This window comes from Ramlibacter monticola, assembly GCF_016722785.1.
GTDB lineage: Bacteria > Pseudomonadota > Gammaproteobacteria > Burkholderiales > Burkholderiaceae_C > Ramlibacter > Ramlibacter monticola.
The window spans coordinates 1,007,160-1,115,946 of sequence record NZ_JAEQNE010000001.1 but is presented as its reverse complement, the minus strand read 5'-3'; the positions used below and the strand labels follow the sequence as shown (position 1 = coordinate 1,115,946).

Genomic DNA, 108,787 nt, shown 5'->3' with positions numbered 1-108,787 from the left:
CTCACGGACGACCAGATCAAGTGGCATGCCGCGTGGCGCGGTGGCCGGTGCGTGGTGGTGAGCAGCATCGTGGAGGCGCTGGCCGCGCTGGAGGTGACCGTCGCATGAGGACGATCGCCGAATGGCGCCAGTGGCTCGCAGGGCGCGCCTCGAGGGACGACGGCTGCCTGGTGTGGAAGCTCTGCAAGCGCTCCGGCGTTCCGCAGGCCAACTGGATCAACCCGCAGTCCGGCAAGAAGGAAACGATCAACGTCCGGCGGATGGTCTTCGAGGCGAGGGAGGGGCGGCCTGCGCACAAGAACGCATGCGTCGTGTGCAAGCACGGCAACGGCGGGTGTGTCGAGCCCTCCCACCTGATCGAGGTCACCCGAGGCGAGATGGCCCGAGGGCGGAAGCTGTCGGCCGCCGCCAGGGCACGGATGACGGCCGCCGCGCGCACGCGGAAGAACATCAAGCTGACGCAGGAGCAGGTCCGGGCGATTCGCTACAGCAGCGAGCCGTCGCATGTGGTGGCGGAACGGTTCGGGGTGAGCAAGAGCCACGTCTGCGGGATTCGGTCCAACAAGTGGTGCCGAGAGGCCGGCGATCCGTTCGCCGGGCTTGGCGCGAGGGCCGCCTGATGACGACCGAACTGACCGTAGAGCGTCTGCGATCGTTGTTGCAATACGACCGCGAGACGGGCGAATTCACATGGACGGCCGCCTGTTCTTTGGCCGCGTGGTCCGGAAGGAAGGCAGGGTGCACTACTCCGCTCGGATACGTGGCGATCAGCGTGGACGGCCGCAGCTATCGAGCGCACCGATTGGCGTGGATGCACGTCTATGGCGCATGGCCGAAGGGCGTCATCGACCATATCGACCACAACAGGGCCAATAACGCACTTGCAAACCTGCGCGACGTTTCTGTCGTGGGTAACAACCAAAACGTGATCGAGCCACTGAGGCGGAATAGATCGGGGGTGCTTGGCGTCAGCAAGAAGCGCAGTAAGTGGAGGGCGACCATCGGGATCGATGGCAGGTCGGTGCACATCGGAACTTTCGACAGCCAGGAAGAGGCGCACGCTGCATATCTGGCAGCGAAGCGCGCCCATCACGACGGGAATGTGCTGTGACTGCCGTTTGTTCTCGCTGCGGCCGCTCCCTGCGCCACCCGATCCGCTGGGCCGGGTTGGTGCTGGGCGAGAAGTGCGCCCGGGCCGTCGGCGCCGCGGCGGTGAGCGGCCGCCGGTTCTTCGAGGCGCCCAGCCACCGGCGCGCGGCCGCGGTCGTGGACCCGGGCCGGGAGGTCGATCCGCGGCAGCTGGTGCTGGAACTGGAGGAGGCGTTCCATGCCTGACATCCTGCTCGTTCGCCAGGAAGCCGCCCCGATCGCTCCGGCGGATGCGGAGGCCGCGCGCCGGGTGCTGTTCGGCACTGTCGATGGACTCGGCGAGCAGCACAGCAAGTCCTGGCGCCGGTTCATCAACCGCCTGTTCCGGCTGGAGCCCGGCGAGGTGGTGGAGATCAAGACGCACCAGGCGCGCAGCGGTCCCTTCCACCGCCGGCACTTCGCCCTGGAGCAGGCGCTGTTCGAGGCGCAGGAGCGCTTCGAACACTTCGACCAGTTCCTGTACTGGATCAAGGTCGGCGCGGGATGGGTGACGTGGGCCGCGGGCCCGGCCGGTGGCGTGGTGCCGATCCCGCGCTCGGTCAGCTTCGCGGCCGCCGATCAGGAGGCATTCGAGGACTTCCACCAGCGAGTGGTCGCCTTCCTGCGCGGCCCGCACGCGGCGCGCTACCTGTGGCCGCACCTGAAGGACAGGGCGGACGGAATGATGAATCAGATCCTGGAGGGCTTCAGCGAATGAGCAACAACGTCGTCTACCTGTCCGGGCCGATCAGCGGCCGCCCCGAGGGCAACCGCCCCGCCTTCGACCGCGCCGCGGAGAACCTGCGCGCCGCCGGCTACCAGGTGGTCAACCCGCATGAGGTCTTCACGGAGGAGCCGCCGGCCGACCACGCCGACCTGGCCGAGTACTGGGTGCGGGCGATGCGCGCCGACCTCGTGGCCATGATGCGCTGCACGCACATCTGTCGCCTGCCGGAGTGGGAACACTCCCGCGGCGCCACGATCGAGTCGCGGCTGGCCGCGGACCTCCGCTTCGGCGTGGTGCGGCTGGACGGCAACCTGGAGCCGGTGCGATGAAGCCCGTCCCCCGCGAGCAGCTGCGCGACCGCATCGACCAGATCGAGCGCGACCTGCACACCGAGTGGGAGCGCGAGCCGGCGCCGGCCGTCCCGCAGCTGCGCACCACCGAGCCGGCGCTGCCGGAGTTGAACCCGATCCCGCTGTGGGCGTGGCTGTGGGGAGTGCGGGCATGAGCGCCTTCCGCAAGCCGGCCGACCGTCAAGAGCGCCGCGCCGCCGAGCGCGAGGCGAACCTGCGCGCGCTGTCGACGCCCACGCGTGCCCTGCACCGCGGCGTGTACGCGCCGGCCGCCGCTGTCCCCGTGCCCGCACCGAAGGACGAAGCCTACCGGGATGCCGCGCTGCTGGAGATGGCGCGCGATCGCCCCTGCCTGCTGCTGGTGCCGGCGGTGTGCACCCACCGGACCGACACCACGGTGGCATGCCATTCCAACCTCGGCGAGCACGGCAAAGCCGGCGCCCGCAAGGCGGACGACTGCTACAGCACCTGGGGCTGCGCGGCCTGCCATGCGTGGCTGGACCAGGGCCCCGCCCCGGCCCGCCAGAAGCGCTTCGCCTTCATGTCCGGGCATGCCCGCCAGGTGCTGGCCTGGCGCCAGATCGCCACCGACCCGACCGAGCCCGAACGCTTCCGGCGCGCCGCCGGCCGCGCGCTCGCCCACCTGAACGCAACACCTCTGGAGGCCGCATGACCCCGAAAGAACACCGCCGCATGGAACGAATCCAGTCCCTCGGCTCCCGGCTCCCGGTTCTGTCCATGCTCTGGCTGGCCGTGGAGATGAGCGTCGTGGCGACCGCCGCAGGCGCCGTCGTCGCGCTGTTTGCGTTCCAGTGGATGCAGCGCGGCGGCCCGTGGCAGGACTGGGCGGCGGCGATCATCCTCGCATTCGGCGGCGCCCTCGGCGCGATCCATCTGGTGACCGCGTGGTACTTCCACCGGCTGGACGAACTCCTGGGGCTGGAATGAGCCGCAAGCGCACCCATCGCAAGTACCAGCCCGGCATGCACCCGCTGGACCTGCTCGCCGCATGCCGCCCGATGTCCGCGCGCCAGGTGCAGGGCTGCATGCTGCGCATTCACGACGCCTTCGCGCAACTTCGCGGCGGCGGCGCCGACCAGGATCTGTTCGACCGCATCGCCGTCGTCATCAACGTCGGCCTGATCCGCAGCGAGCAGATCGGGCAGCAGGGCGTCGAGCTGTTCCAGGCCGCCCAGAAGGCGCTGATGGAAGCCGCGCGCATCCGCTGCGACCACGGCCGCTTCGGATTCACCGGGCCCGGCTTGGAGACCCTGAAGGAAGCCATTGCCCTCTACGAGGAGATCCTGGCCGCCAGCTCGCCGCGCCAGATGAACCTCGCGCAGGACGAGGTGCTGCGCCGCATCAGGATGGGCGAGGTGTACTGCCCCGAGGCGCTGGCTGTGGACACGAACACGAACAGGATGGCCGCATGAATCTCGCCTTCGCACACATCCCCGGCGCTTTCGACGGCGCCGTCTACATGCCCGGCGTGGAGGTGACCGAGGTCGCGCAGCCGGCGCCGGCCCCGAAGCCCGCACCGCAGGTTCCGCCGCCGGTCTGGGACGCCCGCCCGATCTCGCCGGACGCCTGCGAGCGCGCCACCCACGCCATGTGCGGCGGCTGAAGAAGTAACACGAAAGGAAAAGGATGCTGGCAGACACGAACACCGCCAACGAGCGGCCGGGTATCGAAGAGCAATACGAGACTGCGAGCAACACCAGCGACCTGTCGGTGGAGTCGCACCGGCGCGGCGCCGTGGACATCCTGATCGCGGCCGCCTGGAGCGAGACCCGGCTGGGCGGCGCGCTGCTGCGCCTGCACAGCGAGTACGAGGGCTCGGAGAAGCCGGCGCGCATGGGCTCGGCGGCGGTCGACCGGCTGGCCGGGACGCTGGAACTGGTCGACGGCCTGACCGCGTGGCGCGAGGCGCCGGACAAGGCGCCGGTGTGGCTGAAGCCGACCGAGGCCGCGAAGCGCACCGCCCACCAGTGGCACCTCCACGAGACGGCGCTGCTGTTGCAGAAGCTGAAGGCCCTGCCCGAGGTGCGCGAGCAGCTCACGATCCGGGCCGCGATGTGGGGCATGGAGGATGCTGCGTCGAAGGCGGCCGGCGTCATTCGGTACTGGCTGGACCAGACGTGCCAGTCGTGCGACGGCCGGAAGTTCCGCCTGATTCAGGGTGCGCCGAAGCTGTCGAACCGCGCCTGCCCGACCTGCCAGGGCAGCGGCGTCGCGCCAGTTCCGCACGGGCAGGAAGGTCGGAAGCTGGCGAACTACCTCGACTCCTGCGTGCACCGCGCGCGACAGGGCATCAGCAATCGCTTGCACAACCGTGACGGCTGATTTACACTTGCCCTCGCCGATGGCACAGGCCGCTGAGCCTGTCGCGCGGCACCTCTCCGCCGGACACCCGAGACAGCGCCCGTAGCGCCCTCGGCTCGACCTGACGGGGAAATTGCCTCCAGAATCTGAAGCCCGCCACGTGCGGGCTTCGTCGTTTCGGGGACGCTGAATAGCAATCCAAGGCAGCAGGCAGTTCGCGCAGCACAAGTCCTGACCGCCACCTCGCACAAGCAGCGCCCCGCCCTTTGCCGCAAACCCCAGCTCACCCACACCTCCCGAGCGCGTCCTTCTAGGCGCTTTCCCGGAGGAACCCGCTGGGCGCTACCTGCGATGCGCGCAATCGCAGGCACCAACCGCCGCCCGGATCACCCGGCCTCTCCACCCGGCCGGGCGGCGCGTTGGACCCCTACAAGGAACGCCCATGCTGCAACGCAAGAAGCCGAATCGCATCGCGCTGTTCTTCGCGCACTACCGCGTCGCGCGCAGGTACGCCGGCCCGGTCGACGCGGCCCGCGTCGCGCTGATGTTCGCCAAGGTGGCCTGACCATGCCCATCCTCTTCCTCGGCTGGACCCTCGCCTACGCGCAGATCGGCTGCATGCTGTGGTGCGGCGGCGCGATGGTTTGCTGGCCCCTCGACTTCACCTGACCATGATCCGAGAAACAGCAGAAGCCGCCAGCCAGGCGGCAAGCAAAGCCATGTACGCCGGCTCAGCGGTCGCCAGTGGCGCATGGGGCGCGTGCGAGTTCAACCTGACCGGGGACGAGATCACGAGCGTCGTCGGCGTCGCCGGCCTCGCCGTCGCCGTCCTGGGCTTCCTGACGCAGTTCTGGTTCAACTGGCGGCGCGACCAGCGCGAACAGGCGATCGCCGCGGCCAAGCTGATGGAGCGGTGATGATCCTCACGCTGCAGACCCTGGCCAGCGCCACCGGCGCCGGCATCGTGCGGGCCCAGAGCTGGCTCGCGTACCTGCAGCAGGCGCTGGACGCCTTCGAGATCACCACGCCCGCGCGCGCCGCCGCGTTCCTGGCCCAGATCGGCCACGAATCCGCCGGCCTGCGGTTCACGACCGAGATCTGGAACCCGGCGCAGGTCCCCGCGCAGGCCCGCTACGAAGGCCGCGCCGACCTGGGCAACACCCAGCCGGGCGACGGCTTCAAGTTCCGCGGCCACGGCCTGATCCAGGTCACCGGCCGCGCCAACCACGCAGCCGCGCGTGATCACCTCCGCGTGAAGTGCGGCACCCGAGTGCCCGACTTCGAGCAGGAGCCGCACCGCCTGGCCGAGCCGGAATGGGCGGCGCTGTCCGCTGCCGACTTCTGGGCCCGGAAGGGGCTGAACGAGCTGGCCGACGCCGGCAACTTCGAGCAGATCACGCGCAGGATCAACGGCGGCACGAACGGCCTGGCCGACCGGCTGGCTCGGTTCGCTGTCGCCAAGAACGTACTGGGAGCCTGAACATGGATCCGATCACCATCGCCATGGGCCTGGCGCAGTTCGCGCCCGCCATCGTGAAGTGGCTCACCGGCAGCGACAAGGCGGAACAGGCCGCGGGCGCCGTCGTGGAGATCGCCAAGCAGGTCACCGGCAAGGGCACGGGCGACGAGGCGCTGGCCGCTGTGACAGCCGACCCGGCGCTGGCCATCCAGTTCCGGACGGCCCTGATGCAGAACGAGGCGGACCTGGACAAGGCATACCTCGCCGACAGGCAGGACGCTCGCATGCGCGACATCGCCTTCCTGCAGGCCGGCAAGGTGAACGCGCGCGCCAACGCGATGGTCGCGATGGACGCCATCGGCCTCATCGCCTGCCTGGTGGTACTCACGCTGTTCCGCAAGGAAATCCCCGGTGAGGTGGTCGGCCTGCTGTCCACCATCGCCGGCATCTTCGGGCTGTGCCTGCGCGATGCGCACCAGTTCGAGTTCGGCAGCAGCCGCGGGAGCAAGGACTCCAGCGAGGCGCTGCGCCAGATCGCCACGCGGCAGGGCTCGTGAAGCTGACCACGCTGAAGCCGCGGCTGGCCACGCTGGTGACCCAGCGCATCCCCACCCAGCAGGCCGGAGACGATCGCCTGCGGGGAAGCGCCGCGGTGAAGCGCCGGGCTCGCTTCTTGGCTGACCGCCCGCTCTGTGAGGAGTGCACCAAGGACGGCCGGGTGAGCGCATCGACCGTCCCCGATCACCGTGTCCCGCTGTGGGCCGGCGGCGCGGACGACCTCGAGGCGAACGGCAACAGCCTTTGTGCATCGCACCACGACGCCAAGTCCAAGTGCGAGGCCCGTATGCGGGCTGCAGGAGGCTGGCTCTCGACGCCCTGCATCTGCGGGCAGCACTGACCAGAAAGACCGAAGCCCGGAGCTGTTGACGCAGCGCCCGGGCTTCTAACCACCACCGAGTAGGAGTCGGCATGGCTGACACGGATTATGCGCGCCTGACCGCAGGCGGCGCAGGCTTTTCGTCGCTGATCACGCAGAAGCGCGGGAGAGGTAGGCCGCTTGGCAGCACCTCTGGAGGCCATTCGTGGTCCACAAGGTACGAGATCAAGTGCCAGCGCTGCGGTTCGCTGGCAACGGTGAAGAAAGCCTCGGCGCGTTGGTGCGGGGATAAGTGCAGAAATGCCGCCAGCAACCGCGCCAAGCAGGAGCAGGCCAGGAACAGCGATCCGAGGCCGTGCCGCTGGTGTGGCACCGTGTACGCGCCAGAGTACGGAAGCCTGCGCACGCACTACTGCACCACGGAGTGCAGGGACGCAGCGACGCGGAAGGTCAGGAGCGGCAGTTCGCATAGGCGGCGAGCCGAGAAGTTCGGCTGCGAGTACCAACCCGTGAGCAAGTGGCGGGTCTTCGACAGGGACGGCTGGAGCTGTTACCTGTGTGGGCGCGACACGCCAAAGGAACTGAGCGGAACCACGGAGCCGAACGCACCGGAGCTCGAGCACGTTGTGCCGTTGGCCAAGGGTGGAGCGCACAGCTACGAGAACGTGCGGTGCGCGTGCAGGAGGTGCAACCGGGCCAAGGGTTCCGGTCTGCTGGAGGGGTAGGGGGCGGGAAGAAGTCTGGCTCGATGCGGGTCTCGAAACCACATGGTTCCGCACGGAGACAAAACTTCCCCCATTTCAAAAGGGGAATCAAATGGCCGGAGTCAAAGGACGAAGCGGCGGCGCCCGTCCGGGGGCTGGCCGGAAGCCGAAAATGCCGTCCCCGAAGTCGCCCGCCGGGGCGGCCGTGGCTGTCGAACTGGAGCCGCAGGGGCATGGCGGCGCGCTGAAGCGCTCCCGGTCAGAGCCAGTGCCGATGGCGGACCGGGACATGCTGCAGTTGCTGCAGGACGTCGCGCTCGGGAAGGTCGAAGCCAGCTCCCTGCAGGTTCGCGCCGCCATTGCGGCGGTGCAGTACACGCACACGAAAAAGGGCGACGGCGGCAAGAAGGAAGAGGCGGCAGGCAGGGCCAAGCAGGCAGCCGGCGGCCGGTTCGCCGCCGCGGCGCCGCCGAAGCTGGTCGCCTCCGGCGGTAAGAAGGTCTGACCGTGAAGTTCTCGACGGCCTGCCCGGACTGGGCGGCCCGGCTGCGCGCCGGCGAGTCGATCATCCCGCCGCCGATCTTCCCGGAGGTGGCGGAGCAGGCGCTGGAGGTGTTCAAGTCCCTGCGCATGGTGGACGCGCCGGGCTCGCCGACGTTCGGCGAGATCTGCGAGCAGTGGGTGTTCGACCTGGTTGCGTCGGTGTTCGGCGCCTACGACCCGGACAGCGGCCGGCGGCTGATCACCGAGTGGTTCATCCTCCTGCCGAAGAAGAACGGTAAGAGCACGATCGCCGCCGGGATCATGATGACGGCGCTGATCCTGAACTGGCGACAGTCGGCGAAGTTCACGATCCTGGCGCCGACCGTCGAGATTGCCTCGAATTCGTTCGACCCGAGCCGGGACATGTGCAGCGAGAACGCTGACGTCGAGCTGTCCGCGCTCATGCACGTGCAGACGCACATCAAGACCATCACCCACCGGGAGAGCAACGCTTCCCTGAAGGTGCTGGCGGCGGACTCCAACACGGTCGGCGGCGCGAAGTCGGTCGGCACGCTGGTCGACGAGCTCTGGCTATTCGGCAGCCAGCCGCACGCGGCGAACATGCTGCGCGAGGCGATCGGCGGACTGGCGTCGCGGCCCGAGGGCTTCGTGATCTACCTGACCACGCAGTCTGACGACCCGCCGGCAGGGGTGTTCAAGCAGAAGCTGGACTACGCGCGCGGCGTGCGGGACGGACGGATCAAGGATACGAAGTTCGTCCCGGTGATCTACGAGTTCCCGGCGGACATGATCGCCGCCGGAGAGCACCGGAACCCGGCGAACTTCCGGCTGGTGAACCCGAACTGGGGCCGGTCGGTGGACGCCGAGTTCATCGAGCGCGAGTACGCGAAGGCGCAGGAGGCGGGCGAAGAGGAGATCCGCGGCTTCCTGGCCAAGCATGGGAACGTCGAGATCGGCCTGGCGCTGATGTCCAACCGGTGGGCCGGCGCAGACTTCTTCGAGGCACAGGCGCGGAAGCTGTCACTGGACGACCTGCTGGAGCGCTCCGAGGTGGTCGACGTTGGGATCGACGGCGGCGGCCTGGACGACCTGCTGGGGCTGGCGGTGCTGGGGCGCGACCGGGAGACGCGCGAGTGGTTGCTCTGGACGCATGCCTGGGCGCATCCGAGTGTGCTCGAGCGCCGGAAGCAAGAGGCGCCGCGGTTCCTGGACTTCCAGAAGGATGGCGACCTCACGCTGGTGCGCCAGATGGGCGACGACGTGCTGGGGGTGGCGGAGATCGTCGCCCGGTGCGAGTCGGCCGGCACGCTGGACAAGGTGGGAGCGGACCCGGCCGGCATAGGCGGCATCCTGGACGCGCTGGTCGCGGCGGATGTGCCGCAGGACAAGATCATCGGCGTCAGCCAGGGCTGGCGCCTTGGCGGCGCGATCAAGACGACGGAGCGCAAGCTCGCCGAGGGCGGGCTGGTGCACGGCGGCCAGCGCCTCATGAACTGGTGCGTCGGAAACGCCAGGGTGGAGCCGAAAGGCAACGCCATCCTGATCACGAAGCAGGCATCCGGGTCGGCCAAGATCGACCCACTGATGGCCACCTTCAACGCGGTGTCCCTCATGTCGCTGAACCCAGCGGGCATGAACCTGGACGAATTCCTCAATAACCCGGTGTTCGGCTGATGGCACTACTTCAGACTTTCCTCGGCTGGTTCCGGGGCGGCGGTGCGCTGGCCGAGACGGTCGGCGAGCAACGGCCCATACCGGCCGGTGCCCTCGTCGAGGACACGCAGCAGATCGGGGCGGACGGCGCGCTGCAGATCGCGACGATCTGGTCCTGCGTGGAGCGCCGCGCCAACGTGGTCGCGTCGCTGCCGTTCTTCGCGTACGAACAGGCGAACGGGCAGAAGACGCTGGCGCGCAGCTCGCGTCTGTACTCGCTCCTGCACGAGAGCCCGAACGCGCGTATGACGCCTTTCGAGTTCTGGCGCGCGATGATGATGAACCACGACCTGCGCGGCAACGCTTACGCGCGGATCGACCGGGACGAGCGGACGGGCGAGGCACTCTCCTTGTGGCCCATGCCGGCCGACCAGGTCACGCAGCACGTGCTCGAGGACGGCAGTTGCGTCTACGTCTACCGGATCAGCAACGACGTGGCCGTGCTGAGCGCGGAGAACGTCCTGCACCTGAAGGGGTTGGGTAACGGCACGACCGGCCTGTCGAAGCTGGAGTTCATGCGGCCGACGACCGACGAGGCGGCGAAGGCACAGACGACCGCCAGCCGCCTATTCGGCGCCCACGGCAAGCCAACTGGCGTGCTGATGGTCGATTCGGTCCTGAACAAGACCCAGCGCGACGCGATTCGCCAGAATTTCGGCGAGATGGCCGCCGGCAACACCGGCCGCCTCTACGTTCTCGAGGCGAAGATGGAATACAAGCAGCTGGCCATGTCCCCCGAGGACCAGCAGCTGCTCGAGTCGCGCCAGTTCGGCGTCGAGGAGTTGTGCCGCTGGATGGACGTCCCGCCGGTGCTGGCCTATCACTCCAACGTCACGACCTGGGGAAGCGGCATCGAGTCGATCCTGGACGGCTGGTACAAGCTGGCCATCCGCCCCATCCTCGTGAGTATCGAGCAGGCGGTGCGCAAACAGGTGATGACGCCGGCCCAGCGCGCCAGACAGTCCGCCGAGTTCAACTTCGACGCTCTGCTGCGGGGCAACGCCAAGGACCGCTTCGAGCTTTACGCCAAGGCGGTGCAGAACGGCCTGAAGTCCCGCAACGAGTGCCGCCAACTCGAAAACGATCCGCCGATAGCCGGCGGCGACGACCTCACCGCCCAGACCAACCTCGTGCCGCTGTCCATGCTGGGCAAGGTGCAACCCAAGGGAGCCGCAAATGCTTCTTCGCAAGACGATCTCGCTCAGTGACGTGTCCCTGAAGATGGAAGGCGACACCGGGAAGTTCTCCGGCTACGCCTCCGTGTTCGGCGGGGTGGACAGCTACGGCGACACCATCGTGAAGGGCGCCTTCGAGTACTCGCTGAAGAAGAACGGCAAGCCGAAGATGTTCTTCAACCACGAGTGGGGCATGCCCATCGGAAAGTGGCCCATGGTGAGGGAAGATGACCACGGCCTGTTCGTGGAGGGCGAGTTGACGCCCGGCCTGATGCTGGCGTCCGACGTGCGCGCGGCGATGAAGCACGGCACGCTGGATGGCCTGTCGATCGGCGGCTTCCTGAAGAAGGGCGACTACGAAGAGACCGAGGGCGGCCGGGTGATCCGCCGCTGGTCCAACCTGATGGAGGTGTCCCCGGTGGTCTTCCCCGCCGACGGCGCCGCCAGGATCGACCTGTCCAGCGTCAAGGGCGAGGAGTTCGCCGCGGCGCTGGAGGAGGAAATCGCGGGGCTCGAAACCCTGCGCGAGTTCGAGAGCTTCTTGCGGGATGCAGGCGGCCTCAGCAAAGGGGCGGCGAAGGCGCTGACCGCCCGCGTGAAGGTGCTGTTCGGCCAGCGGGATGCTGGTGGCGAGCCGCTCGACGCGAAGCAAATCGCCGACCTGACGGCCCATTTCCAGCGGCTGGCAACGATCGGCGCGTAGGCGCGCATTCCGCAACCACACAGGGGCCCTTCGGGGCCCTTTCCCATTCCCGAAAGGAAAAGGCAATGTCTCTCGAAGTCATCATGAAGTCGCTCGAAACCGTCGAGCGCAACCTGGCCGCCATGTCGGAGAAGGCCGACGGCGAACTGAAGACCCTTGGCAAGGTGTCCGCCGACACCAAGGCCGCCCTGGACAACATCGGCACGCAGCAGCGCGAGCTGGCCGACCGCCTGACCGCGCTGGAGCAGAAGGGCGTGCTGCGCCCCGAAGGCGAGGCCAAGGCGGACGGCTGGGGTGACCAGCTGGTGAAGTCGCCCAGCTTCAAGGCGTTCGCCGACGGCGGCGCCCAGAAGGTCCGTGTCGAGGTGAAGAACACCCTGACCGGCTCCGATGCCAACGTGGCCCCGCACCGCACCACCGGCATCGTCCCGGGCGCGCACAACATCCTGACCATCGAATCGCTGTACTCGCACATCCCGTGCAGCAGCAACGCCATCGAGTACACGAAGGAAGCCTCCTTCACGAACAACGCGGCGGAAGCAGCGGAAGGCGCGGCGAAGGCCGAGTCCGCGCTGACCTGGTCGCTGGTGAACATGCCGGTGAGCACGGTGGCCCACTGGATCAAGATCTCGCGCCAGCTCGCCATGGACAACGTCGCCCTGGCCGCCTACGTCGATGCCCGCATGCGCTACGGCGTTCAGCGCAAGGTCGAGACGCAGCTCGTCTCCGGCGACGGCACCGCCCCGAACATCAGCGGCTTCATGGACTCGGGCAACTACACCGCGCACGGCATCGCCGACGCGGCGCTCGGCTCGGCGCTGAAGAAGCTTGTCCTGATCCGCAAGATCATCGGTGACCTGGAAGTGGCCGGCTACGCGCCGAACGCCATCGTGCTGAACCCCGCGGACTGGGCCACGATCGAGACGGACCTGCTGGTGTCGGCGGTCAACGCCGTGCGCGTGGCCTACAACCAGGCGGGCCAGCCGATGCTGTGGGGCGTCCCGGTGGTGAAGTCGGTGGGCATGACGGCCGACACCTTCGCGGTGGGCGACTTCACGCAGCACGGCAACATCTACGACCGCGAGGGCGTGGTGGTGCAGCTGTCCGAGAGCGATTCGGACAACTTCACGAAGAACCTGATCACCCTGCGCGCCGAGCGGCGCCTGGCGCTGACCAGCGAAGTCCCGGCGGCCATCCGCGCCGGCGACCTGACCCCGGCGTAATGAGACAGGGGCGGCTCCCGGGCCGCCCCTTTTCGCTGAAGGAGACGCAATGAAGGCAACCGCCAACTTCTCGCACCACCTTTTGGGCGCTGTCCCGAAGGGGGCGACAGTCACCGGGGCCCAGGGCCTGCTCGACGAGCTCGCGGCGCAGGGCCTGATCAACGAGTCCGGCGTGGCCGACGCGACGCCGCGTCTCGATGTGGACGAACCGAGCGACACCCTCATCGTCGATGGATGCGATTCCACCGGGTCGGGGACGGCGACCTTCACCGCCACCAATGCCCCGGCCGCGATCAGCCCGAAGAAGTGGATCAAGGTCACGATCGGCGGCGTCGTGGGCTATCTGCCGTGGTTCTCGACATGATCCAGATCAAGTTCACCAAGTTCGGCGCTCACTCCGCGTTCGGGGGCTTTGCCCCTGGCGACACGATGCGCGCCCCGGACGCGCTGGCCCGCCATCTCGTGGAGGAGGCGCAGGTCGCCGAGTACGTGCAGCCAAAGGCGCCCGCGCCGGCCCCGCAGCCCGCTGAGGCCCCCGCGCCCGCGCCGACCCCGACCCCCCGCAAGGTCCGGAGCAAGTAATGCCCCTGGTGGACCTGAACACCGCCATCGCGCACCTTCGCGCAGAAGCCGGCGACCCGCGCGTGCAGCCGCTGCTGGATGCTGCGGAGCGGTTCGCCTTCGAGCTCCTGGACCGAAACGTGTACGCGGACGCTGGGGCGCTGTCCACCGCGATTGCCGCCGCGCCCGCGGCGCTGGCTGCAGCGAAGGCCGCCTATGACGCCGCCATGATCGCCGCGGCGACGCTGACGGACTGCGAGCTCCGCGCGAAGGCGGAGGACTACGCCGCGAGCGCCTGGCGCGCCGCGCAGGCCGCCTCCGACCGCGCGCAGTTCGGGATCGTCCTGAACGCGGACATCACCGCCGGCATCCTGCTGCAACTCGAGCACCTGTACGACGGCTCGGACACGGACAAGGCAGCCGCTGCGCTGCTGCAGCCGTACCGGCGCCTGGGGGCGTGATGCGCGCGGGCACGCTGAACCGCCAGGTCACGATCCAGCAGCCTGGGGCCACGCAGGACGAACTCGGCCAGCCCATCCCCGGCGATTGGACGACGCTTGCGACGGTCTGGGCGAACATCCGCCATCTGAACGGCCTCGAAACCGTGAAGGCCGGCGCGGAGACGGCTACGGTGCGCGCCTCCATCCGGATCCGCTACCGCACCGACGTGACCGCGGCGATGCGGGTGGTGCACGGCGCCACGACGTACCAGATCAAGGCGGTGCTGCCGGACGAGGCGGGCCGGCAACATGTGGACCTAGCGTGCGAGGTGGTTGCGTGAAGCCGAGTCGCACGTCAGCGAACCGGAGCGCGGCCTACGCCCGCCAGCACCCTCCGGTGCAGATGCCGGTGGACCTGTCCGCCTTCAACGACATGCTCGCTGGCCTGGAGGAGGACATCTCGCAAGCCCTGCGGCCGGCGGCGCAGGCCGGCGCGGAGGTGATCTACCGGGCGGTGCTGCAGAACGTGGACCGGATCGGCAGCGTCTCCGGCAGCCTGCGCTCCTCCATCTATCAGGCGTTCGTGGAAAAGGACAGCGTCGAGCTTCCCAGCGGCGGGTATTCGAGGGTCCGCTACGACGTGTCATGGAACCCGGTGAAGGCGCCGCACGCGCACTTGATCGAGTACGGCCACATCCAGAAATTCAAGGTGTACCTGGGCGCTGACGGCAAGTGGTACACGAACAAGAAGGCTCCGCTGCCCGCGCCGAAGCAGATCGCGGCGCGGCCCTTCATGCGCCCCGCCGCGTACAAGCAGGGCGAGGCCGCGGCCGCCGTTGAGGCAGCCTTCTGGAAGGCGATGCAGAAATGACCTTCGAAGCCGATCTCGTCACCCTCCTGAAGGCAGCCGCACCGGCTCTCGGGACGCGCGTCTTCCCTGACTTCGCTCCGGTGAGCGCGACGCGGCCCTATGTCACCTTCCAGCAGGTCGGAGGCGATGTGCTGAACCCGATCGCGAACGGCGCGCCCGGGAAGCGCAATTCCGAAATCCAGATCAACGTCTGGAGCAACACGCGCTCCGAGGCGTTGCAGATCTCGCGCGCCATTGAGGACGCCATGCGCGCCGCGACCGCGTTCCAGGCCCGGCCCATCGCCGCGGCGGTCTCCGACTACGACGCCGACATCCCGGTCTATGGGTGTCTGCAGTCCTTCGGCTGCTGGCACACGACCTAGCAGCTCCACCGAATGAGATTGCCCGCCCTCGGCGGGCTTTCCCATGTGCCCGCCAGGGCAACCCACCAGCCGCCCTCGGGCGGTTTTTTCATTCCCGAAAGGAAACCATGAAACTCCTGCTCCTGCTGTCCGTCCTGGCGCTGGCGGTCATCGCCTTCGCGCTGTTCACCCCCTCCGGCCGCGATCTCGCGCGCGACTTCGGCGACCGTGTCTCGCAGGCCATCTTCGGCCACATGACGCGCAACGGCCTGGTGCTGGGCACCTACAACTTCCCCGAGGGCACGCGGTTCTATTTCTGCTCCTCGGCGAACTTCGCGGCCGCCAAGACCATCACGGCCCTGACCAACGCGAACCCCGCGCTGGCGACTTCCACCTCGCACGGGTATGTCGACAACGACGAGATCTTCCTGGACTCGGGCTGGGAAGATGCGAAGAACGCGATCTACCGAGTCGACCAGCAGGACGTCAACGGCTTCCAGGTCCTGGGCCTGAACACCAGCAGCACCAGCTTCTACCCGGCCGGCAGCGGAACGGGCACCGCGAAGAAGGTCGGCTCCTGGGTCCAGATCCCGCAGGTTCTCGGCATCCAGACCTCCGGCGGCGACCCGCGCTTCACGCAGGTCAGCCCGCTGGCGAGCCGCAACTCGCAGAACATCCCCACCGGTTTCAACCCGTCGACGACGACGCTGTCGCTGGGCCACGACCCGGCGGACGTGAACTGGCTGGCCATGGTGGACATCTCCCGCACCCTCACGCCGGTGGCGTTCAAGATGGTGCTGGGCGGCGGCGGCACGACCTACGGCTACGGGTACATGGCCTGCAACGAGCAGCCGCAGCTGAACCAGAACCAGGTCAACGCCGTGAGCGTGGTCCTGTCGTTCCAGGGCCGCCAGATCTCCTACTCGACCTGATCCCACCGGGGCGCGAGCCCCATCCAGAGCACCGACCCGGGCTGTCGTCTCTCCGTCGCGGGAGAGCGGCGGCTCGGGCACGGGCGATTCCCTCCTCCCGCGATTGGAAACACACATGGCCAAGATCAAGCTGGGCGCCCGCCCGAAGTCGTTCAAGCGTACCGTCAAATTCCCGATGCTCGAAGGTGGCGAAGGCGCCATCGAGGTCTCCTTCAAGTACCGCACCCGCTCCGAATTCGGCGCCTTCCTCGACGAGGTGATGGCCGCCGGCAAGGCTCGCGCCCAGGAGCAGCCCTCCGAAGACCTGAGCGTCGAGGAGCTGCACAAGCGCACCGCGGCGGCGAACACCGACTACATCCTGCAGATCGCCGATGGCTGGAACCTCGACGAGGAATTCAGCCACGCGAACGTGCTGCAGTTGTGCGACGAGCTCCCCGGCGCGGCGAACGCCGTCATGGAGATCTACCGCGTCGCGATCAACGAGGGCCGGCTGGGAAACTGAAGGAGGCGGCTGCGGCGCTGTATCAGCGCCTGCCGCAGCCAGCAGCCGGAGACCTGATCGGCCAGGCCATTCTCGCCGCGCAGCAGCGCGTCGAGTTCGAGGTCTGGCCGGAGAACTGGCAGTCCTTCGAGCTGTTCGCCTCGCTCTCTACTCAATGGCGCGTCGGCATGAACGGTCCCACGGGGCTGGACTACTCCGTCCTGCACCGCGAGCTCGACGACCTCGGGCTCTCCGGTGACGAGCGCCAGCAGACCAAAGCCGACATCCGCGTGATGGAGCAGGAAGCCCTGACCGTCATGCGCTCCAACTGACCCGCCCCCGGGCGGCTTCTCAGGAAACACTCCATGTCCGAAAACCGCAAGGTCGTCGTTCCCGTTGTCGTCGACGGCTCCGGGGCGAAGGCCGGCTTCGAAGAGGTCAAGCAGGGTGGGCGGGACATGGCCCAGGCCCTGCAGCAGTCCGCCCAGCAGGCGGGGCAGGCCGTCCAGAAGATCGGCGACGGCAGTGCTCCGGCTGCGGCGAAGTTGGACGGCGCCACGCGCAGCATCATCGGCAGCATCCAGCGCACCACCGCTGTCATGGAGGCGGGCGGTCGCACCACTGCCAAGTATTACGAGGCCCTGGCCGCGCAGCGCGGGGTGAGCGTCGACGCGCTGAAGCCCTACCTGGCGCAGCTCGAGGCGGTGCAGGCGAAGCAGGCGCAGGCCACCTCGGGCCTGCAGTCGCAGGCGGCCGCCATGGCCGGCACCGCGCAGTCCGCCAAGCAGCTGCAGTTCGCGCTGCGCGGCGTGCCGGCGCAGATGACGGACATCGCGACGAGCCTCGCCTCTGGCCAACGGCCCCTGCAGGTTTTGCTGCAGCAAGGCGGCCAGCTCAAAGATATGTTCGGCGGCATCGGGCCGGCGGCGCGCGCGCTGGGCGGCTACATCGTCGGCTTGGTCAACCCGCTGACCATCGGGGCCGCGGCCATCGCCGGCATCGCCTTTGCGGCGCATGCGGGCAGCGAGGAGCTGAGGTCGTTCCAGAACGCTGCCACGCTCTCTGGCAATGCCATCGGCGTGTCGGCCAGCCGTTTCGGCGAGCTGCGCGACTCGCTCGCGAGCGTGGCCGGCACCAAGGGCAAGGCGGCCGAAGTCCTGGCGGAGATCGCGAAGAACGGGCAGCTCGCCGGCCAGAACATCTCCGCCATCGCCGAAGCCGCGGTCCTGATGGAGAAGGCCACGGGGCAGGCCGTGTCCAAGACGCTCGCCGACTTCGTGAAGCTGCAGGACGAGCCGGCTAAGGCGGCTGCGGAGCTGAACAAGCAGTACAACTTCCTGTCCACGGCGATTTACGCGCAGATCAAGGCGCTGGAGGAGCAGGGCGAGAAGCAGAAGGCGGCCGACCTCGCCACGAAGCAACTGGCTGACACCACGAAGGATCGCTCCAAGGCCATCGTGGAGAACGTCGGGTACATCGAGGCCGCATGGAAAGGCGTGCTCGGCGTCCTCAAGGAGGTCGGCGACAAGACTCTGGAGATCGGCCGGCAGCAGTCGACGGCGCAAGAGCTTGCCGGGGTGCAGGCGGAACTCAAGTCCGTGCGGGGTCAAGACCCGAATCGGCGTTTCCGTCTGCCGTGGCAGAAGAGCGAGCAGGAGCTGGCTGCCGACGAGCGCCGCCTGCTGCGCATGCTGGAGATCCAGAACGGCTCGGCGGCGGCGGCAGAGCAGGCGGCGGCGGCCACGCGGGCCGGCATCGCGGCATACGACGCGGCGTCGAAGACCTCGGAGCAGTACGCCGACAAGCAGGCCAAGCTGAACAAGGCGCTCAAGGAGTACCGAGACAGCCTCGCGGAACTGCGCAAGACCCCCGCCGACGAGCGCACTGCAGCCATCCGCGCGCAGCTTGATCCGAAGACGATCGCCCGCACAGAAGCCGGAATCCGCAAGTCGTTTGCGCCGGAGACGACCGGCCAAAGCGAAGTTGCCGGCATCCGTGCGCGCGTTGAGTCAGAGCAGCGCGAACTCAAGCGCCTGCAAGACCAGATCGCCTCGGGAAACTTCTCCGACCGCAAACTCTCCGCGGGCGAAGAACTGGTCATCAAGATTCAGGAGGAGTTGAAGACCAGCATCACTGGCGTGGCGCGCGCGGAGAAGGAGCGTGCGCTGGCCGCGGCGCAAAGCCTGGCCGTCGTGCAGCGCCAGCGCGAGGCGCAGGAAGAGCAGAACAAGGCTTACAAGGACGCGCTCGCAACCATCACCAAGCACGCCGACGCGGTGGGCCAGCAGGCCGACGCGATCCGCCAGCAGGCGATCGGCCAGGAGGCCGCCAACGCGCAGTTCGGCAAGAGCAAGACGGCCGTCGAGGAGTCGACGCTCGCCCTGCTGAAGCTGCAACTCGCCGAGGCGGACTCGTCGGACACGTTCGACCCGCGCTACGTTGCCGGCCTGCGCGCCAAGACCGAGGCGCAGGAGCGTTTCGTCGCTGCGCTGCAGAAGGCGGAATTCCTGCAGAAGTCGCGCAGCCTGGACGAGGCCGGGCGCGTGGCGGCCGAAGAGACGCAGACCCTGCAACTGGAGGTGAGCCTGCTCGGTCGCACGCAGCAGGAGCGGGAGAAGATCATCGCCCAGCGCCGCGTGGAAGTCGCGCTGGCGAAGGAACTCGCCGAGATCGAGCGGCTGAACCTCGGCACGGGCCCGGAGGCGGATGCGAAGCGCCGGGAACTGCAGGACAAGGCGCGCTCGAACGCGCGCGTGCAGGCCGCGAACGCCGAACAGAAGACGATTCTGGACGAGTGGCAGCGCACCACCGACAGCATCAACCAGAGCCTCACGGACGCTCTGCTGCGCGGCTTCGAGAGCGGCAAGGACTTCGCCCAGAACCTGCGCGACACGCTGAAGAACATGTTCGCGACGCTGGTGCTGAAGCCGGTCATCCAGGCGGTGCTGCAGCCGGTGGCGGGACAGCTGGCCAGCTTCGGCCAACAGGGCTTTGGCAGCTTGTTCGGCCAGCCCGGCAACCTCATGGGCCCGCCCAGCCCGTTCGGCGGGTCGATGTCCATCCCCGGCCTGGGCACTATTGCGGGCTCGCAACTCGGGTTCCTTGGCACCATCGCCGCCGGTGGCGCCATGGTGGGCTCCACCATCGGCCAGATGATGGGGCTCAAGGGCGACCAGATGAAGGTGGCCAGCGCTGGAGGGGCGCTGTTCGGCGGCATCCCTGGCGCGATCTTCGGGAAGCTGGTCAGCCCTGGCGGCGGACCCAAGACCGAGTCCGGCTTCGGAGTCGGCATGCCCACGCGCGGCGACCCGACGGCGGCGCGGACCATCGTCGAGGCCACGCAGGCGACCTACAAGGCCATCGCTGGCCAGCTGGCGAAGGACCTGCAACTCGGGGTGTTCAGCGCCGCCGACCCGCAGGGAACGGCGCAGACCCAGCTCGCCTTCGACGCCTTCCTGAACGGCCAGAAGATCAGCAGCCGTGGCGACCGCTTGGGCGGGACCGAGAACGTCGGCAGGTCGGAGGCCGAGCTCACCGCTGCGGTGACCGACGAGGCGAACCGCGTGATCCTGAAGGCTCTGGAGGAAACGGGCCTGCCGGACAAGATCGGGGCGTACCTTCGCCAGTTGGGCGACGTCGACGCCCTCTCAGGCGGCGCGCTGGACGCTGCGGTGCAGAAGCTGAAGAAGGCGATGACCGAGCGTCAGACGCTCGAGGCGCAGCTCTTCGACCTGACGCACACCGATCTGGAACAGGTCGCCGCGGCGCGTGCGAAGGAGCGCGAGGCGATCGACGACACGAACCGCGCCCTGTACGACCACATAGCGGCCCTGTCGGACCTGAAGGCGACCGAAGCCGCGGCGCGCGGCGCCCTGATGGCCGCCTACGAGCGCGAGAGCGACGCCCTTCGCGGGGTGGTCGAGCGGCACACGAACTACGCGCAGCAACTGCGCCAGGTGCGCGACAGCCTGGCCGACGAGGCGCCCGCATCGCGCTCGACGCGCACGGCCCGAGCCAACAGCGTCTTCTCTGGAACGCTCTCCAGCGCGGTCGCCGGCAACGAGCAGGCGCTGCAGGCCCTCGGCGCCTCCGGCAAGGCGCTGATCGACGCGGCGAGGGAGTCCGCGCGCACCCCCGCGGAGGTTGCCGCGGCAGTGGCTCGCGTGCAGGCAGGGCTCACGACTGCCGCATCCTCGGCGGAAGGCCGCGCGACGACCGCGCAGCAGCAGCTCGATGCGATGACGCAGCAGCTCACGGCGCTGGGGTTGTTGAACACCACCGTGATCTCCGTCGGCGATGCGCTGACGGCGTTCCTGAACGCCCAGACGGCCATCCAGCAGGAGACCTTGCGCTATACGGCGCAGATCGCTGCGGAGCAGGCGTCGGCCGACGAGGTGGCCCGCCAAGCGGCAGCGGCTGCTGCGGCTGCTGCGGCAGCCGTAGTTGCTCCGGCCGTGGCTGCCGCGACGACGGCCCAAAACACGTACATCGACTGGTCTGCCGAGTTTCGGGGCTCTGGCGCTGCCACGGGCGGCTGGCGCGGCGCGGGCCCGGTGCTGGTGGGCGAATTGGGCCAAGAGGTCGTCGATTTCGAGACGCCCGGCCGCGTTTACACGAACGAGCAGACCCGCGGGATGTTCGCATCGAACGCTGCCCTGGAGCCTCTGCTGCGCGACATCAAGGCGGAACTCCGGGGCCTGCGCGATGAAACCCGCGTGGGCGACGTGGCTGCGGTCACGAACCTTCAGAAGATCGAAGCCCGGCTTAAGAAATTCGACATCGACGGCATGCCGGCGGTGCGCGCTTAAAGGAAAACCATGGCAAGCGGAGCACTTTTCGTCGAGCCCCTCGTCATTGCGACTGGCGGGGCACTCACGTCGACCAACGTTGACGGCTCACTCGACCCTGCGGCGTACGACGCCGGGCACGCATACGGGCTCGGCGATCAAGCCACGTCCGGGGAGTCGGTCTACCAATCCCTGCAAGCCGCGAACACCGGCCACGCCGTGTCCGATGCCGCATGGTGGGTGCGCGTCGGCGCCATCAACAAGATGCGCATGTTCGACCAGAAGGTCGGGGCGCAGACGGAGCGCGCGGACACGATCGTCGTCGAAGTCACGCCGGCACAGGTAATCGGCGTTGTCTCGCTGCGCAACGTGCAGGCAACGTCGGTAACGGTGGAGCAGCGCACGGTGGCGGACGGCGTCATTTTCACGCGAACCATCAGCCTGGACGACCCGGTGTCAGATTGGTTCGAGTACTTCTTCAACCCCATCACGCGCCAGAGCGAGGTGGTGTTCACGGGGATGCTTCCGTTCGGCGACGCGATCTACAAGATCACCGTCGACAACACGGGAGGAACTGCCAAGTGCGGCGAGGTCTTGATGGGCCCGGCACTGGAGGCGGGCATCACCGAGGGTGGCGTCACGACCGGCATTGATGACTACTCCCGAATCTCGGCGGACGAGTTCGGTGTGCGCGACATCGTTGAAAGAGACTTCGCCGACAACATGGAGTTCACGGTGTACGTGCCGGTTGTGCGCTCGCCGACACTGGTGCGCTTCCTCACCCAGAACCGCGCGCGACCGATCCTCGTCCTCGCCTCCGACGCGCGACCCGACGCTCAGGTGTTCGGCCTGGCGGAGAGCTGGCGGCGCACCCTGAGCTACCCGGGGACGGACGTCTTCAACGTTTCCATGAAAGGGCTGACCTGATGCCTTTGACCGCACCGCCCTCCGCGCCACCGGCGTCCCCGACAGCGCCTGGTGATGCGCCTTCGCGCGTCAACCCGTCATCCTTCCGCTCGCTGGCTGACGCCTTCGTCGTGTGGCTGGTCGGCTTCAGAAACTCGGTCTCCGACCTGCGCGCCTGGCTGGCCACGTACATCACGTGGGCCGGCACGCACGTGACGGAGATGAATGCGCTGCAGACCGACGTCTCCACCAAGTCGGCGCAGGTGGCCACCGATGCGGCTCAGGTGGCGGCTGATGCTGTGACCGTCGCCGGCATCGCCTCCGCCTTCGGGGACGTCGACACCGCTATTTTCGATGCGACCACACAAGCCGGGATAGCGACATCACAAGCGGTCGATGCCGCCGCGCAGGCGACGACGGCCACTGCGGCGAAGGTTGCGGCAGAAGCGGCGCGTGACGCTGCCAACACCTCGGGCCGTGTGTACGCAAGCACTGCCGCCGGCCTCGCCGGAACTACGAACGGCCAGACGTTCAGCGTCTTCTCGGGCGACTACATCATTCAGTACCGCAACGACAGCGGGTCCGCTACCGAAGTCGGGCGCTTCTACGTGAAGTCCTTCTTCGACGCGCTGTTCCCCCAAGGATTCGGCTCGGCGCGTACGGGGTGGCTGCATGCCTGGCAGGACTCCGCGGGCCGGCTGCTGGGCGGCATCAAGCTGGATGGCACGTTCTGGTCCAAGGGGGTGAACATCTCCGGCGGCGTAACGCAGGCGCTTGCGGATGCGGCTGCCGCCTTGACGGCTGGCCAGGGGGCCGCCATCGCAGCGGCAACGGTGCTGGCTGGCCCCGAGCGCAGCCTGTACCTGCACGCCTTCACCGACTCAGCAAGCCGCATCCTGGGAGGCTTCCTCAAGAACGGCGAACTGGAGGTGAAAGGCGTCAACATCTCCCAGGCCGTGGAGGGCGTTCCGACCGCGATCTCGTACACCCAGCCGTCCACCGACAGCGTGATCTTCGGGGATTCGCTGACCGAAGGCGCTGGCGCCTCTGCGGGGCAGAGCGTGGGGGAGCAGCTCCAAGCCCTGTACGTCGCGGCAGCCGATACGCGCACCATCTACAAGTCCGGTTACGGCGGGCAGAGCTCCAGCTCGATCCTTGCGCGACTCGGCCCGGTGCCTTCGCTGGTCACGCTGCCCACTGGCGCCAGCGGTTTCCCAGAGATCCCTGCTAGCGGCTCGGTCAACGTTACCGTGACGAAGGCGCCGCTGGCCTACGCCGACGCTTCGCAAACCAAGTCCATTACCGGTACGCTGGCCGGCATTCCGGGAACGCTGTCCAAGGCTGGCGTCACCGGGCAGTACAGCTTCGCGCGCACCGCTGCCGGCAGCATCGTCGTGTGCGATTCGGCCATTCCATTCGTCCCGGCTACCGAGGCGCACCGTTTTCATACTCTGGTGTGCTGGATCGGCACCAACAACATGCTGTCCAACACGGCGGCGGAAATCCTCGCGTACATCGGGCAGTACCTGTCCTGGCAGGCAACGACGCAGAAGCGGCGCGTGGTCGTCATGCCGGCCATCGACTGCCTGAGTGGCAGCGTGGCGACGATCAAGGCGACCTACGACAGCCTCCTGGCGCTGGTGAAGGAAGCCTACCCCTACGAGTACATCGACCTGCGCGGGCTGCTCCAGCGACACAACGACGGCAGCGGCAACGACCTCGCGGACATCGCTGCGGGCCTGCCTCCGCGCAGCCTCCTGCACACCGACCGCTACCACCTGAATACCGCCGGCTACGGCGTTGTGGCCGCTGAGATCAAGCGCATCTTCGACAGCAAAGGATTCTGACCATGCCCAGCAACACTTCCGTCTTCAAGTCCGGCGGGGCTTGCACCGACACCAGCCTGCCGATCCTTTACCGCGACCCGGCGGCCTCCTCCGGGTCGAAGTGGGTTCTGGATGCCCTCGACTCTTACTCGTGGCCGTCCCAAGCGGCGCCGTCCGTTGGGAATTCATGGGTGAATCTGGTGACCGGTGCGGACGGAAGCTTTTTCGCCGGCACGTCGGGATGGGGCGGAGCGGGGGGGTTCACCTCCGCCGCTGCTACGGGCCCTGAGATCCGCCTGCCCACCACCGGCAAGGTGGCGTCCGGCCAGCTCACAGGGTTCGTGGTGATCGCCTGGGTCAAGCCCTCGGCGGTGTCCAGCAACAAGTTCATCGTCGGCATGACGGATGGCGCGGCTGGGACTTCGCAATACCTGATCTATCAGTCTGCCGCCTCCTTCGCCTTCATTGCCAACACGCTGAGCGCTACGACCTACAACGGCGTGGTGTCCGGCACGGTCTACCAGGTGGCTGTCGGCTACCAAGGCAACGGAGCGGGCACCTTCACCCGTAGCGCCTGGGTCAATGGTGTGCAGAACGGCACTGGAACCGCCGCGGCAGCGGCCAGCATCTACCAACCTTCCAGTTCGTTGCCGCGCGTGGGCAAGCTGCCCGCATTCAGCACGGATGCCTACGACGGAACCATCTATCGAACGCTGTTCGACGACCTGAGCGGCGGCCAGACCGTGGCGCAGATCGTGGCCGCCGACTACGCCGCTGGTGTGGGCCGGTTCTCGTGATCCGGCCGACTAGAGCCCCATGGCCTTCATCCTGATCGAGATCTGCTCGCCCAGGTAACGATGGCCGGCGGCGGTCGGGTGTGTGTTGTCGCTGCCCGTGTACTGCGCTGCATTCTCTGGCGTGATGATTCCCTCCACGTCGATGAACGCCACGTCGTTCGCCGCCGCGCGGGCCTGCAGCGTCTGCTTCATGGCCGTCAGGGCGGCGGTGGTCGTCCCCCGCGGAGTCCACGGCCCCAGCGTCGCGAGCTTCGCCGTCGGCCACGCGGCCTTGAGCTGCGCGATCGTCGCGTCGTAGCTGGCGGCGACTAGGGCGAGGTCGCCGCCAGCGTCGTTGAACCCCATGGCCGTCACGATGATGTCCGGCTTATGCGAGAGCTTGGCGGCCGTGCTCTGCACGCGCTGCGCGGGCGAATTCCCTCCCGTGGTGAGCCAGCCCGTGCTGCCCACGCCATCCGACCAGCCTTCGTAGCCCAGCGCATCGGCCGCCCAGCCGGCATAGGTTTGCCGAGGCGTCGCGGCCCCGGTGCCTTGCGTATAGGAGTCGCCCGGGGCGAAGGCGATCACGGGCAGCGCATCGAGTTCGGTGGGCTGCGTGACGGTGTAGCCGTCGGGGACCCAGACACCGCCGAATGGCATGAGCAGGCCGTAGACATCGATTACGCGCTCGCGCGAGCCTGCGGGGAACTCGAGCTGCACGACGCGGGGCGTGCCAGTTGTGCCAAAGCGGACGGGCATGCCAGGCGCAGTCTTCCCGTCTACTCGGATTTCGAACCGGGTATTGAACTCGGTCATGAACAGGTCGACGCGCGGCGCATTCGTCTTGAAGGTCACCTTCAGGTGCTGCGCCAGGTCGCCTGACGCGACCCAGAAGCGTTTGTCATTCGCCCACGGGCCAGGTGCGGCGCCTAGATAGCGGAAAGCGGCGTCGCTGGGCGCAACCTTTCGGGCGCTCTGGATCGTTGTCGTGGCGGCCGCCACGACCGTCACGGTGGGCGGCAAGTCAGCCTGCACGACAGGCGGCTCAGGTTCCGGGGGCGGGGCGGGGGGCTCTGCGGTTGGGGCCGGAGCTGGCTCGGGCACGGGTTCAGGCGTGGGGGTGGCAGCCGGCGGAGGCGATGCCGGAGGCGGCTCGATGGTGGCCACGGGGGCGGGCGGCTCCAGTGTTGGCGCGCTCGCGGTTGGCGGTGCTTCGCCGCCCCCGCCGCCACACCCAGCCAGGACCGCGAGCAGCGCCATCACGGCGATCGTTCTTTTCATTCTGTTCCCTCCGGGACCGCCATTGTGCGCAGCGGCTGAGCAGCGCACGTCGCCCGAACGGCGTACTACCTCTTACGTGTTGACCGTCGTCAACCTCTGCCCCGGGCCCCGAGCGGGCTCGGGGGCTTTTTCACTTCTGCGGTGGCTTCACGCTGTCCCGGCCGGCGGACTGGTAGTGCGTCTGGGCCCGGCGGATCTCCTCGTCGGACTCGGGCACGTCCCGCACCTCCTCGCTGCCCTGGACGATCTCCGTCGCGCCGCGCTCCGCCGCCTCCTCCGGGCTCATCTTCCAGGTGCTGGGGTAGGGCTTGCGCCGGCCCGGGCCGGGCGGCAGGTAGTACCGGGCGAATGTGATGCGACGCATGAGCGTAGGTTTCGGCGTGGGTTTTGCGCTTTTCGGCTCAGCTTCATAGGAGAAGCCGCCCCGCCATCATGGGGGTGTGGGCGCTGAAGTCGGGACGGGCGGACATGAAGGCGCGATTTTCGGGCATTTCTCCCCCACCCCGGGATGGGAGAAGAACTGCTTACTCCGCCGGCGTCTCCCGCAGTTCGTTCCGCACCAGCGGCAGCGCCTGCGGATGCTCCCGCGCGAGGAAGCCCACCAGCCCCTCGCGGACCTTGCAGCGCAGGTCCCAGTTCCTGCCCGCATTGGCGGACGAGACCAGCACCCGCAGCTGCAGGCACCGCTCCCGGGCGTCCGTGACCTGCAGGTTGAACACGCGCCCGTCCCACTCCGGGGCCGCTTCCACCAGCCGCTTCGCCTCGGCGCGGATCGCCTCGATCGGGGCGGCGTAGTCCACGTGGAGGAACACCGTGCCCATGATGTCGGCGCTGGTGCGGGTCCAGTTCTGGAACGGGTTCTCGATGAACCACTGCAGCGGGATGATCATCCGGCGCTCGTCCCAGATCCGGAACACCACGTAGGTCCCGGTGATCTCCTCCACGTTGCCCCATTCGCCGTTGACGATCAGCACGTCGTCCAGCCGGATCGGCTGCGCCAACGCCAGCTGCAGGCCTGCGATCAGGTTGCTGAAGACCGGCCGGGCGGCAAGGCCGCCGATGATCCCCAGCACGCCGGCGGAGGCCAGCAGGCTGGCGCCGACCTGGCGCGCCGCCGGGAAGGTCATGAGGGCCAGGGCGAGGCCGGCGATCACCACGACCACCTGCGCACTGCGGCTCAGGACGTTGGTCTGCGTCTGGATGCGCCGGGCCGCCAGGTTGTCCCCGGCCCCCACCGGGTGTTTCTCGATCACCCCCTGGGCGAATCCGCCGATCACCGCCACCGTGAACCAGGTGAGCGATCCGATGAAGAGCAGCACCGTCACCTGCCGCACGATCGGCAGGAACGGGAGGTCGGCCGGAGCGACCTGCCACACGAGCAGCAGCGCCAGCGCGGGGAAGGCCGCCGCGCCGGCGCGCTCGGTCGCCTGCAGGGCGCCGTGCACCAGGGGGTGGCCCGTGGAAAGTCGCAGAAGCACGGTCCGCACCAGGCGTCGCACGACGATCGCGGCCACGACGGCCGCGAGCGCGAACAGCGCGGTGCCGGTCCAGGGCGTCGGCGACAGCCCGTTCATTCGCCCGCGGGTTGCGGCGGAATGGCTTCGGGCGGCGGGTCGTCGGCCTGGATGCCCGCCTCCAGCGCGGGTTCGACGACCTGCGGCGTGTTCTGCCGCACCTCGGCCTTCTCGCCGGCGCTGGCGAACTTGCTGTACTTCGACAGCAGCTTCACCAGCTGCCCGTAGATGCGGGGGGTGCCCGCGACGACCTCGCGCTGCTCCAGGAAGTCGGCCTCGCCCGTGAAGTTGCCGATCAGCCCGCCCGCCTCGGTCACGAGCAGGGAGCCCGCGGCCACGTCCCACGGCGACAGGCCGGTCTCGAAGAAGCCTTCGGTGTAGCCGGCCGCCACGTAGGCGAGGTCCAGCGCGGCGGCGCCCGGGCGGCGCAGGCCGGCGGTGCGCTTCATGACGTCGGCCATCATGCGCAGGTACACGTTGAAGTTGTCGCCCGGCCGGAACGGGAAGCCGGTGGAGATGAGCGACTCCTTCAGCTGGGTGCGCTTGCTCACGCGGATGCGGCGGTCGTTGAGGAAGGCGCCGCGGCCGCGCGTGGCGGTGAAGAGGTCGTTGCGGGTGGGGTCGTAGATCACGGCCTGCTCGACGCGTCCCTTCACGAGCAGCGCGATGCTGACGCAGTAGACGGGAAAGCCGTGGATGAAGTTGGTCGTGCCGTCCAGCGGGTCGATCAGCCACACGTGATCGGACGCCGCCCTCCCGTGTTCGCGCCCCGATTCCTCGGCCCAGATGCCGTGGTCGGGGTAGGCGCCGAGCAGCGTGTCGATGATGGCGTGCTCGGCGGCGTGGTCGATCTCGGTGACGAAATCGTTGGTCTGCTTCTGCGAGATCCGCACGGCTTCGACGTCGAGCGCGGCGCGGTTGATGATCGCGCCGGCAGCGCGGGCGGCCTTGACGGCCACGTTGAGCATGGGGTGCTGGTTGGACGACATGAGTTGTTCAAGAGCGGCGCACACGGGGGCGCGGGACGCACACCGGCGATGCGGGGTGCCACGATAACCAGATTTTACTTGGCGCGGCATGTCGGCCGCAGCCGACGTCCGGCAATACCCCTGCTGCGCGTTTCCCTGATCCTTCGGTTTTTGAGCGGGCTCATGCTTCTCGCACGTGCGCCCGCGCCGGCACCGGGCCGCTTGATGCACGTCAAGGGCGACTTTTCGCTTGGTGCAAACAATTTCCACCTGACGAACTAAAGGATCCCCATGTTGCAGATCCGCCTTCATGGCCGCGGCGGCCAAGGCGTGGTGACGGCGGCCGAAATGCTCTCCCTCGCCGCGTTCGAACAGGGCCGCCATGCGCAGGCCTTCCCCTCCTTCGGATCGGAACGCACGGGAGCGCCCGTGGTGGCGTTCTGCCGGATCGCCGACACGCCGATCCGGCTGCGCGAACCGGTGCTGCAGCCCGACGTGCTGATCGTGCAGGACCCGACCCTGCTGCACCAGGTCGACGTGTTCCAGGGCCTCCAGCAGGGCGGCTACGTCCTGATCAACAGCAAGCGCGGCTTCGAGGAACTGGGCGTGGGCGAGGTCTCGCGCACGTTCCAGCCGGAGCGGGTGGCGACTGTGCCCGCGACCGAGATCGCGATGCGCCACCTGGGACGCCCGCTGCCCAACGCGGTGCTGCTGGGCGGACTGGCGGCGCTTTCCGGCATCGTGACGCTCGACGCCGTGCAGCACGCGATCCGCCACACCTTCGCCGGCAAGGTGGCCGCGGCCAACGAGGCCGCCGCCGCCGAAGCCTTCGACTACGTCACCCGTGAACTGCAGGAGCTCAAGGCATGCTGAAACAGATCGAAGGCTCGCGTGCCGTCGCCGAAGCGGTGGCGCTGTGCCGCCCCGAGGTGATCTGCGCCTATCCCATCTCGCCGCAGACCCACATCGTGGAAGGCCTGGGCGAGATCGTGAAGAGCGGTGAGCTCTCGCCCTGCGAGTTCATCAACGTGGAAAGCGAATTCGCCGCCATGAGCGTGGCGATCGGCGCCAGCGCCGCCGGCGCGCGCAGCTACACCGCGACGGCCAGCCAGGGCCTGCTGTTCATGGCCGAGGCCGTCTACAACGCGTCCGGCCTGGGCCTCCCGATCGTGATGACGGTGGCCAACCGGGCGATCGGCGCGCCGATCAACATCTGGAACGACCACAGCGACTCGATGAGCCAGCGCGACTGCGGCTGGCTGCAGCTGTTCGCCGAGACCAACCAGGAAGCGGCGGACCTGCACCTGCAGGCCTTCCGCCTCGGCGAGGAACTGTCGATGCCGGTGATGGTGTGCATGGACGGCTTCATCCTGACGCACGCGGTGGAGCGGGTCGACATCCCGGCGCAGGCCGAGGTCGACGCCTTCCTGCCGCCCTACGAGCCGCGCCAGGTGCTCGATCCCACCGAGCCGGTGTCGATCGGCGCCATGGTCGGACCCGAAGCCTTCATGGAAGTGCGCTACCTCGCGCACGCCAAGCAGACGATGGCGCTGGAGCGCATCCCGGTGATCGCGCAGGAGTTCGAGGAGCGCTTCGGCCGCGCCTCGGGCGGCCTGGTGCGGCCCTACCGCTGCGAGGACGCCGAGACCATCGTGGTGGCGCTCGGCTCGGTGCTCGGCACCATCAAGGACACCGTGGACGACATGCGCGCGGCCGGCATCAAGATCGGCGTGCTGGGCATCCAGTCCTACCGGCCGTTCCCGCTCGCCGCCGTGCGGGCCGCGCTGCAGGAAGCCAAGCGCGTCGTCGTGCTGGAGAAGAGCTTCTCCGTCGGCCTGGGCGGCATCGTCTCCACCGACGTGCGGGTGGCGCTCTCCGGCATCCAGCTGCAGGGCTACACCGTCATCGCCGGCCTGGGCGGCCGCGCGATCACCAAGGCCTCGCTGGCCCGCACGTTCGCCGACGCGATCGCCGGCAAGCTGCAGCCGCTGACCTTCATGGACCTGGACTGGCGCATCGTCAACCGCCAGCTCGAACGCGAACGCCAGACGCGCCGCAGCGGCCCGATCGCCGAGAACCTGCTGCGCGACGTCGGCACTGTGGCAGCAAAGGTGCACTGACATGGCCATGCAACCCATCAAGTTCTACCAGACCGGCACCTTCACGGTGGGCAACCGCCTGCTGGCGCCGGAACAGCGCTCGGTGCAGGCGAGCGTCGACCGCAGCAACTCGCTCAACTCGGGGCACCGCGCCTGCCAGGGCTGCGGCGAAGCCCTGGGCGCCCGCTACGCGGTGGACGCGGCGATGCGTGCCACGGACCGCCGCCTGATCGCGGCCAATGCCACGGGCTGCCTGGAGGTGTTCTCCACGCCCTACCCGGAAACCTCCTGGCAGCTGCCCTGGATCCACTCGCTGTTCGGCAACACCGCGGCGGTGGGCACCGGCATCGCGGCGGCCCTGAAGGTCAAGGGCCGCCAGGACGTGCGGGTGATCGCGCAGGGCGGCGACGGCGGCACCACCGACATCGGCTTCGGCTGCCTCTCGGGCATGTTCGAGCGCAACGACGACGTGCTGTACATCTGCTACGACAACGAGGCGTACATGAACACCGGCGTGCAGCGTTCTTCCGCCACGCCGGCCGCCGCCCGCACCGCGACCACGATGGCCGTGGGCACCGACCCGGGCGCGACATTCGGGCAGGGCAAGAACCTGCCGCTGATCGCGATGGCGCACGAGATCCCCTACGTCGCCACGGCCACGGTGGCCGACCTGCGCGACCTGGAAGCGAAGGTCGAAAAGGCCATGACGCTGCGCGGCGCCCGCTACCTCCACGTGCTGGTGCCTTGCCCGCTGGGCTGGGGCTCGGCCAGCAACGACACGATCCGGCTGGCGCGGCTGGCGCGCGAAACCGGCATCTTCCCGGTGTTCGAAGCGGAGCGCGGCGAAGTCACCGCCGTGACGAAGATCCGCCGCCACCTGCCGGTCGAGGAATACCTCAAGCCGCAGAAGCGCTTCGCCCACTTGTTCGGCAAGCCCGGCCGGCCCGAAGTCATCGCGCGCATCCAGGCCGATGCCGACCGCAACATCCGCCGCTTCGGCCTGCTCGACGAGGTGGAGGCCTGACCATGCAGAAACCCTTTGCCATCACCCTCGACCCCGGTTCCTCGCTGGCGAACCGCACCGGCTCCTGGCGCACCGAGCGCCCGGTCTACATCAACCGCCTGCCGCCCTGCAATGCGCAGTGCCCCGCCGGCGAGGACATCCAGGGCTGGCTGTTCCACGCCGAGAGCGGCGAGTACGAGTCCGCCTGGCGCCACCTGACGCGCGACAACCCGTTCCCCGCGACCATGGGCCGGGTCTGCTACCACACCTGCGAAGGCGCCTGCAACCGCGCCAAGGTCGACGACTCGGTGGGCATCAACTCGGTCGAGCGCTTCCTCGGCGACGAGGCCATCAAGCGCGGCTGGCAGTTCGAGGCCCCCGCGGCCGAGACCGGCAAGCACGTGCTGATCGTCGGCGCCGGGCCCTCCGGCATGTCGGCGGCCTACCAGCTGCGCCGGCTGGGCCATCGCGTGACCGTCAAGGAAGCCGGTCCCGTGCTGGGCGGCATGATGCGCTTCGGCATTCCGAAGTACCGCCTGCCGCGCGACGTGCTGGAAGCCGAGATGCAGCGCATCGTGGCGATGGGCGTCAAGGTGGAGCTGAACACGCGGGTGGACCGCATCGACGAGGCCATGCGCGAGGGCGGCTTCGACGCCGCCTTCCTGGCCGTCGGCGCCCACATCGCCAAGCGCGCCTTCATCCCGGCCAAGGACTCGGCGCGCATCCTCGACGCCGTGCAGGTCCTGCGTTCGATGGAAGAGGGCGACCAGCCCCTGCTGGGCCGCCGCGTGGCGGTCTACGGCGGTGGCAACACCGCCATCGACGTGGCCCGTACGGCCAAGCGCCTGGGCGCCACCGAGGCGGTGATCGTCTACCGCCGCACGCGCGACAAGATGCCGGCCCACGATTTCGAGGTGGAAGAGGCGCTGGAAGAGGGCGTGATGGTCAAGTGGCTGTCCACCATCCGCGAGGCCGATTTCGACGCGCTCACCATCGAGAAGATGCGCCTGGACGAAAAGGGCATGCCGCAGCCGACCGGCGAGTTCGAGACGCTGCATGCCGATTCGCTGATCCTGGCCCTGGGCCAGGACGTGGACCTGTCGCTGCTGGACGGCGTGCCGGGCCTGGAACTCAAGGACGGCGTGGTGCAGGTCGACCCGCAGACCATGATGACCGGGCACCCCGGCCTGTTCGCGGGCGGCGACATGGTGCCGGCCGAACGCAACGTCACGGTGGCGGTGGGCCACGGCAAGAAGGCCGCGCGCCACATCGACGCCTGGCTGCGCGATGCGAAGCTGGAGCCCAAGGCCAAGGCGCCGGTCGCCACCTTCGAGCGCCTGAACCCCTGGTACTACAGCGACGCGCCCAAGACCATGCGCCCGCAGCTGGACGCGGCCCGCCGCACCAGCAGCTTCGACGAGGTGCAGGGCGGCCTGACCGAGGCCAACGCGCTGTACGAGGCGCGCCGCTGCCTGTCGTGCGGCAACTGCTTCGAGTGCGACAACTGCTACGGCGTCTGCCCCGACAACGCGGTGATCAAGCTGGGGCCCGGCAAGCGCTTCCAGTTCAACTACGACTACTGCAAGGGCTGCGGAGTCTGCGTCTCGGAGTGCCCGTGCGGCGCTATCGAGATGCGGCCGGAAGAGGTTTAGGTCTTCTCGAGGAGCAGCAAAACCAGACAGCCGAACGCAGAGGACGCAGAGGACTCACAGAGGGCGCAGAAGAATCCTTTAGAGGATTTTTCTGCGTCCGCTGCGTCTTCTCTGCGCCCTCTGCGTTCGGCTGTTCGGTTTGGAGGCCCGTTCCGGCCACCCCCGCCCGGGGACAATCGGGGCATGTCCACCCGCTTCGTCCTGATCCAGCCCAGCCACGCCGGCAACGTCGGTGCCGCCGCCCGCGCCCTCAAGGTGATGGGTTTCGACGATCTGGTGCTGGTGAAGCCCCGCTGGGACGACGTGCTGGCGCGCGACGAGACGATCGAGCGGGCCAGCGGCGCCGGCGACGTGCTGGGGAAGGCCCGCGCCGTCGACACCCTGGACGAGGCGCTGGAGGGGATGACGCACGTCTGCGCCACCGTGATGACGGCGCGCGACTTCGGCCCGCCCACCGCCACCCCGCGCGAGCACCTGGGCCCGCTGGCCGCCGGCGGCGCCCAGCGCGTGGCCTTCCTGTTCGGGTCCGAGCGCTACGGCATGCGCAACGAGGACGTGTACCGCTGCCATGCGGCGCTGCGCATCCCGGTCTCGCCGGACTACGGCTCCCTCAACCTGGCTGCGGCGATCCAGGTGATCGCCTACGAGTGGCGGATGGCCCTGGGCGGCTTCGACGCGCCGCCGCCCGCCTCGCCGGCGGCCGCCGATGCCGCGGCCGTGGCCGGCATGCTGCGGCACTGGGAGCAGGCCCTGGTGGAAGTCGGCTTCCTGGACCCGGCCGCGCCGAAGAAGCTGATGCCGCGCCTGCAGCAGTTGTTCAACCGGGCGCAGCCCACGCCCGAGGAAATCCACATCCTGCGCGGTGTCGCCAAGGCCATGTCCGAGGCGGCCCGCAAGGCAAAGCCTTAGACTAGAGCTGCAACCCGCGAAGAGCCATGTTCAGCCGCCTGCGTTCCGACATCCAGTGCATCCTCGACCGCGACCCTGCCGCGCGCAGCAAGTGGGAGGTGCTCACGTGTTATCCGGGGCTGCACGCGATCCTGCTGCACCGGCTGTCGCACGGGCTGTGGCAGCGCGAACTGCGCTGGCTGGCCCGCTGGATCTCCCAATTCTCGCGCTGGCTCACCGGCATCGAGATCCACCCGGGCGCGAAGATCGGCGCCAACGTCTTCATCGACCACGGCATGGGCATCGTGATCGGCGAGACGGCCGAAGTGGGCGACGGCTGCACGATCTACCAGGGCGTCACCCTGGGCGGCACCTCCCTGACCAAGGGCGCCAAGCGCCACCCGACCCTGGGCCGCAACGTGATCGTCGGCGCCGGGGCCAAGGTGCTGGGCGGCTTCGTCGTGGGCGACAATGCCGCGATCGGCTCCAACGCGGTGGTCACCAAGCCGGTGCCCGAGGGCGCGACGGCCGTGGGCATCCCGGCCCGGATCATCCAGGCCGAGGACATCGCCCGGCGCGAGGAAGCGGCCGCGAAGATGGGCTTCTCCGCCTACGGCGTGACGAATTCGGACGACCCGCTGTCGCAGGCCATGAAGGGCCTGATCGACAACGCCTCTTCCCACGAGCACCAGATCGCGCTGCTGTGGCAGGCGATCGAACAGCTGTCCAGCCAGCGCCGCGGCGAGGACTGCGTGCCGGCGGATGCGCAGACGAAGGAATCCTTCGAAGCCGAGAAGCTGACGCAGCTGGTGGGGAAGTAGGTGGCGGTCGGGAGCATTCAAACCAGACAGCCGAACGCAGAGGGCGCAGAGATACGCAAAAGACGCAGAAAAAACCCTTAAAGGTATTCTTCTGCGTCTTTTGCGTTCCTTTGCGCCCTCTGCGTTCGGCTGTCTGGTTTTGACCCGAAGCCTAAGGCCGCTGCCGGATCGCCGTCTTCGGCCGGAACGCCTTGCACACCGCGTCGTCCGTCTCGAGGTAGGGCCCACCGATCAAATCCACGCAGTAAGGCACCGCCGCGAAGATCCCCGGCACCACCTGCCTGCCGTCTTCCTTCAGGCCCTCCAGGGTCTCCTGGATGGCCTTCGGCTGCCCTGGCAGGTTGATGATCAGGCTCTTGCCGCGGATGACGGCGACCTGGCGCGACAGGATCGCGGTGGGCACGAAGCGCAGGCTGACCTGGCGCATCTGCTCGCCGAAGCCGGGCATCTCCTTGTCGGCGACGGCGAGCGTCGCTTCGGGCGTGACGTCGCGCGGTGCCGGGCCGGTGCCGCCGGTGGTGAGCACCAGCGCGCAGCCCGCGTCCACCAGCTCGATCAGGGTGGCGCTGATGCGCTCCTTCTCGTCGGGGATCAGCCGCTCCTGGAAGGCGATCGGGTTGCGCAGCGCGCGCCCCAGCCACTCCTTGAGCGCGGGCAGGCCCTTGTCTTCGTAGACGCCGCTCGATGCGCGGTCGCTGATCGAGACGATGCCGATGGTGACGGGATCGTGGTCAGCCATGTTCTTCCTGCTCCAGTTGCTCGCGCACGAGCTGGAAGATCTCGCGGTAGGCGCGCCCGCGCCGCGGCGCCTGCCCCTTCGAGACCTCGTCCTGCGTCGGCGCGCCGTCCTTGCGGGCCTGGCGAATGAGCGCGCGCAGCTGCTGCGCGTCGGTGCCGGGATGCGCCTGCAGCCAGTTCTGCAGTGCTTCGTCGCGTGCGACCAGGTCGTCGCGCCACTTCTCCGCTGCGTGCAGGGCGAGCGTCTGCTGCGCCGAGCCGCCGCGCTGTTCGTCCAGCGCGTCGCGGGCGGCCTGCAGCGTCTCGGGATCGAGCCCGCGCATCAGCTTGCCGACGTACTGGAACTGCCGGCGGCGCCCTTCGAAATTGGTGATGCGCCGGAGCTCGTCGAGCGCGGTGACGAGTCCTTCGGGGAGCTCGAGGCGCGCGAACAGGTCGGCACGCAGCGCGAGCAGATCTTCCCCGAGCTTCTGCAGTTCGGCGCTTTCTTTCTTCAACTCGGTCTTGCTCGGCTCGCCGCCGGTCTGCTCGGCGCGCAGTTCGAGATCGAGTTCGCTGCCTTCGGCCACGAAGTGACCTTTGACGTAGTAGCCTTTTTTCGGTTTGCGGGACATGCGACGGGTAACTGGAAAAAGCGGAAGTCGGTGCCCGACAAGCGCCAAGTATCATAGCCCGCCATGAACAAGACTCCCGCACCGAACGGATCCGGATTCAGCTACAGCCGCGCCGATTTCGAAGAACTGGTCGATTCCGCCCTGGAGCATGCCCGCCGGCTGGGTGCCACCGACGCCGGAGCCGAGGCTTCGGAAGGCTGCGGCCTGAGCGTGTCGGTCCGCAAGGGGGAACTCGAGACCGTCGAGCGCAATCGCGACAAGTCGCTGGGCATCACGGTGTACGTGGGAAGCCAGCGCGGCAATGCGAGCACCTCGGACTTCTCGCGCGAGGCCATCGAGCGCACCGTGCAGGCCGCCTACGACATCGCGCGCTTCACCGCGCAGGACCCGGTGGCCGGCCTGCCCGATCCCGAGGAAATCGCGCCCTTGCAGGAGCAGCCGGACCTGGACCTGTTCCACCCCTGGCAGGTCACCAGCGAGCAGGCGGCCGAGCTGGCGCTGCGCTGCGAGCGCGCCGCGTTCGACACCGATGCGCGCATCATCAACAGCGAGGGCGCCGGCGTCTCGGCCCAGCAGAGCCATTTCTTCAGCGCCCACACGCACGGGTTCCGCGGCGGCTACGCGAGTTCGCGCCATTCCATCTCGGTCGCCCCGATCGCCGGCCGCGCCGAGCAGATGCAGCGCGACGCCTGGTACAGCTCCATGCGTTCGGCCAAGGAACTGGCCTCGCCGGAGGCGGTGGGCCGCTATGCCGCCGAGCGGGCGCTGGCGCGCCTGAATGCGCGCAAGATCCCGACGACCCAGTGCCCGGTGCTGTTCGAATCGCCGCTGGCGGCCGGCCTGATGGGCTCGTACGTGCAGTCCACCAGCGGCGGCGCGCTGTACCGCAAGAGCACCTTCCTGGTCGACTCGCTGGGCAAGCAGGTGTTCGCGGACCACATCGACATCAACGAGGACCCCTTCGTGCGGCGCGGCAAGGGCAGCGCCGCCTTCGACGAAGAGGGCGTGCGCACCAAGGCGCGCAAGGTGATCGCCGGCGGCCGCGTGGAAGGCTACTTCCTCAGCAGCTATTCGGCGCGCAAGCTGGGAATGAAGACCACCGGGAACGCCGGCGGCTCGCACAACCTGACCTTCACCTCGCGCCGCACGGAGCCGGGCGACGACCTGGTGCAGATGCTGAAGAAACTGGGCACGGGCCTGTTCGTGATCGAGCTGATGGGGCAGGGCGTCAACTACGTGACCGGCGACTATTCGCGCGGCGCGAGCGGCTTCTGGGTCGAAAACGGCGAGATCGCCTTTCCGGTGCAGGAGATCACCATCGCGGGCAACCTCAGGGACATGTTCCAGGGGATCGAGGCCGTGGGCGCCGACGTCTACAACTACGGCGCCAAGACGGTGGGCTCGATCCTGATCAACCGCATGAAGGTGGCGGGGTCGTGAGCTGGGGCTCGTAAGGGGCCGCCTGGAAACAGCACGGCCGAACGCAGAGGGCGCAAAAGCTCGCAGAGGACGCAGAAAATACCTTTAAAGGTTTCTTCTGCGTCTTTTGCGTTCCTTTGCGCCCTCTGCGTTCGGCCGTTTGGTTTAGCGGCCCATCAGACCCGCGCGCCTCATCCCGCCAGCGCCGCCTTCACCGCCGCACTGACCTGGCCCATGTCCGCCTTGCCTGCCAGGCGGGACTTGGCGGCGCCCATGACCTTGCCCATGTCGGCGGGGCCCTTGGCGCCGGTTTCGGCCACGATGGCGCGGACTTCGGCGGCGATCTCGTCGGCCGAGAGGCGGGCGGGCAGGTAGGCCTGCAGCACCGCGACTTCGGCCTTTTCCTTGTCGGCCAGGTCCTGGCGATTGGCCTTCTCGAAGGCCTCGATGCTGTCCTTGCGCTGCTTCAGCAGCTTGTCGACGATGCCGACCACGCCCGCGTCATCGAGCTCCACGCGCTCGTCCACTTCCTTCTGCTTGATCGCGGCGGTCAGCATGCGGATGGCCCCGAGGCGCTCGGCGTCCTTGGCGCGCATGGCGGCCTTCATGTCTTCGGTGATGCGTTCCTTGAGCGTGCTCATGTCGTGTTTCCTCGTAACAAAGCAAAAAAGCCCGCCGGGCGTCCCCAACGGGCTTTCTCGAGAGGCGTTCCGCCGGGGCTCAGTAGAGCTTCTTCGGCAGCTGCATGCTGCGAACGCGCTTGAAGTGGCGCTTCACGGCGGCAGCCTTCTTGCGCTTGCGTTCGGCGGTGGGCTTCTCGTAGAACTCGCGGGCGCGCAGCTCGGTCAGCAGGCCCAGCTTCTCGATGGTCCGCTTGAAGCGGCGCAGCGCCACGTCAAACGGCTCGTTTTCCTTGACTCGAATGGTCGTCATGACTTCCTGAATATTCAGTTGGCGGATGAAGATCGAGGACATCCGCCGGGGGTTCCCCACCTGTAGGTTCGATCAGGCCGGTGGGGGTTTGCCAGCAAAGCCCAAGATTATAGCCTTCTCGGCCGGTACTTCAAGATGGGCAGAAACGTACCTCAGCCGTTCGTCGCGGCCAGGGCCTGGGCGCAGGCCCGGGCGCTGGCCCACGCCCACTGGAAGTTGTAGCCGCCCAGCCACCCGGTCACGTCCACCACCTCGCCGATGAAATAGAGGCCCGCCTGCCTCGATTCGAGCGTCTGCGAGGAGAGTTCCCGGGTGTCCACCCCGCCCGCGGTCACTTCCGCCTTGCGGTAGCCCTCGGTGCCGGTGGGCACCAGCTCCCAGCGGGAAAGCCGCTGCGCCAGCTGCTGCAGCGCCTTGTCGCCGGCTTCGTTGACCGGGCGCTGCCATGCCGGATCCTGCTGCACCCACGCCTCGGCCAGCCGCGCCGGCACCCACTGCGCGAGTTCGTTGGCGAGCAGCTTGCGCGAACGCGTCTTGGCACGCGCCAGTTCGCCCGCCACGTCCACGCCGGGAGCGAGGTCGATGCGCAGGGGCTGGCCTTCGCGCCAGTAGCTGGATATCTGCAGCACCGCCGGGCCGCTGAGGCCGCGGTGCGTGAACAGCAGGTCCTCGTCGAAGGCCATGCGGTCCTTCTTTTCGCCGGTCTCGATGCGCACCGGCAGCGAGAGGCCCGCGAGCTGCGCGAACGGCGCCCACGCCTCGCCGTCGAAGGTGAGCGGCACCAGCGCCGGCCTCGGCGGCACCACGCGCAGCCCGAACTGCTGCGCGATTCGGTAGCCGAAGTCGCTGGCGCCGATCTTCGGGATCGACAGCCCGCCGGTGGCGATCACCACGCGCCGCGCCCGCACGGTGCCGCGGCTGGTCTGCAGGACGTACCCCGCGCCGTCGGCGGCAAGCTCCCGCACGCTGCACGGCTGCCAGTGCGCGACGTCGCCGGCGCCGCACTCGTCCTGCAGCATGCGGATGAAGTCCTCCGAGGCGCGGTCGCCGAACAGCTGGCCCTTGTGCTTCTCGTGGAAGGGAATGCCGTGCTTCTGCACCAGCGCGATGAAGTCGGCGGGCGTGAAGCGCGCCAGCGCCGAGCGGCAGAAGTTCGGGTTGTCGCCCAGGAAGTGCTTGTGCGGCGCGCGCGGATCGAGATCGCGGTTGGTGAAGTTGCAGCGGCCGCCGCCGGAGATGCGGATCTTCTCCGCCAGCTTGTCGGCGTGGTCCACCAGCAGCACCTTCACCCCGAGCTGCCCCGCCACGGCGGCGCAGTACAGGCCGGCGGCCCCCGCGCCGATCACCACGGCATCGAAAGCGGAAGGGGCGGGTGCGTCGGACATGGGCGCGCATTATGGCCGTGAAGCCCTTCACGCTCCGCGCCGCCTCGGGCGAGGTGGACCCCCTTCCGGTCCCTGTTCGACCGATTGCTCTCGCGGGTCCGCTCCTACGATTCTTTACATCCAGAAGGTGGAGAAGGAGAGCGAATGAAGAAAGCCTCGATCTTGCTGCTGGCGCTGGCTTGCGCGGCAAGCGGTGCGGCCCGGGCCGGCACCTATGCGATCCAGCAGGAATCCGACTGTCCCGGCATCAGCGCCGACGCACTGCTGCAGGAGATCCGCAAGGTGGGCGCGGCCACCGGCCTCGACCTGCCGAGGGACATGGCCCTGCGCGCCGAACTGCGCTGCGCGCCGGAAGGCAGCGCCGGCAAGGCGCGGCGCTACGTGTACACCTTCCGCGCCGCCATCGAGAAGCAGCTCGCCGACGGCGACCTGCTGCGCTGGGCGCCGCTGGCCCAGCTCACGGGCTTCGGATCGGCCGCCGGCAGCAGCGCGCTGCTGCGCCAGGTGGGCGCCACGCTGCGCGACGTGATCCGCCAGGATCCCTGAAAGGAAAGGGGGAGGGGCGGCGCGCGGGGCGCCGCCTCAGGCGGCCACCGCGGCGCCCTGGGCCGCCAGCACGATGGACAGGTGCGCATGCTGCAGCGCGCGCTCGCGGGCGTCCTGCATCACGGTGCGCGCGATCGGCAGTTCGCCGAGGCGGAAGGCGCACAGCACGAAGTTGCTCGTCGCGAGCTTGACCACTTCCGACAGCGACATGGCGACCAGCACGTCCGCCATCTCGGCACCAAGGCCCAGGCACAGCATCGCCGCGGCGCGGTCCTGCCGCAGCAGCTTCTGCGCGAGCAGCAGGTACGTCAGGTTGAGGTCGGCAATTTCCTTGGTCGCGTCCGCAGCTGGCATTTTGGTGTCTCCGGGGCGCGAGTGTGACAGTCTGTTACTCGGCCCGGAACTCCCGTGCTGGACGGGAGGCAGCCCGCTCCGGACCAGTGGCAGCTCCCGTGAGCCGCACCACAGCCGCTAGGCGGCCGGGGCCGGGCTGGACTTCTTCTTCCCGGCCCGCGACGGCGGCCGGCACAGAACGCAGACGTAATCGCGCCGGTCCTCGTTGGCGTGGACCACGAAGCGGCCGGTGCAGCGGGTGCAGCTGGCCAGGTCCAGCATGCGGCTGTCGAAGAAGCGCACCAGCATGCAAGCGCGGGTGAAGTCCAGCACCTGCTCGTCGCCGTGCGCCTGCACCTGCTGGCGGTACATGCGGAAGGCCTTCATCAGTGCCTCGAGCCGCCCTTCGGCATGGGCCTGCATGTGCAGGTAGACGTTGTAGAACATCGAGGCGTGGATGTTGGCCATCCACGTCATGTACCAGTCGGTGGAGAAGGGCAGCAGGCCCTTGGGCGGCGAGACGCCGCGGATCTCCTTGTACAGGCGCACCAGCCGCTCCCGGCTGAGGTCCACCTCGGCTTCCAGGAACTGCAGGCGCGCGCCCAGCTCGATCAACTGGACGGCGAGCTGCACCTCGCGCGCCTCCTGCAACACACTCTTCTGCGACATCCATCCTCTCCGCGAACTGCCGGAGAGGCCTCGGGGCGCCCGGCTCGCGCCGGGCGCTCAAGGACCTCCAGGACCCGGGATTGTCACTTCCTCGTCAGGCGGCTGCCGGCGCAAGCGCCAGAGGCCCCGCGGCGGAAGCAGCCGGCCGCGCCGGCAGCAGGCCGCCCGCGCCCGGGCCGCGCGGGGCGAGCGTCACCGCCTGCCGGTCCGCCAGCCGGAACACGCTGACCGACTTGAGCAGGTCGCCGGCCTGCTCGCGCATGGCGTGCGCGGCGGCGGAGGCTTCCTCCACCAGGCTGGCGTTCTGCTGGGTGACCCCTTCCATGTCGGCGATGGCCTGGTTGACCTGCTCGATGCCGCGCGTCTGCTCCAGGGTCGCGGCGGAGATCTCGGCCACGATCGTGCTCACGCGCCGGATGCTCTCCACCACGTCCTGCATGGTGTGGCCGGCCTGCCCGACGAGGCTGCTGCCCGCCGCGACGTTGCCGGTGGACTCGTCGATCAGCGCCTTGATCTCCCTGGCGGCCGCCGCGGAGCGCTGGGCCAGGTTGCGCACCTCCGCCGCCACCACGGCGAAGCCGCGGCCCTGGTCGCCCGCCCGCGCGGCTTCCACCGCGGCGTTGAGCGCCAGGATGTTGGTCTGGAAGGCGATGCCGTCGATCACGCTGATGATGTCGGTGATGCGCCGCGCGGAGCCTTCGATGCGCCCCATCGTGTCGACCACGTTGCGCATCACCTCGCCGCCCTGCTGCGCGGTCTGCGAGGCCTGCGCGGCCAGCTGGTGCGCCTCGCGCGCGCTGTCGGCGTTCTGCTTCACCGTGCTGGTCAACTCCTCCATCGACGCGGCCGTCTCCTCCAGGGAACTGGCCTGTTCCTCGGTGCGCTGCGACAGGTCCTGGCTGCCCGAGGAGATCTGCGTCGAGGCCGCGGAGATCGCCTCCGTGCCGGCCCGCACGTGGCCGACGATGGAGACCAGGCCGCGGTTCATGCCGTCCAGGGCCCGCAGCAGGTCGCCGGTTTCGTCGGACGCATCGGTGCGGATTTCGGCCGTCAGGTCGCCTCCGGCGATGCGCCCGGCGTGCGCTATCGCCGTCTTCAGCGGCCGCACGAGGTTGCGGCTCATCGCGACCGCCACCATGGCGGAGATCACCAGCGCGAGCGCACCCAGCACCAGCAGCGCCGCCACCGCCTTGTTGAAGGCGGCGTCGGCGCGCTCGTAGGCGCTCTGGGCATGCGCTTCCTGCCGCGCCACCAGCTGCGCGAACACGTGCACCATGTCCTGGAAGGCGGTGTCGGCGTTCTGCATCTGCATGGCGCCGATGCTCACGTCCACGGTGCTCAGGTCGATGGCCTTCAGCATGGAGTCGCGGTACTTCGCCAGCCGCCCCGACAAGTCCTGCAGCAGCTTGCGGTCTTCGTCCTCCAGCGGCAGCCGGCCCAGGGTCTCCAGCGTGGCGGCGATGCCGTCGATCTTCTTCTTCTGTTCCGCCGTCGTGCGCTCCACCTGTTCCGGCTTCAGGTTCTGGACCCAGGTGAACAGGCGGTAGACGTTGGAGTGGACTTCGCTGATCGCCTGCGCGGCCTGCGCGGCGCTCTTGTAGGCGCTGAAGCGCTCCTTGTACAACTGCTCCAGGGTGCGCGACTGCATGCCGAGCACCCCGTAGGAGACCACCGCCAGCGTGAGCAGGAACACCATGGCCACCAGCGGGGCCACGGCCACTTTTTGCCAGAGCTTCATGTTTTCCTCCCTCCGGGCCCTCGGCGGGCCTTCGGCTTACTTCTTGTAGATGCCGCCGCAGACGACGTAGTCGTCCAGTCGTTCGCAGTAGGCCGTCTTCGGCTCGATTTTCTTGCTCACCGGGTTGACGAACTTGTAGTCCGTGTAGAAGCTGGTCTTGGTCTTGCCGAGGTCGACGCGCTCCTTGATGTATTCCTTGCCGTCGATGTCGCGCATGTCGATGAAGTTCTTGCCGACCATCTTCTCGTTGGTGCCGTGCGCCACGCAGGTGCCATCGAGCTTGTGCGCGGCCAGGTACAGGTCGCGGTCGTGGAATTCCTTGCTGTCGCGGCGGGTGATCTCGGCGAAGCCCTTGTCCTTGCCGTTGGCCTTGATGTAGGCCACGCCCTTCTTCACCATCGCCTCGGCTTCCCTGGCCGTCGCCGCGTCGTCCGCGGCATGGGCCGCGCCGGCGCCCAGCACCGCCGCCAGGGCCAGGGGCAGCATCGAATGGTTCATGTGCTTCATAGCTCCGTCCTCTCTGATTGAATTGGATACAACTCGGCCATTCTGGCCGAGCTCCCCATCTCCCAATGGGAGGAACAGAAGCCGGTTTGCGGAGCACATCACGTGATTGGCGGCCTCTTAGGAAAATGACTTAGAAAAGCTGTCGCGCGGACGCGAAAAAGTTCTCGCCGATCTACGGGGAGGCTGTGGAGAGGTTCATTTCCGCCGGATGAGGGAATCCGCGGGGGCGCGTAGTGGCGCGGGGGCGCGCAGTGGCCCGGGGGGCGCAGTGGCCTTCTTGCCGGACCAGAGCGGGGCTGTCCGTCTCTGCGACTGTCCCCCGGCGCGGATGAGAACCGCGCCTCGGGTGAGCGCGGCGCCCGCGCCTCCTCCTTTATGTCGCCGAGCCGGACAGCCCCGCTCTGGTCGTGCGCCGCGGCAGGTTCGTGCGCAGGGGCTCCGTTGACGCGTGCCGCTAGCGAACCAAAAGAAGCGGCTGCCGCGCTTCTCTTGCGAAAGCCCTGGGCCGCTCAGGCCGCGCGCGAATTCGGCAGTGCCTGGCCGGCCACGGCGATGCCGCGCACCACGTCGCCGACCACGATCACCGAGGGGCTGGCCAGTCCTTCGCGTTCGATCGTGGCGGCCAGTCCGCCCAGCGTTGTGACGGCGTGGCGCTGCTCCGGCATCGAGGCGCGCTGCACGATTGCGACGGGCGTCGCGGCGGGCAGGCCCGAGAGCAGTTCCTCCTGGATGCGGCCGGCGCTGCTCACACCCATGTAGATCACCAGCGTGAGGTGCGCATCCCGCGCGGTCGCCGCGAGGGCCTTCCAATCGGGCGGGCGTGCACCTCTTTGGGCATGGCCCGTGAGGAAGATCACGCCCTGCGCATGATCCCGGTGCGTGAGCGGCACGCCCAGCGAGGTCACCGCCGCCAGGCCCGAGGTGATGCCGTTGACCACCTCGACGTGGATGCCGGCGGCGCGCAGGTGCTCCACCTCCTCGCCGCCGCGGCCGAAGATGAAGGGGTCGCCGCCCTTGAGCCGCACCACGTTCTCGCCTTCGCGCGCGGCCATCACCATCAGCCGCTCGATGAAGGCCTGCGGCGTGCTCTTGCAGCCGCCGCGCTTGCCGACCTGGATGATGCGCGCGCCCGGGGGCGCGTGGGCCACCACCTCGGGGCTCACGAGGTCGTCGACCAGCAGCACGGTCGCGGCCTGGATGGCCTTCAGCGCCTTCAGGGTCAGCAGTTCCGGATCGCCGGGACCGGCGCCCACCAGGGTGACTTTGCCTGTGTTCATGCGGTGGCCAGGTGCAAGATGTGTTCCACCTGGAGCGCCATCGATTCGGGCACCGGCTTGCGCCCGGCGAGCACGTCGCGGATGTAGGCGGCGGTGGTGTCGGGGTCCACCTGCTTCGGTAGTTCCGGCAGTTCGGCCAGCGTGCCCTTGCGGCCCTCCTGCAGCGTCACGCGGCGCCCGTCGCGGAAGCCGTCCATCTGGGGCAGGCGGCGGGCGTCGGCCACCACCTCGCCCTCTGTGCCGCGCAGCAGCAGCGCGGTGGCGCCGATCGCCTCGAACACCGCACCCATGGAGAGGGCGTATTCGGGATGGGTGTAGCTGCTGACGATCACGGCCGGGCCGGCGACGGGATTCATCAGCTTCACCAGGCTGTGCGCGCTGTTGCGCAGGCCGATCTGGCGGCGCGCATCCAGCAGGCGCTTGAGCCCGGGGCTCAGCACTTCGGTGGGCACGAAGGCGACCTCGCCGTCGCGCAGGACGGGCGCGGCGTCGTGCGCCTGCACGTCCATCGCGTGCAGCACCTCGCGGACGAACACGCGGCTGGATTCGGTGGCCGTGCCGTGGATCAGCACCGGCAGGCCGCGCCGGGCGACCAGCCCTGCCAGCAGGGGCGTCAGCACCGGCAGCCGGCGCGCGCCGTTGTAGCTCGGCAGCACGACCACGGCCTTGCCGCTGGCCGAGGAGACGCGCTGCAGCCGCGCATGGGCGGCATCGAGGAAGCCGCACATCTCCTCGGGCGTCTCGCCCTTGACGCGCATGGCGATGCAGAAGGCGCCGACCTCGAGGTCGGTCACGCCGCCATCGAGGATCTGGCCGAAGAGGTCGGCCGCCTGTTCGCGCGCGAGCGGGCGGGCGCCCTGCTTGCCGCGGCCGATTTCCTTGAGGTAGTGCGAGATGCCCACGCGCAATTGTCCCAGAGCACTGATGACTGAAAGCTATATGCGTATTCCGCCGGCGCGGGGGGTCAACCCTGATGCCGCCCCCAGGCCCCGCTGGCACACTGCGCCGCGAAAGGGAGTCCGCATGACGCACCCGCTTCGAGCCGCCGTCCTCGCCCTGCTGGCCGTGGGCGTCGCTGCGGCCGCGTCCGCGCAGGCGGCCTACCCGCAGAGCCGGGTGACCCTGGTGACCCATTCGAGTCCCGGTGGCGGCAGCGACGTGTTCCTGCGCGAACTCGCGCGCCACCTCGGGCCCACGATGGGCGTCAACTTCGCAATCGAGAACGTCACCGGCGGCAGCGGCGCCAAGGCCATGGCCACGGTGGCGCGCGGCAAGCCCGATGGCAGCGTCTTCTACGCCACCACGCCGACCTACATCCAGACCACGCTGCTGGCGAAGCCCGACGTGGGCTACACCGCGCTGGAGCCGGTGGCGATCCTGTTCGAGGACCCGGAGGTGGTCTTCACGCGCGCCGAGGCGCCCTTCAAGACTCTCGGCGACGTGATCGAGCACGCCCGGCGCAACCCGGGCAAGGCGCGCTGGGGTGCGGCCAACCCCACCTCGCTGGAGCGCATCGCGCTGGAGCGCATGTCGCGCCGGATGAACGTCAAGGTGGCGGTGGTGCCGCACGAGGGCGGCGGCGACCTGATGATCAACGTCCTGAACGGCACGCTGGACATCGGCGTCGGCGAAGTCGAGGAACTGAAGGGGCAGTTGCAGGCCGGCAAGGTGCGCATCCTCGCCGTGTTCTCCGACAAGCGCATGGCGCTGCTGCCCCAGGTGCCCACGGCGCGGGAGCAGGGCGTGGACGTGGTGGTGCGCAAGTTCCGCGGGCTCGCGGCGCCCCGGGGCGTGTCGCCAGAGGCCGTGAAGGCGCTGGAGGCCGGCCTGCGCAAGGTGCTGGCCGCGCCCGGATACCAGAAGAGCTACACGGAGAGCAACCTAGTGCCCATGATGATGGGGCACGACGAGGCGGTGCGCTTCACCGGCGAAGTCGCCACCGACATCGCCCAGACCTTCCGCGAACTCGGGATCACGCCCCGATGAGGGTGGCCCGCGGCGATCTCGCGCTGGGCCTGGCCGCGATCGTGCTGGCCGCCGCCTGGCTGGGGCTGGCCGGCCGCATCCCGGAAAGCCTGCTCTCGGACACCGTCGGCGCGGCCGGCCTGCCGCGTGCGGTGGGATGGGCGCTGGGCTGCGTCGGCGTGCTGCTGTGCGTGCGTAGCCTGCTGGGTGCCGCGCCGGCCAAGGAGCCGGGCGGGGGCTGGCGCCCCCACCTGCGCGCCCTGGGCCTGCTCGCGATCCTGTTCGGCTACGTGCTGCTCGCGCCCTGGCTCGGGTACGCGCTCGCCACCGGGCTGCTGCTTGCGGCGGGCGCGGCCTACGCCGGTGCGCGACGGGCGCGCGAGCTGGTGCTGGTCCCGGCCATCGCGGCGCTGGTGTTCTGGCTGCTGTTCGTGCACGCCTTCGGCATCCCGATGCCGGGGAGCGTGCTGCTCGGAGGCGCGTGAGGCATGGAAGCCCTGCTGCAGGCCCTGGGCGCACTCACCGGTAGCTGGGCGATCCCGGCGGCCTTCCTCGGCGTGCTGTGGGGCATCCTGGGCGGGGCGCTGCCCGGCATCTCGCCCTCGATCGCGATGGCCATCCTGCTGCCCATGACCTACGGCATGCAGCCGGTGACGGCGATGGTGCTGCTGGCCAGCGTCTACGTCGGGGCGGAGTACGGCGGCTCGATCCCCGCCATCCTGATCCGCACGCCCGGCACCAATTCCGCCGCCGCCACCACGGTGGACGGCTACGAGATGGCGCGCCAGGGCCGCGCCGGCGAGGCGCTGGGCATCTCGCTCGTCGCCGGGCTGGTGGGCGGCCTGTTCGGGCTCGTGGTGCTGGTCACCGCGACCCGGCCGCTCGCCAACGTGGCGCTGTCCTTCACGCCCATGGCCTACTTCGCGCTGGGCATCCTCGGCATCTCGGTCATCGCCAGCCTTTCGGGCGGGTCGCTGCTGAAGGGCCTGCTGGCGGCGCTGCTCGGCCTGATGCTGGCGATGGTGGGGTCCGACCCCGTCTCCGGCGTGTCGCGCTTCACCTTCGACCAGCCGGAGCTGCTCGGGGGCATCAAGCCGCTGCTGGTGATGGTGGGCCTGTTCGCCGTCTCCGAAATGCTGGTGCAGGTCAGCGAACCGCCCTGGGCCCGCGCCGACGCGCGCAACACGCGGCTGAAGCTGCCGGACGGGCCGATGATGAAGCGGCTGGCGCGGCCCACGGCGATCGGCTGCGCGATCGGCACCTTCGAGGGCGTGACGCCCGGTGCCGGCGGCACGGTCGCCGCGTTCATGTCCTATTCGGAGGCCCGGCGCTGGTCCAAGAAGCCCGAGGAATTCGGCCAGGGCTCGCCCGAGGGCGTGGCCGCGCCCGAGTCGGCCAACAACGTCGTGACCGCGACGGCGCTGGTGCCCCTCCTGAGCCTCGGCATCCCGGGGTCCAACTCCGCGGCCGTCCTGCTCGGGGGCTTCCTGGTGCACGGGCTGCAGCCTGGCCCGATGCTGTTCGAGAAGGCGCCGCAGGTGGTGTACGGCCTCTACGCGGGGCTGCTGGTCGCGAACCTCGCGATGCTGCTGATCGGGCTGGTGATCCTCACGCCCTGCATCTGGCTGGTGAACCGGCCCAAGCCCTGGCTGATCGCCTTCATCCTGGCGCTGGTCGTGTCCGGCGTGTACTCGGTGCACCAGAGCCTGTTCGAAGTGGGGCTGGTGCTGAGGATCGGCGCGCTGGGTTACGTCCTGCGGCTGGCCGGCGTGCCCATGCTGCCGATGGTGCTGGGCGTGGTGCTCGGCTTCATGATCGAGTCGAACTACCGGCGCAGCCTGCTGCTGTCCGGCGGCGACCATTCGATCTTCATCACCGACCGCGTGTCGCTGGGGCTGCTGCTGGCCGCCGCCGCGCTCGCCATCTATTCGACCTGGCAGGAAATCCGCCGCCCGCGGCGCCGGCGCGCGGCGCTGGAGGAGCAGACCACGTGAGCGAGAGACTTCCCGAAGTGTCCGTGGCGCAAGGGCTGGCGCAAGGCATCGCCGCATTGCCGGAGGGCACGCCGCCCGCCATGCGGCAGGCCTGCGGGTCGCTGCTGGTGGACGTCGCCGGCATCTGCATCGCGGCGCGCCGCACCGACTTCATGCGCGCCACGGTGCAGGCGAGCGACGACCCCGGCGAGTGCACCGTGATCGGGCAGGCGCAGCCGCGCAGCGTGGCGATGGCGGCGCTGTGCAACGGCACGGCGGCGCACGGCGAGGACTACGACGACACCTTCGAGGGCGGACCGGCCCACGCGGGCGCGGTGGTGGTGCCCGCCCTGCTGGCGACGGCGGAACGCCACGGCCTCGGGGGCGCCGACCTGGGCCGCGGGCTTGCCGTGGGCGCCGAGGTGATCTGCCGCCTGTGCCTGGTCGCGCCGAAACTGGTGCACAAGGCGGGCTTCCATCCGACCGCGGTGTTCGGCGCGATCGGCGCGGCCGCCGGGGTCGGCGCGGCGCTGCGCCTGGACGCGCGGCAGCTGGTGGACGCGATGGGCGTTGCCGGCAGCATGGCCTCCGGGATCATCGAGTACCTGGCCGAAGGCGCCTGGACCAAGCGCATGCATCCCGGCTGGGCCGCGCAGGCGGGCTACCGCGCCGCGCGCCTGGCGCAGGCCGGCTTCACGGGGCCGCGCACCCTGTTCGAGGGCGAGCACGGCTTCTTCCACGCCTTCGCACGCACGCACGAGGGGCGCTTCGACCTCATGCTGGAGGGCTTCGGCACCCGCTGGCTGGCCGCCGACATCGCCTTCAAGCCCTATGCCTGCGGCACCATGGCGCATCCCTATATCGACTGCGCGCGCCGGCTGGTGGCGCAGGGGCTGGATCCTTCCGAGGTCGAGGGCATCGAGTGCGAGACGGCCGAAGGCATCGTGCACCGCCTGTGGGAGCCGCTGGCCAACAAGCAGAACCCGCCCAACGGCTATGCGGCGAAGTTCAGCATCCCGTACGCGATCGCGGTGGGCCTGCTGCGCGACGACGCGGGCCTGGGCGAGTACGAGGAGGCCGTGGTGCACGATCCGGCGGTGCGCGCGCTGGCCGGCCGGGTCCGCTATGTCGTCGACCCGGAGAATCCCTATCCGCGCCAGTTCACCGGCCACCTTCGCGTCACGCTGCGCAGCGGCGAGGTGCTGGAGATCCGGCAGGGGCACTTCCGCGGCGGCGTGGAGGAGCCGCTCTCATTCGAGGACCTGGTGAAGAAGTTCCGCGCGAATTGCGGCTACGGCGGAGTCGACGCGGACCGCGCGGGCGAGCTGCTGGAGCTGCTCTCCAATCTCCTGGACGCGCCGCGCATGGACTTGCGCGCGCTGCGCTGCGCATGATCTCGCGGGTCGCCCTCGTCACCGGCGCGGGACGCAACATCGGCCGCGCCATCGCCCTGGCCCTGGCGCGCGAGAGCGCCGCGGTGGTGGTCAACGTGCGCTCCAACGCCTCCGAGGCCCAGGCGGTGGTGCGCGAGATCGAGGCGCAGGGCGGGCAGGCGGTCGCCAGCCTGGCCGACGTGAGCGAGCGCGAGGCGGTCGACGCCATGGTGGACGAAGTGCGCCAGCGCTACGGTCGGCTCGACGTGCTGGTGAACAACGCCGCCGTGCGGGAGGAGTCTCCTTTCGAGGCCATGGAGTTCGAGGCGTGGCGCAACGCGCTGGGGGTGTGCCTGGATGGCGCCTTCCATTGCACGCAGGCGGCGCTGCCGCTGCTGAAGGCGAGCGGCCAGGCGAGCGTGATCAACATCGGCGGGCTCACCGCGCACACGGGCGCGAGCCGGCGGGTGCACGTCGTCACGGCCAAGGCCGGCCTGGTGGGCATGACACGCGCGCTGGCGACCGAGCTGTCGCCGCAGGGCATCACCGTCAACTGCGTGGCGCCGGGGCTGATCGACACGGCGCGCGTCGGCACCAAGGTGCCGCACCACCATGCGGCGCAGCGCAACCTGGTCGGCCGCGCCGGCCTGCCGGAGGAAGTGGCCGCGGCGGTGTGCTGGCTGGCCGGCCCGAACGCGCGCTATGTCACGGGGCAGGTGATGCACGTGAACGGCGGCGCGTACCTCGGCGGCTGAACAGCTCGTAGCACCAAAGGTTTCATCGCCTGCTCTGCAACGCGAGCGCGAGGCCGTGGCGCTTGCCCCCACTGCGTGGGTCTTGGGTGTCCTGACCCAGGCGGTGTGGGTGCGATTCCCCCCCAACTTGTAATGGGCATGCAACCAGTCATGTCGCAGTGCCGCATTCACGAACGTTTGGAAACGCGGTCCAACGTTCAGCATTCAGATCGGACGTGGCATGCCACTTGCCCTCTTGGTCACCGTCACCAAAGTTTCACACCCACGAGAGGCAGGTTCCGGTGAAAAGAATTCTGATCTATTCGCACGACACGTTCGGCCTGGGCAATGTCCGCCGCATGCTGGAGATCGCGCGGCACCTGGTGGCGAGTTCGCCCGAGATCACGGTGCTGCTGCTCACGGGCAGCCCGATGCTGCATGCCTTCCGCATTCCGCCGCGCATCGACTACGTCAAGCTGCCCTGCCTCGCGCGGGACACGACGGGCCGCTACGGTGCGCGCTCGCTGGCGGTGGACCTGCCCGAACTGGTGCGCCTGCGCGCCAACCTGATCAAGAGCGCCACGCTCGATTTCGCGCCCGACCTCGTGCTGGTGGACAAGAAGCCCTTCGGCGTGCAGGACGAACTGGCCGGCGTGCTGGAGATGCTGTCCCGCGTGGCGCACCGGCCCCGCTTCGTGCTGCTGCTGCGCGACATCCTGGACAGCGCCGAGGCGACCCGCTCCGTGTGGCAGAAGAACGGCTACTACGAGGCCGTCGACACCTACTACGACGAAGTGCTCGTCGTGGGCAGCCCCGAGATCTTCGACCTGCGGCGCGAATATGCCTTCCCGCCCTTCGCGGCCGCCAAGGTGCGCTTCTGCGGCTACATCGCGCGGGAAGCGGCGAAACGCAGCCGGGCGCACGTGCGCGCCGCGCTCGGCGTGGACCCGCACGAGCCGATGCTGCTGGTGACCCCCGGCGGCGGCGAGGACGGATTCCGCCTCGTGGCGACCGCGCTGGAAGGGCTGGCGCGCACGCCCGCCCACCGCCGGCCGCGCACGCACGTGGTGTGCGGGCCGGAGATGCCCGAGCATCACCGCACCGCGGTCGAATCCGCCGCGGCGGACCTGCCCCAGGTCAGCGTGGAAGCCTTCAGCGACGACATGATGTCCCTGATCGGCTCCGCCGACGTGGCGGTGACCATGGGCGGCTACAACACCGTCTGCGAGCTCCTCACCAGCGGCCGCCGCGGCGTGATCGTGCCGCGCTGCGAGCCCGGCGTGGAGCAGCTGCTTCGCGCCGAGCGCATGGCGGAGCGCGGCCTGCTGCGCATGGTGTCGCCGGACGCGCTGTCGCCCTCGGCGCTGATGGCGGAGGTGCAGCACCAGTTCGATGCGCTGGCCCGCTCCGAACCCCTGCCGCGGCTGAAGGCCATGAACGGCCTGGACAAGGTGTCGCGCGCGCTGCGCACGCTGGTCGACCTCGAGGAGCAGCGCACCACGTCGCCGATGCGCATCCGCTCGCGCCGCGCCGGCGAGATCGTCTTCACCGTCGCCTGAACGCAGGACCCCCGATGAACATGCATTCCTCCGCCCCTCTGGGCGTGCTGGTCCGCGTCTGGCCCAAGCTGTCCGAAACCTTCATCCTGGAAGAGATCCTGGGTCTCGAGCGCAGGGGCCTCGCGCTGCGCCTGTACGCGCTGGATGCGCCGACCGACGACGTCACGCACGACGCCGTGGCCCGCGTCCGCTCGCCCGTGGCGCGCGTGCCGTCCGGCCACACGCTGCGCGAAATGCTGGCGCGCCACGCGTCGCTGGCGGTCTCGGAGCCGATCGGCTACCTGCAGTCGCTGGGGCAGGCGCTGCGGCGGGGGCAGGGCGGCTGGCGCGATTTCCTGCGCGCCGGCTGGCTGGCCGCGCAGCTGCGCCGCGACGGCGTCGGCCACCTGCACGTCCACTTCATCAACGGCCCGACGGACATCGCGCAGCTGGCCTCCCGCATGAGCGGGATCCCGTTCTCGATCTCGGCGCACGCCAAGGACATCTACCTGTCGCGGCCGGCCGACCTGCGGCGCAAGCTGAACGCGGCGCGCTTCACCGTGACCTGCACCGAGGCCAACCGGGCCACCCTCGCCGCGATCGCGCCGCGGGCCGCCATCCGGCTCATGTACCACGGCGTCGATCGCGAGGTGTTCCACCCGTCGCGGCGCACCGGCCCGCAGGAGCAGGACGCCCCCCTCATCGTGGCCGTCGGCCGCCTGCGCGCGAAGAAGGGGCTGGACACCCTGCTGGAGGCCTGCCGCCTGCTGCACCAGCGCGGGAAGCGGGTGCGCTGCGAGATCGTCGGCTACGGCGAGGAGCACGATGCACTGGCCGACCACATCCTGCGCACCGGCCTCGCGGGCCACGTCCACCTGGCCGGCAAGCTGGCGCGCGACCAGGTGCTGGAGCGCTATTCCCGCGCCACCGTGTTCGTGCAGCCCTCGCGCATCGCCGCCGACGGCGACCGCGACGGCATCCCCAACGTGCTGCTGGAAGCGATGGCCATGGGCCTGCCGGTGGTGGCGACGCGGGTCTCCGGCATCCCCGAACTCGTGCGCGACGGCGTGAACGGGCTGCTGGTCGAGCCCGACGCGCCCCTGGCGCTGGCGAACGGGATCGAGCGCCTGCTGCAGAGCCCGGAGCTCGCCGCGGCCTTCGGCCGGCGCGCCCGCGCCACGGTCGCGAAAGCCTTCGACAACGACGCCAACCTGCGCACCCTGATGCAGCTGCTGGAGCCGTCGCACGTCTGCGGCACCCACTGCGACCTGCTGGAGGCCGCCCGATGAAGCGCAGCAAGGTCGCCTACGTGATGAACGGCTTCCCGCGCCTGTCGGAGACCTTCATCGCCAACGAGATCCACCAGCTCGAGCGCCTCGGCCTGGAGATGCGCCTGTATTCGGTGAAGGACGAGCGCGAGCCGGTCGTGCATCCGGTCGTCGGCGCGATCCGCGCGCCGCTCACCTACCTGCCCGAGGCGACGTCGCTGTCCGCCACCACCCTGCGGCAGTGGCTGCGCGACAACCTGGGCACCTTCTGGGCCGCGCACGCCGAGGTGGCGCGCCGGCGTCCGCTGGCGTGGCTGGCCACGCTGGGCGCCGCCTTCGGGCTGGCGTGGAAGCACCGTTCGCGGGAGGCGGGCGCCCCCTTCGCGCTGAAGAAGGTCTTCATCAAGGAATTCCTGCAGGCCGGCTGGATCGCGCAGGCCGTGCTGCGGGCCGGGGACGTGTCGCACCTGCACGGGCACTTCTGCCACGGCGTGGCGACGATCACCTGGTTCGCCAGCCGCCTCTCGGGCCTGCCCTTCAGCTTCACCGCCCATGCGAAGGACATCTACCAGACGGAGCTGAACCCCGGCCGGCTGCTCGAACGCAAGCTGGGCGCGGCCCGCTTCGTCGCCACCTGCACCTGCGCCAACGCGGAGGTCCTGCGGGCCCGCCATCCGCGGCCCGACGACGTGCATGCCATCTACCACGGGCTGGACACCGACTGGTTCTCGCCCCGCGTCCGGCTGGCCCGCGAGGAAGCGCCGCTGCTGCTGGCGGTGGGCCGCCTGGTGGAGAAGAAGGGCTTCGACCGCCTGGTGGACGCCTGCGCCCTGCTGCGCCGGCGCGGCGTGTCCTTCCGCTGCGTCATCGTGGGCGAGGAGGGCAGCGCCGGCCCCGCCCTGCGCGCGCAGATCGCCGGGCTCGGGCTGGCGGAGTGCGTGCAGCTGCACGCGGCCGTCCCGCAGGACCGCCTGCGCGAGGTCTACCGCGGCGCCTCGGTGTTCGCGCTGCCTTGCCGCGTGATGGAGGACGGCGACCGCGACGGCTTCCCCAACGTGCTGGCCGAAGCCATGGCCATGGGCGTGCCGGTGGTCTCCACGCCGATCTCCGGCATCCCCGAGATGATCGACGACGGCGTGCACGGCATGCTGGTGGACGGCAGCCCGGAGTCGCTGGCCGCGGCCATCGAACTGCTGCTGACCGAACCGCAGCTGCATGCGCGGCTGGCGGGCGCCGCGCGCGAGCGCATCTGCGAGCGCTTCGACTCGCGCCAGACCACCGCGGCGCTGCGCGACCTGTTCCTGCGCCAGCTGCGCGCCTCGGAGCAACCCCCGGCGGCGGCCTCCTCGCGCGAGGCCACCACGTGAACGCCGCTGTCCTGTCGCCGGTCCGCTCCGAAGCGCGGACCGACGCGCTGTTCCTTTCGCCCTGGGAAGCTCTCGACGATGCGGCGCTGCTGGCCCATTTCCAGGGCGACCGCGGCATCCGCTTCGCCCCCATCGTCGATGCCGACGAGTGCCGGCCCGAAAAGCTGGCCGGCGTGATGGCGGGCCGCTTCGAGTTCAACGGCGAGACGCACCATCTCGGCGACGCGGTGGACTGGCTCGCCAACCCGAGCCGCGACGTCGAGTGGCACATCCTGCTGCACAAGTTCTACTACGCGGTGGGCCTCGCCCAGCTCTGGCAGGAAGAGGGCGACGCCCCGGCGCTGCGGCGCTGGGTCCGGCTGGTCGACGGCTGGATGCAGGTCACGCCGCCCGGCTTCATCGCCGCGGACGTGACGGGGCGGCGCGTGCAGAACTGGATCTACAGCCTGCATGCGCTGGTGCTGGACGCGGCGCGGCCGGCGCCCATCGATGCGGCGTTCTTCCGCCGGCTGCTGCACTCGCTGCACCTGCAGGTCGAGTACCTGTGCGCCCACCTGACGCCCAAGCGCAACCACCGCACGCTGGAACTGCTGGCGATCTTCCTGGCCGGCGTGGTGTTCCCCGAGTTCGGGCGCGCCGCCCACTGGCGCGAGTTCGCGCTGGCCGAGACGCTGGCCAACGTGCAGGCCGACCTGCTGCCGGACGGCGTGCATTGCGAGCTGTCGACCGACTACCACCACCTGGCCCTGCGCAACTGGCTGCAGGTGCGCCATCTCGCCGCGGACAACGGACATGCCGTGCCCACCGCGCTGGACCGCGCCCTCGAAGCCGCGCTCGCCTTCAGCCTGCACGTGCACCAGCCCGCGGGCGTGGCGCCCAGCCTGTCCGACGGCGACGTGCGCGGCTTCCTGCCGCTGCTGGCGCAGGGCGCGGCCCTGTTCGGGCGCGAGGACATGCGCTTCGTCGCCAGCGGCGGGCGGCACGGCCGGCCGCCGCGGGAGCGCGTCGCGCACTTCCCGGCCAGCGGCTACCACGTGGTGCGCAGCGACTGGGACGGCGCCGACGCGCAGCATCTCGTGTTCGACTGCGGCCCGCTGGGCGAGGGCAACCACGGCCACTTCGACGCCCTGTCCTTCGAGCTGGCCGCCTTCGGCCGCCCGCTGGTGGTCGACCCGGGCCGCTACACGTACAGCGAAGCGACCACGCCGGCAGATCCCTGCAACTGGCGCGTGCACTTCCGCGGCACCGCGGCGCACAACACGGTGTGCGTCGACGGCCGCAACCAGACGCGCTACGTGCCCAAGGCCATCAAGGACGCCTCGCGGCACGCCGCCGGATCGGTGCGGCACAAGATTTCCGGTCCTGCCCCGGACACGGCGCTGCTGGAATCGTGCAGCGGCGCCCACCTGGACCTGCTGCACGGGCGCTGCGCCAGCCACGAGTACGATGCGGTCCACGAGCGCTGCATCGTGTTCGTCGACCGCCGCTACTGGATCGTTTCCGACTGGCTGGAGGCGCAGGAGCACCACGACTACGCCCTGCGCTTCCAGCTCGGCCCCGACGCGCAGGACCATGCCGTCCTCTGCGGCGACGACGCCTGCGTGCGGCTGGAAAGCCCCGGGCTGGTCGCCGCCCAGCCGCGCCGCGCCGGCCAGCACACCGGGCTGGCGGCCGGCTGGGTCTCGCGCGACTACGGCCACAAGCGCGCGGCCCCGGCGCTGCTGACGAGCGCGCGGGCGAGCTGCACCAGCTTCGCTACCGTGCTGCTCCCCTCGCGCGAAAGCGCGCCGACGCTGCGCGTGACCGACCTGCCGGTGATGGGCGCCGAGGGCGCGCAGGCCACCGCGCTGCGCATCGAACTCGGGGACCTGCACGACGGCTGGTTCCATGCCCACGGCGTGGCGCAGGCCGGCTGGCGGATCGGCGACTGGCAGTTCAGCGGCCGCTGGCTGCACTGGCGCTGCGACGCCCAGGGCCGCCTGCTGCGGGCCGTCTCCCATCCGGGCGCGCAGCTGCGCACGGCGCTGGGCCTCGCCCGGGTGGAGACGGCATGAACCGGCTGCCCCACGATCCCGTGCTGCCGCAACTGGCCGTCGCGCTCGACCCCGCGGCGATGGCGCAGGCCTTCGCGGACGTGCTGCGCCCGCACGGCGTGCAGGTCGACGCCTGCCACGTCGACCGCGTCAAGTACCGCCCCGGCCGCAATGCGACGCTCGGCTACCGGCTGGCGCTGCGCGACGGCGGCTGGAACGCCTTCGAGCAGCACGTGGCCGCGCGCCTGTGCGGCGACCGCGACGCGGACCGCATCGTGCGCAGCAGCGCCACCGCGCTGGGCCCCTCGCCCGCGGGGCCGGGCCTGCACTGGCTGCCGGCGCTGGACATGCTCACCTGGTGGTGGCCCAACGATCCCAAGCTGCCTGCCCCGCGGACGCTGTCCGATCCCTCGGTCCTGCGCGAGCACGTGCTGCCGGAGCTGGCCCGCGCCCTCGGCGCCGACCCCGGCGCCATCCACGCGGGCGAGCTCGAGATCGCGCAGTACGTGCCCGAGCACCGCCTGTGCGCCCGGGTCGACCTGCGCTGGCACGACGGCATCGCCATGCAGGCCCAGCGGGTCTACTGCAAGGCCGGGCGCGAGCCCGATGGCGCGACGATCCACGCGCTGCTGCTGCAGCTGCAGGGATCCGCCGCCTGGCGCGGGGGACGGCTGCGCACGCCGCGCGCGCTCCTGTGGCACGCGCCGACCGAGACGGCCTGGCAGGAGGGAATGCCCGGCCAGCCGCTGCTCGACGCGCCGCCCGCGCTGCAGGCCGCCTGCGCGCCCGCGGTCGGTGCGCAGCTGGCCGCGCTGCACGCCACGCCGACGGTGACGCACCGCGAGGTGACGCCCGAGTGGATGCGCGAACGCCTGGCCGAAGTCGTGCGCGTCCTGTCGCCCGTCCTCGGCGCGTCCGTCCTGGGCGCCGCGGCCCAGGCGCTGGAGGAGGGCTGGCCCGCCCTCGCGCACGGGGCGGCGGCGAGCACGCTGCACGGGGACTTCCACGGCCGCAACATCCTGGTCGAGGACCGGCCCGCCGGAGCGCGGGTCGCGCTGATCGATCTCGACGGCCTGCGCCGCGGCCCGGCGCTGCTCGAACTCGGGGCCTGCGTGGCCGATGCGATCTACCGCGCCCTGCTGGAGGGCGCCCCGGCGGAGCGCGAACAGGCGGCGTGGCGCAGCCTGATCGCCGGCTACGTGGACGCCGGTGGCCAGCGGCCGGAGCCGGCCGCGCTCGCCTGGTCCGTCGCCTGGAACCTGCTGACGCAGCGTGCCTGGCGCTGCGTCGTCAACCTGAAGCCCGGCCGCTTCGAGATCGCGCCGCGCCTCGTCCGCCTGGCGACCGACCTGGCCCGCGGCCACGCCGCCACGGAGCTCGCATGCTGAACCTCGACCTGGACCGCTCCGTCGAGACCTGCCTCGACCCCGAGCAGATGCGCGCCCACCTGCAACCGCTGCTCGCGCCGCACGGCACCGTCGAGGCGGTGCGCATCGCCAAGGCACACCGCAGCGCCTCCCGGCGGCGCGACCCGCATCCCCTGCTCGCCCTCTACGAGGTCGAAGTGCGGGACGCCGGCGGCGCGGCCCCGCGCACCCTGCGCTGCTACGGCAAGGTCTGCCGCGCCGGCGTCGAAGCCGCCGCGCCGCTGGCCGCCGGCAACGCGACCCCGCTGCCCGCCCTCGCGATGCTGCTGTGGGCCTGGCCCGACGACGCCGGCCTGCCGCAACTGCCGCGCCTGCTGGATCCCGAGGCCGCGCGCCCCTTCTGGGGCGAGGCCGCGCGGGCCGTGGAGGCGGTGCGCTACGAACCGGAACGCCGCGCCACCCTGCGCTACACGCGAGCGCGCGGCGACGCCCTGTACGCCAAGACCTTCAGCGACGAGAGCGGCGCGGCGATCCACCGCCGCTTCGACTGGTTCTGGGCCCGCGCGCAGGAGGACGCCGGCGCGCCGCTGGTGGCGCGGCCCCTGCGGTATTCCGCCGGCGACCGCACGCTCTGGCAGGACGCCGCCACCGGCACGCCACTGCGCGACTGGCTGCACCGCGGCGACGCCTGGCTGCAGCCCCTGGCGCGCGCCATCGCCACCGTGCACGAGGTCCCGAGCGAACTCGCCGGCGCCCGGCGGCACGACACCGCCCACTGGCTCGTCGAGGCGCACCGCCGGCGCCAGAAGATCGTCCGCGCGCTGCCGGCGCTCGCGCGCCGCGCCGACGGCACGGTCGCGGCCATCGAGCAGGCGGCCTCGCAGCTGCCGGCGCATGCGCCGGTGACGCTCCACGGCGACTTCCACGTCGACCAGGCCTGGTTCGACGGCGGGCGCATCGTGCTGTTCGACTTCGACGAGTTCGTGCTCGGCGACCCGATGCAGGACCTGGCCGCCTTCCTGGTGCGCCTGCCGGAGGAAGCGGACGCGCAATCGCTGGGCACACCCTGGATCCGCGCCTACGCGCAGCACGCGCCGCGGCTGTTCTGCCCGATCCGCCTGGCCTGGCACCTGGCGGTGCAGCAGCTGCTGCGCGCCAGCCGCGCCTTCGTGTTCCAGGTCCCCGACTGGCGCGCCGAGGTGGAGCGGCGCCTGGCCTATGCCGAAGCGCTGGCGCTGCAGGCGCAGGTGGAGGGCGCGCGATGAACCGCCGCATGCGCACCCTCATCGCCGAGTGCCTGTGGGAACAGCGGCTGGCGCTGCTGGTGGCCGCGCTCGCGCTGGGCGGCGTGGTGCTGTGCGACCTGCTGGTGCCGTGGCCGATGAAGCTGATCTTCGACCACATCCTGCTGGCGAAGCCGCTGCCGCCCTCGATGGCGATGCTGCAGCCGCTGCTGGGGCTGGGCGCCTGGCCGGCCCTGGTGGCCTGCGCGCTGTCGATCGCGGCGATCGCGCTGGCTTCGGGCGCGCTGTCCTACCTGGAGCTCTACACCAGCGCCAAGGTGGGCCACCGCATCACCTGGCGCCTGCGCGGCGAGCTGTTCGCGCACCTGCAGCGCCTGTCGCTGGCGCACCACCGCACCACGCGGGTCGGCGAGCTGATCACCAAGGTGGCGGGCGACACCAACCTGCTGCGCGACATGTTCAGCGACTGGCTGCTGACGCTGGGCCGCCACATCGCCACGGTGCTGGCGATGCTGGCCGTGATGTTCTGGCTCAACCCGCCGCTGGCGCTGGCGGTGGCCGCCACGCTGCCGCCGCTGCTGGGGGTGATCTTCGTGCTGAACCGCCGCGTCAAGTCCGCGGCCCGGGAGCAGCGCAAGCACGAAGGCCGCATGGCCTCGCGCCTGAACGAGGTCCTGAGCCAGATCGCGCTGGTGCAGGCCTTCGGCCGCCACGAGGAAGAGGAAGAGCGCTTCCGGCGCGAGATCGCCGCCAACTACGAAAGCGGCATGCGCAGCGCGCGGGTCAATGGCGCCATCGTGCGCGCCATCGCCGTGGTCACCGCTCTCGGCACCGCCATCACCGTGCTGCTGGGCGCGCGCGAGGTGCTGGCGGGCCGGCTGACGCCGGGCGAGCTGCTGGTGTTCGTGACCTACGTGACCGCGCTCTACAAGCCGGTGCGCGACCTGGGTCGCCTGGCCGGCAAGTTCTCGCGCGCCGGCATCAGCGCCGAGCGGGTGGCGCAGATCCTCGACATCGCGCCGGACGCCGCAGATGCGCCCGATGCGGTGGAACTCACGCAGACCCTGGGCGAGATCACCTTCGAGGACGTGAGCTTCGAGTACCAGCCGGGCAGGAAGGTGCTGGACCGCCTCAACCTGCGCATCGCCCCCGGCGAGCACGTCGCCCTCGTCGGCGCCTCGGGCGCCGGCAAGTCCACCTTCATGAACCTGCTGCTGCGGCTGGCGGAGCCGAGCACCGGACGCATCCTGATCGACGGCGTCGACATCCGGCGCTACACGCGCGCCAGCCTGCGCCGCGTGCTTGGCGTGGTGCCGCAGGAGCCGATGCTGTTCGCCGTCTCGGTGCGCGAGAACATCGCCTACGGCCGGCCCGAGGCCTCGATGGAAGACATCGAGGCGGCCGCCCGCGCGGCCCGCGCGCACGAATTCGTGATCGACCTGCCCGAGGGCTACGACACCGAACTCGGCGAGCGCGCCGCCACCCTCTCGGGCGGCCAGCGCCAGCGCCTGTGCCTGGCGCGGGCCCTCATCAAGGAGCCGGCGGTCCTGCTGATGGACGAGCCCACGGCCGCGGTGGACCAGCGGTCCGCGCGCGTGATTCTCGAAGCGGTGATGCGGGTCCACCGCGACCGCACGCTCATCGTGATTACCCACGACACCGCCTCGCTGGCGGGATACGACCGGGTCCTGACGCTGGAGCAGGGGCGCATCGCTGGCGCCCCCGTCCCCGCGCCGGTGTCCTGGACCCTGATGGAACGACGCCATGACTGAATCTTCCCCGCCGAACCTCCTGTTCTACTGCCAGCACTCGCTGGGCATCGGGCACCTCACGCGCAGTTTCGCGCTGGCCCGGGCGCTGCGGGAACGCTTCAGCGTGGTGTTCCTCAATGGCGGCAAGCTGCCGCAGGGCGTCTCCGTGCCGACGGGCGTGAGCTGCATCCACCTGCCGCCGCTCGGCATGGACGACGGCCACACCGTCGTCAGCCGCGACACCGGCATCGACGTCGCCGCCGCGCGCGCCGAGCGCCGCCAGCTGATCGGGCGTGCCGTGGAAGCGACCCAGCCCGCGGTCCTGATCGTGGAGCTGTTCCCCTTCGGCCGCAAGAAGTTCGCCGACGAGATCCTGCCGATGATCCGCGCCGCGCGCCGCCAGGGCGCCAAGGTGGTGTGCAGCCTGCGCGACATCCTGGTGGACGCCCGCCCCGACCAGCAGCACCACGACGACCGCGCCGCCTGGCTGGTGAACCGCTACTTCGACGCCGTGCTGGTGCACTCGGACGCCGCCTTCGCCCGCCTCGAAGAGACCTTCCGCCCGCGGCGCACGCTGCGCACGCCTGTGTGGCACACCGGCTTCGTGGTGCCCGAGCGGCGCGTCGACGCCCACCTCGCGCGCGGCGAGCACGTCGTCGTGTCGGCGGGCGGCGGCATCGTGGGCGACAGCCTGTTCCGCGCCGCGCTGGAGGCGCACCGGCTCACCGGCGTGCGGATGCAGATCGTCGCCGGCCCCTTCCTGCCCGAGCCGCAGTGGCAGGCGCTGCAGCGCGAGGCCGCGGACCTGCCCGGCGTCCAGCTGTTCCGCCACGTGTCCGACTTGGCTGGCGTGATGTCCACCGCGCGGGCGTCGATCAGCCAGTGCGGCTACAACACGGCGCTGGACCTGGTCGTCTCGCAGGTGCCGGCGCTGGTCGTGCCCTACGCCACCGCCACCGAGAACGAGCAGCGCCAGCGCGCCGAGCGACTGGCCGCGCTGGGCGCGGTGCAGTGCCTGGACCCGGACCAGCTGGACGGCCCGGCGCTGGCCGTGGCCATCGTCGACCTGCTGCAGTTCCGGCCGCGCCCGGCGGCGCTGTCGCTGTCCGGCGCGCGGCGCAGCGCCGAATTGCTGGCGCAACTCGCCGCCCAGCGCGCGATGCCCGCCGCCGCCCTGGAGGCTGCATGATCGAGCGGCTGGCCCCCGTGCTGGACGCGCTGCCTGCCCCGGTGCGGGTGTTCGTGCGCGACGACGACGCGGGGTGGGAAGACGGCCGGCTGCTGGCGCTGCTGGACGTCACCCAGCGCGCCGGCGTGGCGATCGACCTGGCGGCCATCCCGGCCGCCCTCGGTCCGGCGCTGGCGGCCGAACTGTGCGCGCGCATCGACGGGGCGCCCTCCCTGGTCGCGGTGCACCAGCACGGTTTGCAGCACCTCAATCACCAGCCGGCCGGGCGCAAGTGCGAGTTCGGCGACGCGCGCAGCGCCGCCGTCCAGCGCGAGGACCTGGCGCGCGGCCGCACCCTGCTCGCCGGCTGGCTGGGCGCGCGGGTGCAACCCTGGTTCACGCCGCCATGGAACCGCTGCAGCGCGGACACGGCGGTCCTGCTGGCGAGCCTCGGCTTCCAGGCCCTCTCGCGCGACCGCGGCGCCGCGCCCGTGCAGCAGGCGCTGCCCGAACTGCCGGTGGACATCGACTGGAGCCGCCACTGGCGCGAGGGCGGGGCGGACGCCGTGGCGGACGCCTTCGCCCAGGCACTGCGCGCCCGCGCCGCCGATGGTGCGGCGCTGGGCCTGATGCTGCATCATGGCGTCATGGCGGATGAAGAACTGCGCGCCCTCGCGGCAATCCTCGCCGTCGCCGCGGAGCACCCGCGGCTGCGCTGGCGCGGCATGCGGGAGCTCCTGGGCTCGCCCGCGACGGACCCGCAGGGCCGCAGGGAGTCCGCGCACTCGCTCGAACCGGGCATGACCCTCAACTTCTGACACGGGGAAACGCAAGATGAAACTCACCATCGTCGGCACCGGCTACGTCGGCCTGGTCACCGGGGCCTGCTTCGCGGAAATGGGCAACGACGTCCTGTGCGTCGACCTCGACCCCGGCAAGATCGAGCGCCTGCGCCAGGGCGAGCTGCCGATCTTCGAGCCCGGGCTGAAGGAGATCGTGCTGCGCAACGCGGCAGAGGGGCGGCTGCACTTCACCACCGACATCCAGGAAGGCGTGCGCTTCGGCACGATGCAGTTCATCGCCGTCGGAACGCCGCCCGGCGAGGACGGCTCCGCCGACATGCAGCACGTGCTGACCGCGGCCCGCGCCATCGGCCGCCACATGAGCGACTACAAGCTGGTGATCGACAAGAGCACCGTGCCGGTGGGAACGGCCGACGCGGTGCAGGCGGAGATCGCGAAGGCGCTCGCCGAACGCGGCATGAGCAAGGTGCCGTTCTCGGTGGTCTCGAATCCCGAGTTCCTGAAGGAGGGCGCCGCCGTCGAGGACTTCATGCGGCCCGACCGCATCATCGTCGGCGTGGACGACGACCGCGCGGCCCTGCTGATGCGCGCCCTGTACGCGCCTTTCCAGCGCCAGCGCGACAAGCTGGTGCTGATGGACGTGCGCTCGGCCGAACTGACCAAGTACGCGGCCAACGCGATGCTCGCCACCCGCATCAGCTTCATGAACGAGATGGCGCTGCTGGCCGAGAAACTGGGCGCCGACATCGAGCAGGTGCGCCGCGGCATCGGCTCCGACGCGCGCATCGGGCCGCAGTTCCTGTACCCCGGCTGCGGCTACGGCGGCTCCTGCTTCCCGAAGGACGTGAAGGCGCTGCTGTCCAGCGCGGCCGGCGTCGGCGAGCCGCTGCACGTGCTGCAGGCCGTCGAGCGCGCCAACGACAGGCAGAAGCATGTGCTGGTGGACCGGGTCGTGAACCGCTTCGGCGCCGATCTCTCGGGCATGCGCTTCGCGGTCTGGGGGCTGGCGTTCAAGCCGGAAACCGACGACGTGCGCGAGGCCCCGAGCCTGGTGGTGGTGCGCGAACTCGCCGCGCGCGGGGCGCGCATCGTGGCCCACGATCCCGAGGCGATGGACCGGGCGCGCGAGGCCCTCGGCGAGCTGCCCGGCCTGGAGTACGCGCCCTCGCCGATGGCGGCGCTGGAAGGCTCGGACGCCCTGATCGTCGTCACCGAGTGGAAGGTGTACCGCGTGCCGGACTTCACCCGCATGGCCACGGTGCTGCGCCAGCCGGTGGTGATCGACGGACGCAACCTGTACGAACCTGCGATGATGCGCGAGTGCGGGCTCGAATACCATCCGCTCGGCCGTCCAGCCGTGGCGGGCGCGCCCGCCCCACTCGCACTCGCAGCATGAATCGCATCCTCGTCACCGGCGCGGCCGGCTTCATCGGCATGCATGTGTGCCAGGCGCTGCTGGCGCGCGGCAACGAGGTGCTCGGCGTCGACAATCTCAACGACTACTACGACCCTGCGCTGAAGAAGGCCCGCCTGGCGCAGCTGCAGGGGCGAGCCGGCTTCTCGTTCGAGCGGCTGGACATCGCGGACACGGCGGCCGTGCAGGAATTCTTCCAGTGGCGCACCTTCGGCGGCGTGGTGCACCTGGCGGCGCAGGCGGGCGTGCGCTATTCGGTCACCCACCCGCACGCGTACGCGCAGGCCAACCTGGTGGGCTTCCTCAACATCCTCGAAGGCTGCCGCGCGCGCCGGCTCGAGCACCTGGTCTACGCCAGCAGTTCCAGCGTGTACGGCGGCAACACCAAGCTGCCCTTCGCCGAGGACGACCGGGTGGACGGACCGGTGAGCCTCTATGCCGCGACCAAGAAGGCCAACGAGCTGATGGCGCACAGCTACGCCCATCTCTACGGGCTGCCCTGTTCGGGCCTGCGCTTCTTCACCGTGTACGGGCCCTGGGGCCGCCCGGACATGGCGTACTGGAGCTTCACCCGCGCCATCCTGGCCGGCGAGCCCATCCCCGTGTTCAACCACGGCAGCATGCTGCGCGACTTCACCTACGTCGACGACGTGGTCGCGGGCGTGCTGGCCGTGCTGGACCAGCCGCCCACGGACCCGGTGCCGCAGCGCGTGCTCAATATCGGCGGCAGCCAGCCGGTGCCCCTGCTGGATTTCATCGGCGAGCTGGAGGCCGCGCTGGGCGTGCCGGCGCAACTGCAGATGAAGCCGATGCAGCAGGGCGACGTGCCCGCGACCTGCGCGGACGTCTCCCGCCTGAACGCCTTGCTCGGCCAGCCGCGGGAGTTCACGCCGCTCGCCGCCGGCCTGCGGCGCTTCGTCGAGTGGTACCGGGGCTACCACCACCTGCCGGCGCCGGCCGCCGGGGGCTCGCCCGCGCGGGCTGCGATCCCGGGCTGAGCCCGCTCAGGCGGGCTGCACGGAGCGCGCCATCCGCTTCAGTTCCGGCACGCAGGAGCCGCAGTTGGTGCCGCAGCGCAGGTCCGCCTGCAGCGAAGCCAGCCGCGCCTCGGCCGGACCGGCGCTGCTCGCCAGGTGCCGCGCGATCGCGTCGGCCTCCACACCGAAGCAGCTGCAGACCTGCTTGCCCTTGGCCACGGGGGCGAGCGGCGGCCGGGCGCCCGTCGCGAGCAGGCGGCGGCCATAGGCCCCGGCGGGCAATTGCTGCAGCAGCAGGGTCTTGAGCCAGCCCTCGGCGCTGGTGTCGCCGGCCAGCAGGAGGGCCTCCACGCGCAGGTCCTCGTCCTGCCGCTGGACGCCCACCGCGCGGCGCTGGCCCTTGCGCGCGTCCGCGTAGCGCAGCGTCTCCATCGCGTCCAGGCCGAGCAGCTGCTCCAGTTGCTGCAGCACTTCGTCCGGCGGCGCCTCGTAGGCGGCGGCGCGGAACAGGAGCCCGCTGCGCTCGTGCGCCGCCGCCTGCTCCAGCGGCGCGCTGCCGGAAAACGGCACGCAGGTCGCGAAGGGAAACAGCGCCATCAGCGCCTTGAGCTTCTCGCGGGTGGCGAGCACGTCCTCCCGCGGCAGCCAGCCCAGCGCCAGCAGGGTCCAGGGCAGTTCGGCCTTGAGGATCTTCACCGCCGCGTGCTTCAGCTCGGGCTGCTTGGACGTCGGGCAGTACGCGGACGTGGTGATCGCGTTGACGCCCGCCAGCGGCTCGCCGGTGCTGGAGAGGCCGGTCAGGAATTCCGCGCCCCAGTGCATCGCGATGAAGGCCTGGCTGAGGCCGATCTCGCTGCTGGCCTGCACCGGCAGCACGAGCGAGCCGCGCTTCGAGGTGACGTGGACCAGGTCGCCTTCGGCCAGCCGCAGGCGTTCCAGGTCCTGCGGATGCATCTGCACCGCCGGTTCGGGGACGTGGCCGAACAGCCGGCCCAACGTGCCGGTGCGGCTCATGCCGTGCCACTGGTCGCGCAGGCGCCCCGTGAGCAGGGCGAAGGGGTAGCGCGACTCGCGCGGTTCCGCGGGCGGCCGGTAGCCCACCGCCGCGAAGCGCGCCCTGCCATCCGGCGTGGGGAACACGCCGTCCTCGTAGAGGCGCGCCCGGCCCGTGCTCGCGGATTGCGGGAAGGGCCATTGCTGCGGGGCCTGCTCCAGCCCCGTGTAGTCGAGGCCGGTGATGTCCAGGTCGCGGCCGCGGGTGCTCTCGCGGTGCTCCAGCCAGATCGCCTCGGGCGTCTCGTAGGGGAACAGCGACGGCCCGTTGCGCCGGCCTTCCAGCCGGCGCGCGAAATCGACCGCGATCGCCCAGTCGTGCCGGGCCTCGCCCGGCGCGGTCACGGCGGCCCGCACGCGGCTGATGCGCCGCTCGCTGTTGGTGACCGTGCCTTCCTTTTCGCCCCAGGTGCTCGCGGGAAGCAGCAGGTCGGCGTAGTCGCAGGTGGCGGTGGTCGCGAAGGCCTCCTGCACCACGACCAGCTCGGCGCGTTCCAGCGCGCGCCGCACCGTCTTCTGGTCCGGCATCGACTGCGCGGGGTTGGTGCAGGCGATCCACAGCGCCTTGATCTCGCCGTCGGCGGCGGCCTGGAACATCTCCACCGCGGTCTTGCCGGGAAGCTCCGGCACCGAGGGCACGCCCCAGAAGGCGGCGATCTCGGCACGGTGCGCCGGGTCGGCCAGGTCCCGGTGCGCCGACAGCAGGTTGGCCAGCCCGCCGACCTCGCGCCCGCCCATCGCGTTGGGCTGGCCCGTGAGCGAGAACGGACCCGCGCCCGGCCGGCCGATCTGCGCGGTGGCGAGGTGCAGGTTGATCAGGGCGGCGTTCTTCGCCGTGCCGCTGGTGGATTGGTTGAGGCCCTGGCAGTAGAGGCTCAGCGTGGCGGGCGAGGTGGCGAACCAGCGCGCGGCCGTGAACAGGTCTTCCCGGGCCAGGCCGCAGGTCTGCGCCACCAGTTCCGGCGTGCATTCGCGCACCAGCGCCTTCAGCGCGTCGAAGCCGCTCGTGTGCGCCGCGATGTAATCCGGTCGGGTCCAGCCTTCCCACAGCATGATGTGCAGCAGCCCGTGGAACAGCATCACGTCGGTGCCGGGCAGGATGGGCAGGTAGAGGTCCGCAAGTTCGGCCGTGTCGGTGCGGCGCGGGTCGCAGACGATGATCTTCGCCTGCGGCCGCCGCGCCTTCGCTTCCTCGACGCGGCGGAACAGGACCGGGTGCGCGTAGGCCGCGTTGCTGCCGACGATGAAGATGCAGTCGGCATGGTCCACGTCGTCGTAGCAGGTGGGGGGCGCGTCGGCGCCCAGCGTCATCTTGTAGCCCGCGACCGCGCTGCTCATGCACAGGCGCGAGTTGGTGTCGATGTTGTTGGTGGCGAGCAGGCCCTTGGCCAGCTTGTTGAAGACGTAGTAGTCCTCGGTGAGCAGCTGGCCCGAGATATAGAAGCCGACCGCGTCCGGCCCGTGCTCGAAGACGATCTGGTGGAAGGATTCGGCGGCGAAGTCCAGCGCCGCGTCCCACGAGACGCGCTGCGGCGCCGCCCCGCGGCGCTCGCGCCGCATCGGGTGCAGCAAGCGCACCTGCCGCGTCACCTCCGGTGCGGCGGTGAGGTGCAGCGTCGAGCCCTTGGTGCACAGCCGGCCGAAGTTGGCGGGATGGGCCGGGTCCCCGCGCACGCCGGTGATCCGGTCGCCCTCGGACTGGATGATCACCCCGCAGCCTACGCCGCAGTACGGGCACGTGCTTCTTGTTTCCTTCATGGCCCATCCAGCCCGTACGGAGGCGTTTCTGTGACTCGCAATGCGATGCGCCGCTGCGCGGCGAGATCGCAGTAGGGGCAGGTGGACCGTGTTTCAGCCATGCTTCGCGCAAGGTCCGGCCACCGGCGGCTGCTCGTCGAGCGCCAGCGTCGCGAGCTCCACCGGGTCGAGCATCACCTGCCCCTCCTGCACGCGGCAGGAGAAGCGCTGCGTGCAGCCCTCGTCGGGCGCCTTCGCCTTGCCGTCCTCCAGCCCGATCGTCCAGTTGTGCAGCGGGCAGGCCACGCTGGTGCCGAACACGATGCCCTGCGACAGCGGCCCGCCCTTGTGCGGGCAGCGATCGAGCAGGGCGAAGACCTGGTCCTCGCCGTTGCGGAACACCGCCACGTCCATGCCGCGCTCGCGCGCCACGCGCCGGGCGCCGAGCACCGGGATGTCCTCCACGCGGCAGATCACCGTCCAGTCGTTGCCTTTCATGCCACCTGTCCTTCTTCGAGTTGCAGCTTCGCGAACTGGCGGGTGTCGAGCGCCGCCTTGTCGTGGTCGAACCAGGGATCGGGCTCGCCGTCGAGGGCGAACTGCAGCCGCTCCCACAGGGCCCTGCGGCCTTCGTGGTCCTCCAGGACCTTCTTCTTGACGTAGTCCAGGCCCACGCGCTGCAGGTAGTGCACCGTCCGCTCCAGGTACCAGCCTTCCTCGCGGTACAGCTGGAGGAAGGCGCCGCTGTACTCCAGCACCTCCTCCTTCGTCTTCACCTTGCAGAAGAACTGGCCGGCCTCGGTCTTGATGCCGCCGTTGCCGCCGACGTAGATCTCCCAGCCGGAATCGACGCCGATCACGCCCACGTCCTTGATGCCCGACTCGGCGCAGTTGCGCGGGCAGCCGGACACGGCCAGCTTCACCTTGTGCGGCGCGTACATGCGCCACAGCGCCCGCTCCAGGTCCTTGCCCATCTGGGTGGAGTCCTGGGTGCCGAAGCGGCACCATTCACTGCCGACGCAGGTCTTGACCGTGCGCAGCGCCTTCGCATAGGCGTGGCCCGAAGGCATGCCGAGGTCCTGCCAGACGTTGCGCAGGTCCTCCTTCTTCACGCCCAGCAGGTCGATGCGCTGGCCGCCCGTGACCTTCACCGTGGGGATCTGGTACTTGTCGACGACGTCCGCGATGCGGCGCAGTTCGGCCGCGGTCGTCTCGCCGCCCCACATGCGCGGGATCACCGAGTAGCTGCCGTCCTTCTGGATGTTGGCGTGGCTGCGCTCGTTGATGTAGCGCGACTGCGGATCGTCCCTGGCCTCCTTGGGCCAGGTGGAGATCAGGTAGTAGTTCAGCGCGGGGCGGCAGGAGGAGCAGCCATCGGGCGTGCGCCACTCCATGAACCTCATGGTGCCGGCGATGGTGAGGAGGCGGTTGTTGCGGATCGCGTCGCGCACTTCCTGGTGGCTGTGGTCGGTGCAGCCGCACAGCGCCTTCTTCTTGGGCGCCGCGGAGTAGTCGCCGCCGGCCGTGAACATGATGATCTGTTCCACCAGGCCCGTGCAGGAGCCGCAGGAGGCGCTGGCCTTGGTGTGCCTGCGCACCTCGTCCAGGGTGAACAGGCCCTTCTCCTTGATCGTCTTGCAGATCGTGCCCTTGCTCACGCCGTTGCAGCCGCAGACCTCGTCGCCGTCGGCCATGCAGGCGGCCTTGCTCTGGCCCTGGTGGCCGGCGTCGCCCAGGTTGGACTCGCCGAACATCAGCTTGTCGCGGATGTCGCCGACGCTGCGGCCCTCGCGCAGCAGCTTGAAGTACCAGCTGCCGTCCACCGTGTCGCCGTAGAGGCAGGCGCCCACCAGCTTGTCGCCCCTGAGCACCAGCTTCTTGTAGACGCCACCGAAGGGATCGCTCATCACGATCTCCTCCGTGCCTTCGCCGCCCATGAAGTCGCCGGCGGAGAACAGGTCGATGCCGGTGACCTTCAGCTTGGTGGAGGTGAGCGAGCCGGTGTAGCGGCCGATGCCGAACTGCGCCAGGTGGTTGGCCGCCACCTTGGCCTGCTCGAACAACGGGGCCACCAGGCCATAGGCGATGCCGCGGTGGGCGGCGCATTCGCCCACCGAGTAGATGCGGGCGTCGGTGACGGTCTGCATCGTGTCGTGCACCACGATGCCGCGGTTGCAGTGGATGCCGGCGGCTTCGGCCAGTTGCGTGTTGGGACGGATGCCGACGGCCATCACCACCAGGTCGGCGTCGACTTCGCGGCCGTCCTTGAACTTCACGGACTTCACCCGGCCGTCCTCGCCGCCCACGAGTTCCTGCGTGTGCGCCCCGATCAGGAACTTCAGGCCGCGTTCCTCCAGCGACTTCTGCAGCAGCCGGCCGGCCACGTCGTCGAGCTGGCGCTCCATCAGCCAGGGCATCACGTGCACCACGGTGACGTCCATGCCGCGCTTCATGAGGCCGTTGGCCGCTTCGAGGCCCAGCAGGCCGCCGCCGATCACGACGGCGCTGCGGTATTTCTGCGCCGCCTCGATCATGGCGTTGGTGTCGGCGATGTCGCGGTAGGCGATCACGCCCTCGAGGTCCTTGCCGGGCACGGGCAGGAGGAAGGGATTGGAGCCGGTGCACAGCAGGAGGCGGTCGTATTCCTCCTCGGTGCCGTCCTCGGCGCGCACGATGCGCTTCACCCGGTCGATCTGCACCACCTTCCTGCCGGCGTGCAGGCGGATGCGGTTCTGTTCGTACCACTCCCAGGAGTTCAGGACGATCTCGTCCAGCGTCTGCTCGCCGGCGAGCACCGGCGACAGCAGGATGCGGTTGTAGTTCGGGTGCGGCTCGGCACCGAACACGGCGACGTCGTACAGCTCGGGCGCGATCTTCAGCAGTTCCTCGATCGTGCGCACGCCGGCCATGCCGTTGCCGATCATCACGAGCTTCATCTTCTTCACGGGTGTGACTCCTGGTGGTGACGTAACAGGAAAGCACACCTCTTTGTGCGCGCGGCCGGCGGTACGGTGCACGGCCCGGGTGCAGCATTGCACCCGATACCGGCCCGATTGCAGGGACCGTGCCAGCCGCTGGCGGCCGGCAGTGCACTATGCTTGCGCGGTCTTCCGAGCCAACGCCGTGACTACCGTTCTTCTCCTGAAAACGCCCGATCCTGGTGCCCCCGCGCTCGTCGCCGACTTCACGGCGGCGGGATTCGAGGTGCGCGGCGAGGGCGATTGCGCCCACCTGGTGCGCGAAACCCTGCGTGCGGCGCCCGACGTGCTGGTGTGCTGGGCGCCGCGCCCCACATCGGAACTCCTGCAGTCGGTCGCGACCCTGCAGGCCCAGCAGCCGGTGCCCGTGCTCTGGTTCACGCAGGACGGCGGCGTCGAATGGATGCAGCGTGCACTGGAAGCGGGCGTGCACGCCTGGGTGGTGCAGGGCTACGGGCCGGCGCGGCTGCGCCCGCTGGTGCACCTGGCGCTGGCGCGCGAGGCGCACGAGCGCGCGCTGCGGTCCCGGGCCGCGGAGCTGGCCGACAAGCTGGAGGAGCGCAAGTGGATCGACAAGGCCAAGGGGGTGCTGATGCGGGCCCAGCAGGTCGGCGAGGAAGAGGCGTTCCAGCTGCTGCGCAACGCCTCGATGCAGGGCAACCAGCGCGTGGGCCAGGTGTCGCGGCAGGTGATCGAGGCCGCCCGCATCGCGCAGGCGATCAACCGGGCCGGGCAGCAGCGCATGCTGTCGCAGCGGCTGGTGAAGCTCTACGCCCTGGCCTGCAGCCGGACGGAAGGGGCCGCCGCGGGGGCGCTGATGCGCGAGTCGATCCAGCGGGTGGAGGACAACCTCGCCTCCCTGCAATCCGACCTGTCGGCGGCCAGCTACGGCGACCTGCTGGCGGCGGCGCGGGAGGGCTGGCAGGCCCTGCGGCAGTCGCTGGAGGCGCCGCCGCGGGCGACGGAACTCGCGCGGCTTGACCGGCAGGCCGACACGGTGGTGGCGCAGGCGAATGCGCTGGTGCTGGCGCTGGAGTCCTCGGGCGCGGCGACGACCGTGCAGGCGATCAACGTGGCCGGAGCGCTGCGCTGGCGCTCGCAGCGCATGGCGAAGCTGGCGCTGATGCAGGGCACGGGCGGCGACAAGGCGGCCCTGGCGGCCGCCATGGAGCAGACCGCGGCGGAGTTCGAAGAAGGGCTGGCGGCGCTGCAGCAGGCGCCCTTGTCGACGCCGCTGATCCGGTCGATGCTGGAGCACGGCGAGTCGGCCTGGAAGGAGCTGCGCGCCGCGGTTCCGGGGGCGGACCGGGCGGCAGGGCGGATGAAGCTGGCGGCGGCGAGCGAGGAGTTGTTCGAGCTGTTCGACCAGCTCACGGAGGCGTACCAGCACAGCATCCAGGTGCTGATGGGGGGCTGAAAGCAGGTTCTTGGTGCGTTCAACGGGTCAGCGCAACACCAAGGCTGCGAATCTATCAGCGGGCGTTGCGAAGCCTAGGGTCTTCCGTGGCCGCGTATTGAGTTGGTGGACCTCGCGCCCCTCGGGCCGGACCAGCCCGTGTCTGTCCGTCTCAGCGACTGTCCCCCGGCGCGGATGAGAGCCGTTGCTCGTGCTGGCGCCGCGCCCGCGCCTCCTCCTTTATGTCGCTGAGCCGGACAGCCACGGACTGGTCCTGCAGCGTGTCGATCGCAAGCGTGCGGCTTTGGTTGGCGCGGTCGACGACGCTCGAAGCGCGCTCACCGATGGACGGTGCGCTCGCGCCCGCGCCGCGGAGGACCAGGGCGTGACCGTCCGACTCGGCGACATCAAGGAGGAGGCGCGGGCGCGGCGCCAAACCGGGGCACGCTTTTCATCCGCGCCGGGGGACAGTCGCAGAGGCGGACGGTCACGTCCTGGTCCGGGTCGGAGGCAACCGGCGAACCGTGGTAGCCATCGGCCGCCCTTCTCTTGGTCTCTCCGGAATGCGGTGAAGAGCCTGAAAGTCCAGCGACGGCCTGCTGTCCTCTGCGTCCGGGCCTTGTCTTTTTCCCTTACCGACGCTCCAGGTCGATGCACACGACGGCCGGCTGCCGGTTCCACTTCAGGGTGACGACGTAAGGGTGCTTCCTCACCCGCGCCTGCACCCCCGTGCTGCCATGCAGCTTGAGCGGCACCGAGATCTGCAGGGCCGATCCCAGCGTCTTGCGGGCATTCCCGCCCAGCGTGTTGGCGATCTCGCCCACCGCGTCGAGCAGGTTCGGCTGCGAGAGGTCGGTCTCGCCCTGCAGCAGCAGCAGTTCCTTCAGCAGCGCTCCCGGCGTCGACACGATCACGTGCCCGTTGTAGGCCCCCGAGAAGGTGACGATGCCGTTGTAGTCGTAGCCCTGCAGCTCGCCGGTGGCGAGGAAGGCGGAGGTGATCCGCGGCTCGTGGCGGGTCAGCACCTTGAAGTACTGGCGCACCGACTCCACGAAGAGCTCGAGTTCGCCGGCGTTCAGCGAGTCCATCGCCTCACTTGCCTTCCATCACGTCGAGCAGCGCGAGCTTCAGCTCGTCGTCGCTGAACGGCTTGGCCACGAAGCCGCGGGCGCCCAGGCGCAGCGCCTGGATGGCGGTCGATTTGTCCGAGAGCGCGCTGACCACCAGGATGCGGGTGCGCGGCAGCATCCGCAGCATCTCGGCGAGGCATTCCACGCCGTCCATCTCCGGCATGGTCAGGTCCATGGTCACCAGGTCCGGGCGGGTGGCGCGCGCCACCCGCAGGGCCTCCGCGCCGTTGCGGGCCACGGCCACCACGCTGAGGCCGGCGAGGCCGCCGCCCTGCACGAGCCGCAGGATGCGGGAGCGGATCATGTTGGAATCGTCCACGACGAGAAGGCGCATGGGCGCTGCTTTCATGCGGGGAAGCGGATCCTGAATTCCGTGTACGCGCCGGGCGTGGAGGCCAGGGTGATCCGCGCCCCCAGCTTCTGCACGTTGGCCTGCACCACGTCCAGCCCGACGCCGCGGCCGGCGTGCAGCGACAGCGCGTCGGCGGTGGAGAAGCCCGGCTTGAAGATGTACGACACGACCTGGCGGTCGGGCAGCGTGTCCAGCTGCTCCTGCGTGTACCAGCCCAGTTCCAGCAAGCGCTCGCGAATCCGCGGCGCCGACAGCCCCGCGCCGTCGTCGCGCACTACGAGCACCCATTCGCCCTCGGCGCGCGTGAGGCGCGCCACCACCTTGCCTGCCTCCGGCTTGCCCCGCTCGATGCGCTCCGCCGATGGCTCGATGCCGTGGGTGATCGCATTGCGCAGCAACTGCACGGCGATCTCCCGCAGCAGGTCGGCCTGCGGGGGCGGGAGGTCGGCCAGCGCGCCCAGGGCCACCGTCGGCTGCACCTTCCTGCCGGCGTCGCCCGCCACGTGCTCCGCCAGCCTGGCGAGCATGGCATTGATCGTGGTGCCGCCGCGCGGGGGCTCCTCGGTGGCGGCGCGGCGCTGCAGGCCCGTGAGCGAGCGCAGCGCGCCGACCTTGTGCAGCATTTCCTCCAGCGGCAGCGGCAGGGTGAGCAGGGCCTGGCCCAGGTCGCCGGCGCCGCCCTGGCGGATGCGGTCGAGCGCATCCTCGAACTGGTGCGCGTGGGCGGCGAGGGTCTCCAGGCCCAGCGTCGCCGCGTCGCCCTTGATGGCGTGCACCCGGCGGCGCGCCTCGTCGATGCCCCTCAGGACCGCGGTCTCGCCCTGCGCGCCCGAGGTGGCGCGCAGCATTTCGTTGATCCCCAGCAGGTGGGCCTCGGCCCGGCCGACGAACTGGGCCAGCATGGTGGGATCCGCGTGCACCGCCTTCAGCAGCATCTCGAATTCCTTCTGCGAGCGCTGGCGTTCCGACGCCAGCGCGCGCTCCAGCTCGATGCGGGCGGAGACGTCCTGCACCGTCACCAGCAGGTGCCGCACCGCGCCGCCCTCGACCACCCGGTTGAAATGGAAGGACAGGTGCCGGATCACTTCGTGGCCGAGGCGGTGGTGCACCCGGGCCTCGACCTCCGACAGCGGATTGATGCCCTGGACCAGCGCCTCCTTCACGTGCGGTGCGAACAGGAGCTGCACGTAGTCGCGGGCATCGGCCAAGGCCCTGGCGTCCAGCAAGGGTTCCAGCAGGGCGAAGAAGTCCTGCCCCGGTTCCAGCGGACGCCCGAACAGGCCCTGGGCCGAGCGCGACACCTGCGAGCCGAGCCGGAAGTCCGGCGTGAGCAGGAACAGGCCCTCGCGCACCGACTGCAGGATCGCGCGGTTTTCCTCGTCCACCGCCTCGATGGCGGCGTCCGAGGTCTGCAGGCGGCGCAGGAACTTGAACAGGATGAAGGCGAAGTTCAGCAGCGCCAGCACGATGCCGGCCGTCTGCACCAGGCGCAGCGTGCTGGCCCGAGAGGCGCCGAGCACCTGCGTCTCGGTCACGAAGTCGTTGGCGGCGTCCAGCAGCCGGAGGTTGTTCGCCTGGCTGTAGGCGAGGGCGGCCGACAGCTCCCCGGGGCCGAAGCCGTCCTGCATCAGGGGCAGCAGCTTCTCGTAATAGGGTTGCCAGAGGGCGTCGACCCGGGCCTCGAGTTCGCGTCCGCGCGGTGAGGTCACGGCGGCCAGGAACACCGGCTTGCCGTCGCCGCCGGGAACGGTGGCGCCCGCCTTGAAGGCCGCGTGCGACAGCTCGAAGATCCTCGCTCCCGCCCGCAACTCCGCCAGCGTCCCGGGCTCGTAGGGCCGGCCGGCCGCGCGGGCGGCGTCGAGCTCCAGCAGGGTGCGGGCGATGCGCTGCGACACGTAGCGCTGGCGTCCCGCGAGGTTGATCGCGACCGTGTCCTGGTCGATCTGGAACGAGGTGTAGAAATTCAGCACCAGCACGCCCAGGTCGAACAGCAGGAACAGGGCGACCGCGACGACGATCTCGCGGTACTTGCCGAAGGAAAAGCCCGGACGGACCCGCGACCGCGCGTCCGCGGCCGGGCGGGCCTTGTGCGGACGGGCAGCGTCCAGGGGCAGCACGGCAGCCATCGAACTCCCTTCTTCCCGTCCCGGCGGCCCGGACCTCAGGCGACCGCCTTTTCCTTCTTCGAGAAGCTGCCCGCCGCGCGCGGCGAGATCGGCTCCACCTTGCGCTGCTTCTCGTACAGGAAGGAGAGGATCTCCTGCCGGCAGTGGTTGTAGACCTTGTCCTCGGCCAGGTCGATGCGGTTGCGCGGGCGTTCCAGCGGCACGTCCATGATCTGCCCGACGGTCGCGGCGGGGCCGTTGGTCATCATCACCACGCGGTCCGACATCAGCACCGCCTCGTCGACGTCGTGCGTGATCATCATGACCGTGTTGCCCAGCTCGGACTGGATGCGGATCACCTCGTCCTGCAGGTGCGCGCGGGTGAGGGCGTCGAGCGCGCCGAAGGGCTCATCGAGCAGCAGCACCTTGGGCTCCATGGCCAGCGCCCGGGCGATGCCCACGCGCTGCTTCATGCCGCCGGAGATCTGCGAGGGCAGCCGGTCCAGCGCGTGCGACATGTTGACCATCGCGAGGTTGTGCAGGATCCAGTCCCTGCGTTCGGCCGGCGTGCGCGTCTCGCGGAAGATCTTGTCCACCGCGATCTCCACGTTCTGGTAGACGGTGAGCCAGGGCAGCAGCGAGTGGTTCTGGAACACCACGGCGCGGTCGGGCCCGGGCGCGTCGACCTCGCGGTTGTCCAGCAGCACCCCGCCGGACGTGGCCTTCAGCAGGCCGGCCACGATGTTCAGGACGGTGGACTTGCCGCAGCCCGAATGGCCGATCAGGGAGATGTATTCGCCGCGCCGCACGGCGAGGTCGATGCCCTTGAGGACGGGGTTGCCGCCGTTCGGGCCAGGGAAGGTCATGTCGACCCGGGACAGCGAGAGGTAGGCTTTGCTCATGATGGAACCTCAGGCGGCGGACGTGCCGCGGGTGACCTTGCGGCCGAGGAAGGCGACGAAGCGATCGAGGGTGAAGCCCACCAGGCCCACGTAGACGAGCGCCAGGATGATGTCGCTGATGCGCGAGGAGTTCCACGCGTCCCAGATGAAGAAGCCGATCCCCACGCCGCCGATCAGCATCTCGGCGGCGATGATCGCCAGCCACGACAGGCCCACGCCGATGCGCAGCCCCGAGAAGATGAAGGGCGCCGCCGCCGGCAGCATGATGCGGGCGAAGTACTCCAGGCCGTTGAGGCGGATCACCTTGGCGACGTTGCGGTAGTCCTCCGGGATGTTGCGGATGCCGATCGAGGTGTTGATGATGATCGGCCAGATCGAGGTGATGAAGATGACGAAGATCGCCGAGGGATGGCCGTCGCGGAAGCCCGCCAGCGAGATCGGCAGCCAGGCGAGCGGCGGCACGGTGCGCAGCACCTGGAACAGCGGGTCGAGGCCGCGCAGCGCCCAGGTCGACTGGCCCACCAGCACGCCCAGGCTCACGCCCACCACCACCGCCAGCGCATAGCCGTAGGCCACGCGCTTGAGGCTGGCGAGCAGCTGCCAGGCGATGCCCACGTCGTTGCCGCCGCGGTCGTACCAGGGGTGGGCGATCAGGTCCCAGGTGTCCTGCACCACCTTGCTGGGCGCGGGCAGGGCGGCGCCGGGGCGCGAGCCCAGCGCCTGCCACACGACCAGCAGCACGCCGAGGATCAGCAGCGGCGGCAGCACGTGGGTCATGAAGCCCCTCGCCACGCCGGTGGACCAGGTGCGCAGGGCGCCCGGCACCGCCGGCACGGGCAATCGGATCGGTTCGACGGTCTCGGTCGTTCGCATGGCTTGCCTCCTCAGGCGCTCTTGATGTTCTTGATCTCGAGCGAGTCGAGATACTTCTTCGGGTTGGCCGGGTCGAACACCTTGCCGTCGAAGAACTTCTCCACGCCGCGCGAGGTGGAGCCCGGGATGTCCTTGGCCGCGACGCCCAGCTCCTTGGCGGCGGCGCGCCACAGGTCCTCGCGGTTCACCTTGGCGATCAGCGCCTTGGTGTCCAGGTTGGGCGGCAGGTAGCCCCAGCGGATGTTCTCGGTGAGGAACCAGAGGTCGTGGCTCTGGAACGGGTAGGAGGCGTGGTCCTTCCAGTAGCGCATCTGGTACTTGCTGTTGGACTCGGTGCGGCCCGTGCCGTAATCGAAATCGCCCTTCATGCGGTCGACGATGTCTTCCAGCGGGGCGCTGATCCAGCGGCGCCGCGCGCAGATCTCGGCGACCTCGGCGCGATTCTTCGCCTCCTCGCAGTACATCTGCGCTTCCATGATGGCCTTGAGCAGCGCCTTGGTGCTGTTCGGGTTGGCCTGCACGTAGTCGGCGCGCATCGCGAAGGCCTTTTCCGGATGGTTCATCCAGAGCTCGCTGGTGGTGAGCGCGGTGTAGCCGATCTTCTGGTGAATGAGCTGCAGGTTCCAGGGCTCGCAGACGCAGAACGTGTCCATGCTGCCCACCTTCATGTTGGCCACCATCTGCGGCGGGGGCACCACGATGGTGTTGATGTCGCGGTTGGGATCGACGCCGCCGGCGGCCATCCAGTAGCGCAGCCACATGTCGTGCGTGCCGCCGGGGAAGGTCATGGCGGCGTTCACCGCCTTGCCCGTCTTCACGCGCTTGGCCAGCAGGGCCTTCCTGAACTCGCGGTTGTCGAGGCCGACCTTCAGGTCCTTGTACTCGCTGGCCACCGAGATGCACTGGCCGCCGAGGTTCAGGCGCGCCAGGATGTTCATCGGCACCTGCACGTTGTTCGCCGTCACCGCGCCGGTCGTGATCAGGTAGGGCATGGGCGTCAGGATGTGCGCGCCGTCGATGCCGTTGCTCTTCGAGCCCAGCACCAGGTTGTCGCGCGTCGCGCCCCAGGAGGACTGCTTCAGCACTTCCACCTCGGTCATGCCGTGCTTCTTGAAGAAGCCCTTCTCGTCGGCCACGAACAGGGGCGCGGCGTCGGTGAGCGCGATGAAGCCCAGCTTGGCCGCCTTCGTCTCGAGGCCGGTGCCCTGCGCCGAGGCCGTGAGCGGCCACAGGCCGCCGGCAGCGCTCGCCGCGCCGAGGGCGGTCGCCCCCTTCAGGACGGATCGGCGGGAGACCTTGTTGGTATTGCTTGGCATCGTCAGCTCCAGTTGCGAGGAAAAAGAAAGGCGCCCATCGCACTGCATGGCTCGCGCGCACGCAGGGATGGACGCCGTTGTCCAGGGTTCGGGTTGTGCAGCGCGCCGTCGTTAGCGCCCGTTCGGTAGGGTTGTTAGCAGGAGGCGTGCCACCCCGGCGGCGGCGTCCCCGCGGAGGCGGGAACACGGGGCTTCCCCAGAGTCGCCGCGAGCGACGACTTGTTTCCCGGGCGCCGTGGATTCCCGCCGTCGCGGGAATGACGCATGCGCGTTGATGGCGCGCGGCGCACTGTTCCTGTGCGGCTGGTGGCGCGGATGGAACACATGGCGCGTGCTTTCGCGCGACGCTGACGCCGCTCAACGTCCGCGTCGTGGGGCTGCTTCAAGCTGTAACACGGCGGCTCCCGGCATGGGTGCCGCAGTTGCCGGTGCGACGTCCGCGGACCGAGCGCCGGTGTGTATTGCGAGAAGAAAAGAGGGACTCACTTTATGAGCAATGAAAACAAGCGGCGCGACTTTCTGGCGACCGCCCTGGCGGTGGGTGCGACGGGTATCGTCGCGCCCGTCGGGAGCGCACGGGCGGCGCCTGCCCGGTTGGGGGTGACCGGGACGGGCCGGCTGACGGCGCATGCGATCGACACCTTCTTCGGCGTCACCGGCGCCGGTCTGCAGATCGACCTGAACATCCGCAACGGCAACAGCGACCAGTATCGCCTCGTGAAGACCGTCTACACCGTCACCGGCGGTCGCACCGCGGCCCCCATCCTGATCGGCGACGAGTTCAGGACCGGACGCTACGAACTCCTGCTGCACCTCGACGACTACTTCCTGCAGCGCGGCGCGGCCCTGCCCAGCCCGAACTTCCTCACGAAGGTGCCGCTGCGCTTCGCCATCTACGACCCCAACCAGAATTTCCACGTCCCGGTGCTGTTCAGCCCCTGGGGTTATTCGTACTACCGCGGCAGCTGAGACCGGCGGCCAGACGATCCCAACAAGCAACATCCAAAGCAAAGGGCCAACATGGCAGGCATTTCCACTCACGTCCTGGACACCGTCGCCGGCAGACCCGGGGCCGGCATGCGGATCGAATTCTCGAAGCGCATCGGCTACGGCTACGTTCTGCAGAAGACCGTCTACACCAATGCCGACGGCCGGACCGACCAGCCGATCCTGACGCCGGCCGAGACGACCATCGGCGAATACGAGCTGCGCTTCTTCGTGGAAGAGTACTTCCGCGGCAAGGGGGTCGCGCTGCCGGACCCCGCGTTCATCGAGGAGGTGCCGATCCGCTTCTCGATCTTCGACACCACGCAGCACTACCACGTGCCGATGCTGTGCTCGCCGTGGAACTGCACGACCTACCGCGGTAGCTGAAGCGCCCCACGGGCCTCGATCGGGGGCGCGGCGCACCGTTCCTGGGCGCCGCGCCCTCAGCCGGATCCTCCCGGCAGCACCTCGGCGAGCGACAGCACCGCCTCGGCGACGTCGACGATGCGCCGGTTCTGGTTCATCGCCATCTGGCGCAGCGCCTTGTACGCGTCGTCCTCGGTCATCTGCCGGTGCGCCATCAGCAGGCCCTTGGCCCGCTCCACCAGCTTGCGCTCGTTGAGCGAAGTGCGCACCGCGTCGAGCTCGTCGCTCATCTGCTGCAGGCGCCGCGACTGCTCCTGCACCATGCCGAGGACGGAGCGCTCCAGGTGCGGTCCGAAGGAGGCGCCGGTCTCGGCGGCCGGATCGCTCGCCAGCGCGGCGAGCATCGCGCGCTGGTCGCGCAGCTCGGAGCGGGCCTGCGCGATGCGCGCCTCGCACAGCTCGCGCAGGTGGCGCGCCAGCACATCCTCCACGGCGCGCATCGCGTCGATGCGGCGCGTCGCCCACTCGTACCAGGCCTGGCTCAGGTTGGGGTCCAGCTCGCGCCGCGTGCTGCAGCCGATGCGCCGCAGCCGCTCCAGTTCCGCCAGCGCCGCCGGGTCGCGGCTGGCCTGGTCGGCGCGCAGCACCTCGGTGTCGGCGAAGTCGGTGAACACCCGGAAGCAGGCCTGCTGCGACTCGATCAGGTGGCGCCACTGCTGCTGTCCGGAGGCGTCGATGTAGCCGGCGGCAAACACGCCGGCGCCCAGGGCGCGCTCCTGCCCGGCCAGTTCCTTGCCCTGCATGAAGTTGAACATGGCGACCAGCGCGCGCGAGACCTTGGGATCGGTGGCGCTGTCCGCCGCCTCGAACACCACCGCCAGCAGCCCCGTCACCAGCTTCACGTAGGCCACGGTGGCATCGCGCGCCGACAGCGCCTGGCGCGCGATGCGCCCGCGCAGCGCGGGCAGGCCGTCCAGGGCGTGGAGCACCACGGCCACGCGGCTGAACAGGCGCGAGCCGTTGCGCACCCGCTGGGCATCGGTCTCCAGCGCCTCGAACTGCTCGCGCACCTCGCGCTCGGCCGCCTCGCACTCCTCCACCTGCCGCAGCCGCTGCGAGGCGAAGCGGCTGCCGTGGGAGCTGAGGAAGACGTTGCAGATGCCGCGCTCCCGCTGCAGGGCGTGGATGAAGCGGCCGGTCGCGCCCACGAGTTCGCCGGTGCGCGCGAGCTCCTCGAGTTCGGCGATCTCGCACTGGCGCGCGGCGAGCAGGAAGCTGGTTGCGGATTTCATTTCCCGAGAACACAGCAACAACCATGCCGCGGATAAACTCGCCCGCATGCTGGTCCTGGGCATCGAATCTTCCTGCGACGAAACGGGCGTGGCGCTGGTGCAGGGCGAGGGCCCCGGCGTGCCGCGGCTGCTCGCCCATGCGCTCCACAGCCAGGTCGAGATGCACCAGGCCTATGGCGGCGTGGTGCCGGAGCTCGCCAGCCGCGACCACATCCGGCGCGTGCTCCCGCTCGCCGAGGCGGTGCTGGCGGAGGCGCGACGCAGCCTGCGCGAGGTGGACGTGGTCGCCTATACCCGCGGGCCCGGCCTGGCCGGCGCGCTGCTGGTGGGCGCCGGCGTGGCCTGCGCGCTGGGCGCCGCGCTGCGCAAGCCCGTGCTGGGCGTGCACCACCTCGAGGGCCACCTGCTGTCGCCCTTCCTCAGCCAGGACCCGCCGGAATTCCCCTTCATCGCCCTGCTGGTCTCGGGCGGCCACACGCAGCTGATGCAGGTGGACGGCGTGGGCCGCTACGCGCTGCTCGGCGAGACCATCGACGATGCGGCCGGAGAGGCCTTCGACAAGTCGGCCAAGCTGCTGGGACTCGGCTACCCGGGCGGCCCGGCGCTGTCGCGACTGGCGCAGCAGGGCGACGCCCGGGCCTTCAAGTTGCCGCGCCCGCTGCTGCACAGCGGCGACCTGGACTTCTCCTTCGCCGGGCTGAAGACCGCCGTGCTCACGCAGGTGCACAAGCTCGGGGACGCCCTCGACGCGAGGAAGGCCGACCTCGCGGCTTCCACCGAAGCGGCGATCGTGGAGGTCCTCGTAAGAAAATCCCTCATGGCCCTCGACCGCAATGCCCTCGGGCGCATCGTGGTCGCCGGCGGGGTGGGCGCCAACCGGCGCCTGCGCGAGCAGCTGGACGCTGCCTGCGCGCAGCGCGGGGTGAGGGTGCACTATCCCGAGCTGGCCCTCTGTACCGACAACGGGGCGATGATCGCCCTGGCCGCGACCATGCGGCTGCAGGCCGGGGTGCAGCAGCCCACGACCTCCTACGCCTTCGACGTCAAGCCGCGTTGGCCGCTGCAGGCCCTGGCCTCGGCCTGAGCTCTGCCGTCGGGCGGGACGCGGGTTTCCTGCAAGCGCCGCGACAGAAACCCTTGCCTAAGATGCGACGCATGAGCGATTCGGCCCCGCCCACCGTCTTCGAGGACCCCGCCGGCATGTGGAACCGGCGCTTCTCCGAGTCGGGCTACCTGTTCGGCACGGAGCCCAACGCCTGGCTGCACGACCACGCCTGGCTGTGGGAGGCGGGCGAGCGCGTGCTCTCGCTGGCGGACGGCGAAGGCCGCAACAGCGTCTGGCTCGCCCAGCAGGGCCTGACGGTCGACGCCTTCGACATCTCCGAGGTCGGCGTGCGCAAGGCGCGCGACTTCGCCCGCATCACCGGCGTGAAGGTGAACTTCGCTGTGGCCGACATCGGCACGCTGCAGTGGCCCCAGAGCATCTACGACGGCGTGGTCGCCATCTTCATCCAGTTCGCCCATCCGGAGCTGCGCACGCAGATCTTCCGCGGGATGGTGCAGTGCCTGAAGCCCGGGGGGAGGCTTGTCCTGCAGGGCTACACGCCCCGGCAGCTCGAATACCGCACCGGCGGCCCGCCCTTCACCTCGCACATGTACACGCCGGAGCTGCTGCGCGAGGGCTTCGCCGACCTCGAGATCCTGGAGCTGAGGGAGTACGAAACCGAGCTGGCCGAGGGCACAGGGCACAAGGGCCATTCGGCGCTGCTGGGGATGGTGGCGCGCAAGCCGATGTGAACATCCAACGACCGGACGCAGAGGGCGCGAAGGGTACGCAGAGGACGCAGAAGAAGACCTTCAAGGAAAATTCCAAGGTCCTCTTTTGCGTTCTCTGCGTACCCTTCGCGTCCTCTGCGTCCGGCTGTTGAAGTGGCGCCCCGGAAGAGAAGGGCGCCGGAGCGCAATCACTGCACGGCGATCTGGCGCGAGGTCACGACCGGCTTCTTCTTGCCGACGGCCAGCGTCAGCACGCCGTTTTCCAGCTTCGCCGTCGTGGCCTCCGTGTCGATCTCGGCTGGGAACTCGTAGGCGGCCTGGTACTGGCGCGGGGCGCCTTCCACCGTCTTGACGCTCACCACGGTGCCGTCGACGTCGATGGAGAGCTGCTCGCGGGCCACGCCGGGTACGTCGAGCGACAGCGTCCAGGCGTCGTCGGTCTGCTCCACCTTGACCCCGCGGGTGGCGGGCCGGAAGATCGGATCGTTGAGGAAGCGCTCGAAGCTGCGGTCGAACGAGCGGGAAGTGCGAAGGGCGGGGGCGAACAACATGTCCAAATCTCCTGTCACTGGGTGGGATTGGGCGCGGCGCCCTCGGCGCCGCTTCCTTTAAACTCCGCGGCTCTCGCTTCGATCGCCGCCTTGGTCCCCATCTGCGCACCCGGCGCGGCATTTCAAGAGATTTCCCCCCCATGAAAATTCTCCGGCGCACGGTCTTGAAATCGGCCGCTGCAGCAGCACTTCTTCCTGCCTTCGCGCGCGCGCAGGCGGCCGCCCCCGTGAAGCTCGCGATGATCGAAGGCCTCTCGGGCGGCAACGCCAACGGCGGCGAGGCGGTGTTCCGCAACCTCGCGTGGGCGGTGGAGCGCGTCAACCAGCGCGGCGGCGTGCGCACCCGCGCGGGCGCGCGGCCGCTGCAGCTCGATCGCTACGACAGCAAGGGGCAGATCGAGGAGGCGCTGTCCGCGCTGCGCTCGGCCATCGACGACGGCGCGCGCGTGGTCCTGCAGGGAAATTCCTCCGCGGTCGCCGCGGCGCTGATCGACGCCGTCAACAAGCACAACGAGCGGGAGCCCGAGCGGCGGGTCGTCTTCCTGAACTACTCCGCGGTCGACCCCATCCTCACCAACGACAAGTGCAGCTTCTGGCACTTCCGCTTCGACGCCCACGCCGACATGCGCATGGGCGCCCTGATGTCGGTGCTGCGCGAGGACAAGGCGGTGCGCTCGGTGTACCTGCTGAACCCGGACTACAGCTTCGGCCAGGCGGTGCAGCGCGAGGCGCGCCGGCAGCTCGCCGCCCAGCGCCCCGACGTGCAGGTGGTGGGCGAGGAACTGCACCCGCTGCTGCGCATCAAGGACTTCGCGCCCTACGCGACCAAGATCAAGGCGAGCGGCGCCGACGCGGTGATCACCGGCAATTTCAGCAACGACCTCACGCTGCTGGTGAAGGCCGCGCGCGAGATCGGCTTCGAGGGCCGCTTCTACACCTTCTACGGCAATGCGCTGGGCGCGCCGGCGGCGATCGGCGAGGCCGGCGTCGGCAAGGTGCTGGCGGTGGCGGAGTGGCTGCCGAACCTGCCCACGCGCGAGAGCGAGGCCTTCTACCAGTCCTTCCGCCAGCGCTTCCCGCGGCCGGCGGACGACTACGTGCACCTGCGCATGCAGATGGTGGTGGAGGCGCTGGCGCAGGCGATCGAGCGCGCGCGCACGACCGAAGCGGTGCCGCTGGCGCTGGCGCTGGAGCAGGTGCAGGTCGGCTTCGCCGGCCAGAGCGGACGCATGCGCGCGGCCGACCACCAGTTCCAGCAGCCGCTGGTGGTGGGCCTGATGGACCGCCAGGGCACGCCGGGCGTGCGCTTCGACGTCGAGGGCTCCGGCTACGGCTTCCGCACGGTGCGGGTGATCCCTCCGGCGCAAGCCGAAATGCCCCACGCCTGCAAGATGGTGCGGCCGGCGTAGCGAGTCGAAATCGAATATCCGAACGCAGAGGGCGCAAAGGGTACGCAGAGGACGCAGAAAAGACAAAGGAAACTTCCAAAGGTTGTTTTCTGCGTTCTCTGCGAAACCTTTGCGCCCTCTGCGTTCGGATGTCCGTACTCCTGCATTGCCCATCCCCATCCCCGACAATCGCACCATGCGCGACACCGTCCTGAACCTCGAGGAATCCAAGATCCGTGAAGTGGCCAATGCCGGCATGGGGCGCAGCGACGTGCTGGCCTTCTGGTTCGGCGAGAGCGACGAGGTCACGCCGGCCTTCATCCGGGAGGCGGCGATCGAGTCGCTGAGCTCCGGCGAGACCTTCTACGCCCACAACCTGGGGCTGCCGGAACTGCGCGCGGCGATCTCGGAATACAGCGCCAGGCTGCATGGTCCGGTGGGGGCCGGCCGCATCGCCGTGACTTCCGGCGGCGTCAACGCGCTGATGCTGGCCTGCCAGGCGGTCGTCGACGCGGGCGACGAGGTGGTGGTGGTCACGCCGGTGTGGCCCAACCTGCCGGCGCAGGCGCGGATCATGGGCGCGAAGCTGAAGCCGGTCGCCCTGGCCCCGAAGGACGGCGCCTGGACGCTGGACCTGCAGCGCCTGCTGGACGCGATCACGCCGGCCACCCGCCTGCTGATCGTGAACGCGCCGAACAACCCGACGGGCTGGACGCTGTCGCGCGCGGAGCAGGAGGCGATCCTGGCGCACTGCCGCCGCACGGGCACCTGGATCCTGGCGGACGAGGTGTACGAGCGCCTGTACTTCGAGCCCACGGCGAACGGCTGCGCGCCGAGTTTCCTGGACGTGGCGGAGCCGGAAGACCGGCTCGTCATCGCGCACAGCTTCTCGAAGAGCTTCCTCATGACCGGCTGGCGGCTGGGCTGGCTGGTGATGCCGCCGCAGATGACCCACCACATGGGCAAGCTCATCGAGTTCAACACCTCGTGCGCGAGCGTGTTCACGCAGCGGGCGGCGGTGCAGGCGCTGCAGCGCACGGACGAGGTGACCCCGCGCGTGGTGGCGCACCTGAAGACCTGCCGCGACGCGCTGGTGCCCCTGCTGCAGCAGCTGCCGGGCGTGGAACTCGCGCCGGCCAAGGGCGGCATGTACGCCTTCTTCAAGCTGGACGGTTTCGACGATTCGCTGGTCCTGGCCAAGCGGCTGGTGGCGGAGGCCGGGATCGGGCTGGCGCCGGGGAATGCCTTCGCGCCGGAGGCGCAGGGATGGCTGAGGTGGTGCTTCGCGTCGAAGGACGTGGCACGGCTGAGGCAGGGCGTGGACCGGCTCGCGACCTGGCTGAGCCGGTAACGCAGGCCGTCCGGCCGGGCCGGAGCGGGGCTTGGCCCGGGTCGGCTATAATCCTCGGGTTCTGCATCTCGCAGATCGCACGTAGGACCGCACATTCCAGCAAGTCCTACGCAAGTCAACATCTTCAAAGGAATTCACGATGACCGCCATCAACAAGGCAGAGATCGTCGCCGCCCACGCGCGCGGCACGAACGACACGGGCAGCCCGGAAGTGCAAGTCGCGCTGCTGACCGCCCGCATCAACGAGCTCACCCCGCACTTCAAGACGCACGCCAAGGACCACCATGGCCGTCGCGGCCTGCTGCAGCTGGTGAACCGCCGCAAGCGCCTCCTGGCCTACCTGAAGGACAAGGACGCCCCGCGCTACACGGCCCTGATCAGCAAGCTGGGCCTGCGCAAGTAAGCAGCCCCCGCTGAACGGACGCCTGAGACGGTTCGCGCAACTGCCTCAGGCGTTTTTCACTTCGGAGCGGCCGCGACCGGATACGCGCTGTGTCATTCCTCGGGGGCTTGGCTCCCCGAGCCCCCGGGGAATGGCATCGTGTTCGGCCCCTCGCGCTCCGTCCTTTCGAGAGAAAAGAGGACACGCCATGAGCATCTTCAACAAGATCACCAAGACTTTCCAGTGGGGCAACCACACCGTCACGCTCGAAACGGGCGAGATCGCCCGCCAGGCCGGCGGCGCCGTGCTGGTCAACATCGAGGACACCGTGGTGCTGGCCACCGTGGTCGGCTCCAAGACCGCCAAGCCCGGACAGGACTTCTTCCCCCTGACCGTCGACTACATCGAGAAGACCTACGCGGCCGGCAAGATCCCCGGCAGCTTCTTCAAGCGTGAAGCCAAGCCCTCGGAACTCGAGACGCTGACCTCCCGCCTGATCGACCGCCCGATCCGCCCGCTGTTCCCCGAGGGCTTCTACAACGAGGTGCACGTGGTCATCCACACCATCTCGCTGAACCCCGAGGTGGACGCCGACATCGCCGCCATGATCGGCGTGTCCGCCGCCCTGTCCATCTCCGGCATCCCCTTCAACGGCCCGATCGGCGCCGCCCGCGTGGGCTACGTCAACGGCGAGTACGTGTTGAACCCGGGTCCGACGGCCCGCAAGATGTCCGACCTGGACCTGGTGGTCGCCGGCACCGAGTCCGCCGTGCTGATGGTGGAGTCCGAGGCGCAGCAGCTGTCCGAGGAAGTGATGCTGGGCGCCGTGGTGTTCGGCCATGAGCAGGGCAAGGTCGCGATCAACGCGATCCACGAACTGGTGCGCGAAGCCGGCAAGCCGGTGTGGGACTGGCAGCCCCCCGCCAAGGACGAGGCCTTCGAGGCCAAGGTCCGCGAAGTGGCCGAGGAGAAGATTCGCGCCGCCTACCAGATCCGCAGCAAGCAGGCCCGCACCCAGGCGCTGCGCGAGGCCGGTGCTTCCCTGCAGGCCGAGCTCAGCGCCCAGGGCATCGCCTTCGACCCGGTGAAGGTCGAGAACCTGGTGTTCGAGATCGAGGCGCGTACCGTGCGCAGCCAGATCCTGGCCGGAGAGCCGCGCATCGACGGCCGCGACACCCGCACCGTGCGCCCGATCGAGATCCGCACCGGCGTGCTGCCGCGCACCCACGGCTCCGCGCTGTTCACGCGCGGCGAGACCCAGGCCCTGGTGATCTCCACGCTCGGCACCGAGCAGGACGCGCAGCGCATCGACGCCCTGGCCGGCGAGTTCCAGGACCGCTTCCTGTTCCACTACAACATGCCTCCCTTCGCGACCGGCGAAACGGGCCGCATGGGCTCCACCAAGCGCCGCGAAGTCGGCCACGGCCGCCTCGCCAAGCGCGCGCTGATCCCGGTGCTGCCGAACAAGGAAGAGTTCCCCTACGTGATGCGCGTGGTCTCCGAGATCACCGAATCCAACGGCTCCTCCTCCATGGCCTCCGTCTGCGGCGGCTGCCTGGCGCTGATGGACGCCGGCGTGCCGATGAAGGCGCACGTGGCCGGCATCGCCATGGGCCTGATCAAGGATGGCAACCGCTTCGCGGTGCTGACCGACATCCTGGGCGACGAGGACCATCTCGGCGACATGGACTTCAAGGTGGCCGGCACGGTCAACGGCGTGACCGCCCTGCAGATGGACATCAAGATCCAGGGCATCACCAAGGAGATCATGCAGGTCGCGCTGGCGCAGGCCAAGGAAGCGCGCATGCACATCCTGGGCAAGATGCAGGAAGCGCTGGGCGAGGCCAAGTCCGACGTGTCGACCTGGGCCCCGCGCCTGTACACGATGAAGATCAACCCGGAGAAGATCCGCGACGTGATCGGCAAGGGCGGCGCGGTGATCCGCGCGCTGACGGAAGAGACCGGCACGCAGATCGACATCGCCGAGGACGGCACCATCACCATCGCCTCCACCGACGCCGCCAAGGCCGAAGAGGCGAAGAAGCGCATCGAGCAGATCACCGCCGAAGTGGAAGTGGGCAAGGTCTACGAAGGCCCGATCACCAAGCTGCTGGACTTCGGCGCGCTGGTGAACCTGCTGCCCGGCAAGGACGGCCTGCTGCACATCAGCCAGATCGCGCACGAGCGCGTGGAGAAGGTCAGCGACTACCTGTCCGAAGGCCAGGTCGTGCGCGTGAAGGTGCTCGAGACCGACGACAAGGGCCGCGTGAAGCTGTCCATGAAGGCCCTGGCCGACCGTCCGGAAGGCATGGAAGACCGTCCGCCGCGCGAGCCGCGTGGCGACCGTGGCGACCGTGGCGACCGCCCGCCGCGTGGCGACCGTGGTGACCGCGGCGACCGTGGCGACCGTGGCGACCGTGGCGACCGTGGCGACCGTGGCGACCGTGGCGACCGCCCGCCGCGCGAAGCTCGCGAGCCGCGCGAGCCCCGTACCGAGCCGCAGCAGGAGTCCGGCACGGGCACGCCCGAGGGCGGCAACCAGCAGTAAGGCGCTGCCGCCATGAAGGCCATCGAGATCACGCAATACGGCGCGCCGGAAGTCCTGCGCGCCGGCGAGCGCCCCGACCCGACGCCGGGGGAGGGCGAACTGCTGATCCGCGTCACCGCGAGCGGCGTGAACCGTCCCGACGTGCTGCAGCGCACCGGCAACTACCCGGTGCCGCCCGGCGCGTCGGACATCCCCGGCCTCGAGGTCGCGGGCACCATCGTGTCCGGTGACGCGCGGGCGATGGCGGACGCCGGCTTCCGGGTCGGCGACCGCGTCTGCGCGCTGGTGGCCGGCGGCGGCTACGCCGGGCTGTGCGTCGCGCCGGTGGGCCAGTGCCTGCCGGTGCCCGAGGGGCTCAGCGACGTCGAGGCGGCTTCGCTGCCCGAGACCTTCTTCACCGTCTGGAGCAACGTGTTCGACCGCGGCCGCCTGCAGGCCGGCGAGTCCTTCATGGTCCAGGGCGGCACCAGCGGCATCGGCGTGACCGCGATCCAGATGGCGAAAGCCATGGGCGCAGGCAAGGTGATCGCCACCGCCGGCTCCGACGAGAAGTGCAAGGCCTGCGTCGATCTCGGCGCCGACCACGCGATCAACTACCGGACGCAGGACTTCGCCGAGGAGGCGAAGAAGCTCACCGACGGCAAGGGCGTGGACGTGATCCTCGACATGGTCGCCGGCGGCTACATCGACCGCGAGGTCAAGTGCGTCAACGAGGACGGCCGCATCGTGATCATCGCGGTGCAGGGCGGCACGAAGAGCGAGTTCAACGCCGGCCTGGTGCTGCGCCGCCGCATCGCGATCACGGGCTCCACGCTGCGCCCGCGCCCGGTGGCCTTCAAGGCCGCCATCGCGGCTGCGCTGAAGAAGAACGTCTGGCCGCTGATCGAAAGCGGCAAGATCAAGCCGGTGATCCACAGCACCTTCCCCGCGGCGGAGGCCGCGAAGGCGCATGCGCTGATGGAGTCCAACCAGCACGTCGGCAAGATCGTCCTGACCTGGTGATTCGAACATGAGCAAGAAGAGGCTGATTGCCGGCAACTGGAAGATGAACGGCAACCTGGAGGCCAACGACGCGCTCGTGCGCGCGGTGGTGGCGGGGATGAAGGATGCGCGCTGCGACGTGGCGGTGTGCGTGCCGGCGCCTTACCTGGCGCAGGTGCAGATGCTGCGCCACGGCTCCGCGCTGGACCTCGGCGCGCAGGACGTGTCGCAGCAGGCCGGCGGCGCCTACACCGGCGAGGTGTCGGCCGCCATGCTGCGCGAGTTCGGCGTGCGCTACGCCATCGTCGGCCACTCGGAGCGCCGCCAGTACCACGGCGAGACCGACGCGCTGGTGGCCGAGAAGGCCAGGACCGCGCTGGCGCACGGCATCACGCCGATCGTGTGCATCGGCGAGACGCTCGCCGAGCGGGAAGCCGGCAGGACCGAGGAAGTGGTGAAGCGCCAGATGGCCGCCGTGATCCACCTCAATGGCCATTGCATCAGCGAGGTCGTCGTGGCGTACGAACCCGTGTGGGCGATCGGCACCGGCAAGACCGCGACGCCCGAACAGGCGCAGCAGGTCCACGCCTTGCTGCGCACGCAGCTCGCCGCCGCGACCGCCCATGCCGAGCGGGTGAACATCCTCTACGGCGGCAGCATGAATGCGGCCAACGCCGCGAGCCTCCTGGCCCAGCCCGACATCGACGGCGGCCTCATCGGCGGCGCCTCCCTCAAGGCCCCCGATTTCCTTCAGATCATCGCCGCGGCCAGCGCCTGAGCGCGCCCGCGAGCCCCTAAAACAACGGAGTTATTGGAATGAATGTCTTGTTGACCATCGTGCTGGCCGTGCAGATGCTTTCGGCCCTCGGCATGATCGGCCTCATCCTGCTGCAGCACGGCAAGGGCGCGGACATGGGCGCGGCCTTCGGCAGCGGCGCCTCGGGCAGCCTGTTCGGCGCCACCGGCAGCGCGAATTTCCTTTCGCGGACCACGGCCATCCTCGCCGCGGTATTCTTCGCCTGTACCCTGGTCCTGGCTTACTTCAGCCACAGCGTGAAGCCGGTGAGCACCGGCAGCGTGCTGGAACGGGCGGCGCCCGCGGCGCCCGCGGCTTCCGCCAGCGGCCCGAATCCGGCGAACCAGATCCCGGGCGGCGGCACCCCGGTGCCCGCGCAGCAAGGCCCCGCGACGACGCCCGCCACCACGGCGCCGGTCGTGCCTGCTTCCGGCGCCGCCCAGATTCCCACGAAGTGATCTAGGTCAAGCGTCTCGGCGGCTGTTCCGCGACAGTCCGCCGTCTGTTTGAGAGTACACTCAGGGGTTGTACGGATAGGCGAGCGCACCAAGAGTGCGCACTCCTCGTGAGCCTGCCGGACACGTAGTTCAAGCCGACGTGGTGAAATTGGTAGACACGCTATCTTGAGGGGGTAGTGGCGAAAGCTGTGCGAGTTCGAGTCTCGCCGTCGGCACCAAACATAAATAACAGCCCGCCGGGCACGTACCCGGCGGCGCGTTCAGCGCGGACCCTGCCAGATGAACCTCGACCAGTACCTCCCTGTCCTCTTGTTCATCCTCGTCGGCATAGGCGTCGGTGTCGCTCCCCAGGTCATGGGCTGGGGCATCGCCAAGTTCATCGGCGCGCAGAAGCCCGATGCCGCGAAGAACTCCCCGTACGAATGCGGCTTCGAGGCCTTCGAGGACGCGCGCATGAAGTTCGACGTGCGCTACTACCTCGTCGCCATCCTCTTCATCCTGTTCGACCTCGAGATCGCCTTCCTCTTCCCGTGGGCGGTCGCGCTGAAGGAAATCGGCCCCGTCGGCTTCTGGGCCATGATGATCTTCCTGACCATCCTGGTGGTGGGCTTCGTCTACGAATGGAAGAAGGGCGCGCTGGACTGGGACTGACCCGGTCGCGCCACCTCCCCGCTTCCGATCCCGATTCCCCGAAAGAGATTTATGGCAAACCAGGGCATTCTTGAAAAAGGTGTCGTGACCACGACCGTGGACAGCGTCATCAACTGGGCCAAGACGGGCTCGCTGTGGCCCATGACGTTCGGACTCGCCTGCTGCGCGGTGGAGATGATGCACGCGGGTGCCGCGCGCTACGACATCGACCGCTTCGGCATGCTGTTCCGCCCGAGCCCGCGCCAGTCCGACCTGATGATCGTGGCCGGCACGCTGTGCAACAAGATGGGGCCGGCGATCCGCAAGGTGTACGACCAGATGGCCGAACCGCGCTGGGTGATCTCCATGGGCTCGTGCGCCAACGGCGGCGGCTACTACCACTACAGCTATTCGGTGGTGCGCGGGTGCGACCGCATCGTGCCGGTCGACGTCTACGTGCCCGGCTGCCCGCCGACGGCCGAGGCCCTGCTGTACGGGATCATCCAGCTGCAGCAGAAGATCCGCCGCACCCAGACCATCGCCCGCGCCTGAAGGAACACCAGAACATGATCCAGGCCACCGTGTCCCCCACGCCCGAAGCCGTGCGCGACGCCGTCGCCGCCGCGCTGGGCGACAAGGCCAAGAGCATCACGCTCAAGCTCGGAGAAGTGACCGTCGTCGTCGCCGCCAAGGACTACCACGAGGCGGCGCGCACCCTGCGCGATGCGCCGGGCTGCCGCTTCGAGCAGCTGATGGACCTGTGCGGCGTCGACTACTCCGAATACGGCATGGGCACCTGGGACGGCCCGCGCTTCGCGGCGACCTCGCACCTGCTGTCGGTCAGCCTGAACCAGCGCGTGCGCCTGCGCGTGTTCTGCCCCGACGACGACCTGCCGGTGGTGGACTCGGTCACCGACCTGTGGAGCGCGGCCAACTGGTTCGAGCGCGAGGCCTTCGACCTGTTCGGCATCGTGTTCGAAGGCCACGCGGACCTGCGCCGCATCCTCACCGACTACGGCTTCATCGGCCACCCCTTCCGCAAGGACTTCCCGGTCTCCGGCCACGTCGAGATGCGCTACGACCCGGAGAAGAAGCGCGTGATCTACCAGCCGGTGACGATCGAGCCACGCGAGATCACCCCGCGGATCATCCGCGAGGACAACTACGGGGGACTGCAGTGAAAAAACCCAAGACCGAACGCAGAGGACGCAAAGAGTACGCAGAGGTCGCAGAAGAACATCCGATGAAAGATTTTTTCTGCGTCCTCTGCGGATCCTCTGCGCCCTCTGCGTTCGGCTGTTTGGTTTTCGGTATCTGACATGGCTGAAATCAAGAACTACACCCTGAACTTCGGCCCGCAGCACCCGGCCGCGCACGGCGTGCTGCGCCTGGTGCTGGAGCTCGATGGCGAAGTGATCCAGCGCGCCGACCCGCACGTCGGCCTGCTGCACCGCGCCACCGAGAAGCTGGCCGAGACCAAGACCTACCTCCAGTCGCTGCCCTACATGGACCGCCTCGACTACATGTCGATGATGTCCAACGAGCACGCGTACTGCCTGGCCATCGAGAAGCTGCTCGGCCTCGAGGTGCCGGTCCGCGCGCAGTACATCCGCGTCATGTTCTCCGAGATCACGCGCCTGCTGAACCACCTGCTGTGGCTCGGCGCGCACGGCCTCGACTGCGGCGCGATGAACATCCTGATCTACTGCTTCCGCGAGCGGGAAGACCTGTTCGACATGTACGAGGCGGTGTCGGGCGCGCGCATGCACGCGGCCTACTTCCGTCCGGGCGGCGTCTACCGCGACCTGCCGGACACCATGCCCCAGTACAAGGCGAACAAGATCCGCAACCAGCGCGAGATCGACCGGCTGAACGAGAACCGCAGCGGCACGCTCCTGGACTTCATCGAGGACTTCACGAAGCGCTTCCCGGCCTACGTCGACGAGTACGAGACCCTGCTGACCGACAACCGGATCTGGAAGCAGCGCACCGTGGGCATCGGCGTCGTCACGCCCGAGCGCGCGCTCAATCTGGGCTTCGCCGGCCCGATGCTGCGCGGCTCCGGCATCGCCTGGGACCTGCGCAAGTCGCAGCCCTACGAGGTCTACGACCAGATGGACTTCGACATCCCGGTCGGCCGGACGGGCGACTGCTACGACCGCTACCTGGTGCGCGTGCAGGAGCTGCGCGAGTCCAACAGGATCATCAGCCAGTGCGTGCAGTGGCTCAAGGCCAACCCCGGCCCGGTGATCACCGACAACCACAAGGTCGCGCCGCCCGATCGTGAAGCCATGAAGTCGAACATGGAGGAGCTGATCCACCATTTCAAGCTCTTCTCCGAAGGCTTCAAGGTGCCGGAAGGCGAGTCCTACGCCGCCGTGGAGCACCCCAAGGGCGAGTTCGGCATCTACATCGTCAGCGACGGCGCCAACAAGCCCTACCGCCTGAAGATCCGGCCGCCGGGCTTCGCGCACCTGGCCGCCCTCGACGAGATGGGCAAGGGCCACATGATCGCCGACGCCGTGGCGATCATCGGCACGATGGACATCGTGTTCGGAGATATCGATCGATGATTAACGACAACACCAAGGCCCGCTTCGCCCGCGAGGTCGCCAAGTACCCCGCCGACCAGAAGCAGTCCGCCGTGATGGCCTGCCTGGCCATCGTGCAGCAGGAGCAGGGCCACGTCACGCCCGAAAGCGAGCAGCATATCGCCGACTACCTGGGCATGCCCGCGATCGCGGTGCACGAGGTCACGACGTTCTACAACATGTACAACCAGCACAAGGTGGGCAAGTACAAGCTGAACGTCTGCACCAACCTGCCTTGCCAGCTGCGCGACGGCCTCAAGGCGCTGCAGCACCTGGAGATGCGCCTGGGCATCGAGATGGGCGAGACCACGCCCGACGGGCTGTTCACGCTGCAGCAGTGCGAGTGCCTGGGCGCCTGCGCCGACTCGCCGGTGATGCTGGTGAATGACCGCACGATGTGCAGCTTCATGTCGCCCGACAAGCTGGACCAGCTGATCGACGGCCTGCGCAAGGCCGAGGGCGTGGCGACCGCCGCACGGCCGCCCGAAGGCGGCCAGGCCGCAGTGCGCAGCACGGAGGCTTCGTGATGCACGCGCAGCAAGTCCTTTCGCAGTTCATGGCGACGGGTGTCCAGACCTGTTTCCACAACCGCCACATCGATCCCCAGATCTACAAGGACATCGACGGGACGAACTGGCGCCTGAAGGATTACGAGGCGCGCGAGGGCTACCAGGCCCTGCGCAAGATCCTCGACGAAGGCCTCACGCCCGACCAGGTGATCGCCACCGTCAAGGAAAGCGCGCTGCGCGGCCGCGGCGGCGCCGGCTTCCCCACGGGCCTGAAGTGGAGCTTCATGCCCCGCCAGTTCCCGGGGCAGAAGTACCTGGTGTGCAACAGCGACGAGGGTGAGCCCGGGACCTGCAAGGACCGCGACATCCTGATGTACAACCCCCACATCGTGATCGAGGGGATGATCATCGCGGCCTACGCGATGGGCATCTCGGTGGGCTACAACTACATCCACGGCGAGATCTTCCAGGTCTACGAGCGCTTCGAGGAAGCGCTGGAAGAAGCCCGCGCCGCCGGCTACCTGGGCAACAACATCCTGGGCTCGCAGTTCAGCTTCCAGCTGCACGCGTTCCACGGCTTCGGCGCCTACATCTGCGGCGAGGAAACCGCGCTGCTCGAATCGCTGGAAGGCAAGAAGGGCCAGCCCCGCTTCAAGCCGCCGTTCCCGGCCAGCTTCGGCTTGTACGGCAAGCCCACGACGATCAACAACACCGAGACCTTCGGCGCGGTGCCCTGGATCATCCGCAACGGCGGCCAGGCCTACGTCGACATCGGCAAGCCGAACAACGGCGGCACCAAGATCTTCTCGGTGTCCGGCGACGTGGAACTGCCCGGCAACTACGAAGTGCCCATGGGCACCCCCTTCAGCAAGCTGCTGGAACTGTGCGGCGGCGTGCGCGGCGGCAAGAAGCTCAAGGCCGTGATCCCCGGCGGCTCGTCCTCCCCGGTGCTGCCCGCGGACCTCATCATGCAGTGCACGCTCGACTACGACTCCATCGCCAAGGCGGGGTCCATGCTCGGTTCGGGCGCCGTGATCGTGATGGACGAGACGCGCGACATGGTCGAAAGCCTGCTGCGCCTGGCCTACTTCTACATGCACGAGTCCTGCGGCCAGTGCACGCCCTGCCGCGAAGGCACGGGCTGGATGTGGCGCGTGATCGACCGCATCCAGAACGGCCACGGCAAGCCGACCGACCTGGACCTGCTGAACTCGGTGGCCGACAACATCCAGGGCCGCACCATCTGCGCGCTCGGCGACGCCGCCGCGATGCCGGTGCGCGCCATGCTGAAGCACTTCCGTCACGAGTTCGAGGCCAAGATCGCGCGCTCGGACGTTCCGCTGCCCGGGGCGAGGAACCCGGTGCCGGCGGGGGCGCGTGCCTGATCGAAAGCACAACATGATTGAGATCGAACTCGACGGACAGAAGGTGTCGGTGACCGAAGGCAGCATGGTGATGCATGCGGCCGAGAAGGCAGGCACCTACATCCCGCACTTCTGCTATCACAAGAAGCTCTCCATCTCCGCCAACTGCCGCATGTGCCTGGTGGACGTGGAGAAGGCGCCCAAGCCCATGCCGGCCTGCGCCACGCCCGTCACCAACGGCATGATCGTGCGCACCCGCAGCGACAAGGCGCTCAAGGCGCAGCAGTCGGTGATGGAGTTCCTGCTGATCAACCACCCGCTGGACTGCCCGATCTGCGACCAGGGCGGCGAGTGCCAGCTGCAGGACCTCGCCGTCGGCTACGGCGGCTCCGGCTCGCGCTACGAGGAAGAAAAGCGCGTCGTCCCGCACAAGGACGTCGGCCCGCTGATCTCCATGGAGGAGATGAGCCGCTGCATCCACTGCACCCGCTGCGTGCGCTTCGGCCAGGAAATCGCCGGCGTGATGGAGCTGGGCATGGTCAACCGCGGCGAGCACAGCGAGATCACCACGGTGCTGGGCGACACGGTCGACTCCGAAGTCTCGGGCAACATGATCGACCTGTGCCCGGTCGGCGCGCTCACCAGCAAGCCCTTCCGCTACTCGGCCCGTCCCTGGGAACTGTCGCGCCGCAAGAGCGTCAGCCCGCACGACTCCGCCGGCGCGAACCTGATCGTGCAGGTGAAGAACAACAAGGTCATGCGCGTCCTGCCGCTCGAGAACAACGACGTCAACGAGTGCTGGCTGGCCGACCGCGACCGCTTCTCCTACGAGGCCCTGAACACGCCCGAGCGCCTGAGCTCGCCCATGCTGAAGCACGGCGGCGAGTGGAAGACCGTCGACTGGCAGACCGCCCTCGAATACGTGGTGCGCGGCCTCGGCGAGATCCAGCGTGACCATGGCGGCAAGGCCATCGGTGCGCTGGTGTCCCCGCACAGCACCGTGGAAGAACTGTTCCTGGCGCAGAAGCTCGTTCGCGGGCTGGGCAGCGACAACGTCGACCACCGCCTGCGCAATGGCGAATTCGCCAACCACGAAGGCGTGCGCTGGCTGGGCACGTCCATCGCGTCGCTCTCCACGCTGCAGCGCGTGCTGGTCGTCGGCTCCAACCTGCGCAAGGACCATCCGCTGTTCGCGCTGCGCGTGCGCGCCGCGGCGCGTTCGGGCGCCCAGGTCAGCGTGGTGCACGACCGCGACAACGACTGGGCGATGAACATCGCCTCGAAGTCCATCGTGCCCGCCGGCCAGTGGATGCAGGCGCTGGCCGACATCGCCACGGCGATCGGCAACGAGAAGAATGCCAAGGCGCCGCTGCAGGGCAACGCCACCGACACGGCCAAGGCGATCGCCGCCTCGCTGCTGTCCGGAGAGCGCAAGGCCATTTTGCTGGGCAACGCCGCCGCGCACCATCCGGCCGCGAGCTCGCTGCTGTCGCTGGCCAACTGGATCGGCGAGATGACCGGCGCCAGCGTCGGCTACCTGACCGAAGCGGCCAACACCGTCGGCGCGCAGCTGGTGAAGGCGCAGCCGGGCGAGGGCGGACTGAACGCCAAGCAGATGCTGGAAGGCGCCTGCAAGGCCCTGTTCCTGCTCAACACCGAACCGGCTTTCGACTCCGCCCTCGGCGCGGCGAAGCTGGGCGCCCAGGGCAGCATGGTCATCACGCTGTCGCCCTTCAAGGCCAACATGGACATCAGCGACGTGCTGCTGCCCATCGCGCCGTGGACCGAGACGCCCGGCACCTTCGTCAACGCCGAAGGCCGCGTCCAGAGCTTCCACGCCGTGGTCAAGCCGCTGGGCGAGTCCCGCCCGGCCTGGAAGGTGCTGCGCGTGCTGGCCAACATGCTGGGCCTGCAGGGCTTCGAGTACGAGTCCTCGCAGGAAGTCCTGGCCGACGCCCGCGGCGCCGCCGACAGCGACAAGCCGATGGTGCAGGGCAGCCTGCTGTCCAACAAGACGGCCAAGGCCGCCTGGCTGGGCGACACGGACGCCAGGCCGGTGTCCGCCGCCATCTACCAGCTCGATTCCGTCGTGCGCCGTGCCCCGTCGCTGCAGCTGACGGCGGATGCGCAGGTCGCCAAGCGCGAGGGGGTGCCCGCATGATCGACACGATTTACGGTTACGGCAACGGCCTGATCGCCGCGCCTTGGTGGACCGGCGCCGGCTGGCCGGTGCTCTGGACGCTGATCAAGATCATCGTCGTGGTGGCCCCGCTGATGGGCGCCGTGGCCTACCTGACGCTGTGGGAGCGCAAGGGCATCGGCTTCACCCAGCTGCGCCCGGGCCCGAACCGCATCGGCCCGCTGGGCCTGCTGACCCCGATCGCCGACGCGCTGAAGCTGCTGACCAAGGAGATCATTCTCCCGACGGTGGCCAACAAGAGCCTGTTCTACCTGGGCCCGATCATGACCATCATGCCGGCCCTGGTCGCATGGGTCGTGATTCCCTTCGGCCCCGAGGTCGCGCTGGCCAACATCAACGCGGGCCTGCTGTTCCTGATGGCCATCACCTCGCTGGAGGTGTACGGCGTGATCATCGCCGGCTGGGCCTCCAACTCGAAGTACGCCTTCCTGGGCGCGCTGCGCGCCTCGGCCCAGATGGTCAGCTACGAGATCGCCATGGGCTTCTGCTTCGTGGTGGTGCTGATGGTGACCGGCAGCCTGAACATGACGGACATCGTCCTGCAGCAGGACCACGGCTGGTTCGCCGCCCGCGGCATCAACTTCCTGTCCTGGAACTGGTTCGCGCTCCTGCCGATCTTCTTCGTCTACTTCATCTCCGGCCTGGCCGAGACGAACCGCCACCCCTTCGACGTGGTGGAAGGCGAGTCGGAAATCGTGGCCGGCCACATGATCGAGTACTCGGGCATGTCCTTCGCCATGTTCTTCCTGGCGGAGTACGCCAACATGTGGCTCGTGTCGATCCTGGCCGTGGTGATGTTCCTGGGCGGCTGGCTGCCCCCGGTCGACGCGCCGCTGCTGAACTGGATCCCGGGGTGGATCTGGCTGGGCATGAAGACCTTCATCATGGTCACGATGTTCCTGTGGGTCCGCGCCACCTTCCCGCGCTTCCGCTACGACCAGATCATGCGCCTGGGCTGGAAGATCTTCATCCCCGTGACGCTGGTCTGGCTGATCGTGATCGGCGCGTGGATGCAGACCCCGTACAACACCTTCGCCTTCGCAAAGTAAAGCCATGGCCGCTGCAACCGACACCCTGGCGTCGCGCGAGTCCGCCTTCTCGCTCAAGGACTTTCTCTCCAGCTTCATGCTGCTGGAGCTGTTCAAGGGCCTGAAGGTCACGGGCAAGTACTTCTTCGCCCGCAAGATCACCGTGCAGTTCCCGGAGGAGAAGACGCCGCTCAGCCCGCGTTTCCGCGGCCTGCACGCGCTGCGCCGCTACGAGAACGGCGAGGAACGCTGCATCGCCTGCAAGCTGTGCGAGGCCGTGTGCCCCGCGATGGCGATCACCATCGAGAGCGACCAGCGCGCCGACGGCACCCGCCGCACGACGCGCTACGACATCGACCTGACCAAGTGCATCTTCTGCGGCTTCTGCGAGGAAAGCTGCCCGGTCGACTCGATCGTCGAGACGCACATCCTGGAATACCACGGCGAGAAGCGCGGCGACCTGTACTTCACCAAGGACATGCTGCTGGCCGTGGGCGACCGCTACGAATCCGAGATCGCGGCCAGCAAGGCGGCCGACGCCAAGTACCGCTAAGGACGCAAGGGGACTCAAAAAAAATGGACGTCCGTACCGGTTTGTTCTATCTCTTCTCGGTCGTGCTGATCTTTTCGGCCTTCCGGGTCATCACCGCGCGCAGCCCCGTGTATGCCGCGCTGTTCCTGGTGCTCACCTTCTTCCAGGCCTCCGGCGTGTGGCTGCTGCTGAAGGCGGAGTTCCTCGCCATCTCGCTCGTGCTGGTGTACGTCGGCGCGGTGATGGTGCTGTTCCTGTTCGTCGTGATGATGCTGGACGTCAACGTCGACGAGTTGCGGGCGGGCTTCTGGAAGCACTTCCCGATGGCCGCGACCATCGGCGCCCTGATCGCGCTCGAAATGGCCGCGGTGCTGATGGGCGGCTTCCGTCCCACCGAGGAGCCCCGTGCCGTGCCGGCCGTGGCCGCCGCGGCGCAGGCGGGCGTGCAGTACTCCAACACCAAGGAACTCGGCCGCCTGCTCTACACCGAGTACCTGTTCCCGCTGGAGATCGCGGCGGTGCTGCTGCTGGTGGCCATCGTCGCCGCCATCGCGCTGACGCTGCGCCACCGCAAGGACTCCAAGGCCATCGATCCCTCGCTGCAGGTGCGCGTGAAGGCGCGCGACCGCCTGCAGGTCGTGAAGATGCCGGCGGCCCGCCCGGCGCAACCCGAAGCCACCGCCGCGGTCGCGCCCGAAGGAGGCAAGGCATGAGTCGCCGGGCCGCTCCCAAGACGAATACCGCAGTGCGCAGCACGGAGGTTTCCTGATGACGATCACCCTGGGACACTACCTGACGCTGGGCGCGATCCTGTTCGCGCTGTCCGTGGTCGGCATCTTCCTGAACCGCCGCAACCTGATCGTGCTGCTGATGGCCATCGAGCTGATGCTGCTGGCGGTCAACATGAACTTCGTGGCGTTCTCCAATTACCTGGGCGACATGCACGGCCAGGTGTTCGTGTTCTTCATCCTGACAGTGGCGGCCGCGGAGTCGGCGATCGGTCTCGCGATCCTGGTGCTGCTGTTCCGGAACAAATCGAACCTCAACGTCGAAGAACTGAACGCGCTGAAAGGCTAAGGCAGGTGCAGCCGGGGCGACCCGGCGTCCGCGGATTGCGGCGGGAGACCGCAGACCGCGCCACGTGCATAGGAAAGAAACGATGAGTACCACCCTCAACGCAGCGACCCTGCTCGCCGTCCCGCTCGCGCCGCTCGCCGGCGCGGCCCTGGCCGGCATCTTCGGCACCACGCTGGGCGGCAACGTGATCGGCCGCCGGCTGTCGCACACCTTCACGATCCTGGGCGTGTTCATCGCCTTCGTGATCTCCGCGATGACGCTCAAGAGCGTGGCGGTGGACGGGGCGCGCTTCAACCAGACCATCTACGAATGGATGGTGGTGGGCAGCCTGAAGATGGAGATCGGCTTCCTCGTCGACGGCCTGACGGCGATGATGATGTGCGTGGTGACCTTCGTGTCGCTGATGGTGCACATCTACACCATCGGCTACATGGAGGACGACGCCGGCTACAACCGCTTCTTCGGCTACATCTCGCTGTTCACGTTCTCGATGCTCATGCTGGTCATGAGCAACAACTTCCTGCAGCTGTTCTTCGGCTGGGAAGCGGTGGGCCTCGTCTCCTACCTGCTGATCGGGTTCTGGTACACCCGGCCGACGGCGATCTTCGCCAACCTCAAGGCCTTCCTGGTCAACCGCGTCGGCGACTTCGGCTTCATCCTGGGCATCGGCCTGGTCGTCGCCACCCTGAACACGCTGAGCTACAGCGAGACCTTCGCCAACGCGCAGAAGCTGGTGGCGCCCTTCGGCTACGGCACCGACTGGATGCTGATCACGGTGACCTGCATCTGCCTGTTCATCGGCGCGATGGGCAAGAGCGCGCAGTTCCCGCTGCACGTGTGGCTGCCCGACTCGATGGAAGGCCCCACGCCGATCTCCGCGCTGATCCACGCCGCCACCATGGTGACGGCCGGCATCTTCATGGTCGCCCGGATGTCGCCGCTGTTCGAGCTGTCCGACACCGCCCTGTCGGTGGTGATGGTGATCGGCGCGATCACGGCCCTGTTCATGGGCTTCCTGGGCATCATCCAGAACGACATCAAGCGCGTCGTCGCGTACTCCACGCTGTCCCAGCTCGGGTACATGACCGTGGCGCTGGGCGCTTCGGCCTACTCGGTCGCCGTGTTCCACCTGATGACGCACGCCTTCTTCAAGGCGCTGCTGTTCCTCGCGGCCGGCTCCGTGATCATCGGCATGCACCACAACCAGGACATCCGCTGGATGGGCGGCGTGCGCAAGTACATGCCGATCACCTGGATCACCTCGCTGCTCGGCTCGCTGGCCCTGATCGGCACGCCGCTGTTCGCCGGCTTCTACTCCAAGGACTCGATCATCGAGGCCGTGCACCTGTCCAAGCTGCCCGGTTCCGGCTTCGCCTACTTCGCCGTGATGGCCGGCGTGTTCGTGACCGCCTTCTATTCGTTCCGGATGTACTTCCTGGTCTTCCACGGCAAGGAGCGCTACGACCAGAACCCCGAGGCGCACGCGCACCACGACGAACACGGCCATGACGACCACGGCCATGGCCACGACGCCAAGCCGCACGAATCGCCCTGGGTGGTGACGGTGCCGCTGATCCTGCTGGCGATCCCCTCCGTGGTGATCGGCTACCTGACGATCCAGCCGATGCTGTACGGCGAGTTCTTCAAGGACTCGATCCTGATCAACGCGCATCTGCACCCCGCCATCGAGGAGATGGCCAAGGAATTCCACGGCCCGGTCGCCATGGCCCTGCACGGCCTCACGTCGCCCGTGTTCTGGCTGGCGCTCGCCGGCGTGGTGCTGGCCTGGTACATGTACATGAAGAACACGGCGCTGCCCGCCGCGATCCAGCGCCGCTTCCAGCCGGTCTACCAGCTGCTGGAGAACAAGTACTACATGGACTGGATCAACGAGAACCTGATCGCTCCCGCGGCGCGCGGGCTCGGAACGGGCCTGTGGAAGGGCGGCGACCAGGGCGTGATCGAGGGCATCTTCGTCAACGGCAGCGCCCACATGGTGGCGAGGTTCGCGGGCGTGGTGCGCTGGGTCCAGTCCGGCTACATCTACCACTACGCGTTCGCCATGCTGATCGGCATCGTGGTGCTCATGACCTACTTCGTGAGCTGGCCCATGGTCAGCGAGTGGCTGAAGAAGTAAGACGGGGACGAGAAAAATGCACATGGGACTCTTGAGCCTCGCGATCTGGACGCCGATCGTCTTCGGCGCCATCCTGCTGGCCCTCGGCCGCGACGACCAGGCACGCACCGTGCGATGGATCGCGCTGATCGGCTCCATCGTCAGCTTCCTGGTGACGCTGCCCCTGTACGGCCGCTTCGACCTCGCCACGCCCGCGATGCAGTTCGTGGAGAAGGCGCCCTGGATCGAACGCTTCAACGTCAACTACCACCTCGGCGTGGACGGCATCTCGCTGTGGTTCGTGCTGCTGACGGCCTTCATCACCCTGGTGGTGGTGATCTCCGCCTGGGAGGCGATCACCGAGCGCGTGAACCAGTACATGGGCGCGTTCCTGATCCTCTCGGGCCTGATGATCGGCGTGTTCTGCGCCCTCGACGGCGTGCTGTTCTACGTGTTCTTCGAGGCGACGCTGATCCCGATGTACCTGATCATCGGCATCTGGGGCGGCCCCAACAAGATCTACGCGGCCTTCAAGTTCTTCCTGTACACGCTGCTCGGCTCGCTGCTGATGCTGGTGGCGCTGGTGTACCTGTACACGAAGGCGGGCGGCAGCTTCGACATCCTCACCTGGCACAAGCTGCCGCTGACCGGGCTGGCGCAGACGCTGCTGTTCTTCGGCTTCTTCGCCGCCTTCGCGGTGAAGGTGCCGATGTTCCCGGTGCACACCTGGCTGCCCGACGTGCACGTGGAAGCGCCCACCGGCGGCTCCGCCGTGCTGGCCGCCATCATGCTGAAGCTGGGCGCCTACGGCTTCCTGCGCTTCTCCATGCCGATCGCGCCCGACGCCTCGCGCGAGTGGGCCTGGCTGATCATCGCGCTGTCGCTGATCGCCGTGATCTACGTGGGCCTGGTCGCCCTGGTGCAGCAGGACATGAAGAAGCTGATCGCCTATTCGTCCGTCGCGCACATGGGCTTCGTGACCCTGGGTTTCTTCATCTTCAACGACCTCGGCGTGTCCGGCGGCATCGTGATGATGATCTCGCACGGCTTCGTGTCGGCCGCCATGTTCCTCTGCGTGGGCGTGCTGTACGACCGCGTGCACTCGCGCATGATCGCGGACTACGGCGGTGTCGTGAACACGATGCCCACCTTCGCCGCGCTGGCGGTGCTGTTCGCGATGGCCAACGCCGGCCTGCCCGCCACCGCCGGCTTCATCGGCGAGTGGATGGTGATCCTGGCCACCGTGAAGGTGAACTTCTGGCTCGCGCTGCTGGCCGCCACCTCGCTGATCCTGGGCGCCGCCTACACGCTGTGGATGGTCAAGCGCGTCTACTTCGGCCCGGTGACCAACGACCACGTGAAGGCGCTCACGGACATCAATGCCCGCGAGTACCTGATGCTGGGCCTGCTGGCGGTCGCGGTGCTCTACATGGGCATCTACCCGAAGCCCTTCACCGACGTGATGAACCCGTCGGTCGCCAATTTCCTGAAGCACGTGGCGATCTCCAAGCTGTGATTCGGGGACGGGAGAACTGGACATGATGGAAAACATGAATCTCGCCGTCGTCGGCCCGGAAACGCTGCTGCTGGTGATGGCCTGCGTGATCGCCCTGGTCGACCTCGGGGTGAAGAGCCGCCTTCGCAACGTCACCTACTGGCTGACGATGCTCACCCTGGCCGTGGCCGCCGTCTACACCGGCGAGCTGGCCTCGCGCGGCGACACCGTCTACGGCTTCGGCCGCATGGTGGTGAGCGACGCGATGGCCAACTGGCTGAAGTGCTTCGCCACCATCGCCATGATGGTGTGCCTGGTGTACGGCCGCCCCTATGCGGGCGACCGCGACATGCTGCGCGGCGGCGAGTTCTTCACGCTCGCCATGCTGTCCCTGCTGGGCATCTACGTGATGATCTCGGGCAGCAACTTCCTGGTGATCTACCTGGGCCTGGAACTGCTCACGCTCTCCAGCTACGCGCTGGTGGCGCTGCGCCGCGACCACGTGGTGGCCACCGAGGCGGCGATGAAGTACTTCGTGCTGGGCGCCATGGCCTCGGGCTTCCTGCTCTACGGCCTGTCCATGATCTACGGCGCCACCGGCTCGCTGGACATCGGCACGGTGTTCAAGATCGTCGGCAGCGGCCAGGTCAAGCACCAGGTGCTGGTGTTCGGCCTCGTGTTCATCGTCGCCGGCCTGGCCTTCAAGCTCGGCGCCGCGCCCTTCCACATGTGGATCCCGGACGTGTACCAGGGCGCCCCGACGGCGATCACGCTGATGATCGGCTCGGCGCCGGAACTGGCCGCCTTCGCGATCGCGATCCGCCTGCTGGTGGAAGGCCTGCTCCCGCTGGCCATCGACTGGCAGCAGATGCTGATCGTGCTGGCCGTGGCCTCGCTGTTCATCGGCAACCTGGCAGCCATCGCCCAGACCAACCTCAAGCGCATGCTGGCCTATTCGACCATCGGCCAGATGGGTTTCGTGCTCCTGGGCCTGCTGTCCGGCGTGGTGAACGGCGACACGCGCTTCGCCCTCAACGCCTACAGCTCCGCGATGTTCTACATCGTGACCTACGTGCTGACGACCCTGGCGAGCTTCGGCGTGATCCTGCTGCTGGCGCGCGAGGGCTTCGAGAGCGAGGAGATCGCCGACCTGGCCGGCCTGAACCAGCGCAGCCCGCTGTATGCCGCCATCATGTCGATCTGCCTGTTCTCGCTGGCCGGCATCCCGCCGATGGTGGGCTTCTACGCCAAGCTCTCCGTGCTGCAGGCGCTGGTGGTCTCGGGCAGCCCGCTGTACATCGGCCTCGCGGTGTTCGCGGTGCTCATGTCGCTGGTGGCCGCGTACTACTACATCCGCGTGGTCAAGGTGATGTACTTCGACGAGCCGATCACGGCCACCACCGTCGCGGCCCCCGCCGACGTGCGCGTGGTGCTCACGCTGAACGGCGCCCTGGTGCTGATCCTGGGCATCGTGCCCGGCGGCCTGATGACGCTGTGCGCGCAGGCCATCGTGAAGATGCTGACGTCGTGACGACGCCGGCGGGCCGGTGACGCAGGCGGCTTCGGTCTGGCTGGTGCTGGCACTGGCCTTCTGCGCGGCCAACCTGCCGTTCCTGACCGAGCGCCTGGTCGGCCTGCTGCCCCTGGCGCAGGGCAAGAGCCTGGCCATCCGGCTGGGCGAGCTGGTGTTGATGTATTTCCTGGTCGGCGCCGTCGGCCTGGGGCTGGAACAGCGGGCGGGGCAGATCGCCCCGCAGGGCTGGGAGTTCTACGCCATCACCGGCGCGCTGTTCCTCACCTTCGCCTTCCCCGGATTCGTCTGGCGGTACCTGTACAAGCGCAAGTAGTTCCATGTCGCACGAAGATGGCCACCTGAGGGAGCACACCCAGTCCCGCGAGGAACTGCTCAAGGGGCACTTCCTCCACGTCGTCCGCGAGACCGTCCGGCTGCCGGACGGCGGGGCGGCCACCCGCGAATTCGTGCTGCATCCCGGCGCCGTGGCGATCGTCCCGCTGCTGGACGACGGCCGCATCGTGCTGGAGCGGCAGTACCGCCATCCCACCGGCAAGGTGATGATCGAGATCCCGGCCGGCAAGCTCGATCCGGGCGAGGAGCCCCTGGTCTGCGCCCGGCGCGAACTGCTGGAGGAGACCGGCTACGTGGCCCGCGAATGGGCCTTCGCCTTCGACCTGTACCCGACGGTGGCCTATTCGGACGAGGCGATCGGCATCTGGTTCGCCCGCGGGCTGGAGCACCGGGGCGCCCGGCTGGACGAAGGCGAGTTCCTGGACGTCATCGCCGCCACGCCGGCGGAGTTGCTGGACTGGTGCCGCGACGGCCGGGTGCAGGATTCCAAGACG

114 protein-coding genes and 1 tRNA gene (2 of these 115 only partly in view) are annotated in these 108,787 nt (G+C 69.2%); 89 read left to right on the top strand and 26 right to left on the bottom strand.

Translation table 11 applies throughout. The annotated features are described in order from the left end of the window. The 36 genes from JJ685_RS05315 to JJ685_RS05145 form a co-directional block, all read left to right on the top strand. Nucleotides 1-108: the 3' portion of a hypothetical protein gene (locus tag JJ685_RS05315; protein WP_201673151.1), read on the top strand. The gene continues 186 nt to the left of window position 1, outside the view; only the last 108 of its 294 coding nucleotides appear in the window; its start codon lies beyond the left edge, outside the window; it ends in the stop codon at nt 106-108. Then, entirely contained in the window at nt 105-620 is a 516-nt protein-coding gene (locus JJ685_RS05310; RefSeq protein ID WP_201673150.1) for a hypothetical protein, read from the top strand. The genes JJ685_RS05315 and JJ685_RS05310 overlap by 4 nt, the downstream gene beginning before the upstream one ends. After that, complete coding sequence (locus tag JJ685_RS05305) at nt 620-1,111, top strand: HNH endonuclease (protein ID WP_201673149.1); 492 nt, start codon at nt 620-622, stop codon at nt 1,109-1,111. Before JJ685_RS05310 ends, JJ685_RS05305 begins: the two co-directional genes overlap by 1 nt. Further along, entirely contained in the window at nt 1,108-1,335 is a 228-nt protein-coding gene (locus JJ685_RS05300; protein WP_201673148.1) for a hypothetical protein, read from the top strand. The genes JJ685_RS05305 and JJ685_RS05300 overlap by 4 nt, the downstream gene beginning before the upstream one ends. Then, on the top strand, nt 1,328-1,846 hold the full coding sequence (locus tag JJ685_RS05295; protein WP_201673147.1) for a DUF1367 family protein: 519 nt from the start codon (nt 1,328-1,330) through the stop codon (nt 1,844-1,846). Before JJ685_RS05300 ends, JJ685_RS05295 begins: the two co-directional genes overlap by 8 nt. Further along, nucleotides 1,843-2,184, top strand: coding sequence for a DUF4406 domain-containing protein (locus tag JJ685_RS05290; protein ID WP_201673146.1), 342 nt, complete (start codon nt 1,843-1,845; stop codon nt 2,182-2,184). Before JJ685_RS05295 ends, JJ685_RS05290 begins: the two co-directional genes overlap by 4 nt. After that, on the top strand, nt 2,181-2,360 hold the full coding sequence (locus JJ685_RS05285; RefSeq protein WP_201673145.1) for a hypothetical protein: 180 nt from the start codon (nt 2,181-2,183) through the stop codon (nt 2,358-2,360). Before JJ685_RS05290 ends, JJ685_RS05285 begins: the two co-directional genes overlap by 4 nt. Continuing rightward, on the top strand, nt 2,357-2,878 hold the full coding sequence (locus JJ685_RS05280) for a nuclease domain-containing protein (RefSeq protein WP_236598679.1): 522 nt from the start codon (nt 2,357-2,359) through the stop codon (nt 2,876-2,878). The genes JJ685_RS05285 and JJ685_RS05280 overlap by 4 nt, the downstream gene beginning before the upstream one ends. Then, on the top strand, nt 2,875-3,153 hold the full coding sequence (locus JJ685_RS05275; RefSeq protein ID WP_201673144.1) for a hypothetical protein: 279 nt from the start codon (nt 2,875-2,877) through the stop codon (nt 3,151-3,153). The genes JJ685_RS05280 and JJ685_RS05275 overlap by 4 nt, the downstream gene beginning before the upstream one ends. Next, nucleotides 3,150-3,638, top strand: a complete 489-nt coding sequence (locus JJ685_RS05270; protein ID WP_201673143.1) for a hypothetical protein — start codon at nt 3,150-3,152, stop codon at nt 3,636-3,638. The genes JJ685_RS05275 and JJ685_RS05270 overlap by 4 nt, the downstream gene beginning before the upstream one ends. Beyond that, the gene (locus tag JJ685_RS05265) at nt 3,635-3,829 is read left to right on the top strand and encodes a hypothetical protein (protein ID WP_201673142.1); all 195 of its coding nucleotides are present in this window, start codon (nt 3,635-3,637) and stop codon (nt 3,827-3,829) included. The genes JJ685_RS05270 and JJ685_RS05265 overlap by 4 nt, the downstream gene beginning before the upstream one ends. Nucleotides 3,830-3,852: 23 nt before the next feature. Next, entirely contained in the window at nt 3,853-4,548 is a 696-nt protein-coding gene (locus tag JJ685_RS05260) for a DnaJ-like cysteine-rich domain-containing protein (RefSeq protein ID WP_201673141.1), read from the top strand. 421 nt (nt 4,549-4,969) lie between these two features. Beyond that, nucleotides 4,970-5,092: a hypothetical protein gene (locus tag JJ685_RS30045; RefSeq protein ID WP_269117359.1), complete on the top strand. Its 123-nt coding sequence runs from the start codon at nt 4,970-4,972 to the stop codon at nt 5,090-5,092. Nucleotides 5,093-5,246: 154 nt separating this feature from the next. Next, entirely contained in the window at nt 5,247-5,444 is a 198-nt protein-coding gene (locus JJ685_RS05255) for a hypothetical protein (protein ID WP_201673140.1), read from the top strand. Then, complete coding sequence (locus JJ685_RS05250) at nt 5,444-6,007, top strand: glycoside hydrolase family 19 protein (protein ID WP_201673139.1); 564 nt, start codon at nt 5,444-5,446, stop codon at nt 6,005-6,007. Before JJ685_RS05255 ends, JJ685_RS05250 begins: the two co-directional genes overlap by 1 nt. Nucleotides 6,008-6,009: 2 nt before the next feature. After that, entirely contained in the window at nt 6,010-6,543 is a 534-nt protein-coding gene (locus tag JJ685_RS05245) for a hypothetical protein (RefSeq protein ID WP_201673138.1), read from the top strand. Continuing rightward, complete coding sequence (locus JJ685_RS05240) at nt 6,540-6,884, top strand: HNH endonuclease (protein WP_201673137.1); 345 nt, start codon at nt 6,540-6,542, stop codon at nt 6,882-6,884. The genes JJ685_RS05245 and JJ685_RS05240 overlap by 4 nt, the downstream gene beginning before the upstream one ends. Nucleotides 6,885-6,955: 71 nt before the next feature. Next, nucleotides 6,956-7,588, top strand: coding sequence for an HNH endonuclease (locus tag JJ685_RS30360; protein ID WP_201673136.1), 633 nt, complete (start codon nt 6,956-6,958; stop codon nt 7,586-7,588). A 184-nt stretch (nt 7,589-7,772) separates the two neighbouring features. Then, nucleotides 7,773-8,072: a hypothetical protein gene (locus JJ685_RS05230; protein ID WP_201673135.1), complete on the top strand. Its 300-nt coding sequence runs from the start codon at nt 7,773-7,775 to the stop codon at nt 8,070-8,072. Between the two features lie 2 nt (nt 8,073-8,074). Further along, nucleotides 8,075-9,745 (top strand): terminase large subunit, encoded by a 1,671-nt coding sequence (locus JJ685_RS05225; protein ID WP_201673134.1) that lies wholly within the window; start codon nt 8,075-8,077, stop codon nt 9,743-9,745. Continuing rightward, nucleotides 9,745-10,992 (top strand): phage portal protein, encoded by a 1,248-nt coding sequence (locus JJ685_RS05220; RefSeq protein WP_201673133.1) that lies wholly within the window; start codon nt 9,745-9,747, stop codon nt 10,990-10,992. The genes JJ685_RS05225 and JJ685_RS05220 overlap by 1 nt, the downstream gene beginning before the upstream one ends. Next, complete coding sequence (locus JJ685_RS05215) at nt 10,961-11,662, top strand: HK97 family phage prohead protease (protein ID WP_201673132.1); 702 nt, start codon at nt 10,961-10,963, stop codon at nt 11,660-11,662. Before JJ685_RS05220 ends, JJ685_RS05215 begins: the two co-directional genes overlap by 32 nt. Nucleotides 11,663-11,727: 65 nt before the next feature. Continuing rightward, nucleotides 11,728-12,885: a phage major capsid protein gene (locus JJ685_RS05210; protein WP_201673131.1), complete on the top strand. Its 1,158-nt coding sequence runs from the start codon at nt 11,728-11,730 to the stop codon at nt 12,883-12,885. Between the two features lie 49 nt (nt 12,886-12,934). Next, a complete protein-coding gene (locus JJ685_RS05205) occupies nt 12,935-13,249 on the top strand; it encodes a hypothetical protein (protein WP_201673130.1) in 315 nt (104 codons plus the stop codon). Next, the gene (locus JJ685_RS05200; RefSeq protein WP_201673129.1) at nt 13,246-13,467 is read left to right on the top strand and encodes a hypothetical protein; all 222 of its coding nucleotides are present in this window, start codon (nt 13,246-13,248) and stop codon (nt 13,465-13,467) included. The genes JJ685_RS05205 and JJ685_RS05200 overlap by 4 nt, the downstream gene beginning before the upstream one ends. Then, complete coding sequence (locus JJ685_RS05195) at nt 13,467-13,907, top strand: phage gp6-like head-tail connector protein (RefSeq protein ID WP_201673128.1); 441 nt, start codon at nt 13,467-13,469, stop codon at nt 13,905-13,907. Before JJ685_RS05200 ends, JJ685_RS05195 begins: the two co-directional genes overlap by 1 nt. After that, entirely contained in the window at nt 13,907-14,227 is a 321-nt protein-coding gene (locus JJ685_RS05190; RefSeq protein WP_201673127.1) for a phage head closure protein, read from the top strand. Before JJ685_RS05195 ends, JJ685_RS05190 begins: the two co-directional genes overlap by 1 nt. After that, nucleotides 14,224-14,757, top strand: a complete 534-nt coding sequence (locus JJ685_RS05185; protein WP_201673126.1) for an HK97 gp10 family phage protein — start codon at nt 14,224-14,226, stop codon at nt 14,755-14,757. The genes JJ685_RS05190 and JJ685_RS05185 overlap by 4 nt, the downstream gene beginning before the upstream one ends. Further along, nucleotides 14,754-15,119, top strand: coding sequence for a tail completion protein gp17 (gene gp17 / locus JJ685_RS05180; protein WP_201673125.1), 366 nt, complete (start codon nt 14,754-14,756; stop codon nt 15,117-15,119). The genes JJ685_RS05185 and gp17 overlap by 4 nt, the downstream gene beginning before the upstream one ends. A gap of 107 nt (nt 15,120-15,226) precedes the next feature. Beyond that, the gene (locus JJ685_RS05175) at nt 15,227-16,030 is read left to right on the top strand and encodes a phage tail tube protein (protein WP_201673124.1); all 804 of its coding nucleotides are present in this window, start codon (nt 15,227-15,229) and stop codon (nt 16,028-16,030) included. A 115-nt stretch (nt 16,031-16,145) separates the two neighbouring features. Next, complete coding sequence (locus JJ685_RS05170; protein ID WP_201673123.1) at nt 16,146-16,532, top strand: phage tail assembly chaperone; 387 nt, start codon at nt 16,146-16,148, stop codon at nt 16,530-16,532. Further along, nucleotides 16,451-16,843, top strand: coding sequence for a DUF1799 domain-containing protein (locus tag JJ685_RS29655; protein WP_201673122.1), 393 nt, complete (start codon nt 16,451-16,453; stop codon nt 16,841-16,843). The genes JJ685_RS05170 and JJ685_RS29655 overlap by 82 nt, the downstream gene beginning before the upstream one ends. 426 nt (nt 16,844-17,269) lie before the next feature. Next, complete coding sequence (locus JJ685_RS05160; RefSeq protein WP_201673121.1) at nt 17,270-21,319, top strand: phage tail length tape measure family protein; 4,050 nt, start codon at nt 17,270-17,272, stop codon at nt 21,317-21,319. Nucleotides 21,320-21,328: 9 nt separating this feature from the next. After that, nucleotides 21,329-22,225 carry a hypothetical protein gene (locus JJ685_RS05155; protein ID WP_201673120.1) on the top strand — a complete coding sequence of 299 codons (897 nt, stop codon included), beginning with the start codon at nt 21,329-21,331 and terminating at the stop codon, nt 22,223-22,225. Then, nucleotides 22,225-24,051, top strand: coding sequence for a hypothetical protein (locus tag JJ685_RS05150; RefSeq protein ID WP_201673119.1), 1,827 nt, complete (start codon nt 22,225-22,227; stop codon nt 24,049-24,051). Before JJ685_RS05155 ends, JJ685_RS05150 begins: the two co-directional genes overlap by 1 nt. 2 nt (nt 24,052-24,053) lie before the next feature. After that, a complete protein-coding gene (locus tag JJ685_RS05145) occupies nt 24,054-24,827 on the top strand; it encodes a hypothetical protein (RefSeq protein ID WP_201673118.1) in 774 nt (257 codons plus the stop codon). Between the two features lie 9 nt (nt 24,828-24,836). Here JJ685_RS05145 and JJ685_RS05140 read toward each other — a convergent pair whose 3' ends face one another. From JJ685_RS05140 to JJ685_RS05125, 4 genes are all read right to left on the bottom strand, one after another. Further along, complete coding sequence (locus JJ685_RS05140; protein WP_201673117.1) at nt 24,837-25,829, bottom strand: SGNH/GDSL hydrolase family protein; 993 nt, start codon at nt 25,827-25,829, stop codon at nt 24,837-24,839. A gap of 388 nt (nt 25,830-26,217) precedes the next feature. Further along, the gene (locus JJ685_RS05135; protein WP_201673116.1) at nt 26,218-26,451 is read right to left on the bottom strand and encodes a hypothetical protein; all 234 of its coding nucleotides are present in this window, start codon (nt 26,449-26,451) and stop codon (nt 26,218-26,220) included. Nucleotides 26,452-26,611: 160 nt separating this feature from the next. Next, nucleotides 26,612-27,661 (bottom strand): mechanosensitive ion channel family protein, encoded by a 1,050-nt coding sequence (locus JJ685_RS05130; protein ID WP_201673115.1) that lies wholly within the window; start codon nt 27,659-27,661, stop codon nt 26,612-26,614. Next, the gene (locus JJ685_RS05125; RefSeq protein WP_201673114.1) at nt 27,658-28,590 is read right to left on the bottom strand and encodes an inositol monophosphatase family protein; all 933 of its coding nucleotides are present in this window, start codon (nt 28,588-28,590) and stop codon (nt 27,658-27,660) included. The genes JJ685_RS05130 and JJ685_RS05125 overlap by 4 nt, the downstream gene beginning before the upstream one ends. A 270-nt stretch (nt 28,591-28,860) precedes the next feature. Between JJ685_RS05125 and JJ685_RS05120 the strand changes: the two genes are divergently transcribed. The 6 genes from JJ685_RS05120 to cysE all read left to right on the top strand — a co-directional run bounded on the left by JJ685_RS05120 (nt 28,861) and on the right by cysE (nt 35,032). Further along, on the top strand, nt 28,861-29,442 hold the full coding sequence (locus JJ685_RS05120) for a 2-oxoacid:acceptor oxidoreductase family protein (protein ID WP_201673113.1): 582 nt from the start codon (nt 28,861-28,863) through the stop codon (nt 29,440-29,442). Beyond that, the gene (locus JJ685_RS05115) at nt 29,436-30,689 is read left to right on the top strand and encodes a transketolase C-terminal domain-containing protein (protein ID WP_201673112.1); all 1,254 of its coding nucleotides are present in this window, start codon (nt 29,436-29,438) and stop codon (nt 30,687-30,689) included. The genes JJ685_RS05120 and JJ685_RS05115 overlap by 7 nt, the downstream gene beginning before the upstream one ends. A 1-nt stretch (nt 30,690) precedes the next feature. Then, nucleotides 30,691-31,692 (top strand): thiamine pyrophosphate-dependent enzyme, encoded by a 1,002-nt coding sequence (locus JJ685_RS05110; RefSeq protein ID WP_201673111.1) that lies wholly within the window; start codon nt 30,691-30,693, stop codon nt 31,690-31,692. Nucleotides 31,693-31,694: 2 nt separating this feature from the next. Next, on the top strand, nt 31,695-33,323 hold the full coding sequence (locus tag JJ685_RS05105; protein WP_201673110.1) for an NAD(P)-binding protein: 1,629 nt from the start codon (nt 31,695-31,697) through the stop codon (nt 33,321-33,323). A 183-nt stretch (nt 33,324-33,506) separates the two neighbouring features. Then, complete coding sequence (locus tag JJ685_RS05100) at nt 33,507-34,232, top strand: RNA methyltransferase (protein WP_201673109.1); 726 nt, start codon at nt 33,507-33,509, stop codon at nt 34,230-34,232. Between the two features lie 26 nt (nt 34,233-34,258). After that, on the top strand, nt 34,259-35,032 hold the full coding sequence (cysE, locus tag JJ685_RS05095) for a serine O-acetyltransferase (RefSeq protein ID WP_201673108.1): 774 nt from the start codon (nt 34,259-34,261) through the stop codon (nt 35,030-35,032). Between the two features lie 151 nt (nt 35,033-35,183). On the opposite strand, the gene mog is transcribed toward cysE, so the two are convergent. Both mog and yjgA read right to left on the bottom strand, forming a co-directional pair. Then, entirely contained in the window at nt 35,184-35,771 is a 588-nt protein-coding gene (gene mog, locus JJ685_RS05090; protein ID WP_201673107.1) for a molybdopterin adenylyltransferase, read from the bottom strand. Then, complete coding sequence (gene yjgA, locus JJ685_RS05085; RefSeq protein WP_201673698.1) at nt 35,764-36,384, bottom strand: ribosome biogenesis factor YjgA; 621 nt, start codon at nt 36,382-36,384, stop codon at nt 35,764-35,766. The genes mog and yjgA overlap by 8 nt, the downstream gene beginning before the upstream one ends. Before the next feature lie 63 nt (nt 36,385-36,447). Here yjgA and pmbA point away from each other — a divergent pair, with 63 nt between their 5' ends. Further along, nucleotides 36,448-37,824 (top strand): metalloprotease PmbA, encoded by a 1,377-nt coding sequence (gene pmbA, locus JJ685_RS05080; RefSeq protein ID WP_201673106.1) that lies wholly within the window; start codon nt 36,448-36,450, stop codon nt 37,822-37,824. 170 nt (nt 37,825-37,994) lie between these two features. On the opposite strand, the gene JJ685_RS05075 is transcribed toward pmbA, so the two are convergent. The 3 genes from JJ685_RS05075 to JJ685_RS05065 form a co-directional block, all read right to left on the bottom strand. After that, nucleotides 37,995-38,444, bottom strand: coding sequence for a GatB/YqeY domain-containing protein (locus JJ685_RS05075; protein ID WP_201673105.1), 450 nt, complete (start codon nt 38,442-38,444; stop codon nt 37,995-37,997). A 79-nt stretch (nt 38,445-38,523) separates the two neighbouring features. Beyond that, nucleotides 38,524-38,736, bottom strand: a complete 213-nt coding sequence (gene rpsU, locus JJ685_RS05070; RefSeq protein WP_104301834.1) for a 30S ribosomal protein S21 — start codon at nt 38,734-38,736, stop codon at nt 38,524-38,526. Nucleotides 38,737-38,888: 152 nt separating this feature from the next. Further along, nucleotides 38,889-40,121, bottom strand: coding sequence for a BaiN/RdsA family NAD(P)/FAD-dependent oxidoreductase (locus JJ685_RS05065; RefSeq protein ID WP_201673104.1), 1,233 nt, complete (start codon nt 40,119-40,121; stop codon nt 38,889-38,891). Nucleotides 40,122-40,265: 144 nt separating this feature from the next. Here JJ685_RS05065 and JJ685_RS05060 point away from each other — a divergent pair, with 144 nt between their 5' ends. Continuing rightward, nucleotides 40,266-40,667 (top strand): hypothetical protein, encoded by a 402-nt coding sequence (locus tag JJ685_RS05060; protein ID WP_201673103.1) that lies wholly within the window; start codon nt 40,266-40,268, stop codon nt 40,665-40,667. A 36-nt stretch (nt 40,668-40,703) separates the two neighbouring features. Here the strand turns inward: JJ685_RS05060 and flhD are convergent, their stop codons facing one another. The 6 genes from flhD to ybiB all read right to left on the bottom strand — a co-directional run bounded on the left by flhD (nt 40,704) and on the right by ybiB (nt 46,093). Then, a complete protein-coding gene (gene flhD, locus JJ685_RS05055) occupies nt 40,704-41,021 on the bottom strand; it encodes a flagellar transcriptional regulator FlhD (RefSeq protein WP_201673102.1) in 318 nt (105 codons plus the stop codon). A 117-nt stretch (nt 41,022-41,138) separates the two neighbouring features. Continuing rightward, nucleotides 41,139-41,669 (bottom strand): flagellar transcriptional regulator FlhC, encoded by a 531-nt coding sequence (gene flhC / locus JJ685_RS05050; protein WP_201673101.1) that lies wholly within the window; start codon nt 41,667-41,669, stop codon nt 41,139-41,141. 94 nt (nt 41,670-41,763) lie between these two features. Further along, complete coding sequence (locus JJ685_RS30220) at nt 41,764-43,407, bottom strand: methyl-accepting chemotaxis protein (protein ID WP_330901703.1); 1,644 nt, start codon at nt 43,405-43,407, stop codon at nt 41,764-41,766. A 36-nt stretch (nt 43,408-43,443) separates the two neighbouring features. Then, nucleotides 43,444-43,914, bottom strand: coding sequence for a cache domain-containing protein (locus tag JJ685_RS05040; protein ID WP_236598678.1), 471 nt, complete (start codon nt 43,912-43,914; stop codon nt 43,444-43,446). Nucleotides 43,915-44,423: 509 nt separating this feature from the next. Then, the gene (gene cobA / locus JJ685_RS05035) at nt 44,424-45,191 is read right to left on the bottom strand and encodes a uroporphyrinogen-III C-methyltransferase (RefSeq protein WP_201673100.1); all 768 of its coding nucleotides are present in this window, start codon (nt 45,189-45,191) and stop codon (nt 44,424-44,426) included. Then, nucleotides 45,188-46,093: a DNA-binding protein YbiB gene (gene ybiB / locus JJ685_RS05030; protein ID WP_201673099.1), complete on the bottom strand. Its 906-nt coding sequence runs from the start codon at nt 46,091-46,093 to the stop codon at nt 45,188-45,190. Before ybiB ends, cobA begins: the two co-directional genes overlap by 4 nt. A 121-nt stretch (nt 46,094-46,214) precedes the next feature. Between ybiB and JJ685_RS05025 the strand changes: the two genes are divergently transcribed. The 16 genes from JJ685_RS05025 (at nt 46,215) to JJ685_RS04950 (ending at nt 66,187) form a co-directional block, all read left to right on the top strand. Further along, nucleotides 46,215-47,177 (top strand): Bug family tripartite tricarboxylate transporter substrate binding protein, encoded by a 963-nt coding sequence (locus tag JJ685_RS05025; protein WP_201673098.1) that lies wholly within the window; start codon nt 46,215-46,217, stop codon nt 47,175-47,177. Next, the gene (locus JJ685_RS05020; protein WP_201673097.1) at nt 47,174-47,641 is read left to right on the top strand and encodes a tripartite tricarboxylate transporter TctB family protein; all 468 of its coding nucleotides are present in this window, start codon (nt 47,174-47,176) and stop codon (nt 47,639-47,641) included. Before JJ685_RS05025 ends, JJ685_RS05020 begins: the two co-directional genes overlap by 4 nt. A 3-nt stretch (nt 47,642-47,644) precedes the next feature. Further along, nucleotides 47,645-49,150, top strand: coding sequence for a tripartite tricarboxylate transporter permease (locus JJ685_RS05015; protein WP_201673096.1), 1,506 nt, complete (start codon nt 47,645-47,647; stop codon nt 49,148-49,150). Further along, a complete protein-coding gene (locus JJ685_RS05010) occupies nt 49,147-50,523 on the top strand; it encodes an MmgE/PrpD family protein (protein WP_330901702.1) in 1,377 nt (458 codons plus the stop codon). The genes JJ685_RS05015 and JJ685_RS05010 overlap by 4 nt, the downstream gene beginning before the upstream one ends. Next, nucleotides 50,520-51,257, top strand: coding sequence for a 3-oxoacyl-ACP reductase FabG (gene fabG / locus JJ685_RS05005; protein ID WP_201673095.1), 738 nt, complete (start codon nt 50,520-50,522; stop codon nt 51,255-51,257). The genes JJ685_RS05010 and fabG overlap by 4 nt, the downstream gene beginning before the upstream one ends. Nucleotides 51,258-51,538: 281 nt before the next feature. Beyond that, entirely contained in the window at nt 51,539-52,795 is a 1,257-nt protein-coding gene (locus JJ685_RS05000) for a glycosyltransferase family protein (RefSeq protein WP_201673094.1), read from the top strand. Between the two features lie 14 nt (nt 52,796-52,809). Then, complete coding sequence (locus tag JJ685_RS04995) at nt 52,810-54,063, top strand: glycosyltransferase family 4 protein (RefSeq protein ID WP_201673093.1); 1,254 nt, start codon at nt 52,810-52,812, stop codon at nt 54,061-54,063. Continuing rightward, the gene (locus tag JJ685_RS04990) at nt 54,060-55,409 is read left to right on the top strand and encodes a glycosyltransferase family 4 protein (protein ID WP_201673092.1); all 1,350 of its coding nucleotides are present in this window, start codon (nt 54,060-54,062) and stop codon (nt 55,407-55,409) included. Before JJ685_RS04995 ends, JJ685_RS04990 begins: the two co-directional genes overlap by 4 nt. After that, nucleotides 55,406-57,463 (top strand): heparinase II/III domain-containing protein, encoded by a 2,058-nt coding sequence (locus JJ685_RS04985; protein WP_201673091.1) that lies wholly within the window; start codon nt 55,406-55,408, stop codon nt 57,461-57,463. Before JJ685_RS04990 ends, JJ685_RS04985 begins: the two co-directional genes overlap by 4 nt. After that, complete coding sequence (locus JJ685_RS04980; RefSeq protein WP_201673090.1) at nt 57,460-58,830, top strand: aminoglycoside phosphotransferase family protein; 1,371 nt, start codon at nt 57,460-57,462, stop codon at nt 58,828-58,830. The genes JJ685_RS04985 and JJ685_RS04980 overlap by 4 nt, the downstream gene beginning before the upstream one ends. Then, complete coding sequence (locus tag JJ685_RS04975; protein ID WP_201673089.1) at nt 58,824-60,074, top strand: aminoglycoside phosphotransferase family protein; 1,251 nt, start codon at nt 58,824-58,826, stop codon at nt 60,072-60,074. Before JJ685_RS04980 ends, JJ685_RS04975 begins: the two co-directional genes overlap by 7 nt. Next, a complete protein-coding gene (locus JJ685_RS04970) occupies nt 60,071-61,825 on the top strand; it encodes an ABC transporter ATP-binding protein (protein WP_201673088.1) in 1,755 nt (584 codons plus the stop codon). The genes JJ685_RS04975 and JJ685_RS04970 overlap by 4 nt, the downstream gene beginning before the upstream one ends. Further along, nucleotides 61,818-62,993 carry a glycosyltransferase family protein gene (locus JJ685_RS04965; protein ID WP_201673087.1) on the top strand — a complete coding sequence of 392 codons (1,176 nt, stop codon included), beginning with the start codon at nt 61,818-61,820 and terminating at the stop codon, nt 62,991-62,993. Before JJ685_RS04970 ends, JJ685_RS04965 begins: the two co-directional genes overlap by 8 nt. After that, nucleotides 62,990-63,790 (top strand): polysaccharide deacetylase family protein, encoded by an 801-nt coding sequence (locus tag JJ685_RS04960; RefSeq protein WP_201673086.1) that lies wholly within the window; start codon nt 62,990-62,992, stop codon nt 63,788-63,790. The genes JJ685_RS04965 and JJ685_RS04960 overlap by 4 nt, the downstream gene beginning before the upstream one ends. Before the next feature lie 16 nt (nt 63,791-63,806). Continuing rightward, the gene (locus tag JJ685_RS04955) at nt 63,807-65,171 is read left to right on the top strand and encodes a UDP-glucose dehydrogenase family protein (protein ID WP_201673085.1); all 1,365 of its coding nucleotides are present in this window, start codon (nt 63,807-63,809) and stop codon (nt 65,169-65,171) included. Further along, a complete protein-coding gene (locus JJ685_RS04950) occupies nt 65,168-66,187 on the top strand; it encodes an NAD-dependent epimerase (protein ID WP_201673084.1) in 1,020 nt (339 codons plus the stop codon). The genes JJ685_RS04955 and JJ685_RS04950 overlap by 4 nt, the downstream gene beginning before the upstream one ends. Nucleotides 66,188-66,193: 6 nt before the next feature. Here the strand turns inward: JJ685_RS04950 and JJ685_RS04945 are convergent, their stop codons facing one another. From JJ685_RS04945 to nirB, 3 genes are all read right to left on the bottom strand, one after another. Then, on the bottom strand, nt 66,194-68,977 hold the full coding sequence (locus JJ685_RS04945) for a nitrate reductase (protein WP_201673083.1): 2,784 nt from the start codon (nt 68,975-68,977) through the stop codon (nt 66,194-66,196). Nucleotides 68,978-69,070: 93 nt separating this feature from the next. Then, nucleotides 69,071-69,454, bottom strand: coding sequence for a nitrite reductase small subunit NirD (gene nirD, locus JJ685_RS04940; RefSeq protein ID WP_201673082.1), 384 nt, complete (start codon nt 69,452-69,454; stop codon nt 69,071-69,073). Continuing rightward, nucleotides 69,451-71,892: a nitrite reductase large subunit NirB gene (gene nirB / locus JJ685_RS04935; RefSeq protein ID WP_201673694.1), complete on the bottom strand. Its 2,442-nt coding sequence runs from the start codon at nt 71,890-71,892 to the stop codon at nt 69,451-69,453. The genes nirD and nirB overlap by 4 nt, the downstream gene beginning before the upstream one ends. Before the next feature lie 187 nt (nt 71,893-72,079). Between nirB and JJ685_RS29645 the strand changes: the two genes are divergently transcribed. Continuing rightward, a complete protein-coding gene (locus tag JJ685_RS29645; protein ID WP_201673081.1) occupies nt 72,080-73,351 on the top strand; it encodes a type IV pili methyl-accepting chemotaxis transducer N-terminal domain-containing protein in 1,272 nt (423 codons plus the stop codon). A 611-nt stretch (nt 73,352-73,962) separates the two neighbouring features. On the opposite strand, the gene JJ685_RS04925 is transcribed toward JJ685_RS29645, so the two are convergent. Genes JJ685_RS04925 through JJ685_RS04900 form a run of 6 tightly spaced genes read right to left on the bottom strand, consistent with a single transcriptional unit; the run spans nt 73,963 to nt 80,008 of the window. Continuing rightward, a complete protein-coding gene (locus JJ685_RS04925; protein ID WP_201673080.1) occupies nt 73,963-74,418 on the bottom strand; it encodes a chemotaxis protein CheX in 456 nt (151 codons plus the stop codon). Between the two features lie 4 nt (nt 74,419-74,422). After that, on the bottom strand, nt 74,423-74,809 hold the full coding sequence (locus JJ685_RS04920; RefSeq protein ID WP_236598677.1) for a response regulator transcription factor: 387 nt from the start codon (nt 74,807-74,809) through the stop codon (nt 74,423-74,425). Then, on the bottom strand, nt 74,806-76,938 hold the full coding sequence (locus tag JJ685_RS04915) for an ATP-binding protein (protein WP_201673079.1): 2,133 nt from the start codon (nt 76,936-76,938) through the stop codon (nt 74,806-74,808). Before JJ685_RS04915 ends, JJ685_RS04920 begins: the two co-directional genes overlap by 4 nt. Before the next feature lie 35 nt (nt 76,939-76,973). Continuing rightward, nucleotides 76,974-77,819, bottom strand: a complete 846-nt coding sequence (locus tag JJ685_RS04910) for an ABC transporter ATP-binding protein (protein WP_201673078.1) — start codon at nt 77,817-77,819, stop codon at nt 76,974-76,976. Nucleotides 77,820-77,828: 9 nt separating this feature from the next. Next, complete coding sequence (gene ntrB, locus JJ685_RS04905) at nt 77,829-78,692, bottom strand: nitrate ABC transporter permease (protein WP_201673077.1); 864 nt, start codon at nt 78,690-78,692, stop codon at nt 77,829-77,831. 11 nt (nt 78,693-78,703) lie between these two features. Next, nucleotides 78,704-80,008: a CmpA/NrtA family ABC transporter substrate-binding protein gene (locus JJ685_RS04900; protein WP_201673076.1), complete on the bottom strand. Its 1,305-nt coding sequence runs from the start codon at nt 80,006-80,008 to the stop codon at nt 78,704-78,706. A 489-nt stretch (nt 80,009-80,497) separates the two neighbouring features. Between JJ685_RS04900 and JJ685_RS04895 the strand changes: the two genes are divergently transcribed. Together JJ685_RS04895 and uraH are read left to right on the top strand one after the other, a co-directional pair. After that, nucleotides 80,498-80,977 (top strand): hydroxyisourate hydrolase, encoded by a 480-nt coding sequence (locus JJ685_RS04895; RefSeq protein ID WP_201673075.1) that lies wholly within the window; start codon nt 80,498-80,500, stop codon nt 80,975-80,977. Nucleotides 80,978-81,028: 51 nt separating this feature from the next. Next, complete coding sequence (gene uraH / locus JJ685_RS04890; protein ID WP_201673074.1) at nt 81,029-81,382, top strand: hydroxyisourate hydrolase; 354 nt, start codon at nt 81,029-81,031, stop codon at nt 81,380-81,382. A gap of 56 nt (nt 81,383-81,438) precedes the next feature. On the opposite strand, the gene JJ685_RS04885 is transcribed toward uraH, so the two are convergent. Further along, complete coding sequence (locus JJ685_RS04885; RefSeq protein WP_201673073.1) at nt 81,439-82,653, bottom strand: nitrate regulatory protein; 1,215 nt, start codon at nt 82,651-82,653, stop codon at nt 81,439-81,441. A gap of 46 nt (nt 82,654-82,699) precedes the next feature. Between JJ685_RS04885 and tsaD the strand changes: the two genes are divergently transcribed. Next, the gene (gene tsaD / locus JJ685_RS04880) at nt 82,700-83,737 is read left to right on the top strand and encodes a tRNA (adenosine(37)-N6)-threonylcarbamoyltransferase complex transferase subunit TsaD (RefSeq protein ID WP_201673072.1); all 1,038 of its coding nucleotides are present in this window, start codon (nt 82,700-82,702) and stop codon (nt 83,735-83,737) included. Between the two features lie 71 nt (nt 83,738-83,808). Continuing rightward, nucleotides 83,809-84,450, top strand: a complete 642-nt coding sequence (locus tag JJ685_RS04875; protein WP_201673071.1) for a class I SAM-dependent methyltransferase — start codon at nt 83,809-83,811, stop codon at nt 84,448-84,450. Between the two features lie 167 nt (nt 84,451-84,617). On the opposite strand, the gene JJ685_RS04870 is transcribed toward JJ685_RS04875, so the two are convergent. Further along, on the bottom strand, nt 84,618-84,980 hold the full coding sequence (locus JJ685_RS04870; RefSeq protein ID WP_201673070.1) for an Hsp20/alpha crystallin family protein: 363 nt from the start codon (nt 84,978-84,980) through the stop codon (nt 84,618-84,620). A gap of 140 nt (nt 84,981-85,120) precedes the next feature. Here JJ685_RS04870 and JJ685_RS04865 point away from each other — a divergent pair, with 140 nt between their 5' ends. The 24 genes from JJ685_RS04865 to JJ685_RS04750 form a co-directional block, all read left to right on the top strand. Further along, nucleotides 85,121-86,389, top strand: a complete 1,269-nt coding sequence (locus JJ685_RS04865; RefSeq protein ID WP_201673069.1) for a branched-chain amino acid ABC transporter substrate-binding protein — start codon at nt 85,121-85,123, stop codon at nt 86,387-86,389. A 175-nt stretch (nt 86,390-86,564) separates the two neighbouring features. Continuing rightward, nucleotides 86,565-87,719: a pyridoxal phosphate-dependent aminotransferase gene (locus JJ685_RS04860; protein WP_201673068.1), complete on the top strand. Its 1,155-nt coding sequence runs from the start codon at nt 86,565-86,567 to the stop codon at nt 87,717-87,719. Nucleotides 87,720-87,858: 139 nt separating this feature from the next. After that, nucleotides 87,859-88,122 (top strand): 30S ribosomal protein S15, encoded by a 264-nt coding sequence (gene rpsO, locus JJ685_RS04855; protein ID WP_201673067.1) that lies wholly within the window; start codon nt 87,859-87,861, stop codon nt 88,120-88,122. Nucleotides 88,123-88,309: 187 nt separating this feature from the next. Further along, the gene (gene pnp / locus JJ685_RS04850; protein WP_201673066.1) at nt 88,310-90,649 is read left to right on the top strand and encodes a polyribonucleotide nucleotidyltransferase; all 2,340 of its coding nucleotides are present in this window, start codon (nt 88,310-88,312) and stop codon (nt 90,647-90,649) included. 12 nt (nt 90,650-90,661) lie between these two features. Continuing rightward, a complete protein-coding gene (locus JJ685_RS04845; RefSeq protein ID WP_201673065.1) occupies nt 90,662-91,651 on the top strand; it encodes an NAD(P)H-quinone oxidoreductase in 990 nt (329 codons plus the stop codon). Between the two features lie 7 nt (nt 91,652-91,658). After that, nucleotides 91,659-92,408 carry a triose-phosphate isomerase gene (gene tpiA / locus JJ685_RS04840; protein WP_201673064.1) on the top strand — a complete coding sequence of 250 codons (750 nt, stop codon included), beginning with the start codon at nt 91,659-91,661 and terminating at the stop codon, nt 92,406-92,408. A gap of 38 nt (nt 92,409-92,446) precedes the next feature. Continuing rightward, nucleotides 92,447-92,884: a preprotein translocase subunit SecG gene (gene secG / locus JJ685_RS04835; protein WP_201673063.1), complete on the top strand. Its 438-nt coding sequence runs from the start codon at nt 92,447-92,449 to the stop codon at nt 92,882-92,884. A 133-nt stretch (nt 92,885-93,017) separates the two neighbouring features. Further along, nucleotides 93,018-93,102, top strand: a tRNA-Leu gene (locus JJ685_RS04830). A gap of 61 nt (nt 93,103-93,163) precedes the next feature. Continuing rightward, a complete protein-coding gene (locus JJ685_RS04825) occupies nt 93,164-93,535 on the top strand; it encodes an NADH-quinone oxidoreductase subunit A (RefSeq protein WP_201673062.1) in 372 nt (123 codons plus the stop codon). Between the two features lie 51 nt (nt 93,536-93,586). Beyond that, nucleotides 93,587-94,066: a NuoB/complex I 20 kDa subunit family protein gene (locus JJ685_RS04820; protein ID WP_201673061.1), complete on the top strand. Its 480-nt coding sequence runs from the start codon at nt 93,587-93,589 to the stop codon at nt 94,064-94,066. Between the two features lie 14 nt (nt 94,067-94,080). Further along, nucleotides 94,081-94,695 (top strand): NADH-quinone oxidoreductase subunit C, encoded by a 615-nt coding sequence (locus JJ685_RS04815; RefSeq protein ID WP_201673060.1) that lies wholly within the window; start codon nt 94,081-94,083, stop codon nt 94,693-94,695. Nucleotides 94,696-94,833: 138 nt separating this feature from the next. Continuing rightward, nucleotides 94,834-96,087, top strand: coding sequence for an NADH-quinone oxidoreductase subunit D (locus JJ685_RS04810; RefSeq protein ID WP_201673059.1), 1,254 nt, complete (start codon nt 94,834-94,836; stop codon nt 96,085-96,087). Beyond that, nucleotides 96,084-96,632 carry an NADH-quinone oxidoreductase subunit NuoE gene (gene nuoE / locus JJ685_RS04805; RefSeq protein WP_201673058.1) on the top strand — a complete coding sequence of 183 codons (549 nt, stop codon included), beginning with the start codon at nt 96,084-96,086 and terminating at the stop codon, nt 96,630-96,632. The genes JJ685_RS04810 and nuoE overlap by 4 nt, the downstream gene beginning before the upstream one ends. Beyond that, nucleotides 96,632-97,999, top strand: a complete 1,368-nt coding sequence (gene nuoF / locus JJ685_RS04800; RefSeq protein WP_201673057.1) for an NADH-quinone oxidoreductase subunit NuoF — start codon at nt 96,632-96,634, stop codon at nt 97,997-97,999. Before nuoE ends, nuoF begins: the two co-directional genes overlap by 1 nt. 13 nt (nt 98,000-98,012) lie before the next feature. Beyond that, nucleotides 98,013-100,139 (top strand): NADH-quinone oxidoreductase subunit NuoG, encoded by a 2,127-nt coding sequence (gene nuoG, locus JJ685_RS04795; protein ID WP_201673056.1) that lies wholly within the window; start codon nt 98,013-98,015, stop codon nt 100,137-100,139. Next, the gene (gene nuoH, locus JJ685_RS04790) at nt 100,136-101,227 is read left to right on the top strand and encodes an NADH-quinone oxidoreductase subunit NuoH (protein WP_201673055.1); all 1,092 of its coding nucleotides are present in this window, start codon (nt 100,136-100,138) and stop codon (nt 101,225-101,227) included. The genes nuoG and nuoH overlap by 4 nt, the downstream gene beginning before the upstream one ends. 4 nt (nt 101,228-101,231) lie before the next feature. Next, nucleotides 101,232-101,759, top strand: coding sequence for an NADH-quinone oxidoreductase subunit NuoI (nuoI, locus tag JJ685_RS04785; protein WP_201673054.1), 528 nt, complete (start codon nt 101,232-101,234; stop codon nt 101,757-101,759). 23 nt (nt 101,760-101,782) lie between these two features. Further along, on the top strand, nt 101,783-102,451 hold the full coding sequence (locus tag JJ685_RS04780; protein WP_201673053.1) for an NADH-quinone oxidoreductase subunit J: 669 nt from the start codon (nt 101,783-101,785) through the stop codon (nt 102,449-102,451). A 55-nt stretch (nt 102,452-102,506) separates the two neighbouring features. Then, the gene (nuoK, locus tag JJ685_RS04775; RefSeq protein ID WP_201673052.1) at nt 102,507-102,815 is read left to right on the top strand and encodes an NADH-quinone oxidoreductase subunit NuoK; all 309 of its coding nucleotides are present in this window, start codon (nt 102,507-102,509) and stop codon (nt 102,813-102,815) included. Nucleotides 102,816-102,897: 82 nt separating this feature from the next. Next, nucleotides 102,898-104,952: an NADH-quinone oxidoreductase subunit L gene (gene nuoL, locus JJ685_RS04770; protein ID WP_201673051.1), complete on the top strand. Its 2,055-nt coding sequence runs from the start codon at nt 102,898-102,900 to the stop codon at nt 104,950-104,952. Nucleotides 104,953-104,974: 22 nt separating this feature from the next. Further along, nucleotides 104,975-106,447: an NADH-quinone oxidoreductase subunit M gene (locus tag JJ685_RS04765; RefSeq protein ID WP_201673050.1), complete on the top strand. Its 1,473-nt coding sequence runs from the start codon at nt 104,975-104,977 to the stop codon at nt 106,445-106,447. A 34-nt stretch (nt 106,448-106,481) separates the two neighbouring features. Then, the gene (gene nuoN, locus JJ685_RS04760; protein WP_408015449.1) at nt 106,482-107,957 is read left to right on the top strand and encodes an NADH-quinone oxidoreductase subunit NuoN; all 1,476 of its coding nucleotides are present in this window, start codon (nt 106,482-106,484) and stop codon (nt 107,955-107,957) included. A gap of 16 nt (nt 107,958-107,973) precedes the next feature. After that, entirely contained in the window at nt 107,974-108,273 is a 300-nt protein-coding gene (locus JJ685_RS04755) for a DUF2818 family protein (RefSeq protein WP_201673048.1), read from the top strand. Nucleotides 108,274-108,277: 4 nt separating this feature from the next. Then, a protein-coding gene (locus JJ685_RS04750; protein WP_201673047.1) for an NUDIX domain-containing protein crosses the window boundary here: on the top strand, nt 108,278-108,787 show its 5' portion. Its footprint extends 72 nt past the window's final position; only the first 510 of its 582 coding nucleotides appear in the window; the start codon lies at nt 108,278-108,280; its stop codon lies beyond the right edge, outside the window.

Excerpts from the sequence above, each read along its gene's own strand:
- nuoF (WP_201673057.1), top strand. The coding sequence starts at position 96,632 with ATGCACGCGCAGCAAGTCCTTTCGCAGTTCATGGCGACGGGTGTCCAG.
- JJ685_RS05100 (WP_201673109.1), top strand. The coding sequence starts at position 33,507 with ATGTCCACCCGCTTCGTCCTGATCCAGCCCAGCCACGCCGGCAACGTC.
- yjgA (WP_201673698.1), bottom strand. The coding sequence starts at position 36,384 with ATGTCCCGCAAACCGAAAAAAGGCTACTACGTCAAAGGTCACTTCGTG.
- JJ685_RS05105 (WP_201673110.1), top strand. The coding sequence starts at position 31,695 with ATGCAGAAACCCTTTGCCATCACCCTCGACCCCGGTTCCTCGCTGGCG.
- cysE (WP_201673108.1), top strand. The coding sequence starts at position 34,259 with ATGTTCAGCCGCCTGCGTTCCGACATCCAGTGCATCCTCGACCGCGAC.
- JJ685_RS05250 (WP_201673139.1), top strand. The coding sequence starts at position 5,444 with ATGATCCTCACGCTGCAGACCCTGGCCAGCGCCACCGGCGCCGGCATC.
- JJ685_RS04910 (WP_201673078.1), bottom strand. The coding sequence starts at position 77,819 with ATGAGCAAAGCCTACCTCTCGCTGTCCCGGGTCGACATGACCTTCCCT.
- JJ685_RS04925 (WP_201673080.1), bottom strand. The coding sequence starts at position 74,418 with ATGGACTCGCTGAACGCCGGCGAACTCGAGCTCTTCGTGGAGTCGGTG.
- JJ685_RS04815 (WP_201673060.1), top strand. The coding sequence starts at position 94,081 with ATGATCCAGGCCACCGTGTCCCCCACGCCCGAAGCCGTGCGCGACGCC.
- JJ685_RS05270 (WP_201673143.1), top strand. The coding sequence starts at position 3,150 with ATGAGCCGCAAGCGCACCCATCGCAAGTACCAGCCCGGCATGCACCCG.
- gp17 (WP_201673125.1), top strand. The coding sequence starts at position 14,754 with ATGACCTTCGAAGCCGATCTCGTCACCCTCCTGAAGGCAGCCGCACCG.
- JJ685_RS05290 (WP_201673146.1), top strand. The coding sequence starts at position 1,843 with ATGAGCAACAACGTCGTCTACCTGTCCGGGCCGATCAGCGGCCGCCCC.
- JJ685_RS05130 (WP_201673115.1), bottom strand. The coding sequence starts at position 27,661 with ATGAACGGGCTGTCGCCGACGCCCTGGACCGGCACCGCGCTGTTCGCG.
- JJ685_RS05285 (WP_201673145.1), top strand. The coding sequence starts at position 2,181 with ATGAAGCCCGTCCCCCGCGAGCAGCTGCGCGACCGCATCGACCAGATC.
- nirB (WP_201673694.1), bottom strand. The coding sequence starts at position 71,892 with ATGAAGCTCGTGATGATCGGCAACGGCATGGCCGGCGTGCGCACGATC.
- JJ685_RS04810 (WP_201673059.1), top strand. The coding sequence starts at position 94,834 with ATGGCTGAAATCAAGAACTACACCCTGAACTTCGGCCCGCAGCACCCG.
- JJ685_RS04865 (WP_201673069.1), top strand. The coding sequence starts at position 85,121 with ATGAAAATTCTCCGGCGCACGGTCTTGAAATCGGCCGCTGCAGCAGCA.
- nuoL (WP_201673051.1), top strand. The coding sequence starts at position 102,898 with ATGAGTACCACCCTCAACGCAGCGACCCTGCTCGCCGTCCCGCTCGCG.
- JJ685_RS04955 (WP_201673085.1), top strand. The coding sequence starts at position 63,807 with ATGAAACTCACCATCGTCGGCACCGGCTACGTCGGCCTGGTCACCGGG.
- JJ685_RS04995 (WP_201673093.1), top strand. The coding sequence starts at position 52,810 with ATGAACATGCATTCCTCCGCCCCTCTGGGCGTGCTGGTCCGCGTCTGG.
- JJ685_RS05135 (WP_201673116.1), bottom strand. The coding sequence starts at position 26,451 with ATGCGTCGCATCACATTCGCCCGGTACTACCTGCCGCCCGGCCCGGGC.
- JJ685_RS05040 (WP_236598678.1), bottom strand. The coding sequence starts at position 43,914 with ATGAAGCACATGAACCATTCGATGCTGCCCCTGGCCCTGGCGGCGGTG.
- nuoK (WP_201673052.1), top strand. The coding sequence starts at position 102,507 with ATGACGATCACCCTGGGACACTACCTGACGCTGGGCGCGATCCTGTTC.
- cobA (WP_201673100.1), bottom strand. The coding sequence starts at position 45,191 with ATGAACACAGGCAAAGTCACCCTGGTGGGCGCCGGTCCCGGCGATCCG.
- JJ685_RS05245 (WP_201673138.1), top strand. The coding sequence starts at position 6,010 with ATGGATCCGATCACCATCGCCATGGGCCTGGCGCAGTTCGCGCCCGCC.
- JJ685_RS05020 (WP_201673097.1), top strand. The coding sequence starts at position 47,174 with ATGAGGGTGGCCCGCGGCGATCTCGCGCTGGGCCTGGCCGCGATCGTG.
- JJ685_RS04950 (WP_201673084.1), top strand. The coding sequence starts at position 65,168 with ATGAATCGCATCCTCGTCACCGGCGCGGCCGGCTTCATCGGCATGCAT.
- JJ685_RS05260 (WP_201673141.1), top strand. The coding sequence starts at position 3,853 with ATGCTGGCAGACACGAACACCGCCAACGAGCGGCCGGGTATCGAAGAG.
- JJ685_RS05150 (WP_201673119.1), top strand. The coding sequence starts at position 22,225 with ATGCCTTTGACCGCACCGCCCTCCGCGCCACCGGCGTCCCCGACAGCG.
- uraH (WP_201673074.1), top strand. The coding sequence starts at position 81,029 with ATGGCAGGCATTTCCACTCACGTCCTGGACACCGTCGCCGGCAGACCC.
- JJ685_RS04990 (WP_201673092.1), top strand. The coding sequence starts at position 54,060 with ATGAAGCGCAGCAAGGTCGCCTACGTGATGAACGGCTTCCCGCGCCTG.
- JJ685_RS05025 (WP_201673098.1), top strand. The coding sequence starts at position 46,215 with ATGACGCACCCGCTTCGAGCCGCCGTCCTCGCCCTGCTGGCCGTGGGC.
- JJ685_RS05195 (WP_201673128.1), top strand. The coding sequence starts at position 13,467 with ATGCCCCTGGTGGACCTGAACACCGCCATCGCGCACCTTCGCGCAGAA.
- JJ685_RS05115 (WP_201673112.1), top strand. The coding sequence starts at position 29,436 with ATGCTGAAACAGATCGAAGGCTCGCGTGCCGTCGCCGAAGCGGTGGCG.
- JJ685_RS04875 (WP_201673071.1), top strand. The coding sequence starts at position 83,809 with ATGAGCGATTCGGCCCCGCCCACCGTCTTCGAGGACCCCGCCGGCATG.
- JJ685_RS04895 (WP_201673075.1), top strand. The coding sequence starts at position 80,498 with ATGAGCAATGAAAACAAGCGGCGCGACTTTCTGGCGACCGCCCTGGCG.
- fabG (WP_201673095.1), top strand. The coding sequence starts at position 50,520 with ATGATCTCGCGGGTCGCCCTCGTCACCGGCGCGGGACGCAACATCGGC.
- JJ685_RS05310 (WP_201673150.1), top strand. The coding sequence starts at position 105 with ATGAGGACGATCGCCGAATGGCGCCAGTGGCTCGCAGGGCGCGCCTCG.
- JJ685_RS30220 (WP_330901703.1), bottom strand. The coding sequence starts at position 43,407 with ATGAAGCTCTGGCAAAAAGTGGCCGTGGCCCCGCTGGTGGCCATGGTG.
- JJ685_RS05145 (WP_201673118.1), top strand. The coding sequence starts at position 24,054 with ATGCCCAGCAACACTTCCGTCTTCAAGTCCGGCGGGGCTTGCACCGAC.
- JJ685_RS05190 (WP_201673127.1), top strand. The coding sequence starts at position 13,907 with ATGCGCGCGGGCACGCTGAACCGCCAGGTCACGATCCAGCAGCCTGGG.
- JJ685_RS05280 (WP_236598679.1), top strand. The coding sequence starts at position 2,357 with ATGAGCGCCTTCCGCAAGCCGGCCGACCGTCAAGAGCGCCGCGCCGCC.
- nuoI (WP_201673054.1), top strand. The coding sequence starts at position 101,232 with ATGGCCGCTGCAACCGACACCCTGGCGTCGCGCGAGTCCGCCTTCTCG.
- JJ685_RS04915 (WP_201673079.1), bottom strand. The coding sequence starts at position 76,938 with ATGGCTGCCGTGCTGCCCCTGGACGCTGCCCGTCCGCACAAGGCCCGC.
- nirD (WP_201673082.1), bottom strand. The coding sequence starts at position 69,454 with ATGAAAGGCAACGACTGGACGGTGATCTGCCGCGTGGAGGACATCCCG.
- JJ685_RS05170 (WP_201673123.1), top strand. The coding sequence starts at position 16,146 with ATGGCCAAGATCAAGCTGGGCGCCCGCCCGAAGTCGTTCAAGCGTACC.
- JJ685_RS04975 (WP_201673089.1), top strand. The coding sequence starts at position 58,824 with ATGCTGAACCTCGACCTGGACCGCTCCGTCGAGACCTGCCTCGACCCC.
- rpsU (WP_104301834.1), bottom strand. The coding sequence starts at position 38,736 with ATGACGACCATTCGAGTCAAGGAAAACGAGCCGTTTGACGTGGCGCTG.
- rpsO (WP_201673067.1), top strand. The coding sequence starts at position 87,859 with ATGACCGCCATCAACAAGGCAGAGATCGTCGCCGCCCACGCGCGCGGC.
- JJ685_RS05200 (WP_201673129.1), top strand. The coding sequence starts at position 13,246 with ATGATCCAGATCAAGTTCACCAAGTTCGGCGCTCACTCCGCGTTCGGG.
- JJ685_RS04885 (WP_201673073.1), bottom strand. The coding sequence starts at position 82,653 with ATGAAATCCGCAACCAGCTTCCTGCTCGCCGCGCGCCAGTGCGAGATC.
- JJ685_RS04780 (WP_201673053.1), top strand. The coding sequence starts at position 101,783 with ATGGACGTCCGTACCGGTTTGTTCTATCTCTTCTCGGTCGTGCTGATC.
- JJ685_RS04970 (WP_201673088.1), top strand. The coding sequence starts at position 60,071 with ATGAACCGCCGCATGCGCACCCTCATCGCCGAGTGCCTGTGGGAACAG.
- JJ685_RS05175 (WP_201673124.1), top strand. The coding sequence starts at position 15,227 with ATGAAACTCCTGCTCCTGCTGTCCGTCCTGGCGCTGGCGGTCATCGCC.
- JJ685_RS05205 (WP_201673130.1), top strand. The coding sequence starts at position 12,935 with ATGAAGGCAACCGCCAACTTCTCGCACCACCTTTTGGGCGCTGTCCCG.
- nuoG (WP_201673056.1), top strand. The coding sequence starts at position 98,013 with ATGATTGAGATCGAACTCGACGGACAGAAGGTGTCGGTGACCGAAGGC.
- pnp (WP_201673066.1), top strand. The coding sequence starts at position 88,310 with ATGAGCATCTTCAACAAGATCACCAAGACTTTCCAGTGGGGCAACCAC.
- tpiA (WP_201673064.1), top strand. The coding sequence starts at position 91,659 with ATGAGCAAGAAGAGGCTGATTGCCGGCAACTGGAAGATGAACGGCAAC.
- JJ685_RS05215 (WP_201673132.1), top strand. The coding sequence starts at position 10,961 with ATGCTTCTTCGCAAGACGATCTCGCTCAGTGACGTGTCCCTGAAGATG.
- JJ685_RS04765 (WP_201673050.1), top strand. The coding sequence starts at position 104,975 with ATGGGACTCTTGAGCCTCGCGATCTGGACGCCGATCGTCTTCGGCGCC.
- nuoN (WP_408015449.1), top strand. The coding sequence starts at position 106,482 with ATGAATCTCGCCGTCGTCGGCCCGGAAACGCTGCTGCTGGTGATGGCC.
- JJ685_RS05015 (WP_201673096.1), top strand. The coding sequence starts at position 47,645 with ATGGAAGCCCTGCTGCAGGCCCTGGGCGCACTCACCGGTAGCTGGGCG.
- JJ685_RS05155 (WP_201673120.1), top strand. The coding sequence starts at position 21,329 with ATGGCAAGCGGAGCACTTTTCGTCGAGCCCCTCGTCATTGCGACTGGC.
- flhD (WP_201673102.1), bottom strand. The coding sequence starts at position 41,021 with ATGCCAGCTGCGGACGCGACCAAGGAAATTGCCGACCTCAACCTGACG.
- JJ685_RS04965 (WP_201673087.1), top strand. The coding sequence starts at position 61,818 with ATGACTGAATCTTCCCCGCCGAACCTCCTGTTCTACTGCCAGCACTCG.
- JJ685_RS30360 (WP_201673136.1), top strand. The coding sequence starts at position 6,956 with ATGGCTGACACGGATTATGCGCGCCTGACCGCAGGCGGCGCAGGCTTT.
- JJ685_RS04900 (WP_201673076.1), bottom strand. The coding sequence starts at position 80,008 with ATGCCAAGCAATACCAACAAGGTCTCCCGCCGATCCGTCCTGAAGGGG.
- JJ685_RS04870 (WP_201673070.1), bottom strand. The coding sequence starts at position 84,980 with ATGTTGTTCGCCCCCGCCCTTCGCACTTCCCGCTCGTTCGACCGCAGC.
- JJ685_RS04960 (WP_201673086.1), top strand. The coding sequence starts at position 62,990 with ATGATCGAGCGGCTGGCCCCCGTGCTGGACGCGCTGCCTGCCCCGGTG.
- JJ685_RS05275 (WP_201673144.1), top strand. The coding sequence starts at position 2,875 with ATGACCCCGAAAGAACACCGCCGCATGGAACGAATCCAGTCCCTCGGC.
- JJ685_RS05255 (WP_201673140.1), top strand. The coding sequence starts at position 5,247 with ATGTACGCCGGCTCAGCGGTCGCCAGTGGCGCATGGGGCGCGTGCGAG.
- JJ685_RS04825 (WP_201673062.1), top strand. The coding sequence starts at position 93,164 with ATGAACCTCGACCAGTACCTCCCTGTCCTCTTGTTCATCCTCGTCGGC.
- JJ685_RS05295 (WP_201673147.1), top strand. The coding sequence starts at position 1,328 with ATGCCTGACATCCTGCTCGTTCGCCAGGAAGCCGCCCCGATCGCTCCG.
- JJ685_RS05305 (WP_201673149.1), top strand. The coding sequence starts at position 620 with ATGACGACCGAACTGACCGTAGAGCGTCTGCGATCGTTGTTGCAATAC.
- nuoE (WP_201673058.1), top strand. The coding sequence starts at position 96,084 with ATGATTAACGACAACACCAAGGCCCGCTTCGCCCGCGAGGTCGCCAAG.
- JJ685_RS04945 (WP_201673083.1), bottom strand. The coding sequence starts at position 68,977 with ATGAAGGAAACAAGAAGCACGTGCCCGTACTGCGGCGTAGGCTGCGGG.
- JJ685_RS05220 (WP_201673133.1), top strand. The coding sequence starts at position 9,745 with ATGGCACTACTTCAGACTTTCCTCGGCTGGTTCCGGGGCGGCGGTGCG.
- JJ685_RS05265 (WP_201673142.1), top strand. The coding sequence starts at position 3,635 with ATGAATCTCGCCTTCGCACACATCCCCGGCGCTTTCGACGGCGCCGTC.
- nuoH (WP_201673055.1), top strand. The coding sequence starts at position 100,136 with ATGATCGACACGATTTACGGTTACGGCAACGGCCTGATCGCCGCGCCT.
- JJ685_RS05160 (WP_201673121.1), top strand. The coding sequence starts at position 17,270 with ATGGCCGGCACCGCGCAGTCCGCCAAGCAGCTGCAGTTCGCGCTGCGC.
- mog (WP_201673107.1), bottom strand. The coding sequence starts at position 35,771 with ATGGCTGACCACGATCCCGTCACCATCGGCATCGTCTCGATCAGCGAC.
- JJ685_RS04980 (WP_201673090.1), top strand. The coding sequence starts at position 57,460 with ATGAACCGGCTGCCCCACGATCCCGTGCTGCCGCAACTGGCCGTCGCG.
- JJ685_RS05210 (WP_201673131.1), top strand. The coding sequence starts at position 11,728 with ATGTCTCTCGAAGTCATCATGAAGTCGCTCGAAACCGTCGAGCGCAAC.
- flhC (WP_201673101.1), bottom strand. The coding sequence starts at position 41,669 with ATGTCGCAGAAGAGTGTGTTGCAGGAGGCGCGCGAGGTGCAGCTCGCC.
- secG (WP_201673063.1), top strand. The coding sequence starts at position 92,447 with ATGAATGTCTTGTTGACCATCGTGCTGGCCGTGCAGATGCTTTCGGCC.
- JJ685_RS04860 (WP_201673068.1), top strand. The coding sequence starts at position 86,565 with ATGCGCGACACCGTCCTGAACCTCGAGGAATCCAAGATCCGTGAAGTG.
- JJ685_RS05110 (WP_201673111.1), top strand. The coding sequence starts at position 30,691 with ATGGCCATGCAACCCATCAAGTTCTACCAGACCGGCACCTTCACGGTG.
- JJ685_RS05075 (WP_201673105.1), bottom strand. The coding sequence starts at position 38,444 with ATGAGCACGCTCAAGGAACGCATCACCGAAGACATGAAGGCCGCCATG.
- JJ685_RS04820 (WP_201673061.1), top strand. The coding sequence starts at position 93,587 with ATGGCAAACCAGGGCATTCTTGAAAAAGGTGTCGTGACCACGACCGTG.
- ntrB (WP_201673077.1), bottom strand. The coding sequence starts at position 78,692 with ATGCGAACGACCGAGACCGTCGAACCGATCCGATTGCCCGTGCCGGCG.
- JJ685_RS04845 (WP_201673065.1), top strand. The coding sequence starts at position 90,662 with ATGAAGGCCATCGAGATCACGCAATACGGCGCGCCGGAAGTCCTGCGC.
- JJ685_RS05065 (WP_201673104.1), bottom strand. The coding sequence starts at position 40,121 with ATGTCCGACGCACCCGCCCCTTCCGCTTTCGATGCCGTGGTGATCGGC.
- JJ685_RS05060 (WP_201673103.1), top strand. The coding sequence starts at position 40,266 with ATGAAGAAAGCCTCGATCTTGCTGCTGGCGCTGGCTTGCGCGGCAAGC.
- JJ685_RS05125 (WP_201673114.1), bottom strand. The coding sequence starts at position 28,590 with ATGTCGTCCAACCAGCACCCCATGCTCAACGTGGCCGTCAAGGCCGCC.
- JJ685_RS04920 (WP_236598677.1), bottom strand. The coding sequence starts at position 74,809 with ATGAAAGCAGCGCCCATGCGCCTTCTCGTCGTGGACGATTCCAACATG.
- JJ685_RS30045 (WP_269117359.1), top strand. The coding sequence starts at position 4,970 with ATGCTGCAACGCAAGAAGCCGAATCGCATCGCGCTGTTCTTCGCGCAC.
- JJ685_RS05120 (WP_201673113.1), top strand. The coding sequence starts at position 28,861 with ATGTTGCAGATCCGCCTTCATGGCCGCGGCGGCCAAGGCGTGGTGACG.
- pmbA (WP_201673106.1), top strand. The coding sequence starts at position 36,448 with ATGAACAAGACTCCCGCACCGAACGGATCCGGATTCAGCTACAGCCGC.
- tsaD (WP_201673072.1), top strand. The coding sequence starts at position 82,700 with ATGCTGGTCCTGGGCATCGAATCTTCCTGCGACGAAACGGGCGTGGCG.